The organism is Shinella sp. R2-11 (assembly GCF_055330205.1).
The window spans coordinates 331,768-440,187 of sequence record NZ_JBVAPC010000004.1 but is presented as its reverse complement, the minus strand read 5'-3'; the positions used below and the strand labels follow the sequence as shown (position 1 = coordinate 440,187).

110 protein-coding genes, 1 tRNA gene, 1 other RNA gene and 1 pseudogene (2 of these 113 cut by a window edge) are annotated in these 108,420 nt (G+C 65.7%); 69 read left to right on the top strand and 44 right to left on the bottom strand.

The genetic code is table 11. The annotated features are described in order from the left end of the window. On the bottom strand, nt 1-740 hold the 5' portion of the coding sequence (locus tag ACZ1A1_RS14030) for an N-formylglutamate amidohydrolase (protein WP_463620393.1). The gene continues 49 nt to the left of window position 1, outside the view; 740 of the gene's 789 nt are visible here — the first part of the coding sequence; it begins with the start codon at nt 738-740; the stop codon falls past the left edge of the window. 194 nt (nt 741-934) lie between these two features. Between ACZ1A1_RS14030 and ACZ1A1_RS14025 the strand changes: the two genes are divergently transcribed. Together ACZ1A1_RS14025 and pyk are read left to right on the top strand one after the other, a co-directional pair. Continuing rightward, nucleotides 935-1,411: a DUF1036 domain-containing protein gene (locus ACZ1A1_RS14025; RefSeq protein WP_313196474.1), complete on the top strand. Its 477-nt coding sequence runs from the start codon at nt 935-937 to the stop codon at nt 1,409-1,411. After that, nucleotides 1,411-2,850 (top strand): pyruvate kinase, encoded by a 1,440-nt coding sequence (gene pyk / locus ACZ1A1_RS14020; RefSeq protein WP_463620392.1) that lies wholly within the window; start codon nt 1,411-1,413, stop codon nt 2,848-2,850. The genes ACZ1A1_RS14025 and pyk overlap by 1 nt, the downstream gene beginning before the upstream one ends. 76 nt (nt 2,851-2,926) lie before the next feature. Here the strand turns inward: pyk and ACZ1A1_RS14015 are convergent, their stop codons facing one another. The 5 genes from ACZ1A1_RS14015 to ACZ1A1_RS13995 all read right to left on the bottom strand — a co-directional run bounded on the left by ACZ1A1_RS14015 (nt 2,927) and on the right by ACZ1A1_RS13995 (nt 5,710). Continuing rightward, nucleotides 2,927-3,544: a tetratricopeptide repeat protein gene (locus tag ACZ1A1_RS14015; RefSeq protein WP_463620423.1), complete on the bottom strand. Its 618-nt coding sequence runs from the start codon at nt 3,542-3,544 to the stop codon at nt 2,927-2,929. 83 nt (nt 3,545-3,627) lie between these two features. Continuing rightward, entirely contained in the window at nt 3,628-3,753 is a 126-nt protein-coding gene (gene ykgO / locus ACZ1A1_RS14010) for a type B 50S ribosomal protein L36 (RefSeq protein WP_119256688.1), read from the bottom strand. A 180-nt stretch (nt 3,754-3,933) separates the two neighbouring features. Beyond that, nucleotides 3,934-4,992 (bottom strand): 5-(carboxyamino)imidazole ribonucleotide synthase, encoded by a 1,059-nt coding sequence (locus ACZ1A1_RS14005; protein WP_463620391.1) that lies wholly within the window; start codon nt 4,990-4,992, stop codon nt 3,934-3,936. Next, on the bottom strand, nt 4,989-5,456 hold the full coding sequence (purE, locus tag ACZ1A1_RS14000) for a 5-(carboxyamino)imidazole ribonucleotide mutase (RefSeq protein ID WP_313196504.1): 468 nt from the start codon (nt 5,454-5,456) through the stop codon (nt 4,989-4,991). The genes ACZ1A1_RS14005 and purE overlap by 4 nt, the downstream gene beginning before the upstream one ends. 50 nt (nt 5,457-5,506) lie before the next feature. Further along, nucleotides 5,507-5,710, bottom strand: a complete 204-nt coding sequence (locus ACZ1A1_RS13995; protein ID WP_313196476.1) for a YdcH family protein — start codon at nt 5,708-5,710, stop codon at nt 5,507-5,509. A gap of 216 nt (nt 5,711-5,926) precedes the next feature. On the opposite strand from ACZ1A1_RS13995, the gene ACZ1A1_RS13990 reads away from it, so the two are divergent. Continuing rightward, nucleotides 5,927-6,100, top strand: coding sequence for a YdcH family protein (locus ACZ1A1_RS13990; protein WP_313196477.1), 174 nt, complete (start codon nt 5,927-5,929; stop codon nt 6,098-6,100). A 187-nt stretch (nt 6,101-6,287) separates the two neighbouring features. Here the strand turns inward: ACZ1A1_RS13990 and ACZ1A1_RS13985 are convergent, their stop codons facing one another. Together ACZ1A1_RS13985 and ACZ1A1_RS13980 are read right to left on the bottom strand one after the other, a co-directional pair. Then, a complete protein-coding gene (locus ACZ1A1_RS13985) occupies nt 6,288-6,548 on the bottom strand; it encodes an ArsR/SmtB family transcription factor (RefSeq protein ID WP_313196478.1) in 261 nt (86 codons plus the stop codon). 61 nt (nt 6,549-6,609) lie between these two features. Continuing rightward, nucleotides 6,610-7,380: a sulfite exporter TauE/SafE family protein gene (locus ACZ1A1_RS13980; RefSeq protein WP_463620390.1), complete on the bottom strand. Its 771-nt coding sequence runs from the start codon at nt 7,378-7,380 to the stop codon at nt 6,610-6,612. Nucleotides 7,381-7,473: 93 nt separating this feature from the next. Between ACZ1A1_RS13980 and ACZ1A1_RS13975 the strand changes: the two genes are divergently transcribed. The 5 genes from ACZ1A1_RS13975 (at nt 7,474) to ACZ1A1_RS13955 (ending at nt 12,460) form a co-directional block, all read left to right on the top strand. Continuing rightward, entirely contained in the window at nt 7,474-8,127 is a 654-nt protein-coding gene (locus ACZ1A1_RS13975) for a thiamine phosphate synthase (protein WP_463620389.1), read from the top strand. A gap of 9 nt (nt 8,128-8,136) precedes the next feature. Then, nucleotides 8,137-9,270, top strand: coding sequence for a tetratricopeptide repeat protein (locus tag ACZ1A1_RS13970; protein ID WP_463620388.1), 1,134 nt, complete (start codon nt 8,137-8,139; stop codon nt 9,268-9,270). A 179-nt stretch (nt 9,271-9,449) separates the two neighbouring features. After that, entirely contained in the window at nt 9,450-10,250 is an 801-nt protein-coding gene (locus ACZ1A1_RS13965; RefSeq protein ID WP_313196482.1) for an inositol monophosphatase family protein, read from the top strand. Nucleotides 10,251-10,360: 110 nt separating this feature from the next. Next, on the top strand, nt 10,361-11,428 hold the full coding sequence (locus ACZ1A1_RS13960) for a MotA/TolQ/ExbB proton channel family protein (RefSeq protein WP_463620387.1): 1,068 nt from the start codon (nt 10,361-10,363) through the stop codon (nt 11,426-11,428). After that, nucleotides 11,429-12,460 (top strand): peptidoglycan -binding protein, encoded by a 1,032-nt coding sequence (locus ACZ1A1_RS13955; RefSeq protein ID WP_463620386.1) that lies wholly within the window; start codon nt 11,429-11,431, stop codon nt 12,458-12,460. Between the two features lie 73 nt (nt 12,461-12,533). On the opposite strand, the gene ACZ1A1_RS13950 is transcribed toward ACZ1A1_RS13955, so the two are convergent. After that, the gene (locus ACZ1A1_RS13950; protein ID WP_463620385.1) at nt 12,534-14,357 is read right to left on the bottom strand and encodes an ABC transporter transmembrane domain-containing protein; all 1,824 of its coding nucleotides are present in this window, start codon (nt 14,355-14,357) and stop codon (nt 12,534-12,536) included. 190 nt (nt 14,358-14,547) lie between these two features. Here ACZ1A1_RS13950 and rpmE point away from each other — a divergent pair, with 190 nt between their 5' ends. After that, nucleotides 14,548-14,769 carry a 50S ribosomal protein L31 gene (rpmE, locus tag ACZ1A1_RS13945; RefSeq protein WP_119256699.1) on the top strand — a complete coding sequence of 74 codons (222 nt, stop codon included), beginning with the start codon at nt 14,548-14,550 and terminating at the stop codon, nt 14,767-14,769. A 265-nt stretch (nt 14,770-15,034) separates the two neighbouring features. On the opposite strand, the gene rcdA is transcribed toward rpmE, so the two are convergent. Continuing rightward, nucleotides 15,035-15,553 (bottom strand): protease adaptor protein RcdA, encoded by a 519-nt coding sequence (gene rcdA / locus ACZ1A1_RS13940; protein WP_119256700.1) that lies wholly within the window; start codon nt 15,551-15,553, stop codon nt 15,035-15,037. Nucleotides 15,554-15,972: 419 nt separating this feature from the next. Here rcdA and ACZ1A1_RS13935 point away from each other — a divergent pair, with 419 nt between their 5' ends. After that, the gene (locus ACZ1A1_RS13935) at nt 15,973-16,416 is read left to right on the top strand and encodes an NUDIX domain-containing protein (RefSeq protein WP_463620384.1); all 444 of its coding nucleotides are present in this window, start codon (nt 15,973-15,975) and stop codon (nt 16,414-16,416) included. Here the strand turns inward: ACZ1A1_RS13935 and ACZ1A1_RS13930 are convergent. Next, nucleotides 16,413-16,601 (bottom strand): DUF1192 domain-containing protein, encoded by a 189-nt coding sequence (locus ACZ1A1_RS13930; protein WP_119256702.1) that lies wholly within the window; start codon nt 16,599-16,601, stop codon nt 16,413-16,415. The genes ACZ1A1_RS13935 and ACZ1A1_RS13930 overlap by 4 nt on opposite strands. Beyond that, nucleotides 16,598-17,875 (bottom strand): MFS transporter, encoded by a 1,278-nt coding sequence (locus ACZ1A1_RS13925; RefSeq protein ID WP_463620383.1) that lies wholly within the window; start codon nt 17,873-17,875, stop codon nt 16,598-16,600. The genes ACZ1A1_RS13930 and ACZ1A1_RS13925 overlap by 4 nt, the downstream gene beginning before the upstream one ends. A 151-nt stretch (nt 17,876-18,026) precedes the next feature. Between ACZ1A1_RS13925 and ACZ1A1_RS13920 the strand changes: the two genes are divergently transcribed. Beyond that, nucleotides 18,027-18,182 carry a hypothetical protein gene (locus ACZ1A1_RS13920; protein WP_463620382.1) on the top strand — a complete coding sequence of 52 codons (156 nt, stop codon included), beginning with the start codon at nt 18,027-18,029 and terminating at the stop codon, nt 18,180-18,182. Nucleotides 18,183-18,663: 481 nt separating this feature from the next. Here the strand turns inward: ACZ1A1_RS13920 and ACZ1A1_RS13915 are convergent, their stop codons facing one another. The 4 genes from ACZ1A1_RS13915 to tkt form a co-directional block, all read right to left on the bottom strand. Further along, nucleotides 18,664-19,863, bottom strand: a complete 1,200-nt coding sequence (locus ACZ1A1_RS13915) for a phosphoglycerate kinase (RefSeq protein ID WP_463620381.1) — start codon at nt 19,861-19,863, stop codon at nt 18,664-18,666. A 15-nt stretch (nt 19,864-19,878) separates the two neighbouring features. After that, nucleotides 19,879-20,442, bottom strand: coding sequence for a putative glycolipid-binding domain-containing protein (locus tag ACZ1A1_RS13910; protein ID WP_463620380.1), 564 nt, complete (start codon nt 20,440-20,442; stop codon nt 19,879-19,881). Between the two features lie 12 nt (nt 20,443-20,454). Continuing rightward, nucleotides 20,455-21,456, bottom strand: coding sequence for a type I glyceraldehyde-3-phosphate dehydrogenase (gap, locus tag ACZ1A1_RS13905; protein WP_203316037.1), 1,002 nt, complete (start codon nt 21,454-21,456; stop codon nt 20,455-20,457). A 68-nt stretch (nt 21,457-21,524) separates the two neighbouring features. After that, nucleotides 21,525-23,507, bottom strand: a complete 1,983-nt coding sequence (gene tkt / locus ACZ1A1_RS13900; RefSeq protein ID WP_463620379.1) for a transketolase — start codon at nt 23,505-23,507, stop codon at nt 21,525-21,527. A gap of 329 nt (nt 23,508-23,836) precedes the next feature. On the opposite strand from tkt, the gene ACZ1A1_RS13895 reads away from it, so the two are divergent. From ACZ1A1_RS13895 to ssrS, 3 genes are all read left to right on the top strand, one after another. After that, nucleotides 23,837-24,109: a DUF4164 domain-containing protein gene (locus ACZ1A1_RS13895; RefSeq protein WP_313196493.1), complete on the top strand. Its 273-nt coding sequence runs from the start codon at nt 23,837-23,839 to the stop codon at nt 24,107-24,109. Nucleotides 24,110-24,130: 21 nt separating this feature from the next. After that, nucleotides 24,131-24,502, top strand: a complete 372-nt coding sequence (locus ACZ1A1_RS13890; RefSeq protein ID WP_415212541.1) for a cell division protein ZapA — start codon at nt 24,131-24,133, stop codon at nt 24,500-24,502. A gap of 81 nt (nt 24,503-24,583) precedes the next feature. After that, nucleotides 24,584-24,742: non-coding RNA, 6S RNA (gene ssrS, locus ACZ1A1_RS13885), on the top strand. A 150-nt stretch (nt 24,743-24,892) separates the two neighbouring features. Here ssrS and tal read toward each other — a convergent pair. Then, a complete protein-coding gene (gene tal, locus ACZ1A1_RS13880) occupies nt 24,893-25,855 on the bottom strand; it encodes a transaldolase (protein WP_313196495.1) in 963 nt (320 codons plus the stop codon). Between the two features lie 298 nt (nt 25,856-26,153). Between tal and ACZ1A1_RS13875 the strand changes: the two genes are divergently transcribed. The 3 genes from ACZ1A1_RS13875 to ACZ1A1_RS13865 all read left to right on the top strand — a co-directional run bounded on the left by ACZ1A1_RS13875 (nt 26,154) and on the right by ACZ1A1_RS13865 (nt 28,629). Next, nucleotides 26,154-27,140 carry a sugar-binding transcriptional regulator gene (locus ACZ1A1_RS13875; protein WP_463620378.1) on the top strand — a complete coding sequence of 329 codons (987 nt, stop codon included), beginning with the start codon at nt 26,154-26,156 and terminating at the stop codon, nt 27,138-27,140. A 70-nt stretch (nt 27,141-27,210) separates the two neighbouring features. After that, nucleotides 27,211-27,795, top strand: coding sequence for a 5-formyltetrahydrofolate cyclo-ligase (locus ACZ1A1_RS13870; protein WP_119256711.1), 585 nt, complete (start codon nt 27,211-27,213; stop codon nt 27,793-27,795). A gap of 9 nt (nt 27,796-27,804) precedes the next feature. Continuing rightward, nucleotides 27,805-28,629, top strand: a complete 825-nt coding sequence (locus ACZ1A1_RS13865) for a TIGR00282 family metallophosphoesterase (protein WP_313196498.1) — start codon at nt 27,805-27,807, stop codon at nt 28,627-28,629. Nucleotides 28,630-28,638: 9 nt separating this feature from the next. Here ACZ1A1_RS13865 and ACZ1A1_RS13860 read toward each other — a convergent pair whose 3' ends face one another. Then, nucleotides 28,639-29,175, bottom strand: coding sequence for a pyridoxamine 5'-phosphate oxidase family protein (locus ACZ1A1_RS13860; protein WP_313196499.1), 537 nt, complete (start codon nt 29,173-29,175; stop codon nt 28,639-28,641). Nucleotides 29,176-29,316: 141 nt separating this feature from the next. On the opposite strand from ACZ1A1_RS13860, the gene ACZ1A1_RS13855 reads away from it, so the two are divergent. Together ACZ1A1_RS13855 and ACZ1A1_RS13850 are read left to right on the top strand one after the other, a co-directional pair. Further along, nucleotides 29,317-29,811: a hypothetical protein gene (locus tag ACZ1A1_RS13855; RefSeq protein WP_463620377.1), complete on the top strand. Its 495-nt coding sequence runs from the start codon at nt 29,317-29,319 to the stop codon at nt 29,809-29,811. Between the two features lie 169 nt (nt 29,812-29,980). After that, a complete protein-coding gene (locus ACZ1A1_RS13850; RefSeq protein ID WP_313196501.1) occupies nt 29,981-30,727 on the top strand; it encodes a YebC/PmpR family DNA-binding transcriptional regulator in 747 nt (248 codons plus the stop codon). Between the two features lie 185 nt (nt 30,728-30,912). Here ACZ1A1_RS13850 and ACZ1A1_RS13845 read toward each other — a convergent pair whose 3' ends face one another. After that, entirely contained in the window at nt 30,913-31,914 is a 1,002-nt protein-coding gene (locus ACZ1A1_RS13845; RefSeq protein WP_463620376.1) for an LLM class flavin-dependent oxidoreductase, read from the bottom strand. Nucleotides 31,915-32,230: 316 nt separating this feature from the next. On the opposite strand from ACZ1A1_RS13845, the gene ruvC reads away from it, so the two are divergent. The 20 genes from ruvC to serA all read left to right on the top strand — a co-directional run bounded on the left by ruvC (nt 32,231) and on the right by serA (nt 52,216). After that, entirely contained in the window at nt 32,231-32,743 is a 513-nt protein-coding gene (gene ruvC, locus ACZ1A1_RS13840) for a crossover junction endodeoxyribonuclease RuvC (RefSeq protein WP_463620375.1), read from the top strand. A gap of 55 nt (nt 32,744-32,798) precedes the next feature. Continuing rightward, entirely contained in the window at nt 32,799-33,062 is a 264-nt protein-coding gene (locus ACZ1A1_RS13835; RefSeq protein ID WP_463620374.1) for an AbrB/MazE/SpoVT family DNA-binding domain-containing protein, read from the top strand. Continuing rightward, complete coding sequence (locus tag ACZ1A1_RS13830; RefSeq protein ID WP_463620373.1) at nt 33,043-33,459, top strand: type II toxin-antitoxin system VapC family toxin; 417 nt, start codon at nt 33,043-33,045, stop codon at nt 33,457-33,459. Before ACZ1A1_RS13835 ends, ACZ1A1_RS13830 begins: the two co-directional genes overlap by 20 nt. Nucleotides 33,460-33,470: 11 nt before the next feature. Next, nucleotides 33,471-34,088 carry a Holliday junction branch migration protein RuvA gene (gene ruvA, locus ACZ1A1_RS13825; protein ID WP_463620372.1) on the top strand — a complete coding sequence of 206 codons (618 nt, stop codon included), beginning with the start codon at nt 33,471-33,473 and terminating at the stop codon, nt 34,086-34,088. A gap of 40 nt (nt 34,089-34,128) precedes the next feature. Further along, nucleotides 34,129-35,169 carry a Holliday junction branch migration DNA helicase RuvB gene (gene ruvB, locus ACZ1A1_RS13820; protein ID WP_203316021.1) on the top strand — a complete coding sequence of 347 codons (1,041 nt, stop codon included), beginning with the start codon at nt 34,129-34,131 and terminating at the stop codon, nt 35,167-35,169. Continuing rightward, the gene (locus tag ACZ1A1_RS13815; RefSeq protein WP_463620371.1) at nt 35,162-35,668 is read left to right on the top strand and encodes an NUDIX hydrolase; all 507 of its coding nucleotides are present in this window, start codon (nt 35,162-35,164) and stop codon (nt 35,666-35,668) included. The genes ruvB and ACZ1A1_RS13815 overlap by 8 nt, the downstream gene beginning before the upstream one ends. Further along, nucleotides 35,665-36,135 carry a tol-pal system-associated acyl-CoA thioesterase gene (gene ybgC, locus ACZ1A1_RS13810; protein WP_463620370.1) on the top strand — a complete coding sequence of 157 codons (471 nt, stop codon included), beginning with the start codon at nt 35,665-35,667 and terminating at the stop codon, nt 36,133-36,135. The genes ACZ1A1_RS13815 and ybgC overlap by 4 nt, the downstream gene beginning before the upstream one ends. Nucleotides 36,136-36,448: 313 nt before the next feature. After that, the gene (gene tolQ, locus ACZ1A1_RS13805) at nt 36,449-37,165 is read left to right on the top strand and encodes a protein TolQ (RefSeq protein ID WP_119256724.1); all 717 of its coding nucleotides are present in this window, start codon (nt 36,449-36,451) and stop codon (nt 37,163-37,165) included. A gap of 15 nt (nt 37,166-37,180) precedes the next feature. Further along, nucleotides 37,181-37,630, top strand: coding sequence for a protein TolR (gene tolR / locus ACZ1A1_RS13800; protein ID WP_415215382.1), 450 nt, complete (start codon nt 37,181-37,183; stop codon nt 37,628-37,630). Between the two features lie 9 nt (nt 37,631-37,639). Then, nucleotides 37,640-38,752 carry a hypothetical protein gene (locus ACZ1A1_RS13795; RefSeq protein WP_313196773.1) on the top strand — a complete coding sequence of 371 codons (1,113 nt, stop codon included), beginning with the start codon at nt 37,640-37,642 and terminating at the stop codon, nt 38,750-38,752. Between the two features lie 21 nt (nt 38,753-38,773). Then, entirely contained in the window at nt 38,774-40,078 is a 1,305-nt protein-coding gene (tolB, locus tag ACZ1A1_RS13790; RefSeq protein WP_313196772.1) for a Tol-Pal system beta propeller repeat protein TolB, read from the top strand. 313 nt (nt 40,079-40,391) lie between these two features. Further along, a complete protein-coding gene (gene pal / locus ACZ1A1_RS13785; RefSeq protein WP_313196771.1) occupies nt 40,392-40,931 on the top strand; it encodes a peptidoglycan-associated lipoprotein Pal in 540 nt (179 codons plus the stop codon). Between the two features lie 150 nt (nt 40,932-41,081). Then, nucleotides 41,082-42,089 carry a tol-pal system protein YbgF gene (ybgF, locus tag ACZ1A1_RS13780; RefSeq protein WP_463620369.1) on the top strand — a complete coding sequence of 336 codons (1,008 nt, stop codon included), beginning with the start codon at nt 41,082-41,084 and terminating at the stop codon, nt 42,087-42,089. A 20-nt stretch (nt 42,090-42,109) separates the two neighbouring features. Continuing rightward, nucleotides 42,110-43,390, top strand: a complete 1,281-nt coding sequence (tilS, locus tag ACZ1A1_RS13775) for a tRNA lysidine(34) synthetase TilS (RefSeq protein WP_463620368.1) — start codon at nt 42,110-42,112, stop codon at nt 43,388-43,390. Nucleotides 43,391-43,602: 212 nt separating this feature from the next. Further along, nucleotides 43,603-45,525: an ATP-dependent zinc metalloprotease FtsH gene (ftsH, locus tag ACZ1A1_RS13770; protein WP_463620367.1), complete on the top strand. Its 1,923-nt coding sequence runs from the start codon at nt 43,603-43,605 to the stop codon at nt 45,523-45,525. A gap of 280 nt (nt 45,526-45,805) precedes the next feature. Then, a complete protein-coding gene (glmM, locus tag ACZ1A1_RS13765; RefSeq protein WP_313196767.1) occupies nt 45,806-47,158 on the top strand; it encodes a phosphoglucosamine mutase in 1,353 nt (450 codons plus the stop codon). Between the two features lie 241 nt (nt 47,159-47,399). Beyond that, the gene (locus ACZ1A1_RS13760; RefSeq protein WP_463620366.1) at nt 47,400-48,269 is read left to right on the top strand and encodes an outer membrane protein; all 870 of its coding nucleotides are present in this window, start codon (nt 47,400-47,402) and stop codon (nt 48,267-48,269) included. A gap of 187 nt (nt 48,270-48,456) precedes the next feature. Further along, nucleotides 48,457-49,185 (top strand): outer membrane protein, encoded by a 729-nt coding sequence (locus tag ACZ1A1_RS13755; RefSeq protein ID WP_463620365.1) that lies wholly within the window; start codon nt 48,457-48,459, stop codon nt 49,183-49,185. A gap of 178 nt (nt 49,186-49,363) precedes the next feature. Next, complete coding sequence (locus tag ACZ1A1_RS13750; protein ID WP_463620364.1) at nt 49,364-50,545, top strand: phosphoserine transaminase; 1,182 nt, start codon at nt 49,364-49,366, stop codon at nt 50,543-50,545. A gap of 75 nt (nt 50,546-50,620) precedes the next feature. Beyond that, entirely contained in the window at nt 50,621-52,216 is a 1,596-nt protein-coding gene (gene serA, locus ACZ1A1_RS13745; protein ID WP_463620363.1) for a phosphoglycerate dehydrogenase, read from the top strand. Between the two features lie 62 nt (nt 52,217-52,278). Here the strand turns inward: serA and ACZ1A1_RS13740 are convergent, their stop codons facing one another. Beyond that, on the bottom strand, nt 52,279-53,172 hold the full coding sequence (locus ACZ1A1_RS13740; RefSeq protein ID WP_463620362.1) for a DMT family transporter: 894 nt from the start codon (nt 53,170-53,172) through the stop codon (nt 52,279-52,281). A gap of 222 nt (nt 53,173-53,394) precedes the next feature. Between ACZ1A1_RS13740 and ACZ1A1_RS13735 the strand changes: the two genes are divergently transcribed. Together ACZ1A1_RS13735 and ACZ1A1_RS13730 are read left to right on the top strand one after the other, a co-directional pair. After that, nucleotides 53,395-54,699, top strand: a complete 1,305-nt coding sequence (locus ACZ1A1_RS13735) for an adenylosuccinate synthase (RefSeq protein WP_313193721.1) — start codon at nt 53,395-53,397, stop codon at nt 54,697-54,699. A gap of 69 nt (nt 54,700-54,768) precedes the next feature. Next, nucleotides 54,769-56,982, top strand: coding sequence for a hypothetical protein (locus tag ACZ1A1_RS13730; protein WP_463620361.1), 2,214 nt, complete (start codon nt 54,769-54,771; stop codon nt 56,980-56,982). A 71-nt stretch (nt 56,983-57,053) separates the two neighbouring features. Here the strand turns inward: ACZ1A1_RS13730 and rpoH are convergent, their stop codons facing one another. After that, complete coding sequence (rpoH, locus tag ACZ1A1_RS13725) at nt 57,054-57,959, bottom strand: RNA polymerase sigma factor RpoH (RefSeq protein ID WP_119256739.1); 906 nt, start codon at nt 57,957-57,959, stop codon at nt 57,054-57,056. A 246-nt stretch (nt 57,960-58,205) separates the two neighbouring features. Next, a complete protein-coding gene (locus ACZ1A1_RS13720; protein WP_463620360.1) occupies nt 58,206-59,240 on the bottom strand; it encodes an RluA family pseudouridine synthase in 1,035 nt (344 codons plus the stop codon). Between the two features lie 37 nt (nt 59,241-59,277). Here ACZ1A1_RS13720 and ACZ1A1_RS13715 point away from each other — a divergent pair, with 37 nt between their 5' ends. Together ACZ1A1_RS13715 and ACZ1A1_RS13710 are read left to right on the top strand one after the other, a co-directional pair. Then, nucleotides 59,278-59,667, top strand: coding sequence for a hypothetical protein (locus ACZ1A1_RS13715; protein WP_119256741.1), 390 nt, complete (start codon nt 59,278-59,280; stop codon nt 59,665-59,667). A gap of 6 nt (nt 59,668-59,673) precedes the next feature. Further along, complete coding sequence (locus ACZ1A1_RS13710; protein ID WP_463620359.1) at nt 59,674-60,504, top strand: TrmH family RNA methyltransferase; 831 nt, start codon at nt 59,674-59,676, stop codon at nt 60,502-60,504. A 98-nt stretch (nt 60,505-60,602) separates the two neighbouring features. Here ACZ1A1_RS13710 and ACZ1A1_RS13705 read toward each other — a convergent pair. From ACZ1A1_RS13705 to ACZ1A1_RS13695, 3 genes and pseudogenes are all read right to left on the bottom strand, one after another. Next, nucleotides 60,603-61,116, bottom strand: a pseudogene (locus ACZ1A1_RS13705) (dihydrofolate reductase family protein). A gap of 122 nt (nt 61,117-61,238) precedes the next feature. Further along, on the bottom strand, nt 61,239-62,390 hold the full coding sequence (locus ACZ1A1_RS13700) for a hypothetical protein (protein ID WP_463620358.1): 1,152 nt from the start codon (nt 62,388-62,390) through the stop codon (nt 61,239-61,241). 139 nt (nt 62,391-62,529) lie between these two features. After that, the gene (locus ACZ1A1_RS13695; protein ID WP_463620357.1) at nt 62,530-63,108 is read right to left on the bottom strand and encodes a DUF1134 domain-containing protein; all 579 of its coding nucleotides are present in this window, start codon (nt 63,106-63,108) and stop codon (nt 62,530-62,532) included. A 218-nt stretch (nt 63,109-63,326) separates the two neighbouring features. On the opposite strand from ACZ1A1_RS13695, the gene chpT reads away from it, so the two are divergent. After that, nucleotides 63,327-63,980, top strand: a complete 654-nt coding sequence (gene chpT / locus ACZ1A1_RS13690; protein ID WP_313193715.1) for a histidine phosphotransferase ChpT — start codon at nt 63,327-63,329, stop codon at nt 63,978-63,980. 117 nt (nt 63,981-64,097) lie between these two features. Next, a complete protein-coding gene (locus tag ACZ1A1_RS13685; protein WP_313193714.1) occupies nt 64,098-64,460 on the top strand; it encodes a response regulator in 363 nt (120 codons plus the stop codon). Nucleotides 64,461-64,606: 146 nt separating this feature from the next. Here the strand turns inward: ACZ1A1_RS13685 and ctrA are convergent, their stop codons facing one another. Then, a complete protein-coding gene (ctrA, locus tag ACZ1A1_RS13680; RefSeq protein WP_313193713.1) occupies nt 64,607-65,308 on the bottom strand; it encodes a response regulator transcription factor CtrA in 702 nt (233 codons plus the stop codon). 529 nt (nt 65,309-65,837) lie between these two features. Here ctrA and ACZ1A1_RS13675 point away from each other — a divergent pair. Next, complete coding sequence (locus ACZ1A1_RS13675) at nt 65,838-66,188, top strand: flagellar export protein FliJ (RefSeq protein WP_119256749.1); 351 nt, start codon at nt 65,838-65,840, stop codon at nt 66,186-66,188. A gap of 119 nt (nt 66,189-66,307) precedes the next feature. On the opposite strand, the gene ACZ1A1_RS13670 is transcribed toward ACZ1A1_RS13675, so the two are convergent. Both ACZ1A1_RS13670 and sciP read right to left on the bottom strand, forming a co-directional pair. After that, a complete protein-coding gene (locus tag ACZ1A1_RS13670) occupies nt 66,308-66,589 on the bottom strand; it encodes a GNAT family N-acetyltransferase (RefSeq protein ID WP_415213916.1) in 282 nt (93 codons plus the stop codon). Nucleotides 66,590-66,776: 187 nt separating this feature from the next. Then, the gene (gene sciP / locus ACZ1A1_RS13665; RefSeq protein ID WP_023515011.1) at nt 66,777-67,052 is read right to left on the bottom strand and encodes a CtrA inhibitor SciP; all 276 of its coding nucleotides are present in this window, start codon (nt 67,050-67,052) and stop codon (nt 66,777-66,779) included. A 441-nt stretch (nt 67,053-67,493) separates the two neighbouring features. Between sciP and ACZ1A1_RS13660 the strand changes: the two genes are divergently transcribed. The 3 genes from ACZ1A1_RS13660 to ACZ1A1_RS13650 all read left to right on the top strand — a co-directional run bounded on the left by ACZ1A1_RS13660 (nt 67,494) and on the right by ACZ1A1_RS13650 (nt 69,834). Then, nucleotides 67,494-68,243, top strand: a complete 750-nt coding sequence (locus ACZ1A1_RS13660) for a helix-turn-helix transcriptional regulator (protein ID WP_313193711.1) — start codon at nt 67,494-67,496, stop codon at nt 68,241-68,243. 184 nt (nt 68,244-68,427) lie between these two features. Then, nucleotides 68,428-69,624 carry a tRNA 2-thiouridine(34) synthase MnmA gene (mnmA, locus tag ACZ1A1_RS13655; RefSeq protein ID WP_463620356.1) on the top strand — a complete coding sequence of 399 codons (1,197 nt, stop codon included), beginning with the start codon at nt 68,428-68,430 and terminating at the stop codon, nt 69,622-69,624. A 133-nt stretch (nt 69,625-69,757) separates the two neighbouring features. Next, a tRNA-Met gene (locus tag ACZ1A1_RS13650) sits at nt 69,758-69,834 on the top strand. Between the two features lie 41 nt (nt 69,835-69,875). Here the strand turns inward: ACZ1A1_RS13650 and ACZ1A1_RS13645 are convergent. Further along, nucleotides 69,876-70,424: an NADPH-dependent FMN reductase gene (locus ACZ1A1_RS13645; RefSeq protein ID WP_313193685.1), complete on the bottom strand. Its 549-nt coding sequence runs from the start codon at nt 70,422-70,424 to the stop codon at nt 69,876-69,878. 102 nt (nt 70,425-70,526) lie between these two features. After that, nucleotides 70,527-71,537 (bottom strand): AraC family transcriptional regulator, encoded by a 1,011-nt coding sequence (locus ACZ1A1_RS13640; RefSeq protein ID WP_463620355.1) that lies wholly within the window; start codon nt 71,535-71,537, stop codon nt 70,527-70,529. A gap of 187 nt (nt 71,538-71,724) precedes the next feature. Here ACZ1A1_RS13640 and ACZ1A1_RS13635 point away from each other — a divergent pair, with 187 nt between their 5' ends. The 13 genes from ACZ1A1_RS13635 (at nt 71,725) to ACZ1A1_RS13575 (ending at nt 85,255) form a co-directional block, all read left to right on the top strand. Continuing rightward, the gene (locus ACZ1A1_RS13635) at nt 71,725-72,492 is read left to right on the top strand and encodes a 3-hydroxyacyl-CoA dehydrogenase (protein WP_463620354.1); all 768 of its coding nucleotides are present in this window, start codon (nt 71,725-71,727) and stop codon (nt 72,490-72,492) included. 15 nt (nt 72,493-72,507) lie between these two features. Further along, the gene (locus ACZ1A1_RS13630; protein WP_463620422.1) at nt 72,508-73,689 is read left to right on the top strand and encodes an acetyl-CoA C-acyltransferase; all 1,182 of its coding nucleotides are present in this window, start codon (nt 72,508-72,510) and stop codon (nt 73,687-73,689) included. 24 nt (nt 73,690-73,713) lie between these two features. After that, the gene (locus ACZ1A1_RS13625; RefSeq protein WP_463620353.1) at nt 73,714-74,841 is read left to right on the top strand and encodes an acyl-CoA dehydrogenase family protein; all 1,128 of its coding nucleotides are present in this window, start codon (nt 73,714-73,716) and stop codon (nt 74,839-74,841) included. A gap of 63 nt (nt 74,842-74,904) precedes the next feature. After that, nucleotides 74,905-76,137, top strand: a complete 1,233-nt coding sequence (locus ACZ1A1_RS13620) for a thiamine pyrophosphate-dependent enzyme (RefSeq protein ID WP_463620352.1) — start codon at nt 74,905-74,907, stop codon at nt 76,135-76,137. 1 nt (nt 76,138) lies between these two features. Next, on the top strand, nt 76,139-77,152 hold the full coding sequence (locus ACZ1A1_RS13615) for an alpha-ketoacid dehydrogenase subunit beta (protein WP_313193680.1): 1,014 nt from the start codon (nt 76,139-76,141) through the stop codon (nt 77,150-77,152). A 2-nt stretch (nt 77,153-77,154) separates the two neighbouring features. Beyond that, complete coding sequence (locus tag ACZ1A1_RS13610) at nt 77,155-78,459, top strand: dihydrolipoamide acetyltransferase family protein (protein WP_463620351.1); 1,305 nt, start codon at nt 77,155-77,157, stop codon at nt 78,457-78,459. Between the two features lie 4 nt (nt 78,460-78,463). Further along, the gene (gene lpdA / locus ACZ1A1_RS13605; protein WP_463620350.1) at nt 78,464-79,849 is read left to right on the top strand and encodes a dihydrolipoyl dehydrogenase; all 1,386 of its coding nucleotides are present in this window, start codon (nt 78,464-78,466) and stop codon (nt 79,847-79,849) included. Next, the gene (locus ACZ1A1_RS13600; protein ID WP_463620349.1) at nt 79,827-80,915 is read left to right on the top strand and encodes an enoyl-CoA hydratase/isomerase family protein; all 1,089 of its coding nucleotides are present in this window, start codon (nt 79,827-79,829) and stop codon (nt 80,913-80,915) included. The genes lpdA and ACZ1A1_RS13600 overlap by 23 nt, the downstream gene beginning before the upstream one ends. Then, nucleotides 80,912-81,802 (top strand): 3-hydroxyisobutyrate dehydrogenase, encoded by an 891-nt coding sequence (gene mmsB / locus ACZ1A1_RS13595; RefSeq protein WP_463620348.1) that lies wholly within the window; start codon nt 80,912-80,914, stop codon nt 81,800-81,802. The genes ACZ1A1_RS13600 and mmsB overlap by 4 nt, the downstream gene beginning before the upstream one ends. Nucleotides 81,803-82,132: 330 nt before the next feature. After that, nucleotides 82,133-82,519, top strand: a complete 387-nt coding sequence (locus ACZ1A1_RS13590) for a c-type cytochrome (RefSeq protein ID WP_313193675.1) — start codon at nt 82,133-82,135, stop codon at nt 82,517-82,519. 40 nt (nt 82,520-82,559) lie between these two features. Next, nucleotides 82,560-84,158 (top strand): FAD-dependent oxidoreductase, encoded by a 1,599-nt coding sequence (locus ACZ1A1_RS13585; RefSeq protein WP_313193674.1) that lies wholly within the window; start codon nt 82,560-82,562, stop codon nt 84,156-84,158. A gap of 45 nt (nt 84,159-84,203) precedes the next feature. Beyond that, complete coding sequence (locus ACZ1A1_RS13580) at nt 84,204-84,620, top strand: c-type cytochrome (RefSeq protein WP_463620347.1); 417 nt, start codon at nt 84,204-84,206, stop codon at nt 84,618-84,620. Between the two features lie 137 nt (nt 84,621-84,757). Next, nucleotides 84,758-85,255 (top strand): RidA family protein, encoded by a 498-nt coding sequence (locus ACZ1A1_RS13575; protein ID WP_463620346.1) that lies wholly within the window; start codon nt 84,758-84,760, stop codon nt 85,253-85,255. Between the two features lie 60 nt (nt 85,256-85,315). On the opposite strand, the gene ACZ1A1_RS13570 is transcribed toward ACZ1A1_RS13575, so the two are convergent. Together ACZ1A1_RS13570 and ACZ1A1_RS13565 are read right to left on the bottom strand one after the other, a co-directional pair. Continuing rightward, nucleotides 85,316-87,265, bottom strand: a complete 1,950-nt coding sequence (locus ACZ1A1_RS13570) for a hybrid sensor histidine kinase/response regulator (RefSeq protein WP_463620345.1) — start codon at nt 87,263-87,265, stop codon at nt 85,316-85,318. Nucleotides 87,266-87,368: 103 nt separating this feature from the next. After that, entirely contained in the window at nt 87,369-88,043 is a 675-nt protein-coding gene (locus ACZ1A1_RS13565) for a GntR family transcriptional regulator (protein ID WP_313193670.1), read from the bottom strand. A 438-nt stretch (nt 88,044-88,481) separates the two neighbouring features. Here ACZ1A1_RS13565 and ACZ1A1_RS13560 point away from each other — a divergent pair, with 438 nt between their 5' ends. Beyond that, on the top strand, nt 88,482-89,867 hold the full coding sequence (locus tag ACZ1A1_RS13560; protein WP_463620344.1) for an aspartate aminotransferase family protein: 1,386 nt from the start codon (nt 88,482-88,484) through the stop codon (nt 89,865-89,867). A gap of 69 nt (nt 89,868-89,936) precedes the next feature. Continuing rightward, on the top strand, nt 89,937-90,977 hold the full coding sequence (locus ACZ1A1_RS13555) for a tartrate dehydrogenase (RefSeq protein ID WP_463620343.1): 1,041 nt from the start codon (nt 89,937-89,939) through the stop codon (nt 90,975-90,977). A gap of 6 nt (nt 90,978-90,983) precedes the next feature. On the opposite strand, the gene ACZ1A1_RS13550 is transcribed toward ACZ1A1_RS13555, so the two are convergent. The 10 genes from ACZ1A1_RS13550 to gst form a co-directional block, all read right to left on the bottom strand. After that, nucleotides 90,984-92,033: an Ldh family oxidoreductase gene (locus ACZ1A1_RS13550; protein WP_463620342.1), complete on the bottom strand. Its 1,050-nt coding sequence runs from the start codon at nt 92,031-92,033 to the stop codon at nt 90,984-90,986. A 33-nt stretch (nt 92,034-92,066) separates the two neighbouring features. Next, complete coding sequence (locus ACZ1A1_RS13545) at nt 92,067-92,870, bottom strand: amino acid ABC transporter ATP-binding protein (protein WP_463620341.1); 804 nt, start codon at nt 92,868-92,870, stop codon at nt 92,067-92,069. A 52-nt stretch (nt 92,871-92,922) separates the two neighbouring features. After that, nucleotides 92,923-94,245: an aspartate aminotransferase family protein gene (locus tag ACZ1A1_RS13540; protein WP_463620340.1), complete on the bottom strand. Its 1,323-nt coding sequence runs from the start codon at nt 94,243-94,245 to the stop codon at nt 92,923-92,925. An 18-nt stretch (nt 94,246-94,263) separates the two neighbouring features. Beyond that, nucleotides 94,264-95,253: a phosphotransferase gene (locus tag ACZ1A1_RS13535; RefSeq protein WP_463620339.1), complete on the bottom strand. Its 990-nt coding sequence runs from the start codon at nt 95,251-95,253 to the stop codon at nt 94,264-94,266. Beyond that, nucleotides 95,250-95,951 carry a GntR family transcriptional regulator gene (locus tag ACZ1A1_RS13530; protein WP_463620338.1) on the bottom strand — a complete coding sequence of 234 codons (702 nt, stop codon included), beginning with the start codon at nt 95,949-95,951 and terminating at the stop codon, nt 95,250-95,252. Before ACZ1A1_RS13530 ends, ACZ1A1_RS13535 begins: the two co-directional genes overlap by 4 nt. 2 nt (nt 95,952-95,953) lie before the next feature. Next, nucleotides 95,954-97,033 (bottom strand): amino acid ABC transporter permease, encoded by a 1,080-nt coding sequence (locus ACZ1A1_RS13525; protein WP_463620337.1) that lies wholly within the window; start codon nt 97,031-97,033, stop codon nt 95,954-95,956. Further along, nucleotides 97,030-98,154 (bottom strand): amino acid ABC transporter permease, encoded by a 1,125-nt coding sequence (locus tag ACZ1A1_RS13520; RefSeq protein WP_463620336.1) that lies wholly within the window; start codon nt 98,152-98,154, stop codon nt 97,030-97,032. The genes ACZ1A1_RS13525 and ACZ1A1_RS13520 overlap by 4 nt, the downstream gene beginning before the upstream one ends. Beyond that, nucleotides 98,154-99,197: an amino acid ABC transporter substrate-binding protein gene (locus tag ACZ1A1_RS13515; RefSeq protein ID WP_415215400.1), complete on the bottom strand. Its 1,044-nt coding sequence runs from the start codon at nt 99,195-99,197 to the stop codon at nt 98,154-98,156. Before ACZ1A1_RS13515 ends, ACZ1A1_RS13520 begins: the two co-directional genes overlap by 1 nt. 75 nt (nt 99,198-99,272) lie before the next feature. Next, complete coding sequence (locus ACZ1A1_RS13510) at nt 99,273-100,766, bottom strand: NAD-dependent succinate-semialdehyde dehydrogenase (protein ID WP_463620335.1); 1,494 nt, start codon at nt 100,764-100,766, stop codon at nt 99,273-99,275. A gap of 284 nt (nt 100,767-101,050) precedes the next feature. After that, entirely contained in the window at nt 101,051-101,653 is a 603-nt protein-coding gene (gene gst, locus ACZ1A1_RS13505; protein ID WP_463620334.1) for a glutathione transferase, read from the bottom strand. A 164-nt stretch (nt 101,654-101,817) separates the two neighbouring features. Here gst and ACZ1A1_RS13500 point away from each other — a divergent pair, with 164 nt between their 5' ends. Both ACZ1A1_RS13500 and ACZ1A1_RS13495 read left to right on the top strand, forming a co-directional pair. Then, nucleotides 101,818-102,459, top strand: coding sequence for a thermonuclease family protein (locus tag ACZ1A1_RS13500; protein WP_463620333.1), 642 nt, complete (start codon nt 101,818-101,820; stop codon nt 102,457-102,459). 109 nt (nt 102,460-102,568) lie between these two features. Continuing rightward, a complete protein-coding gene (locus ACZ1A1_RS13495; protein ID WP_162911383.1) occupies nt 102,569-102,730 on the top strand; it encodes a hypothetical protein in 162 nt (53 codons plus the stop codon). A gap of 70 nt (nt 102,731-102,800) precedes the next feature. Here the strand turns inward: ACZ1A1_RS13495 and ACZ1A1_RS13490 are convergent, their stop codons facing one another. Continuing rightward, complete coding sequence (locus ACZ1A1_RS13490) at nt 102,801-103,640, bottom strand: fumarylacetoacetate hydrolase family protein (RefSeq protein ID WP_463620332.1); 840 nt, start codon at nt 103,638-103,640, stop codon at nt 102,801-102,803. Nucleotides 103,641-103,745: 105 nt separating this feature from the next. On the opposite strand from ACZ1A1_RS13490, the gene ACZ1A1_RS13485 reads away from it, so the two are divergent. After that, nucleotides 103,746-104,450: a GntR family transcriptional regulator gene (locus tag ACZ1A1_RS13485; protein ID WP_463620331.1), complete on the top strand. Its 705-nt coding sequence runs from the start codon at nt 103,746-103,748 to the stop codon at nt 104,448-104,450. Between the two features lie 77 nt (nt 104,451-104,527). Here the strand turns inward: ACZ1A1_RS13485 and ACZ1A1_RS13480 are convergent, their stop codons facing one another. After that, nucleotides 104,528-105,922 (bottom strand): efflux transporter outer membrane subunit, encoded by a 1,395-nt coding sequence (locus ACZ1A1_RS13480; RefSeq protein WP_463620330.1) that lies wholly within the window; start codon nt 105,920-105,922, stop codon nt 104,528-104,530. Nucleotides 105,923-106,579: 657 nt separating this feature from the next. Between ACZ1A1_RS13480 and ACZ1A1_RS13475 the strand changes: the two genes are divergently transcribed. Both ACZ1A1_RS13475 and ACZ1A1_RS13470 read left to right on the top strand, forming a co-directional pair. After that, a complete protein-coding gene (locus ACZ1A1_RS13475) occupies nt 106,580-106,798 on the top strand; it encodes a hypothetical protein (protein WP_313193652.1) in 219 nt (72 codons plus the stop codon). 152 nt (nt 106,799-106,950) lie between these two features. Then, nucleotides 106,951-108,420: the 5' portion of a VOC family protein gene (locus ACZ1A1_RS13470; RefSeq protein ID WP_463620329.1), read on the top strand. 87 nt of this gene lie beyond the right edge of the window; the window shows 1,470 of its 1,557 coding nt (coding positions 1-1,470); the start codon lies at nt 106,951-106,953; its stop codon lies beyond the right edge, outside the window.

The following is a 108,420-nucleotide window of genomic DNA, read 5'->3' as shown; positions in this document are numbered from 1 at the left end:
TCGTCGGCATTCAAGCGCGAAAAGACCGGCGCCAGCCGGTCGACCCAGCGGGCAATGCCGGCTTCGTCGCCGATCTCGTCCTGGCGGATCTCGATGAGCGCGTGGGCAATGCCGGGCTTCATGCAGTGACGGAACATGGTGTCGCCGCGCAGTGCCCCGTCATAGGGCTCGTTGTCGCCGACGACGACGTCGCCCGGCGCTTCCAGCTCGGCGAGCAGCGGACGCACCGCACGCGGGTCGCTGTCCCACAGCACTGTCACCTGCCAGGGGCGGGGAACGCCCTTCCAGGCCGGCGTGAAGGAATGCATGGACAGGACGAGCGGCGCCTTGCCCGTCTTGTCCGCGACGGCGGCGATCGTGCGGGACACGGCATCGTGATAGGGGCGGTGGAAGGTTTCCAGCCGGTATTGCCATTCTTCGGGCGTGATCGGATGATTGCCTGGAACGATCGCGCCGTCGGAGATCCGCATGACGAGCGTCGGGTCGTCCTCGCCCCGGTTGGGATCGATGAGGAGGCGGGAAAAGCGGCTCATGACCACCGGCGCGTTCAGCCGGGCATTGAGGCCGCGCACCACCCCTTCGACGCCGATATCGTAGGCGATGTGGCGCTCGAAGGCGCTTTCCGGCAGGCCGAGGTGGCCATAGCGCTCGGGCAGGCGGTTGGTGGCGTGGTCCGCCAGGATGACCAGCCCGAGAGCAGGGTCGCCGTCGATGATCTCGAAAGGGGGAAGGTCCTGCATGCTTTTGCCGTCCATATGCCGCGCCGCGCGAGTGATCGCATGGGGCGATCCGCCCCGCAACCCGCAATGCCTGGTGTTCGGGAAAGATTCCTTCGCTTTTCATGACGATGTAATCGATTAGAGCCGCGTTGACATTCCTGCCCCGTCGTCGCAAGAAAGCGCATATTCAAATCAACGGAGTTCCATTGGAAGCCGTGAGAGCCAATAGCCATCGCCCGACTTTCCTGAAAGCCAGCGGTCTTCTCCAGGCCGGCCTCTTCCTTTTCGCGGGTTTTCTCGCGCTGTCCGTGCCGCAGGAGGCGAGAGCCGATTTCCGCGTCTGCAACGGCACGCAGAACCTCGTCGGCGTCGCGATCGGCTATCGCGCCAAGGAAGGCTGGATCACCGAAGGCTGGTGGCAGGTCCCCGCGACGACCTGCGCCACGCTGATCGAGGGCGAGCTGCAGTCGCGCTACTATTACCTCTATGCCGAAGACGCCGCTCGCGGCGGCCGCTGGACCGGCGACGTCAACATGTGCGTGGCCGAGAACGAGTTCAAGATCACCGGCGTGCAGGACTGCTTTGCCCGCGGTTTCCAGCGCATGGGCTTCAAGGAATATGACACGGGGCGGCAGGGGAGCTGGATGGTACAGCTTTCCGATACGCCAGGGACGCAGGAAAGCCAGAACTGATGAGACGGAACAGAAAAGTCAAAATCCTCGCCACGCTCGGACCGGCATCGTCTGACGAGCAGATGATCCAGAAGCTGCACGAGGCGGGAGCAGACCTGTTCCGCATCAACATGAGCCATGCCAGCCACGACGTGATGCGCACGCTGATCAGCCGCATCCGCGCCGTGGAGGCCCGCTGCGGCCGCCCGATCGGCATTCTCGCCGACCTCCAGGGCCCGAAGCTGCGCGTCGGCAAGTTCGCCAACGGCTCGGAAGAGCTGAAGCCCGGCCAGACCTTCACGCTCGACAACAAGGACGTGCCCGGCGACAGCACCCGCGTGTTCCTGCCGCATCCGGAAATCCTGGAAGCGGTCAAGCCCGGCCATCGCCTGCTGATCGACGACGGCAAGCTGCATCTGCGCGCCGAGAGCGCCGACGGCAAGTCGATCGTCTGCACGGTCGTCTCCGGCACCAAGATCTCCGACCGCAAGGGCGTCAGCCTGCCCGACACGCTGCTCGGCGTCGGCGCGCTGACGGAGAAGGACCGCGTCGACCTCGACGCCGTTCTGGCAACCGGCAGCGTCGACTGGGTGGCGCTCTCCTTCATCCAGCGTCCGGAAGACCTTGCCGAGGTGCGCAAGGTCGCGCGCGGCCGCGTCGGCCTGATGTCGAAGATCGAAAAGCCGCAGGCTGTCGAGCGCATCGACGAGATCATCGAGCTTTCCGACGCCCTGATGGTCGCCCGCGGCGACCTCGGCGTGGAAATGCCGCTGGAAGCCGTTCCCGGCATCCAGAAACAGCTCATCCGTGCCTGCCGCCGCGCCGGCAAGCCGGTGGTCGTCGCCACGCAGATGCTGGAATCGATGATTTCCGCGCCGGTCCCGACCCGCGCCGAGGTCTCCGACGTCGCGACCGCCGTCTTCGAGGGCGCGGACGCCGTCATGCTGTCGGCCGAATCGGCGTCCGGCGCCTATCCGGTCGAGGCCGTCTCCACCATGGCGTCCATCGCCAGCACGGTCGAGCGCGACCCGCACTATCCCGGCATCATCTACGCCCAGCGCTCGACGCCGGAAGCGACCGGCGCCGACGCCATCTCGCTTGCCGCCCGCCAGATCGCCGAGACGCTGAAGCTGTCGGCCATCGTCTGTTACACCTCGTCGGGCGCGACGGGCCTGCGCACGGCCCGCGAGCGGCCGGACGTGCCGGTTCTGGCGCTGTCGCCGGTCATCGAGACGGCGCGCCGCCTCTCGGTCGTCTGGGGCCTGCACTGCGTCGTCACGGGCGATGCGGAAGACCTCGACGACATGGTGAACCGCGCCTGCCGCATCGTCGTCAGCGAGGAGTTCGGCAAGCCGGGCGACCGCATCATCATCTCGGCCGGCGTCCCGCTCGGCACGCCCGGCGCGACGAACATGCTGCGCATCGCCTATATCGCCGCGGACGGCGTCAGCGGCGTCTGAGGGGCTTTTCCGGAATGATCTGGGAGAGGCGGGCTTCGGCCCGCCTTTTTCGTTTCAGGCGGCCTGAGACGGCTGTTCAGGTGCGCTGGCCGGTGAGCTTTTCGGAGAGGTCGCCGAATTCCTTCTGGGCGTCCCGCTCGGCGGGATAGACGTCGAGGAACTTTTCCCAGGCCTTCAGGGAGAGCTCGTCGCGCCCGGTCTGGGACATGATGGCGGCCATGCCGGCGAGCGCGCCGAAGTGGCGCGGCTCGATCTTCAGCACCTGGTTGAGGTCCGACATGGACTTGCGATAGTTGCCCATCTTGAAATGCAGCGTCGCGCGGCGGTTCCAGCCCTCGACATAGTCGGGGCGCAGGCGAATCGCCTCGTCGAGATAGTCGAGCGCCACGGCGTTCTTGTCCTCGTCGACGGCCTTGTCGGTCCATTGCATCAGGAGATTGACGGTGGCGCTGCCGGAATCCTGCCATTCCCTGCGGATCTGGTTGGCGATCCCCTTGGCGGCGTCCGGATTTGCCTCGCGTTTTAGGGCGTCGAAGAGCTTGTCGAGACGCTGGGCCTGCGTAGCGAAGGCGGTGGACGACGGGTCCACGGAGGCCTTGTCCGCCTGCTGCGCAAGGGCATCGGCCGGCGCGGAGGCGACGAGGGCGAGGGAAAGACAAAGTGCAGCAAGCATGAAAAAGCGCATGGCGGTTATGGTAAACCGCCATGGCCCAACTTCAAATCGATATTTGTCGATCAACGCTTCCCGCAAGGCGGAAAGGCGACCACGACGCCCGATCAGCCCTGACGAGCCTTGAAGCGCGGGTTCTGCTTGTTGATGATGTAAACACGGCCCTTGCGGCGAACAAGGCGGTTCTCGCGGTGGCGAGCCTTGAGCGACTTGAGCGAATTCTTGATCTTCATTTTTCTGATCCGCGTATTGCAGGGCGACTCGAGTTCGCCGGATTTCCTCAATCAAAAACGCGCCGTTTCGGGCGCGCTTTCAGGTTGGCAGGCATGTAACCCGTGACATTTGCGCTGTCAACCGTGGCCGGCGGGTTTTCCGCGGGACTGTGCCGGTTTTCCAGCCTCCGGCGCAGCTTTTCAGCCGATAATCTGCGTCACATGCCCCATCTTGCGGCCGGGACGGGCCTCCGTCTTGCCGTACAGATGGACGAGCACGTCGGGCTTTGCGAGCCAGGCGGGAACATCGCTGATGTCGTCGCCGATGAGATTCTGCATCACGCAGTCCGAGTGGCGGCGCGGGTCGCCCAGCGTGTGGCCGGCGACGGCGCGGATATGCTGCTCGAACTGTGAGACCACGCAGGCCGCCTCCGTCCAGTGGCCGGAATTGTGCACGCGCGGGGCGATCTCGTTGGCGACGAGGCCGCCATCGGGCAGCACGAAGAACTCGACGCCGATGACGCCGACATAGGCGAGGTGGTCGAGGATGGCGCGCGCGGCCTTGCGCGCCTGGTCCGCCGTTGCCTCATTGATGCGGGCGGGCAGGGTCGAGGTGTGCAGGATGCCGTTGCGGTGGATGTTCTCCGCCGGGTCGTAGCAGGCGATGGTGCCTTCGCCGTCGCGGGCGGCGATGATGGAGACCTCCCGCTCGAAGGGAATGAGGCTTTCCAGGATCAGCGGCACGCCGCCGAGCGCCTCGAAGGCGCCCTCGCGGCTTTCGGCCGGCGAGCGGAACAGGCGCTGGCCCTTGCCGTCATAGCCGAGCCGGCGCGTCTTGAGCACGCCGACGCCACCAAAGCTGTCGAGCGCGGCCTCGAGATCGGCTTGGCTGTCGACGGCGACGAAATCGGCGGTGAGGATGCCGCAATCGCGGATGAAGCTCTTCTCCACCAGCCGGTCCTGCGAGACTTCCAGCGCGCGCGGCGGCGGGAAGACCGGAACGGAGGCGGCGAGCGCGGTTGCGGCGGCGACGGGCACGTTCTCGAATTCGTAGGTCACGACGTCCGAGAGGCGGGCGAGCTCGGCGAGCGCGTCCGGATCGTCATAGGCCGCGACGATCTGGGCATTGGCGACCTGTGCGGCCGGACAATCGGCCTGCGGCTCGAGGATGACGGTGCGAAGATTGAGGCGGGCGGCCGCCATGGCCAGCATGCGGCCGAGCTGGCCGCCGCCGATGATGCCGACGGTGCGCGCGCTCATAGAGGGCCGTCCACGGGATATTCGGCGACCGCGCTGGACTGGTTCTCGCGCCATTCGTCAAGCCTGTGGGCGAGCTCGGGATCGCTGAGGGCCAGCACCGCGGCGGCGAGCAGCGCGGCGTTCACCGCGCCCGCCTTGCCGATCGCGAGTGTGCCGACGGGAATGCCGGCCGGCATCTGCACGATGGAGAGAAGGCTGTCCTGGCCGGACAGCGCCTTGGACTGGACCGGAACGCCGAAGACCGGAAGCGGCGTCATCGCGGCCGCCATGCCGGGCAGGTGGGCCGCCCCGCCGGCGCCGGCGACGATGACCTTGAAGCCCTCCGCCTTCGCCCCGCGGGCGAAGCTGTAGAGCCGGTCGGGTGTGCGGTGCGCCGAAATGATGCGGGCCTCGTAATCGACGCCGAGCGCATCGAGCGTGTCGGCGGCATTCTTCATCGTCTCCCAGTCGGACTGGCTTCCCATGATGATGGCGACGGGGGGCGTTTCTGTGGTGTCCAAGGCGTCTCGTCCGTTCAGGCGATGATGTCGGGAATGATCTGGTCTTCCAGCTTGGAAAGCTTGTCCTTGAGGATCAGTTTCTTCTTCTTCATCCGCTGGATTCTGAGGGCTTCGCAGCCGGTCTGGATCATGGCGTTGATCGCGGCGTCGTAGTCTTCGTGTTCCTGGCGCAGCCGTGCAACTGCAAGCCGCAATTCAGCCTGTTCCTGGTCTGCCATGCTATTCGTTCCCCTCGGCGGAGAGGGCGGACCGACCGCCTCCTCCAGTCTCAACAAAGGCTGCTCCTACCACGAAAGCCCTGGTAACGGGAAGTTATCCCTTGCCACGTTTTCGCCTTCGACAAATGAAAAATGACATGGCACACTGACTTTGTTGCAACCTGGATCATCCGGCACGCAAGTGACCGGGTGCAAGCAAAAGGAAGGAACTGTCACATGTCGATTGAGGCTCATCTGGCCACGCTCGAAAAGAAGCACGTTGCTCTGGAGGAAGAGTTGCATGCTGCAATGAATCGCCCCTCCGCGGAGGACCAGGCGATTGCAGACCTGAAGCGTCGCAAGCTGCGCATCAAGGATGAGATCGAGCGTCTTCGCTCTTCCACCCACTGAAAAGACAGGGATTTTTCCAAAGTTACAAAGGAGTGAGGGTCGCGTAGAGAATGGTCTGTATGGGAAGACCCGGGCTTGAACCCGTTTCGCGAAACCGCCCTTCAAAGACGAATTGATAGATGTCGTGACGCCCTGGCCCGTTCGAAAGACGCGCCGGGGCGTTCTGCTTCAGGATGGGACGGGTGGCTCACGACCAGAACTGGTCGAGCCAGAGATTGAGCCTGTCGAAGCCCCTCGCATTGATGGCGTAGATGCGCCTGGTGCCCTCGGCCTTCACGCTGACGAGGTTGGAATCGAGAAGGGCCTTCAAGTGCTGGGAGACCGCGGGGCGGCTGATCGGCAGGCCTTCGGACAGTTCGTTGACCGTGCGCGGCGCGCGGCGGAGTTCCTCCAGCAGGAACCTGCGGTTGGGATCGGCAATCGCAGCAAAGGGATCCGGGTGCGCCATGGCCGAAAGCTATGGCAAAGCAGCATTTCCGGCAAGCAAATTGTGCGGTGCCGAAAAGCTGTCAGAGGAAGGCGAGAGCCCCGTCATAGACGAGTTTCAGGCCGGCGATGAGGGCCATCGCATACATGAAGGGATAGAAGACATCCGGCTTCATGCGCTTGACGATAAAGCCGCCGCAGGCCGTCGCCGCGATGGCGAGGGGAACGAGCGTCGCGGAGATCGTCAGGTTCTCGGTATCGAGCTGGCCGAGGGCGAAATAGGGGCCGAGCTTGATGAAGTTGAGGATGGCGAAGAAGCGCACGCCAGCGCCGGTATATTCGCGCGGCGGCAGCTTCAGCGGCAGGCCGTAGACCTGGAAGGGCGCGCCGCCCGCATGGGCGACGAAGCTGCCATAGCCGGAAAGCGTGCCGAGGAAGGCCGCCGGCACCAGCCGGTGCGGCTTAGCGGCGATGACGTAGCCGTGCCGGGCGCGCCAGCTGTTGTAGAAATAGCGGGCGACGAAGAGCACGGTGATGAGGCCGATGATGAGGCGCAACGCATCGCGCGGCACATAGGCCGAGGTTGCCCAGCCGATGGCGATGCCGAAAAGCGCGCCCGGCAGCATCATCTTCAGGAGCATGCGGTCGTTGTGCCGGCGCCAGATATAGAGCGAAACGCAATCCATCACGACGAGGATCGGCAGGAGGATGGCGGCGGCCTGCACCGGCGGCACGGCCATGGCCAGCAGCGGCACGCCCATGAGGGCGAGCGCCTCGCCCATGCCGCCCTTGGTGAGGCCGACGAGCAGGACTGCGGGGATGGCGGCATAATAGATGGTGGGGTCGATGGGCATGGAAGGCGATTGATCCTCTTCGTCCTTCCGTCTATCCGCTTTGATCTGTTATGACGAGCCCCGAACATCTCAATCCGAGGGAAGTGCCCATCCATGTCCGACGTCGAAACCCGCTGCCGCCTTGTGCTGATCCTACCCGAGGGCGAGGAGCTTCCCGCGCGGGCCGCCATGCTGGAGGGCGCGCTGAAGGGCGGTGACGTCGCTTCCGTGATCCTGCCGCAATACGGCCTCGACGACGGCCAGTTCCAGAAGCACGCCGAAGTGCTGGTGCAGATCGTCCAGAAGGCGGGCGCGGCCGCGCTCCTTGCCGGCGACACGCGTGTCGCGGGCCGGGCCAAGGCCGACGGCATCCATGTGACGGGCGGGCTGGAAGAGCTCGGCGAGACGGTGGAGAAATTCACGCCGCGCCTCATCGTCGGCGGCGGCAACGCCACGGACCGGCACAAGGCGCTGGAGATCGGCGAGGTGCAGCCGGACTATATCTTCTTCGGCAAGATCGGCGGCGACATCAAGCCGGAGGCCCATCCGAAGAACCTCGCGCTTGCCGAATGGTGGGCCTCGATGGTGGAAATCCCCTGCATCGTGCTCGGCGGCACGGATCCGCAGTCGGCGCTCGCCGTTGCCGAGAGCGGCGCCGAATTCGTGGCGCTCGACAAGGCGGTCTTTGCCGATCCTGGGCAGGCGCCGCATGTCGTTGCGGCCGTGAACGCCCTGCTTGACGAAAAAGCGCCACGGTTTGGGGAATAGTAGGCGCTCATGATCAGGGCCGTTTTCTCGCACGCTTGCCGCATCGCGCCTCTGGCGCTTCTCGCCACGGTTGCCCTTGCGGCCGTGCCCGCTGCCGCGGAAACGGCGAAGAAAGGCCCCGCCGTCACCGCCGGCGAGGCGGATGCGAAGGCGAAGGATGCCCAGCAGCCAGCCGCTACATTCGAAAAGCCGGCGGACAGGCCTGCGGACGGGGACACGCCCGCCGACGGGCCGTCGAGCGGCCTGACGGTGCTCGACCGCATGGGTGCGGACCTGCCGGACCTGCCGGCGGAAAAGCCCTTCGCCGGCAAGGTCGACGAAGCTTACGGCGCCTTCCAGCGCGGGCGCTACCTGACGGCGATGGACCTTGCCCTGCCGCGCGCGCAGCTCGGCGATCCGGCCGCCCAGACGCTCGTCGCGGAAATCCTCGACCGCGGCCTCGGCGTGAAGCGGGACCGCGACCAGGCGATGTTCTGGTACCAGCAGGCGGCCAATGGCGGCGACCCGACCGGCATGTTCAAATATGCCGTTCTGCTGATGGAGCGCTCGCGCTCCAAGGACGACCGCAAGAAGGCCGACGAGCTGATGAAGAAATCGGCCGAGCTCGGCAATCCCTCGGCGCAGTTCAACTATGCACAGGTGCTGGTGGCCGACAGTCCCGGCGAGAAGGGGCTGCGCGAGGCGCTGCCCTATTACGAGAAATCCGCCGAGCAGGGCATTGCCGACGCGCAATATGCGCTCTCGCAGATCTACGCGAACATTCCCGACCTGCCGGAGGCGAAGCGCAAGCGGGCGCGCGAATGGCTGCTGCGCGCCGCCCGCGCCGGCTACGACACCGCCCAGCTCGACCTCGGCATGTGGCTGGTGAACGGCACGGCGGGCGAGCGCGACTACGACGCCGGCTTCAACTGGCTGAAACGGGCGGCCGAAGGCGGCAATGCCGTCGCCCAGAGCAAGCTCGCCCAGCTCTACATCCACGGCATCGGCACCAAGTCCGATCCGGTGGAGGCGGCGAAATGGTTCGTGCTGGCGCGCCGCGCCGGGCTCAACGATCCCTCGCTGGAGGATTTCTATCTCGGGCTGAACGACCAGCAGCAGAAGGCGGCGGTCGACGCGGCGAACAAGTACCGCTCCGGCTCCTGAAACCGCTGCCGTTTACCCTGTTGCGCGATACGAGACCCTGCATTGCGTCGCTTGCACGCGGCGAAGGCTTGAAACTTCGGGGGATTTGTGGTCTTGAGGCGCATCCCGGTCCCGGTGCGCTTCCCGCGCCGCGGCTTTTGCCGTCCCGAGCGCCGGACATTCCCGAAGGACTTTAGTTCATGGCCCGTTCAGCTCTTCTCAACGTCATGGTTCAGGCCGCATTCAAGGCCGGCAAGTCGCTCGCGCGCGATTTCGGCGAAGTGCAGAACCTCCAGGTCTCGCTCAAGGGGCCTGGCGACTACGTCTCGCAGGCCGACCGCAAGGCCGAGAAGCTGATCCGCGAGGAGCTGATGAAGGCCCGGCCGACCTACGGTTTCCTCGGCGAGGAATCCGAGGAGATCGCCGGTACGGACGGCGCGCATCGCTGGATCGTCGATCCGCTCGACGGCACGACCAATTTCCTGCACGGCATTCCGTGCTTCGCCATCTCCATCGCGCTCGAACGCAACGGCGAGATCGTCGCGGCCGTGGTGCTGAACCCGGCGACGGACGAGCTCTTCACCGCCGAGCGCGGCGGCGGGGCCTTCCTCAACGATCGCCGCCTGCGCGTCGCCGCGCGCAAGAACCTTTCCGATGCCGTCATCGGCTGCGGCGTGCCGCATCTCGGCCGGGGCAACCACGGCAAGTTCCTCATCGAGCTTCGCCATGTCATGGGGGAAGTGGCCGGCATGCGCCGCCTCGGCTCCGCCTCGCTCGACCTTGCCTATGTCGCGGCCGGCCGCTTCGACGGCTTCTGGGAGCGCGACCTCTCGGCCTGGGACATCGCGGCCGGCATCCTGCTGATTCGCGAGGCCGGCGGCTATGCGACGGATCTGGAGGGCGGCAACGCCATGCTGGACAGCGGAACGATCATCGCCGGCAACGAATATATCCACAAGGCGCTCCGCGAGGTCGTGCACCGCCCGGTGCCGACGCGCTAAGCGATTGAAAGGCGCGGCGCATTCCTGCGCCGTGTTGCGGGCTTGCCCCTTCAATTCGGCGCAATCTTCCTCTAGTCTCCGCCCCGACGAGGAAGCGGAGATGCGACTACATGGCTAAGCTGGCGCTGCCGGGCTGGGGAGGTTCGGCCGAGACCGGGGACGATTACCCGCACAAACTCTCAAGCCCCATGGCCTTCTTCTGGACGATGGTGATCTTCCTCATCATCGTCGGCTTCGTGGCCGCGATCCTCTTCCGCCAGGCGCAGACGGCGTTCCTTTCCAATCCCGGCCTCAACGGCCTGATCCTCGGCGTGCTGCTCATCGGCGTGCTCCTGGTGTTCAACCATGTGCTGGCGCTCCGGCCGGAGGTGCGCTGGTTCAATTCCTTCCGCGCGGCGGGCAGCGCCGAGAAGGTCGGGCGCGATCCCGTCCTGCTCGCACCGATGCGCGCGCTGATCGGCCGGCGCCATTCCGTAGCGCTTTCGACGGCGACGCTTCGCTCTATCCTCGATTCCATCGCGACCCGCCTCGACGAATCGCGCGACACGTCGCGCTACCTGATCGGCCTTCTCGTCTTCCTCGGCCTGCTCGGCACCTTCTGGGGCCTGCTCGGCACGATCGGCTCGATCAGCTCGGTCATCCAGTCGCTCGATGCCGGCGGCGGCACGGCGAACGATATCCTGACCGCGCTGAAGGAAGGCCTCTCCGCGCCGCTGACGGGCATGGGCACGGCCTTCTCCACCTCGCTCTTCGGCCTTTCCTCCTCGCTCATCCTCGGCTTCCTCGATCTTCAGGCCGGGCGCGCTCAGAACCGCTTCTACACCGAGCTGGAAAACTGGCTCTCCTCGGTGACGGATGTCGGCTCCGAGCTTCCGGCGGCGGCCGGCCTTGCGGGAACGTCCCCCGCCGACGTGCAGGCTCTCGCCGAGCAGATCCTCAAGCTCGCGCAGGAGAGCGGCGGCGGCAACCGCTCGACCGCCGCCATGGCGAGCCTTGCCGAAGGCATCCAGGGCCTCGTCAAGAACATGCGCAGCGAGCAGCAGATGCTGCGCGACTGGATCGAGGCGCAGCAGGAGGAATCGAAGGCCCTGCGCCGCACGCTCGACCGCCTTGCCGCGCGCAGCGGCGAGAAGGCCGATCGCGCCGCTGAAAAGGCCCACCCGGCCGGGGGCGAATAAATGGCGCTCGGGCGCAACCGGCGCAGCCAGCGCACGATCGATTACTGGCCGGGCTTCGTCGATGCACTTTCGACGCTGCTGCTCGCCATCATGTTCCTGCTCACCGTCTTCGTGTTGGCGCAGTTCTTCCTGAGCCGCGAGATCTCCGGCAAGGACGACGTGCTGAACCGGCTGACGAGCCAGATCAACGAGCTGACGCAGCTTCTGGCGCTGGAAAAGAGCGGCAAGCAGGATCTCGAGGATGCGCTTGCCAACCTGCAGGCCTCGCTCGCCCAGTCGGAAAGCGACCGCACGCGTCTTCAACAGCTCCTCGACAGCGGTGCGGGCGCTTCCGCCGCCGCGAGCGCCCGCGTGACGACGCTCGAAGGCGAGCTCGACAGCGAAAAGCAGGTGAGCGCGCGGGCGATGAGCCAGATCGAGCTGCTCAACCAGCAGATCGCGGCGCTGCGCAGCCAGATCGCCGCCGTCGAGGAGGCCCTGCAGGCCTCCGAGGCGAAGGACAAGAACTCGCAGGCCAAGATCGCCGATCTCGGCCGCCGCCTCAACGTGGCGCTGGCGCAGCGCGTGCAGGAACTCAACCGCTACCGTTCCGATTTCTTCGGGCGTCTGCGCGAAATCCTCTCCGACCGGGAGAATATCCGCATCGTCGGCGACCGCTTCGTCTTCCAGTCGGAAGTGCTGTTCCCCTCGGGCGGCAGCGACCTCAACGAGGCGGGGCAGGCGGAGATGCGCAAGCTCGCCGCCGCGCTGCTCGACCTTGCGAAGGAAATCCCCTCCGAGATCAACTGGGTGCTGCGCGTCGATGGCCATACCGACGCCGTGCCGCTCTCCGGCACCGGGCGCTACCGCGACAACTGGGAGCTTTCCTCGGCCCGCGCGACCTCGGTGGTGAAGTTCCTCATCGCCAACGGCGTGCCGGCCAACCGGCTCGTCGCGGCGGGCTTCGGCGAGTTCCAGCCGATCGCCGAGGGCGACGATGCCGCCGCCCGCGCCACCAACCGCCGCATCGAGCTGAAACTCACCGAGAAATAAAGCAAATTCCAGCAAAAGTGCGCAGCGGTTTTGCGTCCGGAATTGCGTCGAAAGGCTCCGGCGCGGCGTGTGGTCAGCCGACCGCGCGCTCCTCGTCGAGGAATGCCTGTCCGCCATGGTCGAACTGGAGGCGGGCGAGGCGGGCATAGAGGCCATCCTGCCGGATGAGCGACTGATGCGTGCCTTCCTCCACGACGCGGCCGTCCTCCATGACGAGGATGCGGTCGGCCTTGAGCACGGTGGCGAGGCGGTGCGCGATGACGATGGTCGTGCGCTTGCCCATCTGGCTGTCGAGCGCCTTCTGGACGAGCGTCTCGCTCTCGGCGTCGAGGGCGGAGGTTGCCTCGTCGAGCAGCAGGAGCGGCGCGTCCTTGAGGATGGCGCGGGCGATCGCGATGCGCTGGCGCTGGCCGCCCGAAAGCGTCACGCCGCGTTCGCCGACCATCGTGTCGTAGCCGTTGTCGAGCCGTTCGATGAATTCCTCGGCCTGCGCGGCGCGGGCGGCGGCGCGGATCGCCGCGTCGGCGACGCCGCTCATGCCGAAAGCGATGTTGTCACGGATCGTCGCGGCGAAGATGGTGACGTCCTGCGGCACGAGCGCGATGCGCCGGCGCAGCTCTTCCGGATCGGCGGCCCGCAGGTCGACGCCATCGAGGAGGACGCTGCCGGAATCCGGGTCGTAGAAGCGCAGGACGAGCGAGAGGATCGTGCTCTTGCCGGCGCCCGAGGGGCCGACGACGGCGACGGTCTCGCCCGGCTTCACGGCGAAGGAGAGGCCGTTGATGCTGCGATAGCCGGGGCGGGCGGGATAGGAGAAGTGGACGTCCCGGAAGGCCAGCTCGCCGCGGGGGGGGACGGGCAGGGCGACCGGGTTGGCGGGCGCGGTGATCGCCGGCGGCTCGGCGAGCAGCTCCGTCAGGCGCTCGGCGGCACCGGCGGCCTGTGACAGCTCGCCCCAGACCTCCGAGAGCGCGCCGAGGCTGCCGGCGGCGAAGACCGCATAGAGCAGGAACTGGCCGAGCGTGCCGGCCGACAACGTGCCGGAGAGCACGTCGCGCGCGCCGAACCAGAGGACGGCGACGACGGAGCCGAAGATCATGGCGATGGCGAAGCCGGTCAGCAGCGAGCGGGCGCGGATGGCCGAGCGCGCGGCCTCATAGGCGCTTTCGACATTGCCGAAGAAGCGGGCGCGGGCGGCCTCTTCCGCATTGAAGGCCTGCAGGGTGCGCGTCGCGCCTATGGCCTCGCCGGCATAGGCGGAGGCGGCGGCAAGCGTATCCTGCGCCTCGCGCGAGCGGCGGCGCACGGAGCGGCCGAAGGCGACGAGCGGGAAGACGATGACAGGAATGGCCGCAAGCACGAGGCTGGAGAGCTTCGGGCTCGTATAGACCATCATCGCGATGGCGCCGAGACAAAGGATGAGGTTGCGCAGCGCGACCGAGGCGGTGGCCCCGACGGCGGACTTGATCTGCGTCGTGTCGGCCGTCAGGCGCGAGACGATCTCGCCGGACTGGTTGACGTCGAAGAAGGCGGGCGAGAGCTTCGTCACATGGGCGAAGACGTCGCGGCGCAGGTCCGCCACGATGCGCTCGCCGAGCGTGATGACGAAATAGTAGCGCATGGCGCTCGCCAGCGCGAGCAGGCCCGCCAACACGAAGAGCATCGTGAAATAGGTGTTGATGAAGCCGGCGTCGGCATTCGAGAAGCCGTGGTCGATCATGCGGCGCACGGCGACCGGCAGCACCAGCGTCGTGACGGCGGCAAGGACGAGCGCGATCAGCGCCCCCGCGACGAGGCCGCGATACCGGCTTATATAGGGGGCAAGCCTGCCAAGCGGACGAATGTTGCGGCGTGCGGATTTCTCCGCCGCGACTGTCTGACTGTCTGTGGACACCATACCCCCGTTTCCAGTGCCTGGCGGCACGAATTGTCTTTCGGCTCTTGTTATCCAGACGGCCTTCATGTATAGGCTCGCCATCGAATTGGGAAGCCGTAGGTCCGACCGACTGCGGCTTCATTTACGTCTTTGGCCCCGCTGTCGCAATCCGTTGCGACAAATGGCCCCCGGAACAGGCAGGAAAGTTGTCATGAAGGCTGATATCCATCCCGAGTACCACACGATCAAGGTCGTGATGACCGACGGCACCGAGTACGAAACCCGCTCGACCTGGGGTTCGGAAGGCGCGACGATGAACCTCGAAATCGACCCCAAGTCCCATCCGGCCTGGACGGGCGGCAACCAGCAGCTCATGGACCGCGGCGGCCGCGTCTCCAAGTTCAAGAAGCGCTTCGAAGGCCTCGGCCTCTGATCTGCCTTCCGCAGTGGAATTTCGAGAACCCGGCTTTGGCCGGGTTTTTTGTTGCCTGCTGTTTGCAGAATTGCCCCTCATCCCCCTGCCGGGACCTTCTCCCCGCAAGCGGGGAGAAGGGGCAGAACGGCGCGCCCAGCGCTCCTCGCCCCGCTTGCGGGGAGAGGATGCCGGCAGGCAGGTGAGGGGTGACTCAAACCCGAAACGCAGACAACAAAAAACCCGGCCGAAGCCGGGTCCCTGCATGGATGCTTGCGCCAGCCGCTCAGTTGTTCCCGAATGCCGTCTGGAGCAGGTTGAGCTGGGCCTGGACGCTGTTCTGGTTGTCCGGCTGGAAGGTCTGGACGTCCTGCGGGCGGTAGATCTCGCGGTCGAGCAGGGCGATGCGGTTCTGCAGGCGCAGCGAGCGTTCGATGAGGTCGCGGAAGGCTTCCGGCAGGTCGTTCCAGCCGGGCGCGGTCTTGTCGACGTTGAAGCTGTCGAGGCGGACCTTGCTCTTTTCAGAAAGCACCTGGTCGCGGCTCATCTCGCCGTTGTTGACGGCGCGCTGGAGCAGGAGCCAGGAGGCCATCTGCATCAGGCGGGTGGTGAGGCGCATGGATTCGGCCGCATAGAGCACGGAGGCCATGCGCGGCAGGACCTTGGAGGCCTGCCGGCCGACGCCGTCGAGATAGCTCGCGGTTTCCTCGACCAGACCCATGCCCTCCGCGTACAGGGACTTGAATTGCGCCGACGACGCAACGTGGCCAGCGAAGCTGACGGTATTCAATCCTCTTTCGGACATGGTTTCTTCCCTGTTGAACGCATCACTTGCAGGTAACGGCAGGTCGGCCCGAGGTGTTCCAGGTGGCCGGTCTATAGCTAGAAGATGATGCCATAACCCAATTCGCGCAAGGGTATTCTTAAGAAAGGGTTAATCTCCACAATTCTTTCGGGACAGGTCCCGCATGCGGCGCGCCGCAAATAAAAAAAGAGCCGCGGAAAGCGGCTCTCAAGGTAAAACAGGGAGAAAAATCAGACCGATACCCCGGAGGGAGAAAATGTCTGAAGCCGGAAGGACCGGATGTGCAAGTAATAACATGTAAGGCTTAATGGCCGGTTAACTCTATTGCCGTTCGGTCTTTCCCTGTGTCTTTTCGGCAAGGCTGCGGCAATCCGGCGCGGCGGCCCCGCGCAAGCGAGCGCGATTCGAGGAATGTGAAGATGGCGTCCTATCTGATGGAGCTTCGCGGCCTGGTCGGCAGGCGGCTGCTTCTCGTCCCTTCGGTCGCGGCCGTCATCCAGGATGGCGATGGCCGGCTGCTGCTGCAGGAAAAGGCTTCGGGAGAGGGCTGGAGCCTGCCCGCGGGTGCCATCGAGCCGGGCGAGACGCCGCAGGAGGCGATAATGCGCGAGGTGCTGGAGGAGACCGGGCTCAAGGTCGCTCCGGTGGAGATACTCGGGGTCTTCGGCGGGCGGGACTTCCGCCATACCTATCCGAACGGCGACGAGGTCGAATATGTCGTCACCCTGTTCAGATGCGCGGTGGTCGAGGAGGGCGGAACCTGGACCGACCCGGAGACCCGGTCCCTCCGCTATTTCACGCGGGACACGCTGCCGCGCCTGACGCCGCCCTATCCCCTGTCGGCGCTGTTCCCCGAGGTCTAGCGGAAGAGGCTTTCCGCCGCCGAACGGCTCGCGCCCTTCTTCGCCTTTTCCGATTCGAGGCGTTCGATCTCCGCGCGCAGGAGGTCTATGCGCGCGGAAAGCTCGTCCACCGAAAGCAGCGACAGGTCGCTGCCGATCTCGTGAGCGGTCTTCCTGGCCGGTCGGTCGTCGTCGAACAGGCTCATGCGGGGCGCTCCTCCTGTTGCTCGTCGGCGGCCTGCGGCTGGGCGAGGGCGCGCGGCGAGAGCTGAAGGCTTTCCGGCGTGGTCAGCGTGCCGGGGTTGATGGTCGTGTAGGCGTCGCGCATTTCCGCCGGCACGGCGGCGCGGCGGCGGCTGCGGAAGATCGCGTAAGCGGTGATCAGGATATGCGCGACGCAGGTGACCATGAAGAGCGCATAGGGGCTGATCGCCGACATGATCGGGCCGCCGATCGTCGGGCCGATGATCGTGCCGACGCCATAGAGCAGCAGCAGCCCGCCCGAGACCTTCACGAAGTCCTCCGGGCTGGCGAAGTCGTTGGCGTGCGAAACGGCGATCGGGTAGAGCGCGTTGGCCATGGCGCCGTAGAGCGCGGTGAGCAGCAGCAGCACGGGCACGGAGGCCGGCTGGAAGAGGAAGAGGCAGAGGCCGGCAATGGCGGCGATGGCCGACAGCACGGCGAGCACGAGGCGGCGGTCGACCCTGTCGGAAATGCGGCCGGCAGGCAGCTGCATGACGGCGCCGGCGAAGATGGCGCCGCTCATCATGATGGCGATGGTGCTGGAGCTGAGGCCGACATTGGCGCCGAAGACCGCGCCAAGCGTGCCGAAGGCGCCGTTGGCGATGCCGATCAGCACGATGCCGACGCAGGCGATCGGCGAGGTGCGGAAGAGCGCGGGGATGTCGAGCCTGACCTGTTTCAGCGGCTGCGGCGAGGCGGCGGTCGAGAGCGTCGTCGGCAGCATGGCGAGGCAATAGAGGATGCCGGCGAACATGAAGAGGATCGGCGTCGTGACGTCGCCGAGCGCGACCGTCATCTGGCCGCCGACGGTGCCGACGAGGGTGATGGCGATATAGAGCGAGAAGATCAGGCCGCGGCTCTCGTTGGTCGCGCGCTCGTTCAGCCAGCTTTCGATGATCATCGACGTGCCGGCGATGGAAAAGCCGGTGACGGCACGCAGCACGATCCACCAGACCGGATCGACAAGGATGCCCGTCAGAAGCGCGATGATGGCGATCAGCGAGGCGAAGCCGGAAAAGGCGCGCACATGGCCGATGCGCTTGACGACGGTGGGCGCCAGCAGGCAGCCGAGGACGAAACCGCTCGCCCATGACGTGCCGAGCAGGCCGAGCATCGTCGTCGCATATCCCTCGAAGGCGCCGCGCATGGGCAGGAGCAGGCCGTGCAGGCCGTTGCCGAGGAAGAGGAACAGCGTGCCCATCAGCAGCGCGAAGACGGATATGAGGTTTTTACGCATGAGACTTTCGCAGTTTCGCCAATGGGAAAGGAATAGCGTACCTGCCGGCGAATGCCAGATGCAAAGCTTGCAACCGTGCGATTTTCAGGCCTTGCGCTGATCGCTTGGAAAAGTGTCCGAGGTGTGACAGGAAGGGGCGAGAAAGGCCGCCATGTCGAAAATCCTCCCCGCCCTGCTCCTCGCCGCCATGCTGCTGCACATCATCCGGCCCATCGGCCTGCCGGGGCTGCGGCGGCGCACGGATTTCTGGAAGATCACGGTTTTCGCGATCGGGCTGATGATGCTGACGGTGCTTGTCCGGCCTTAAATTGAGGGCCTGGGGGAGGGCGGCCGTCACATGCGGGACGCCCCCATCCCTCATTGCGCCGACCTGCGACCTTTCCTTCGTCATGGTCGGGCTTGATCCGACCATCCATCCAACGGCACGCCGGCATGTGGATTCTCGGGTAAAGCCCGAGGATGACGTCGAGGGGAGACGAGGGCTTGCGTGAAATTGAGGCTTTACGGGAAGGAGGGCTTGGCCGGAAGGTGCGGAGCATTCACGCGGCCGCCGAATGCAAAAGGGCCACCCGAAGGTGGCCCCCATGAGGTTTGGTCCGGTGCGGACCCGGGTCTTTGGACCCGCAGGAAGGCGGGGTCAGAACGAGGGCTGCCTCGTTTCATTCACCACAATTCCCATGCCCGAAGCCAAGACCGAAATCTCATTAGACATTGGATCACCTTCCTTTCTGTTCGTTGAAGATACAGGAAATGTAAGCGATCCGCGGCCGAGCGCAAGCCCCCGGTCGTTATTTCTGCTGTTTCAGGATGTCGACGCCCGGCAGGGGCTTGCCTTCCATCCATTCCAGGAACGCGCCGCCGGCGGTCGAGACATAGGTGAAATCGTCGGCGACGCCGGCATGGTTGAGGGCGGCCACCGTGTCGCCGCCGCCGGCGACGGAGACGAGCTTGCCGGCCTTGGTCTCAGCGGCTGCGTGCTTTGCGGCGGAGACCGTCGCGGCGTCGAAGGGGGCGATCTCGAAGGCGCCGAGCGGGCCGTTCCAGACGAGCGTCGAAGCGCGCGAGATCCAGGCATTGACGGCCTCGATGGTCTTCGGGCCGACGTCGAGCATCATGGCGTCGGCGGGAATGGCGTTGACGTCGACCACCTCGTTCTCGGCATTGGCCTTGAACTCGCGGGCGACGACGCCGTCTTCCGGCAGCACGATGGCGCAGGTGGCGGTCGCCGCCTCGATCATGATCTGCTTTGCGGTGTCGGCAAGGTCATGCTCGCAGAGCGACTTGCCGACATCGGTGCCGCGGGCGGCCAGGAACGTGTTCGCCATGCCGCCGCCGATGACCAGCGCATCGACCTTCTTCACGAGGTTCATGAGAAGATCGATCTTGGTGGAGACCTTCGCGCCGCCGACGATGGCGACGACCGGACGGGCCGGGTTGCCGAGGCCCTTTTCCAGCGCCTCCAGCTCGGCCTGCATGGTGCGGCCGGCATAGGCGGGCAGGAGATGGGCAAGGCCTTCCGTCGAGGAATGGGCGCGGTGGGCGGCGGAGAAGGCGTCGTTGACGTAGATGTCGCCGTTGGCGGCCAGCGCAGCGGTGAAGTCCGGGTCGTTCTTCTCCTCGCCCTTGTGGAAGCGGGTGTTCTCGAGGAGCAGGATGTCGCCGTTCTGCATGGCGGCGATGGCGGCGACGGCCTTTTCGCCGATGCAGTCGGCGGCGAACTGGACCTTGGTGCCGAGGACGTCGTTCACGGCGGGCAGGATCTGCTCCAGCGACATGTCGGCGACGACCTCACCCTTCGGGCGGCCGAAATGGGCGAGCAGGACGACCTTGGCGCCCTTCTTGGAAAGTTCCCGAATGGTGGGGGCGACGCGCTCGATGCGGGTCGCATCGGTGACCTTGCCGTCCTTGACCGGCACGTTGAGATCGACGCGGACGAGCACGCGCTTGCCGGCGATGTCGGTGAGGTTGTCGAGGGTCTTGAAGGTCATGGGCATTGGCTCCCGTCAGAGTCTTGCGAATAGGGTGGGATAATCGGTTACGAAGCCGTCGGCATCGACCGGAAGCTCCGCGCCGAAGCTGCGATCCGCCGCTTCGTAGAGGTAGCGGCTTGCCGGCGAAAGGCAGGTGTAATGCTGCCCGTCGACGAAGGGCACGAATGTATCGAACGGGACGTACACCATCTTCAGCGTGGTCCTGCCGTGTTCGACGGAAAGTCCCAGCCGCCGGATCGGCAACGTGTTGGTGAAGGGCGATCCGGCAAGATCGATGTCCATGCAGCCGTCAAAGACGGGCAGAGGCGTTCCGTCCTCCCCGCGCCAGCGACCATCGCCATCCGACAGCATCGCGGTGCGCCGGCCGGCCGTATCCTCGACCAGGAAGGCGCGCACGCGCCAGGCGTCATCGAGGTCGATGCGGTAATGGACGCCGAAGGGTCGGTCGCCCTGTTCGCCGATCACGGTGCTTTCGGCCCGAAGGCCGTCGTCGACGGCACGTACGGTCAGGTGCTCCAGCCCCTCACCCTCGAACGGACGCCAGCGGACCGTCTTGAGGGCGAGGGGCGGGAACATTGTCGGCGTTCCTTAGATCAGCTTGCCGAGGGCGACGGCCGTGTCGGACATGCGGTTCGAGAAGCCCCATTCGTTGTCGTACCAGGAGAGGATACGCACGAGATTGCCGTCGAGGACCTTGGTCTGGTCGGCGGCGAAGTTCGACGAGTGGCTGTCGTGGTTGAAGTCGATCGAGACGAGCGGGCCGGTGACGTAGTCGAGGATGCCCTTCAGTTCGCCTTCGGCGGCTGCCTTGATGGCGGCGTTGACTTCCTCGGCCGTGACGTTGCGCTTCGGCACGAACTTCAGGTCGACGACCGAGACGTTCGGGGTCGGCACGCGGATGGCCGAGCCGTCGAGCTTGCCCTTGAGCTGCGGCAGCACGAGGCCGACGGCCTTGGCGGCGCCCGTCGAGGTCGGGATCATGGACAGGGCCGCGGCGCGGGCGCGATAAAGGTCCTTGTGCATGGTGTCGAGGGTCGGCTGGTCACCCGTGTAGGAGTGGACCGTCGTCATGTAGCCCTTCTCGATGCCGAAGGCCTTGTCGAGGACATAGGCGACCGGTGCAAGGCAGTTCGTCGTGCACGAGGCGTTGGAGATGACGAGGTCGTCCTTGGTCAGCGTGTCGTGGTTGACGCCGAAGACGATGGTCTTGTCGGCATTGTCGCACGGGGCCGAGACGATGACGCGCTTGGAGCCATTGGCAAGGTGCGCGGAGGCTTTTTCCTTGGTGGTGAAGAGGCCGGTGCATTCCAGCGCGATGTCGACATCGCCCCAGGGCAGTTCCTTCGGGTCGCGGATGGCGGTGACGCGGATCGGGCCGCGGCCGACGTCGATGGTGTCGCCGGAAACGGTGACGGTGCCGGGGAACTTGCCGTGGACGGAATCGTAGCGGACGAGGTGCGCGTTGGTCTCGACCGGGCCGAGATCGTTGACGGCGACGACTTCGATGTCGGTGCGGCCGGATTCGACGATGGCGCGCAGGACGTTGCGGCCGATGCGGCCAAAGCCGTTGATGGCAACTTTCACAGTCATTTCGGGTTTCTCCCTATGGATAAACGTTTGGCGATGCGAGGCGCGGCCGGGGCCGCGCCCGACGGCGCTCAGGCCAGCTTGGCTTCCGCGGCGGCGACGACGGCCTCCGGCGTGATGCCGAAGTGCTTGTAGAGCTCCTTGTAGGGGCCGGAGGCGCCGAAGGAGGACATGCCGACGAAGATGCCGTCCGAACCGATGAAGTGATCCCAGCCCTGGCGGATGCCGGCTTCGACGGCGATCTTGACCGGCGAGTTGCCGATGACGGCCTGCTGGTAGGCTTCCGGCTGCTCGGCGAAGAGCTCGAAGCAGGGAACCGAGACGACGCGGGTCGAGATGCCCTTGGCCGAAAGGGCCTGCTGGGCCTTCACCGCGATCTCGATTTCCGAGCCGGTGGCGAAGATCGTCACCTGTGCGTCGCTCGCCGAGACGAGGTCGTAGGCGCCGCGGGCGCAGAGGTTCTCTTCCTCATATTCGAGGCGAACCGGCATCAGGTTCTGGCGGGTCAGTGCGATGGCCGACGGACGGTTGTGGCTTTCGAGCGCGAGCTGCCAGCATTCCGCCGTCTCCGTGGCATCGGCCGGGCGGAAGACGAGGAGGTTCGGGATGGCGCGCAGCGCGGCCATGTGCTCGACCGGCTGGTGCGTCGGGCCGTCCTCGCCAAGGCCGATGGAATCGTGCGTCAGGACGTGGATGACGCGGATGCCCATCAGCGCGGCAAGGCGGATCGACGGACGGCAGTAGTCCGAGAAGATCAGGAAGCCGCCGGAATAGGGGATGAGGCCGCCATGCAGCGCCATGCCGTTCATCGCCGCCGCCATGCCGTGCTCGCGCACGCCGTAGTGGATGTAGCGGCCGGAGAAGTCGGTCGGGGTGATCGACTTGGTCTGGCTGGTCTTGGTGTTGTTGGAGCCCGTCAGGTCAGCCGAGCCGCCGATGGTTTCCGGCAGGACGCCGTTGATGACTTCCAGCGCATCTTCCGAAGCCTTGCGGGTGGCCGGGTTGGGCTTCGTCTCGGCGAGCTTCCGCTTGTAGGCGGAGATCGCGGAATCGAGGCTGCCTTCGAGGTCGCCGGCAAAGCGGCGCACGAACTGCGCCTTCTTCTCGGCGTCGGTCTTTTCGAGGCGGGCTTCCCATTCCTTGTGCGCCTTGGTGGAGCGCAGGCCGGCAAGACGCCAGGCGTCGAGCACGTCGGAGGGAACGACGAAGGCTTCCGCTTCCCAGTTCAGCGCCTTGCGGGCGGCGGCGATTTCCTCGGCGCCGAGCGGCGAGCCGTGGACCTTGTGCGTGCCGGCCTTGTTCGGCGCGCCGAAGCCGATGGTCGTCTTGCAGGCGATCATGGTCGGCTTGTCGGACTTGTGCGCTTCCTCGATGGCGGCGGCGATGGCGTCCGGATCGTGGCCGTCGACGGCGATGGTGTTCCACTGGCTGGCGCGGAAGCGGGCGTGCTGGTCGGTCGAGTCGGCAATGGAAATCGGGCCGTCGATCGAGATGTTGTTGTCGTCCCAGAAGACGATCAGCTTGTTGAGCTTCAGGTGGCCGGCGAGCGAGATCGCTTCCTGGCTGATGCCTTCCATGAGGCAGCCGTCACCGGCGAGGACGTAGGTGTAGTGCTCGATGAGGTCGGAGCCGAATTCGTCGCGCAGCTTGCGTTCGGCAAGTGCCATGCCGACGGCGTTGGCAATGCCCTGGCCGAGCGGGCCCGTGGTCGTCTCGATGCCGGCGGCGTGGCCGTATTCCGGGTGGCCGGCGGTGCGGGCGCCGAGCTGGCGGAAGTTCTTGATCTCGTCGATCGTGATGTCCTCGTAGCCCGTCAGATAGAGCAGCGAGTAGAGGAGCATCGAGCCGTGGCCGGCCGATAGGACGAAGCGGTCGCGGTTCGGCCAGGACGGGGTCTTCGGATCGAAGGACAGGAAGCGGGTGAAAAGAACCGTTGCGATGTCTGCTGCGCCCATGGGCAGGCCGGGGTGACCGGAGTTCGCCTTTTCCACGGCATCCATGGAAAGGAAGCGAATTGCGTTCGCCATCCGGTCGTGTTTTTCGCGAGAGATCATGACTGTTCCGTCTTCTTCGGGGTGTCAGGGCCGATGCCGTTCCGGGGTATCGGTTGGAAGCGGGTGACACATAGCAGGTGCACCGTCGGAGTCAACGAATTCGGCGGGTTTTGCGGCACTTGGGCGCTGGTTCCGCGACGTTTTTCAGCAATTGCGAAAGCCTTTGCCGGGCCGTTCGCGCAAGGGGTGCGCAACGCCGATCCACAGCGGCTTTGGCACGCGGATTGCCGCGCTGTTGACGCTCGGGCCCGCAGTTGAATACTGTCACGCCAAGGGAACCGGCGCTGGCGGCGGCGATTCGTATTTTTGAAAGTGCCGGTGAAGGCTTCATGACAAACGGGGAAACAGTCAGGGCGGCGATAGACGAGCTTCGCAGGGCTCTCGCGAACCTCGACAACGCGCTCGACATGCGCTTCGACCGCGAGCGCGATCACGGCGAGGTCGAGGGCGAGGTCCGGCGGGTGAACGCCGACCGCTCGCGGCTCGCCCAGGAGCTCGATCAATCCGAATTCCGCGCGAACCGTCTGGAAGAGGTGAACCGCGAGGTCTCCCGCCGGCTCGTCACGGCGATGGAGACGATCCGGGCCGTGCTCGACCGCTAATCCCAGAAAGAAAGACTGCGCATGGCACAGGTAACCGTACAGATCGATGGCAAGGCCTACCGCATGGCCTGCGAGGAAGGCCAGGAGGGGCATCTCGAAGAGCTTGCCGCCGGCTTCGATCAATATGTCGGCCACCTGAAGAGCCAGTTCGGCGAGATCGGCGACCTGAGGCTGACCGTCATGGCCGGCATCATGGTGATGGACGAGCTCAACGACGTCACCCGGCGCCTCGCCAGGCTGGAAAAGGAAACCGACGAGCTGCGCACGGGCCGCGAGGGCGTGATGAGCGAGGTTTCCCGCAACGAGGAGGCCATCGCCGTCGCCCTCAACGAGCTGACCAGCCAGATCCAGGGCATGGCCGCCAAGCTCACCGGCAAGCCGCCGGCGAACTGATCCGCAACATTTGCGCTCTTCTGCGGATGTGCTCCGGGAATTGCCACTGGCGAAAGCGCCGCTTTCGTCCTATATGTCGAATGCGATCTGCGCTTCCCGACAGGAACCACAATCCCTGGGGCCATACTCGATCCAAAGGGAGCTGTCCCTGACCCGGCCCGTGGGCTTGGTCACACGGTGCCCACCTACGTTTGTAGGCACCCAGGATCGTAAACCTCCATCGGTCGTCGCGGATCGTACCTTGCTGAAATCGCCGGCAGAACGAAAAGGCCGCCCCATGGGGCGGCCTTCGTGTTTTCTTCCGGGCTGTTTGCCCCTCATCCGGCCTGCCGGCCACCTTTCCCTGCAAGCGGGGAGAGGATTAGGGTGAGGGGCAAGGCTGCGAACGCCTTACGCGGCTGCCTTCAGCTGCTTGTCGACCATGGCGCGCAGGCTGCCGAGGTCCTTGGCGAAGGCGCGGATGCCTTCGGAGAGCTTTTCGGTCGCCATGGCGTCCTCGTTCAGCATCCAGCGGAAGGCCTTCTCGTCGATCTTGATCGGCGAGACCTTGGCGGCCTTTTCCGGCGAGAGCTTGCGTTCGAGCGTGCCCGATGCAGCGTCGAGTTCCTCGAGCAAGGCGGGGCTGATCGTCAGGCGGTCGCAGCCGGCCAGCGCTTCGATCTCGCCCGTGTTGCGGAAGGAGGCGCCCATGACGATCGTGCCGATGCCGTTGGACTTGTAGTAGTCGTAGATCGCGCGGACGGACAGGACGCCCGGATCGTCTTCGGCGGTGAAGGTCTTGCCGGAAGCCTTGACGTGCCAGTCGAGGATGCGGCCGACGAAGGGCGAGATGAGGAAGACGCCGGCATCGGCGCAGGCGATAGCCTGGGCCTGGTTGAAGAGCAGCGTCAGGTTGCAGTCGATGCCTTCCTTCTGCAGCACTTCGGCGGCGCGGATGCCTTCCCAGGTGGAGGCGAGCTTGATCAGGATGCGCTCGCGGGAAATGCCGCGCGCGTCATAGGCCTTGATGATCTCGCGGGCCTTGGCGATGGAGGCCTCGGTGTCGAAGGAGAGGTCGGCATCGACTTCGGTGGAGACGCGGCCGGGCACCAGCTCGGCAAGCGCGGCGCCGACCGCGATGGCGAGGCGATCGCCGACGGCGGCGACGACGCCCTCGTGATTGCCGCCCTGCGACCGGCCCCAGCGGATGGCTTCGGCCACCGCGTCGGAAAATGCCGGCGTGCCGAGCGCCTTCAGGACGATGGTGGGATTGGTGGTGCAATCGACCGGCTTCAGGCGGCGGACGGCGTCGATGTCGCCGGTATCTGCCACGACGGTCGTCATCGCGCGGAGTTGTTCAAGCTTGGACGTCATATCCGAATTCCCGAAAGGTTGTTGCTGGGCCTGCCGTCCCCGGTTCCTGCGGGGAAACGTCGAGCCCTCCTCCATGTTCCTCGTGAAGGCGCGCCCGCGGCCGTGCTTCCGTTTCGGCCGCCGGCTTGCCGGCACACACTGGCGACCGGCGGAAAACCGCCAGTCGACATGGGGCGACTATCGACATTTCCCCGGGACAAAGTCAAGCACTTTTGCCCACTCTCGTGAACATATGTCGCATTTTCCGCGCGGTGTGCTAAGGTGCCCACCGGAAACGAACGAGCAAGATGGAGGCGACGTGGCAAGGCTCCGGCGCGACACACACACGGCCTATTCGGAATCGGCGGCGCTGCGCCTGCGGGCCGCCTGGCTCTATTACAACCAGGGCCTCACCCAGAAGGACGTGGCGGAGAAGATCGGCGTCAGCCGTACCACGGTCGTGCGCATGCTCGACGAGGCGCTGAAGCGCTCCGAGGTACAGATCTGGATCAACGAGGGCATTGCCGACTGCGTGGAGCTCGCCGTGCAGCTGGAAAGGGCTTACGGGCTCGACGAGGCCGTTGTCGTGCCGGCGGCCGACAGCGCGGAGGGGACGGCCAAGAGCGTTGGCCTCGCGCTCGGCCAGTTCCTGACGGAGGCTATCCCCGACGACTGCACGGTCGGGGTCGGCTGGGGACGCACGCTGACGGCCTCGCTCGCCAGCTTCCGCCCCGCCCGCCGCGAGCGCGTCAAGGTCGTCTCGCTGCTCGGCGGCGTCGTGGAGGCGCATCACATCAATCCCATCGAATATACCTGGCAGCTTGCCAGCCAGCTCGGGGCGGAGTGCTACCTGTTCCTCGCGCCACTTCTCGTCGATTCGCGCGAGACCAAGCGCAGCCTCATCGAGAAATGCGGCCTCAGGACCCTGTTCGAGCTGGCCGAGAACATGGATATCGCGGTGGTGAGCTGCGGCGATATCGGGCCCGAGGCGAGCTCGCTGTCGCGCGACTTCATCGCCCGGCGTGAGCTGGAGGAGCTGATCGCGGCGGGCTGCGTGTGCGATACGATGTGCAATTTCCTCGATGCGGAGGGGCACACCATCGATCATCCGATCCGCCACCGGGTCATGTCGATCGATCTCGACACGGTGAAGAAGGCGCGCCATATCGTGCTCGTCTCCGGCGGGGCGCACCGGGCGCCGGCCATCCGCGCCACGATCCGCCGCGTCGGCTGCAACACGCTGATCACCGACGAGGGCGCCGCGAAGGCCATGCTGGCGCTGGCGGAAACCTCCGCCGCGGCCTGACCGGATCGTCGGGGATTTGATTGCGGCGGCGCCTGCTGCTAAGCGGGGCGAAATGCAGCGGGAGATATCCGTGACACCGAGGGAAGAGAAGGCGGCCATCCGCAACGAGCGGCTGGCCCTGCGCGACGCGATGACGCCGGAGGCGCGCATCGAGGGCAGCCTTGCCATGGCCGGGCATGCGGGCGACCGCATCGAATTCGATCCGGGCACGGTGATCTCCGGCTTCTGGCCGATCCGCTCGGAGGCCGACATCCGGCCGCTGATGGCGCATCTGCGCACGCGCGGCGCGCGGCTCTGCCTGCCGGTGGTGCTCGACCGTGAGACGATCGTCTTCCGCGAGCTCGTCGTCGGAGCGCCCGTGGTCAAGACCGGCTTCGGCACGACCGGGCCGGGGCCGGAGGCGGCCGTCATCGATCCCGACATCCTCCTCATGCCGCTTTCCGCCTTCGATGCGGCGGGCAACCGCATCGGCTATGGCGCGGGCCACTACGACCGGGCGATCGACCGGCTGAAGGCGAAAGGCCGCACGCCGATGCTGATCGGCATTGCGTTCGACTGCCAGGAAGTGGCATCAGTACCGGCCGAGCCGCACGACGTTCCCCTGGACGCGATCCTCACGGAAAGCGGCTTGCGGATGTTCCAACAGGTTTCATAAGGCAGTTCGATGCGTTTTCTCTTTCTGGGCGACATGGTGGGCAAGACCGGGCGGACGGCCGTCTGGGAGCGCCTGCCGGGCCTGATCGGCGATTTCAAGCTGGATTTCGTCGTCGTCAACGGGGAGAACGCGGCCGGCGGCTTCGGCATTACCGAGGACATTTTCCTGGAGACGATCAATGCCGGGGCTGACGTCGTGACGACCGGCAATCATGTCTGGGACCAGAAGGAGGCCGTGGGCTTTGCCGGCCGGCACGACCAGTTCCTGCGGCCCGCCAACTATCCGGCCGGCACGCCCGGCCGGGGCGCCAACCTCTTCATCGCCCGCAACGGGGCGCGCGTGCTGGTCGCCAACATCATGGGCCGCGTCTTCATGCATCCCGAGCTGGACGATCCCTTCACCGCGGGCGAGGCGATCCTGGCGTCCTGCCCGCTCGGCGAGCAGGCGGACGCCATCATCTTCGATTTTCATGCGGAAGCGACCAGCGAGAAGCAGTGCTTCGGCCATTTCGTCGACGGGCGCGCCAGCGTCGTCGTCGGCACGCATACCCATGTGCCGACGGCCGATTGCCAGATCCTCAACGGCGGCACGGGCTACATGTCGGATGCCGGCATGTGCGGCGACTACGATTCCTCGCTCGGCATGGACAAGGAAGAGCCGCTCAACCGCTTCATCTCCAAGATGCCGCGCGGGCGCTTCGAGGCGGCCTCCGGCCCGGCGACGGTCTGCGGGCTGGCGGTCGAGATATCCGACCGCACCGGCCTTGCCGAGAAGATCGCGCCGCTGCGCCTCGGCGCGCGCCTTGCCGAGACGGTGCCGGATTTCTGGAACTGACCGCCCGCGTCAGATCATGTGACGCAGGTGGTCGGCCGAGCCGCTGCCGAAGGTCACATGCGCCTTCACGCCGACATCCGGCTCGTCGTCCGGGTTGAGGTTCGCCTTGGCGATCTCCCAGCCGAATTTCAGCTTGCTGCCGGTCGAGGCCCAGATTTCGGCGTCCTCGATCTCCAGCGCCAGCATGGTGAGCTGCGGGTCGTGCTTGCCGTGGTCGAACCAGGCTTCGATGACGGAGCTCCAGTATTCGTCGATCTTGACCGGGTCCTTGCGCACGGAAATGCGGCCGGCGATGCAGGCGTGGTAATCGTGGTCCTTGCCGACCACGCAGAAATGCGCGCGGGCGCCGGGCGTGATCGCCTCGACGATCTCCGCATCCGTCTTGGTGAAGAACCAGATGGTCGCGGTCTGGCGGTCGAGCTGCGGCGCCATCGGCTGCATGTGCATGTGGCTGCCCTCGATGCCGAGCATGCCGGCATGGATCCGGTCGATCTCGTCGAAAAGCTGTTCCTTCGGGTGTTCGCGCGCCCGGGTGAGGTTGGACATGGCTGTTCCTCGCAATCGTTGAGGTTGATGCCCGGAAGAACGTGGGGCGGCGGACAATGTTCCGGCGGCGCGTGATCGCACGGCTTGCCGAAGCGGCCGGCGCTTCCTATTCTCTGCGGCTCCAGAGGCCGGAGTTCCTTCATGCGTCTTCTTCTTTCCGTTTCCCTCCTGCTCGTTTCCTCCGCCATCGCGCTTGCCGACGGCGCGCCGATGCCGGGCGGGCCGGCAGCGGAATCCGGCCAGCCGCACGGGGCGGCCAAGCAGCCGGTGGAGAAGGCGCCCGCGCGCTCCCTCGGGGTTGCCGAGGAGTTTTCCATGCCTTCGGGCAATATCGGCTGCGTCTACATTCCCGAGGGCGGCACGGACGTCTACCAGCCGGAGGACGGCGGGCCGGAGCTTTCCTGCGACCGGATCGAGCCGAAATATGTGCGCGCCATTCTCGGCCGCAGCGGCAAGGGCAGGGTGCTTTCCAATGTCGGCGACCAGGGCTGCTGCGGGGCGGAGACGATCCTCGACTATGGCGAGGTCTGGCGCGCCGGCCCCTTCACCTGCCATTCGGAGCGCACGGGGCTGACCTGCGAGCGCGAGGACGGCCATTCCTTCTTCCTCAGCCGCGCCCGCATAAGGGCGGACTGAAACATCCCGTCGCTTTGTTGGCGCGGACTGCTGGACGCGCGGCGACAATGAAATTATAAGGCGGCATTCCAAAAATCGGGGCAGCAAGCCGGCGCGTCACCGCGGTCGTCCTGTCCCGCTCAAAGACCGGCGACCGAAACCAAGGGCGCCAAACCAAGACAGGGGTGCCATGGCTGGCCATTCACAGTTCAAGAATATCATGCACCGCAAGGGTCGGCAGGACGCCGTGCGGTCGAAAATGTTCTCCAAGCTCGCCCGTGAAATCACGGTTGCGGCCAAGACCGGCCTGCCCGACCCGGCGATGAACGCCCGCCTGCGTCTGGCGATCCAGAACGCCAAGGCGCAGTCCATGCCGAAGGACAATATCGAGCGCGCGATCAAGAAGGCCTCCGGCGCCGACAGCGAGAACTACGAGGAAGTCCGCTACGAGGGCTACGGCCCGGGCGGCGTCGCCGTCATCGTCGAGGCGCTGACCGACAACCGCAACCGCACCGCCTCCTCCGTCCGCTCGACCTTCTCCAAGGCCGGTGGCGCATTGGGCGAAACCGGCTCGGTCTCCTTCTCCTTCGACCGCGTCGGCGAGATCACCTACAAGCTTTCCGCCGGCAGCGCCGACGCCGTCATGGATGCCGCCATCGAGGCCGGCGCCGAGGACGTGACGACGGACGAGGACGGCCACACGATCATCTGCGGCTTCGAGGATATCGGCGACGTCTCCAAGGCGCTGGAAGACACGCTCGGCGAAGCCGAGACCGTCAAGGCGATCTGGAAGCCGCAGAACACCGTGCCGGTCGACGAGGAAAAGGCGCAGTCGCTGATGAAGCTCATCGACACGCTGGAAGACGACGACGACGTGCAGAACGTCTATTCGAACTTCGAGGTCTCCGACGAGGTTCTGGCCAAGCTTTCGGCCTGATCGGGGGAGCTGCGACGGCCCCTCATCCCGCTGCCGCGACCTTCTCCCCGCAAGCGGGGCGAAGGCGGCAAACGGCAATGGCTTCCTTCCCACCCGTCGTCGAGTTGGGAAGACGCCGGTACAACGAAACTCCTTCTCCCCGCTTGCGGGGAGAAGGTCGCGGCAGCGGGATGAGGGGCAATCCCTTACTCTGCCTCGGCCAGTTTCCTCTGCGCCCCTGCAAACAACCGCAGCGATTTCACCCGTGCCTCCATGTCGTGGACCGGCATGGAGACGATCAGCTCGTCCGCTTTGGTGAGGGCGAGGAAATCGGCGATCCGGCGTTCGATCTTCTCCGGCCCGCCGACCACCGCATATTGCAGCGTGTGCTCCACCATGATGCGCTCCTGCTCGTTCCAGAAGCCGTCCATGCTGGCGACCGGCGGCGGGAAGGCGCCGGGCGTGCCACGGCGAAGGCGCACGAAGGATTGCTGCATGGAGGTGAAGAGATAATCGGCCTCTTCATCCGTATCGGCCGCCGCGCCCATCACGCCCACCATGACATGCGGCCGGTCGAGATATTGCGACGGCTCGAAGCGCTCGCGGTAGATTTCCAGCGCCGTCAGCAGCATGTCCGGCGCGAAATGCGAGGCGAAGGCGAAGGGCAGGCCGAGCATGCCGGCCAGATGCGCCGAATAATGGCTGGAGCCGAGCAGCCAGACCGGCACGTTGCTGCCCGCGCCCGGCACGGCGATGACCTTCTGGTCGGGCGCGGGCGGTCCCATGAGCTGCATCAGCTCGATGACGTCCTGCGGGAAATTGTTGGCGGCGCTGTCGAGGTTGCGGCGCAGCGCCTGCGCGGTGCGCATGTCCGTGCCCGGCGCGCGGCCGAGGCCGAGGTCGATGCGGTCCGGGAAGAGCGCGGCGAGCGTGCCGAACTGCTCGGCGATGACGAGCGGCGAATGGTTCGGCAGCATGATGCCGCCGGAGCCGACGCGGATTTTCTGCGTGCCCGCCGCGACATGCTGGATGACGAGGGAGGTGGCGGCGCTGGCGATGCCGCGCATGCCGTGGTGCTCGGCGAGCCAGAAGCGCTTGTAGCCGTGCGCCTCGGCCTCCTGCGCCAGACGGCGGGAATTTTCCAGCGACTGGGCGACGGTGCCGCCTTCGATGACCGGGGAAAGGTCGAGGATGGAGAAGGGCACCATGGGAGCGGCCTCTTTGTAAGGGATTTTGATCGCTTCCCCATGTAGGTTCAGTTTTCTCGAATCCAAGCGGGAATCTGGCGGAAGCGTGAAACAGTGCGCCGCCGATGAGATTTGACAATCTTTCTTCCGTCATCCTCGGGCTTGTCCCGAGGATCTACTGACGTTGCAATTTTCGGCGCGTTGGCAGATCCTCGGGACGAGGCCGAGGATGACGACAGTGCGGAACGGGGTTGGCCGGCAAGCGAAGATGGTGCTTTGTTTTTGTTTTGTTCACATTTCGCTGGCAGGGTCCGGCGGACAGGACTAGGGTTGGACAATGCAGGACACGATTCGCATCATCGGCATCGATCCGGGGCTTCGCCGCACCGGCTGGGGCGTCATCGAGACGCTCGGCAATTCGCTGCGCTTCGTCGCCTCGGGCACCGTGACGTCGGATGGCGAGATGGATCTTGCCTCGCGGCTCTGCCAGCTGCACGACGGGCTCGCCGAGATCGTGCACAGCTACCAGCCCGATGAAGCCGCCGTGGAGCAGACCTTCGTCAACAAGGACGCGACCGCGACGCTGAAGCTCGGCCAGGCGCGCGGCATCGCCATGCTGGTGCCGGCGCGTGCGGGCCTCAGCGTTGCCGAATATGCGCCGAACGCGGTCAAGAAGGCCGTCATCGGCGTCGGCCATGGCGAGAAGCAGCAGATCCACATGATGCTGAAGGTGCTGATGCCCAAGGCCACCTTCGTCGGTAACGACGCGGCCGACGCGCTCGCCATCGCCATCTGCCACGCCCACAACCGCCAGGGCCTCTCCGGCCGCCTCGCCAAGCTCGCCGGCTGATTTGTTCTTGACTTGTTCTGGTTGTGCCGGTAAGTAATACTGCAGAGGTATTACCATGCGTGTGACGGAAAAAGGCCAGGTGACGATCCCGAAGGATATCCGCGAGCGGCTGAATATCGGCCCGGGCTCGGAGGTGGATTTCGTTGCCGATGAAAAGGGCGCGCGGCTGATCGTCGTCGCCGGCGGTAGGGCGGCGGAGCCGGACGATTTCGAGGCATGGCTGAAAAGCCGGACCGGCACGTTCGACACCCACGGCATGACGACCGACGAATATATGGAATGGCTCCGGGGACCGCGCGATGACCTCGGTTCTGATTGATACCAATATCATCATCGATGTCTTCGGGCCGGAAACGTCGTTCAAGATTTGGTCGTCGGAGATCATTCTGGCGCTGAAGCCGGATGCGCAGTTCATCCTGTCGCCGGTCGTCTGGTCGGAGCTTGCCGGCATGATGGCGAGCGAGGACGTGCTGGCGCAATCGCTCGCCCGTCTCAACCCGGTGCGCGAGGCCCTGCCGTTTACGGCCGCCTATCAGGCGGGGCTGGCGCATCAGCGCTACCGGCGGGCCGGCGGGCAGCGCGAGCGTACCTTGCCGGATTTCCTGATCGGGGCCCATGCTTCCGTGCGCTCCCACCGGCTACTCACCCGCGATGCCGCCCGCTACCGCTCCTATTTCCCCGCGCTCGACATCATATCCCCCGAAACCCATCCCTGACGGACCCACCCATGATCGGCAAACTCAAAGGCACCATCGACGAGATCGGCGAGGATCATGTGGTTCTCGACGTGCACGGGGTCGGCTATGTCGCCCATTGCTCGGCGCGCACGCTCGGCAGGCTCGGCTCGGCCGGGGAGGCGGCGGTGCTGTTCATCGAGACCTATGTGCGGGAGGACCAGTTCCGCCTCTTCGGCTTCCTGACGGCGCTGGAGCGGGAATGGTTCCGGCTGTTGCAGAGCGTGCAGGGCGTCGGCTCCAAGGTGGCGCTGGCGGTGCTGTCGACGCTCACGCCGGGGGAGCTGGCGAACGCCATCGCGCTGCAGGACAAGACGGCCGTTTCGCGCGCGCCGGGTGTCGGGCCGAAGGTGGCTGTGCGCATCGTCACCGAATTGCGCAACAAGGCGCCGGCCTTTGTCGGAGAGGCCTCGGCCGCCATCGGGCTGAAGCAGGAGATCGGCGAGGGCGTCGCCTCCGCGCCGGTCGCCGATGCGGTGTCGGCGCTCACCAATCTCGGCTATTCGCGCGACCAGGCGGCCAATGCGGTCGCGTCGGCGCTCAAGAACGGCGGGGAGGGGGCCGACAGCGCCAAGCTCATCCGCCTCGGCCTCAAGGAATTGTCGCGGTGATGCGGTTGCTTTGCGCCGTGGACAATGGGATTAGGGCTCAATGAGCGACGAGACGAGACTGCTTTCGCCCGACAAGCGCGGCGAGGACATCGATACGGCCCTGCGGCCGCAGACGCTGGACGACTTCACCGGCCAGGCGGAGGCGCGCGCCAACCTCAAGATCTTCATCGAGGCGGCGAAGAACCGCGGCGAGGCGCTCGACCATGTGCTCTTCGTCGGCCCTCCCGGCCTCGGCAAGACGACGCTGGCGCAGATCATGGCCAAGGAGCTCGGCGTCAATTTCCGCTCGACCTCCGGCCCGGTCATCGCGAAAGCCGGCGACCTTGCGGCGCTGCTGACCAATCTCGAAGAGCGCGACGTGCTCTTCATCGACGAGATCCACCGCCTCAACCCGGCCGTCGAGGAAATCCTCTATCCGGCCATGGAGGATTTCCAGCTCGATCTTATCATCGGCGAAGGCCCGGCGGCCCGCTCGGTGAAGATCGACCTGTCGAAATTCACGCTCGTCGCCGCCACCACGCGCCTCGGCCTCCTGACGACGCCGCTGCGCGACCGTTTCGGTATTCCGGTGCGGCTCAATTTCTACACCGTCGAGGAGTTGGAATCGATCGTGCGCCGCGGCGCGCGGCTGATGGGCCTCGGCATGACGGACGGCGGCGCGCGCGAGATCGCCCGGCGCGCCCGCGGCACGCCGCGCATTGCCGGCCGCCTGCTGCGCCGGGTGCGTGACTTTGCCGAGGTGGCGCGGGCGGAGGCGGTGACGCAGAAGATCGCCGATGAGGCACTGACGCGGCTTCTCGTCGACAATATGGGCCTCGACCAGCTCGACCGGCGCTACCTCTCGATGATCGCACACAATTTCGGCGGCGGGCCGGTCGGCATCGAGACCATCGCGGCAGGGCTTTCCGAGCCGCGCGATGCCATCGAGGACATCATCGAGCCCTACATGATCCAGCAGGGCTTCATCCAGCGCACGCCGCGTGGGCGCGTGCTGACCGCCAATGCCTGGAAGCATCTCGGCCTCACCCCGCCGAAGGATATCGAGGCGACGCAGTTCCGGCTCGGGCTCGAGGATGAGTGAGCCGGCCCGCCACATGATCCGGATCGACCGCAAGCCGCATCTCTTCAGCTTCCGCGTGGCGGGCCTGATCTTCCGGGAGGGATACGTTCTCGCCCAGCGCGGCGTGAAGGACGATTACTGGGCGCTGCCCGGCGGGCGGGCGGAGATCGGCGAGGATTCGCAGGAGACGATCGTCCGCGAGATGCGCGAGGAGCTTCATCGCGAGGCCCGCGTCGAGCGCCTCCTGTGGACCGTCGAGAACTTCTTCTCCTACGAGGGCTACACGGCGCACGAGCTCGGCTTCTACTACCTGCTTTCGCTCGCCGAGCCGTTCCCCTTCCATGAGGAGGACATCGTGCACCGCGTGGTCGATGGAATCGAGGTGGAATTCCGTTGGCTGAAGGCCACCCCGCAGGCGCTCGCCATGCACCGGCTGAAACCGCAATTCGTCGCCGAGCGCATCGATCGGCTGCCGGCGGCGGGCGAACATCACATCGTCAGGGAAAGGGCGGCAGCGTGACCGGAACGACCCATCGGCTTTCGGGCGAACTCACCGAGGCAGGCCACCGGCTCGTGCAGCGCGTCTATTACGAGGACACGGATTTCTCCGGCGTCGTCTACCATGCCCGCTACCTGCATTTCCTGGAGCGCGGGCGGACGGATTACCTGCGCCTGCTCGGCGTCGAGCAGGGCAGCCTCGTTCTGGAGGAAGACCGCGAGGGCCTCGTCTTCGTCGTCCATCGCATGGAGATCGACTTCAAGGCGCCGGCGCGGATGGACGACATCCTGACGATCCTGACATCCACCGAGAAGGCGGGCGGGGCGAAGATGATCCTCAACCAGGAAATCCGCCGCGGTGAACAGCTCCTGATCGCCGCGCGCGTCATCATCGCCGTCATCAATGCGGCCGGCCGCCCGCGGCGGCTGCCGGAGGCGCTGGCGACGAAATTTCTTGCCAGAAGCCAGGAAATTCCGGCCGCGCATTAGCGGTAACACTCCCTTAACCATAATGATGTCTTACTCGGCTGGTGAGGATTTTGTGCACTGCACGTCATCCTTTAACCAAAATTGCCGTGAAGAAGGCAGGTTGTAAGCGTTTGACCGGCATGGCGGCCGGCGGCATCAACCGGACATTCTTGACGGACTGCGAAGCGGGTGCGGGACGAAAACCCTGGCTGCGACGCGCGTTGTTGAATGCCGTAGCGGGTTTCTCCTCCCAGAGGCCCGCCGCGGCGTGAATGTGACCCGGTTCGAGCCGCGAAGGCCCGTGCCGGGTGTCTGGATTCGGGGACATAGGTCTATGGAACAAGTGGGTTTGGAAGCGGCTGGCAGCGTGACCCTGTGGGGTCTCTTCATCCAGGCCGGATTCATCGTGAAGCTGGTCATGCTCGGCCTTCTCGCCGCGTCCGTGTGGACCTGGGCCATCGTGGTCGACAAGTCCGTGAGCTACGGCCGGGCGCGCCGCCAGCTCGACAGCTTCGAGCAGGTCTTCTGGTCGGGCCAGTCGCTGGAGGAGCTCTATCGCACGCTCTCCGACCGGCAGACCACCGGCATGAGCGCCATCTTCGTGGCGGCGATGCGGGAATGGAAGAAGAGCTTCGAACGCGGGGCGCGCTCGCCCATCGGGTTGCAGATGCGTATCGACCGGGCGATGGACGTGACGCTGTCGCGCGAATCCGAGACGCTGGAAGCCCGGCTCGGCTCGCTCGCCACCATCGGCTCGGCGGCGCCCTTCGTCGGCCTCTTCGGCACGGTCGTCGGCATCATGACCTCCTTCCAGGCCATCGCCGGCTCCAAGCAGACGAGCCTTGCGGTCGTGGCGCCGGGCATCGCGGAAGCGCTGCTGGCCACCGCCATCGGCCTCGTCGCCGCCATTCCCGCGGTCATCGCCTACAACAAGTTCTCCGCCGACGCCGGCAAGCTGACGGCGCGCATGGAGGGCTTTGCGGACGAGTTCTCGGCCATCCTCTCGCGCCAGATCGACGAGAAGCTGCAGCCGCGCGCCGCGGCGCAGTAAGACGGAGACGACACCATGGGCATGTCAGTCGGAGCGAAGAATTCAGGCGGCGGACGCCGCCGCCGGGGCGGCAAGCGCGCCCCGATGAGCGAGATCAACGTGACGCCGATGGTCGACGTCATGCTCGTGCTGCTCATCATCTTCATGGTCGCGGCCCCCCTGATGACCGTCGGCGTGCCGCTCGACCTGCCGAAGACGCAGGCGAAAGCCCTCAATGCCGATACGCAGCCGATCACCGTTTCGGTCAAGGCCGACGGCCAGGTCTTCCTGCAGGAAACCGCGATCCCGATCGAGGAGGTCGCCGCCAAGCTCCAGGCCGTGGCCACCACGGGCTATACCGAGCGCATCTTCGTGCGCGGTGACGGCATGGCGCCCTATGGCGTGATGGCCGACGTCATGTCGCGCATCCAGGCCGGCGGCTTCACCAATATCGGCCTCGTCACCGAGCAGAAACCGGACAGGTAATCGCACGCCATGAAGGGCAGCCTTGCCACATCCGCCGTCATCCACGCCGTGGTCCTCACCTGGGCGCTGGTTTCGCTCGGCAGTCCCGAGAGCTTCGACGTCGCCGATGTCGAGGCCCTGCCCGTCGATATCGTGTCGATCGAGGAGCTGACGCAGATCCAGCAGGGCGACAAGAAGGCCGAAATGAAGGAAAAGGCCGCCCCCGTTCCGACCAAGAAGCAGACGCCGGTCGAGAACGCGGAAAATGTCGGTGACAACGAGATCGACCTGAAGAACCTGCCGACGCCGGAGGAAAAGCCGCGCGACATCGAGACCGCCGCCTCGCCGGAAAAGGCCGAGAAGGTCGTCCAGACGCCGGACAGCAAGCCTGCCGAGGAAGCAAAGCCGGTCGAAAAGGCGAGCGAGCCCTCGACCGAGGTCGCCGCCCTTCCCGAGACCAAGCAGGAGGTCAAGCCCGACCCGAAGCCCGAGGCCAAGCCGGCGGAGGAAAAGCCCGCCGAGGACCCTGAAGCCGAGGCGCTGCCGGACAAGGTGCCGCTGCCCGAGATGAAGCCGAAGGTCGAGACGGCCAAGGCCGAGCCGGAGAAGAAGCCGGAAGAGAAGAAGACCGAGACGGCGAAGGCCCAGACGGCCAAGACGCCCGACCGCAAGAAGGACGAGAAGAAGAAGCAGGAGAAGGCGAGCTCGCTGAATGACAGCGACTTCAACGCCGACGAGATCGCCGCGCTTCTCAACAAGGAAAAGGCGGCCGGCGGCGGCGCCAAGCGCTCGCAGGAGCAGGCGGCGCTCGGCGGCAAGAAGACGACGACCGGCACCAAGCTCTCGATGAGCGAGATGGACGCGCTGCGCGGCCAGATCCAGAACAACTGGTCGATCATCCCCGGCCTTTCGGACGCCGCCGACGTGCGCATCAAGGTCACGATGCAGCTAGACCAGAACGGCGACATTATCGGCGAGCCGGAAGTCGTGGCGACCGGCGGCTCGGAGGCTGCGCGCCGGGCGCTTGCCGGCGGCGCGCGCCGCGCCATCATGAAATCGCGGCCCTTCAAGGGGCTGCCCCCGGAAAAATACGATGCCTGGAGCGAAGTTGTCGTGAACTTCGATCCGAGCGAAATGATGTAAGAACCAGGAAGGCCCAGATAGATGTTCAGACGCAATCTTCTCCGTTTGCTGGTCGTGCTGACCGGCCTTGCGGTGTCCCTGCCGCAGGCCTTTGCGAAAGTGGAAATCAACATCAACAAGGGCAATGTCGAGCCGCTGCCGATCGCGGTGACGGATTTCGTCGCCAGCGGCGACCTCGGCCAGCGCATCACCGACGTCATCGCGGCCGACCTCAAGCGCTCCGGCCTTTTCGCGCCGGTCAACAAGCAGGCCTTCATCGAGAAGATCTCCAATCCGGACCAGCCGCCGCGCTTCGAAGACTGGAAGGTCATCAACGCGCAGGCGCTCGTCACGGGCCGCGTGACGCAGGAGGGCGACGGGCGCCTGCGCGCCGAGTTCCGCCTCTGGGACACCTTCGCCGGCCAGCAGCTCACCGGCCAGCAGTTCTACACGCAGCCGGAAAACTGGCGCCGCGTGGCGCATATCATCGCCGATGCGATCTATGAGCGCCTGACGGGCGAGAAGGGCTACTTCGACACGCGCATCGTCTATGTCGCCGAAAGCGGCCCGAAGACGGACCGCAAGCGCCAGCTCGCCATCATGGACCAGGACGGCTTCAATGCCCGGGCGCTGACGAATTCGAATGAACTCGTGCTCACGCCGCGCTTCTCGCCGAACCGCCAGGAAATCACCTACATGTCCTTCGAGGGCAACCAGCCGCGCGTCTACCTGCTCCAGCTCGAGACGGGGCAGCGCGAGGTTGTCGGCAACTTCCCGGGCATGACCTTCTCGCCGCGCTTCTCGCCGGATGGCCAGAAGGTCATCATGAGCCTGCAGCAGGAGGGCAACTCCAACATCTACACGATGGACCTGCGCTCGCGCACCACGACGCGGCTGACCTCGACCGCGGCGATCGACACCTCGCCGTCCTATTCGCCCGACGGCAGCCAGATCGTCTTCGAAAGCGACCGCGGCGGCCGGCCGCAGCTCTACGTGATGGGCGCCGACGGCTCCGGCCAGCGCCGCATCTCCTTCGGCGACGGCTCCTATTCCACGCCGGTCTGGTCGCCGCGCGGCGACCTCATCGCCTTCACCAAGCAGTCGGGCGGCAAGTTCTCCATCGGCGTGATGAAGACGGACGGCTCGGGCGAGCGTATCCTCACCACGGGCTTCCACAATGAAGGCCCGACCTGGGCGCCGAACGGCCGCGTGCTGATGTTCTTCCGCCAGTCGGCCGGCGCCGGCGGCCCGCAGATCTACTCGATCGACCTGACGGGCTACAACGAGCAGCTCATCCAGACGAAGGGCTTTGCCTCCGACCCGGCCTGGTCGCCGCTGCTCGAATAGTCTTCGGACCATCCCATATGGGGCGAGTCTGCCGCGTTCTTGCCGCAAAGTCCTGTAAATCAGGCGCCACGGCGAGAGGCGGCGGGCCCGCTTCCGTTTCGGCATGCTGCCCGCGCGGATATGTGACGAGGTTCCGCGCCCGAGCATGCGACAGCATGATGAAATGCGAGGGGCCGGGGACGGTCTTACAAGCAATCGTTAACCATAACCGTTGAAGGCGGATTAACCGCTCCGGGTTACAGTCTGGCAACCCTGATTGAAACCTGACGCTTCAACGAACTTGACGCAAGAACTGATGCAAGGAGACCGGCTCATGAGCCGCATTCATACTCCGGCCGCTGGCCGCATGCAGACCATCGCCCGCAACCCGGTGATGATCGCGCTCGTCATGACGCTCGCCCTGGCGGGCTGCGCCTCCAAGAAGAACCTGCCGAACAGCGCAGGCGACCTCGGCCTCAACGGCGGCGCCGGCGGCGCTGCGACGCCCGGCTCGCAGCAGGACTTCACGGTCAATGTCGGCGACCGCATCTTCTTCGACACCGACTCCACGTCGATCCGCGCCGACGCCGCCGCGACGCTCGACCGCCAGGCCCAGTGGCTGCAGCGCTACCCGAACTACGCGATCACGGTCGAAGGCCACGCCGACGAACGCGGCACGCGCGAATATAACCTGGCGCTCGGCGCACGCCGCGCTGCGGCGACCCGCCAGTACCTCGCCTCGCGCGGTATCCCGGCAAACCGCATCAAGACGATCTCCTACGGCAAGGAACGTCCGGTCGCCGTCTGCGACGACATTTCCTGCTGGTCGCAGAACCGTCGTGCCGTCACCGTTCTCGGCGGCGCGGGCATGTAATTCCCCTCGGGGAACGCATGGAAAAGGCGGCCTTTCGGCCGCCTTTCTTTTTTCAACACACTTTGGCCGAACTCCGTTGCTTTTTGAGAGTATTTGGAAAACTCTTCGGCAGCGCTTCGGCGCACAATCGGACCAACAGGACGAAGATAGATGAAGAAACTTGTCGCGGCAGGCGTTCTCAGTCTCGCAGCGGTCGCAGGCACGGTCGGGCCGATCAGCGCATCGCCGCTCTCGACTCTGGCGAACGGCTTCCTTTCCCACAAGAGCCATGGAGCGGGCAACGGAAACGTGGTTCTCGCCCAGGCCATGGACCCGCGGGTCGGCCAGCTCGAGGAGGAGATCCGCAACCTCAACGGCCGCATCGAGGAGATGAGCTACCAGCTCCTGCAGATGCAGGAGCAGATCCGCAAGGCGCAGGAAGACAACGAGTATCGCTTCCAGGATCTGGAAAACAGCAAGGGCAAGGCCGGCGGCAAGAGCGGCGCGCTCGACAAGCCGGTCAATGGCGGAACGCCCGACCAGCAGATCGCCTCGAACCGGGTACCGGCGGATGACACCGCCGGGGCCGCCACGCTCGGCCAGCAGGGCGGCGGTGGCGGCGGCGCGCAGCCGCAGGAACTCGGCTCCATCAAGTTCGACGAGAACGGCAACCCGATCGGCGCCGAGACCAATCCGGACCTGAACAACCAGAGCGCCTCGATCGGCAACGACAACACGGTGCCGGGCGCCGATACCGGCCTGCCGCAGGCCTCGCAATCCTCCACCGCCTCGCTCGACAATCCCGACGATCTCTACCAGGCGGCCTATGGCCATGTGCTTTCGGGCGATTACCAGGTCGCCGAGCGCGAGTTCCGCGACTATCTCGACGTCTTCCCGAAGAGCGAGAAGGCCGCCGACGCGAATTTCTGGCTGGGCGAGGCGCAGTATTCGCAGGGCAACTTCAACGAGGCCGCCAAGACCTTCCTCAATGCCCACCAGAATTTCGCCAAGTCCAAGAAGGCGCCGGAAATGCTGCTGAAGCTCGGCATGTCGCTCGCCGCCCTCGATAATCGCGAAACCGCCTGCGCGACGCTGCGCGAAGTGAACAAGCGCTACCCGAACGCCTCCAAGGCCGTGAAGAACAAGGTTTCTTCCGAACAGAGCCGCCTGTCCTGCTGATTGCGGATGGAGGCAAGGCCGTGGCCCGCGCGGACAATCCCGTCGTCGAGGCAGCCGGCCGCCTGCTGACAAGTTTCAAACGCCCCGCCCGCCTGCTGATCGCCGTTTCCGGCGGCAGCGATTCGACGGGGCTTCTCGTGGCGCTCGCCACGCTCTGCGCCACCGGGCGCCATCCGCATATCACCCTTTCGGCCTGCACCGTCGATCATGGCCTTCGCGCCGGCTCGGACGATGAGGCTGCCGCCGTCGCAGCGCTTTGCGCGCGCCACGGCGTTCCCCATGTCATCCGGCGCTGGCGGGGCGCAAAGCCGCAGGCCGGCCTCCAGGCCGCCGCCCGCGCGAAACGCTATGAACTTCTTTGCGGCGCGGCCGTGGAAATGCAGGCGGATGCCATCCTCTCCGCCCATACGCGCGACGACCAGGTGGAGACCGTCGCCATGCGCGCGGCGCGGGCGGCGGACGGCATCGGGCTTTCCGGCATGGCGGATGCGGTTCTCCTCGACGGTGCGGTCTGGCTGCTGCGACCCTTCCTCGGCATCGACCGGGAGACGATCCGCTCATTTCTTCGCGAGAAGGGCGAAGGCTGGATCGACGACCCGAGCAATGCCAATCCCCGTTTCGAGCGGGTGCGCATCCGCACGCGAGGCGATGCGGCGGCCGTACCGCCGACGCCGGGCGAACGGCTCTCGCTGGCGCAGCGCGCGGCCGGGTTCCTTCTCGGCAATGTGCGGGCGGAGCGGGGCCTTTTCGCGCTTGCGCCGGCCGCGGTCGAGACGGCGCTCGCCGATCCCGCGCGCTGGCGGGGCCTGCTGCTGCTGGCGGCGACCGCCGGCGGGCGGGTGCATGTGCTGGAAACCCGCTCGGCCGGCCGGTTGCGGACCTTCCTTGCCAGCGGCACACTGTCGCGGATGACGGCCGGGCGCGTCGTGTTCGACCGCCGCCGCGACGGGCTCTATCTCTACCGAGAATGCCGCGACATCGCTCCCCTCGTCCTTCCCGCCGGGGCGGCGGGCGTTTGGGACGGCCGGTTTCGCCTCGTCAACGGGACGCGGCGGACGATCATCGTCTCGGCGCTCGGGCAGGAGGCGGTGGAAGGCCTTCAAGGCCCCGCCCTCAGGGCGCGCCATGCCGCGCCCTGCCTGAAATTCGAGGACGGCGCGCCGGTGGGTGCAGGCATGGTCGATATCGCCCCGGTGATCGCGCCCTACGCGCGATTCCTTCCCCGATTCGACCTGCCGGCCGCGCAGGCGCTGGCGCAGCTTGCCGGCTGCCCATCTTTTGCGTCTCCGCCGAACGAATGAAGGCGCAGGCCGAAGCGTTGTGGTAGCATGACGGCAGATGCCGGCATCGGGACGGCCCGCAAGGGGCCGTTCGGCCCGGCCTGTTGACGATAGTTTGAGAAAACCCCCCCGGGGCCGAGCGCTTTGCCTTGGCAAGGCCGCAAGGCGACCCTATGTTAGGCGGGAGAGAAGCGGTCAGGAGCCCTTGGCCGAGAAAGTGCCCGGAAAGCTCGATGAATCCTAACTTCCGAAACTTCGCCCTCTGGGCGATCATTGCCCTTCTGCTGATCGCGCTGTTCAGCATGTTCCAGACGAGCCCGACGCAGACCGGCTCGCGGGAAATCCCGTATTCGCAGTTCCTCAAGGAAGTGGACTCGAGCCGGGTCAAGGAAGTCGTCATTACCGGCGAGAAGATCGTCGGCAGCTATGTCGAGACCGGCGCGACCTTCCAGACCTATGCGCCGAACGGCGACAACTCGCTCGTCCAGCGCCTGGAGGCGAAGAACGTTGTCGTCAGCGCGCGGCCCGAGACGGACGGCTCGTCCGGCTTCCTCAGCTATATCGGCACGCTGCTGCCCATGCTGCTGATCCTCGGTGTCTGGCTGTTCTTCATGCGGCAGATGCAGGGCGGCTCGCGCGGGGCGATGGGCTTCGGCAAGTCCAAGGCGAAGCTCCTGACCGAAGCGCATGGCCGCGTGACCTTCGCGGATGTCGCGGGCGTGGACGAGGCCAAGCAGGATCTGGAAGAGATCGTCGAGTTCCTGCGCGATCCCCAAAAGTTCCAGCGTCTCGGCGGGCGCATTCCGCGCGGCGTGCTGCTCGTCGGCCCGCCCGGCACCGGCAAGACCTTGCTCGCCCGCTCCGTCGCGGGTGAGGCGAATGTGCCGTTCTTCACCATTTCGGGTTCCGACTTCGTGGAAATGTTCGTCGGCGTCGGTGCCAGCCGCGTGCGCGACATGTTCGAGCAGGCCAAGAAGAACGCGCCCTGCATCATCTTCATCGACGAAATCGACGCCGTCGGCCGCCATCGCGGCGCCGGTCTCGGCGGCGGCAACGACGAGCGCGAGCAGACGCTGAACCAGCTTCTCGTTGAGATGGACGGCTTCGAGGCGAACGAGGGCATCATCCTCATCGCCGCGACCAACCGCCCCGACGTCCTCGACCCGGCGCTGCTGCGTCCCGGCCGCTTCGACCGCCAGGTCGTCGTGCCGAACCCGGACATCGTCGGCCGCGAGCGCATCCTCAAGGTGCATGTGCGCAACGTGCCGCTCGCGCCGAATGTCGACCTCAAGATCCTTGCCCGCGGCACGCCCGGCTTCTCCGGCGCTGACCTCATGAACCTCGTCAACGAGGCGGCCCTGATGGCCGCGCGCCGCAACAAGCGCCTCGTCACCATGCAGGAATTCGAGGACGCCAAGGACAAGATCATGATGGGCGCCGAGCGCCGCTCCTCGGCCATGACCGAGGCGGAAAAGAAGCTCACCGCCTATCACGAGGCCGGCCACGCCATCGTCGCGCTCAAGGTGCCGCTCGCCGATCCGCTGCACAAGGCGACGATCATTCCGCGCGGCCGTGCGCTCGGCATGGTCATGCAGCTTCCCGAAGGTGACCGCTACTCGATGAGCTACAAGTGGATGGTCTCGCGCCTCGCCATCATGATGGGCGGCCGCGTCGCCGAGGAGATCACCTTCGGCAAGGACAACATCACCTCCGGCGCATCCTCGGACATCGAGCAGGCCACCAAGCTTGCCCGCGCCATGGTTACGCAATGGGGCTTCTCCGATCAGCTCGGCCAGGTCGCCTATGGCGAGAACCAGCAGGAGGTCTTCCTCGGTCATTCCGTCGCGCAGCAGAAGAACGTGTCCGAAGCGACCGCGCAGAAGATCGATAACGAGATCCGCCGGCTGATCGACGAGGCCTATGCCGAGGCCAAGCGCATCATCAGCGAGCAGAACCACGAATTCGTGGCGCTCGCCGAAGGCCTGCTCGAATACGAGACGCTGACGGGCGACGAGATCAAGGCGCTGATCCGCGGCGAGAAGCCGGCGCGCGATCTTGGTGACGACACGCCGCCGCATCGCGGCTCGGCCGTTCCGAAGGCCGGCCAGAAGAAGGGCGGCGAACCGGAAAGCGGAATGGAACCGCAGCCGCAGTAATCGCCGCGACAGGAAACATGGAAACGGCCGGGAAATCTTTCCCGGCCGTTTTCTTTCGGTAACGCAGTGTAATGAATCCTGATTCCGGGACGGGTGTTCTTTGCCCGGTTTTATGGCAAAGAAGCGCAAAAGCTGCGCGTCTTAAGCTTAAGGTTACCCGAGGGGGCTAGTATGCTTGCCTCGTTGGTGCCTCGCGGAAGGCACCTTGGACGCGGCAGATGGGGCGCGTATCGCGCCGGCGCGGCGGCTTACCGCCCGGCCGGCGAATTCAGGAGCGAACATGAAACGTCGTTACTTCGGCACGGATGGCATCCGGGGTCAATCCAACACCTTCCCGATGACGCCGGACCTTGCCATGCGGGTCGGCATCGCCGTCGGCACGATCTTCCGGCGCGGCGCCCACCGGCACCGCGTGGTGATCGGCAAGGACACGCGCCTTTCCGGCTACATGCTGGAAAACGCCATGGTGGCGGGCTTCACCGCGGCCGGCATCGACGCCTTCGTCCTCGGCCCGATCCCGACGCCCGCTGTCGCCATGCTGACGCGGTCGCTGCGCGCCGATATCGGCGTGATGATCTCGGCCTCGCACAATCCCTTCTACGACAACGGCATCAAGCTCTTCGGCCCGGACGGCTACAAGCTTTCCGACGAGCTGGAGATGGAGATCGAGGACCTGCTCGAGAAGGACATGATGGCGCAGCTCGCTAAGTCCGCCGAGATCGGCCGGGCCAAGCGCATCGACGGCGTGCACGACCGCTATATCGAGCATGCCAAGCGCACGCTGCCGCGTGACGTCACGCTGCAGGGCCTGCGCGTCGCCATCGACTGCGCCAATGGCGCGGCCTATCGCGTGGCGCCGGCCGCGCTCTGGGAGCTCGGCGCGGATGTCGTGACCATCGGCAACGAGCCGGACGGCCTCAACATCAATCTCGAATGCGGCTCGACCCACCCGGAAACGCTGCAGCGCAAGGTGCATGAGGTGCGCGCCGATATCGGCATCGCGCTCGATGGCGACGCCGACCGCGTGCAGATCGTCGACGAGAACGGCAAGATCATCGACGGCGACCAGCTGATGGCGGTCATCGCCGAAAGCTGGGCGGAGGACGGCATGCTGCGTGGCGGCGGCATCGTCGCGACCGTCATGTCCAATCTCGGTCTCGAACGCTTCCTTACGGACAAGGGCCTTGGCCTCCAGCGCACCAAGGTCGGCGACCGCTATGTCGTCGAGCATATGCGCCAGCACGACTACAATGTCGGCGGCGAGCAGTCCGGCCATATCGTTCTGTCCGATTTCGGCACGACCGGCGACGGCCTCGTGGCGGCGCTGCAGATCCTTGCCTGCGTCAAGCGCAGCGGCAGGACGGTGAGCGAGGTCTGCAACCGTTTCGAGCCGGTGCCGCAGATCCTCAAGAATGTTCGCGTGCAGGCCGGCAAGCCGCTGGAAGACGCCGCGGTGCGCCAGGCCATCGCGGATGCGGAAAGCGAGCTTGCCCGCAACGGCCGCCTCCTCATCCGCCCCTCCGGCACCGAGCCGCTGATCCGCGTGATGGCGGAAGGCGACGATCGCGCCCAGGTGGAGCGCATCGTGGATGAGCTCGTCGGCGTCATCGGCGCGGTGCGCAGCGCCGCCTGAACGGATCGACCGCATTTTTCTGAAGGCCGGGGCCTTGCCCCGGCCTTTTCTATTGGCGGCAAGTGGAAGTGCGTTCTTTACTTAAAGATTTACCGGATTTGTGAATGGTTGTTAACGGATAGAGTAAATTTTTGTAGTTAATCGGGCCTTAACCTTTCTTCGCCATTATCCATAGCCGATCGAGGGACTTGGAAAGCCGGCTTGCCGGGCGTGCCAAGCACAAGCCTATTGGAGCAAGGCCATGAGGAAAGTTTTGAGTGGCATCGTCGCCGTCCTGCTGACAGGCACGTCGGGTTACGCGGCCGATCTGTATGAGCCGCAGGTCATCGAGGCCTCGGCACAGGAAGTCGCGGTGGTTGAGACGGGCGGCTGGTACCTGCGCGGTGATACGGGCTGGTCGTACAACAAGATGCGCGGGGCGCATTATTTTCCGAATGGTACTAACATATCGAATGATTTCGATACCACCCGGTTGAAGAGTGGTTTTACTATCGGTGGTGGTGTCGGTTACCAGATTACCGATCACTTCCGCACTGATGTTACGCTCGATTATATGTTTAATTCTAAATTCCGTGGTTCGACCTCCGGTGGCGGTGCCGCTGGGGCTTATGACCCCGCCGGTAGCGCTTGCTCGGGGCCATGTACTTCGACTGACATCGCTTCTATGACGGCTCTTAGCCTACTCGCTAATGCCTATGTGGATATAGGGCATTATGGAGCCATTACCCCGTATGTTGGCGCTGGTATCGGTGGAACATACGTGCGGTGGAATAACTTGAAGAACACAAACTGCTCGACAATCGACGATACCCACTGCGACGGTACCGTGACGCATGGCGGCAAGAGAAGCTGGCGCTTCACATATGCTCTCATGGCTGGTGCATCGGTCGATGTGACCTGTAACCTCAAGGCCGATATTGGCTACCGCTTCCGCCACGTCACTAAGGGAGATATGTTCGGCTTTGTCGGCAGTGCCGGCGGTCCCGGTTACGACAAGGGCTTCTACAGCCACGAGGCCCGCGCCGGTCTGCGTTACTCCTTCAACGGCTGCGAAACGGCGACCTATGTCCCGCCGGCCGATATTCCGATCGAGCAGCCGGTCTACAAGTAAGCCGCCTTGCCGGATGAATTTTCAGGGCCGCCCTTCGGGGCGGCCTTTTGCGTTCCGGCGCGGCGGGGAGGGGCTTAACGGTTTCTTCATTCCTTAAGAAATATGGTTAACCGACGGTGTATGGCGGCGTGAGGCGGCCGGCGCCGGGGTTACTGCCGGACATATCCGGTCTTCAGGGAAATGAGACATGTTCCGCCGCTTCGCACCGTTTGGCATGGCCGCCGTCGCCGCTTTCATCGCGACGAGTGCCGTTGCCGACGACATCGAGATCATCGATGCGCCGGAAATCGACGTGTCGAAAAGCGCTTCGGCCGAAGGCTGGTACATTCGCGGCGATCTCGGCTATTCCGGCTGGATCAAGGGTGACCGGCCCCGCCTCACGGATGCGGGCGGCACGCGGGATTTCGATACGGCGCGCTTCTCCCGGCCGCTCTCCTACGGCGTCGGCATCGGCTACCAGTTCAGCGATCTCTTGCGCGGCGATGTGATCGCCGATTTTTCCAAAGATGACTTCAAGGGCAGCGCGACCTGCGCCGGCGGTCCCTGCGCCTTCAAGGCGGACTATTCCGCCGCCGGCCTGATGGCGAACGGCTATGTCGACCTCGGCACGCTCGCCGGCTTCACGCCCTATCTCGGGGCAGGGCTCGGCGTGACCTGGCTCGACTGGCGGGACCCTGCCTGCTCGGGCGCGGGCTGCACCGGTCTGGAAGGGCGGGACGGCTTGCGCTTCACCTATGCCCTGATGGCCGGCGCTTCCGTGGACCTCACCTCCCGCGTCAAGCTCGACTTCGGCTATCGCTTCTCCGGCATGGGCGGCGGCAAGGCCTTCCGCTCCGCCGCTGGCGACGTGGAGATCCGCGACCACGGGCTGCACAAGCACGAATTCCGCGTCGGGCTGCGCGTTCCTCTCTGGTAAGGCATCGTCTATTGGCTTTTGCGGCGGCGCGCCGGGCAACCCGCGCACCGTTTCCGTTGCGCCCTAATATTTTTCGATCGCGACATATTCCGCTTGACTTGAAAACGGCTCTCCCATATTTCCGGCGGCGGGACACTCCTCCCCAACGAGGAGCTATCTATCTGGAAGGATAGCGATCATGACGAAGACCGTCACACCGCCGGACGTGCGTCCGAACAATACCCATTTCTCTTCTGGCCCTTGCTCGAAGCGCCCCAATTGGTCGCTCGAAGCGCTTTCCGATGCGCCGCTCGGTCGTTCGCACCGCGCCAAGATCGGCAAGACCAAGCTCAAGCAGGCCATCGATCTCACCCGTGACGTCCTGGAAGTGCCGGCGGATTACCGCATCGGCATCGTGCCGGCCTCCGATACCGGCGCCGTCGAGATGGCGCTGTGGTCGCTGCTCGGCCCGCGCGGCGTCGACATGGTCGCCTGGGAAAGCTTCGGTTCGGGCTGGGTCTCGGACGTCGTGAAGGAGCTGAAGCTCCCCGACACCCGCAAGATCACGGCGGATTACGGTCTGCTTCCCGACCTTTCCACGATCGATTTCGACCGTGACGTGGTCTTCACCTGGAATGGCACGACCTCGGGTGTGCGCGTGCCGAACGCCGACTTCATCCCGGCAGACCGCAAGGGCCTCACCATCTGCGACGCGACCTCGGCCGCCTTCGCGCAGAACCTCGATTTCGCCAAGCTCGATGTCGTCACCTTCTCCTGGCAGAAGGTGCTGGGCGGCGAGGGCGCGCACGGCGTCATCATCCTGTCGCCGCGTGCCGTCGAACGCCTCGAAAGCTACACGCCGGCATGGCCGATGCCGAAGATCTTCCGCATGACCAAGGGCGGCAAGCTGATCGAGGGCATCTTCCAGGGCGAGACGATCAACACGCCCTCCATGCTCTGCGTCGAGGACTATATCGATGCGCTCCTCTGGGCCAAGAAGGTCGGCGGCCTCAAGGGCCTGATGGCCCGCGCCGATGCCAATGCCAAGGTCATCTTCGACTTCGTCGAGAAGAACGAGTGGATCGCCAATCTCGCCAGGGACCCGGCGACGCGCTCCAACACCTCGGTCTGCCTGACGATCGCCGACAAGGACGTGCTGGCGCTCGACGCCGAGGCTCAAGGCGCTTTCGCCAAGGGCCTCGTCTCGTTGCTCGACAAACAGGGTGTCGCCTATGACATCGGCGCCTACCGCGATGCCCCGTCGGGCCTTCGCATCTGGGCCGGCGCCACCATCGACACCGCCGACCTCGAGGCGCTGATGCCTTGGCTGACCTGGGCCTTCGAGACCCAGAAGGCGACGCTTTCCAAGGCTGCGGCCTGATTTCGCGACCGGCTTCGTCCTCCGGGCGAAGCCACCCTTTATCTCATCTTCCAAGACCGATTTAAGGAGGCCATCGTGGCACCTCGCGTACTCGTATCCGACGAACTCTCGGAAACCGCCGTCCAGATCTTTCGCGATCGCGGCGTCGAAGTCGACTTCCAGCCGAAGCTCGGCAAGGACAAGGAAAAGCTCGCCGAGATCATCGGCAATTATGACGGCCTTGCCATCCGCTCGGCCACCAAGGCGACGGAAAAGCTGATCGCGGCGGCGACCAACCTCAAGGTCATCGGCCGCGCCGGCATCGGCGTCGACAATGTCGATATCCCGGCCGCCTCGCGCCGTGGCATCATCGTCATGAACACGCCCTTCGGCAATTCGATCACCACGGCCGAGCATGCCATCGCGCTGATGTTCGCCGTTGCCCGCCAGCTTCCCGCGGCCGATACCTCCACGCAGGCCGGCAAGTGGGAGAAGTCCAAGTTCATGGGCGTCGAGATCACCGGCAAGACGCTCGGCGTCATCGGCGCCGGCAATATCGGCGGTATCGTCTGCAAGAAGGCCATCGGCATCGGCATGCATGTCATCGCCTACGATCCCTTCCTGTCGGCCGAGCGTGCCGTGGAAATGGGTGTCGAGAAGGTGGAACTGGACGACCTGCTCGCCCGCGCCGACTTCATCACCCTCCACGTTCCGATGACCGACAAGACGCGCGGCATCCTCGGCAAGGAAGCGCTCGCCAAGACCAAGAAGGGCGTGCGTATCATCAATTGCGCCCGCGGCGGCCTCGTCGACGAGGCGGCGCTTGCCGAAGCCATCAAGTCCGGCCATGTCGCCGGTGCCGGCTTCGACGTGTTCGAGGTCGAGCCCGCGACCGAAAGCCCGCTCTTCGGCCTCGATAACGTCGTCTGCACGCCGCATCTCGGCGCATCGACCACGGAAGCGCAGGAGAACGTCGCGCTCCAGGTCGCCGAGCAGATGTCGGACTACCTCGTCAAGGGCGCCGTCTCCAACGCCATCAACATGCCGTCGATCACGGCGGAGGAAGCGCCGATCCTGAAGCCCTTCATCCGCCTTGCGGACGTGCTCGGCGCCTTCGTCGGCCAGGTCACGGAAAGCGCGATCAAGGAAATCGAGATCCTCTACGACGGCGCGACCGCGACGATGAACACCAAGGCGCTGACCAGCGCGGTGCTTGCCGGCCTCATCCGCTCGCAGGTGGCCGACGTCAACATGGTCTCGGCGCCGGTGATGATCAAGGAAAAGGGCATCATCCTCTCCGAGGTCAAGCGCGACAAGTCGGGCGTCTTCGACGGCTATATCCGCCTGACGGTGAAGACCGCCAATCAGACCCGCTCGGTCGCCGGCACGGTCTTCTCCGACGGCAAGCCGCGCTTCATCCAGATCAAGGGCATCAACCTCGACGCCGATGTCGGCCGCCACATGGTCTACATCACCAATACCGACGTTCCCGGCATGATCGGCTTCATCGGCATGACGCTCGGCGAGGCCGGCGTGAACATCGCGAACTTCCAGCTCGGCCGCGAGAAGGAAGGGGGCGACGCCATCGCGCTGCTCTATGTCGACGGCCCGATTTCCGATGACGTGGTCGCCAGGCTCGGCGCCAACCCGGCGATCCGCCAGGTCAAGCCGCTCGTCTTCAACGTCGACTGATCTTCGTCCCTCCCAAGACGGACTGGAAAGGCCCGCCGGAACTGTCCGGCGGGCCTTTTCTTTCAGCCGTTCTTTTCCTTCGGCCTGCCCCATTCGGCGACCGCGATGCCGCCGAGGACGAGGAGCAGGGCAAGGACATGGAAGAGCTGCATCGTCTCGCCGAGCAGGAAGACGGAGAGGATGGTGCCGAAGACGGGAATGGCGTTGATGAAGAGGCCGGCGCGGTTCGCGCCGATCATCTCGACGCCCCGCACATAGAGCACCTGCGACAGCAGCGAGGGGAAGATGCCGGCATAGAGCACGACGCCCCAGCCGGTGGCGTCCGGGAAGATGGCCGCGCCACGCGACAGCTCCCAGATGAAGAGCGGGATAGCGCTGAGGAGGGCGCCGAAGGCGGGGGCGGCGATGAAGCTCTGCCAGTGCAGGTCCGGCTTCCAGCGCAGCGATACCGTATAGCCGGCATAGACGATGCAGGCGACGAGCATCAGGGCATCGCCGAAATTGAACTGGAGTTCCGCCAGCGCCGAGAATTCGCCATGAGCGGCTGTTACCAGCACGCCGACAAGGGTCACGGTGAAGCCGAGAACCTGCGCGAGCGATGCCTGGATGCGGAAGAGCAGGAAGTTGAAGACGAAGATCAGCATGGGAATGCCGGCCTGCTCGATGACCGCATTGATGGCGCTGGTATAGCCGAGCGCGGTGTAGAGCAGGGCGTTGAAGGCCGTGAAGCCGAAGACGCCGTAGAGCAGGAGCTGCAGCCAGTGGCGGCGGATCTTCGGCCAGTCGCGCTTCACCTGCGGCAGCATGAGGGCGAGGATGACGAGAAGGGCCACGATCCAGCGAAAGGTCGTCAGCACCATCGGGCTGACATGGCCGACGGCGAGCTTGCCGGCAACCGAGTTCGCGCCCCAGAAAAGCGTGGTGACGGACAGATAGATATAGGCTCTGCTGTTCAAGGCGGCTTGTCCGGGTGAGAAAGGCGGGGGCGGGATGCGCGAGCGGCGCCTCACATAAGGCGAAAATCCGCGCCATGTCATGCAAAAAGCGGATGCCGGCCGCCATAACAGGGTCGCATTCCCAAAGACAACACAGTATAGATGCGCGGGTTTCAGGTCAGGCGCACGCGCACGTGCGCGTAAACGAGTGAAGCGCTCGCGCGCGAAAACGGGAAAGATGAAATGACGAACGTCGTGGTGATCGGATCGCAATGGGGTGACGAAGGCAAGGGCAAGATTGTCGACTGGCTTTCCGAACGCGCCGATATCGTGGTGCGCTTCCAGGGCGGTCACAATGCCGGCCATACGCTCGTCATCGACGGCACCAGCTACAAGCTTTCGCTGCTGCCTTCCGGCGTCGTGCGTCCGGGTAAGATGGCCGTCATCGGCAACGGCGTCGTGGTCGACCCGCACGCGCTGATCGCCGAGATCGACAAGCTGGAAAAGCAGGGCGTCAAGATTTCGCCGGAGAACCTGCGCATCGCCGACAACGCCACGCTGATCCTCTCGCTGCACCGCGAGCTCGACGGCATCCGCGAGGACGCCGCCTCCAAGTCCAATTCGGGCGTCAAGATCGGCACGACCCGCCGCGGCATCGGCCCGGCCTATGAGGACAAGGTCGGCCGTAGAGCCATCCGCGTCATGGACCTTGCCGATCCCGAGACGCTTTCCGGCAAGGTCGAGCGCCTGCTGACCCACCACAACGCGCTGCGCCGCGGCCTCGGCGAGAGCGAAGTGGCGCATGAGACCATCATGCAGGAGCTGACCTCGGTCGCCGACCGCGTCCTGCCCTACCGCGAGACGATCTGGCTGATGCTCGACAAGGAGCGCCGCCGCGGCGCGCGCATCCTCTTCGAAGGCGCGCAGGGCTCGCTGCTCGACATCGACCACGGCACCTATCCCTTCGTCACCTCGTCCAACACGGTTGCCGGCCAGGCCGCCGCCGGTTCGGGCATGGGCCCGGGCTCGCTCGGCTACATCCTCGGCATCACCAAGGCCTATACGACCCGCGTCGGCGAAGGCCCGTTCCCGACGGAGCTTACCGACGAGATCGGCCAGTTCCTCGGCGAGAAGGGCCATGAATTCGGCACGGTGACGGGCCGCAAGCGCCGCTGCGGCTGGTTCGACGCCGCGCTGGTGCGCCAGTCGGTCGCCACCAACGGCATCACCGGCATCGCGCTCACCAAGCTCGACGTCCTGGACGGCCTCGACGAGCTGAAGATCTGCGTCGGCTACAAGCTGGACGGCCAGGAGATCGACCACCTGCCGGCAAGCCAGGGCCAGCAGGCCCGCGTCGAGCCGATCTATGTCACGCTCGAAGGCTGGAAGGAATCGACGGTCGGCGCGCGCAGCTGGGCGGACCTGCCGGCCCAGGCGATCAAGTATGTCCGCCAGGTCGAGGAGCTGATCGGCGCGCCGGTCGCCCTGCTTTCGACAAGCCCGGAGCGGGACGACACCATACTTGTGACCGACCCGTTTGAGGACTAATCTCAAGCTCAACACCAGTTCCGTGACCTATTCCAATAGGATAGCACGCGAACACGACGGAAAGTTCTGATGGCGGATTTTGTAGCAGTCATTCGAAGGGCCGTGGATGGCCTCTCGGACAACAATGCCGAGATGCGGCAGAAGGTTTACGAGAAAGCCCGCGGCGCGGTCCGCCGGCAGCTCGAATCCATGAACCCGCGCCCTTCCGATGAACTCATGAAGCGCCAGCTCGACAAGCTGGAAGCGGCGATCACGGACGTCGAGGGCGATCATGCCGAGGCGCTTCCGGCCGATGAGCCCGCTTTCGAACCCGTCGAGGAACCCGTTGCAGCCGTGCCGGTGGCGGAAGAACCCGCCGTCGTCGCGCAGCCGGAAGAAGAGCCTGTCACAGCCGCCGAGCCGGAGCCTTACGAGGAGCCGGCCGCCGTCGAGCATCATGCGGAAGAGCTGCCGGCCGAAGAGCCCGTCGCTTACGAACCTGTCGCTCATGAACCCATTGCTCATGAACCGGTGGCCGAAGAGCCGGTTGCCGAGGAGCCCGTCGCCGTCAGCGAGCCGGACGTCGAGCCTGAGCCCGAACCCGTCGTCGAGGAGCAGATCGTTCATCACGAGCCGGTCGCCGTCGCCGCCCATGTCGAGCCGTCCTGGCAGGCGGAGGCCGAGCCGACGCAGGACTACGTTCCCTCCTGGCACGAGCCCGAGCATGACGTGACCGCCGAGGCGGGGGCCGAGACGGTGGAGGTCGTCGAGCCCGAGCCGGTCGCCTATCCCGTTCACGACGTGCAGGCGCCGGAGGCCGATCCGCTGGCGGAAGCCCGCATGCCGGCCGCCGAGGCCGCATGGGACTGGAACGAGGCGGCCACCACCGCGACCGTCGCCGAGAACCACGACCAGCCCGCCGTCGAGCCCGATCCGCTCGCCTGGGAATGGCCGGAGGAAAAGGCCGTCCCGGCGGAAGCCCAGCCGGCCGACACCGCGAAGAAGAGCGATTGGGACGACCTCGACGACCTGATGGGCTTTCCGGCCAAGACGGAACCGTCCGTCACGGCAACGCCCCCGGCCTTCGACGACGGCCTTGCGGGGATCACTTCGACCGCAGCGGCGACAGCAGGCGCCGAGACGGCCCGTGCGCCGCAGCGTTCGTTCCGCGCCGAGCCGCGCAAGTCGCGCTTCGGCCTCGGCGCGCTTGCCGCCACCGTCGCATTCCTGGCGATCGTCGGCGGTGCCGGCGCGGCCTACTGGTTCAACCGCGATACGGTGAACGGCTGGGTCAACGAGAAGATCGCCTCCTTCACCGCCCTGGCGGAAAAGACGCCCGCGGAGACGAAGCCGGCCACCGACACGGCGGATGGCGCACGCGACCTGCCGGCGAACACCACGCCTTCCACCCAGCAGACGGGCGATAATAATGCCGCCGGCACCACGGCGAACACCGAGGTCGCTTCCGCAGCGCAGAATGCCAGCGGCAAGTTCACCCAGCGCCTGATGGCGGACGGCTCGGAGGTCGACAACGGCCCGGCGCCGGCGCTCGACGGTAACGGGGCCGAAGAGGGCAAGTCCGTCGCGGCCCAGTCCACGGAAACCGCTTCGGCCGAGAACGACGGCAATGCCGGCGTGGCCGCGGGCACGGAAACGGCGCAGCAGACCCCGGCCAACGGTGCGGCGACGACGACCGGCGAACAAACCCCGGCTGCGACCGGCGAGCAGCCGGCCGCGGGCGTGTCGCAGAAGATGTTCCTTTACGAGGAGCGTCTCGGCCAGACCTCGCCGACGGCCATCGAAGGCACGGTCGCCTGGTCGAGCGCCGAGGAATCGCCGGGCGGCGATGCCAAGCCCGAGCCGGTGGTGCGCGCGCAGATCAACGTGCCCTCGAAGGGCCTGACGGCGCTCATCACCTTCCGCCGCAATGCGGACAAGTCGCTGCCGGCGAGCCATATCGTCGAGCTGGTCTTCTCGCTGCCGGAGAATTTCGAGGGCGGCGGCATCGAGAGCGTGCAGCGCGTGGCGATGAAGCGGACCGAGCAGGATCGCGGCGACGCGCTCATCGCGGTGCCCGCCAAGATCACCGACGACTTCCACATGATCGCGCTCAACGACTTCCCCGAGGCGATCGCCAAGAACACGGAACTCATGCGCACGCGCGCGTGGATCGATATCCCGATCACCTACCGCAACGGCCGCCGCGCGCTGCTGACGCTCGACAAGGGCGCGGCCGGCACGGAAGCCTTCGACAAGGTGATGAAGGCCTGGGCCGCGGCCGGCAGCGCCGGCGCCGGCCAGTAAGGTCCGCCCGACACGCAAAAGAAAGGCCCGGCATCGCTGCCGGGCCTTTTTCATGTCGGATACCGTTCGCCTTATGCGTCTTCGATGACGCGGACGGCACGGGCCTGTTCGGCCGCGTATTTCTGCACGGCTTCCTGCACCTTCTCGAAGGCGCGCACCTCGATCTGGCGCACGCGCTCGCGGCTGATGTCGAACTCGCTGGAAAGCTCTTCCAGCGTGACCGGGTCCTCGGCGAGGCGGCGGGCCTCGAAGATGCGGCGCTCGCGATCGTTGAGGACGCTCATCGCGCGGGCCAGCATGGCGCGGCGCGTTTCCAGCTCGTCCTGCTCGATCAGGGTCTGTTCCTGGCTGTCGTGGTCGTCGACGAGCCAGTCCTGCCACTGGCCGCTGTCGCCTTCGGACGCCTTGATGGGCGCGTTCAGCGAGGCGTCGCCGGACAGGCGGCGGTTCATCGAGACGACTTCGTCCTCGGAGACCTTGAGCTTGGTCGCGATTTCCTTCACCTGGTCGGGGCGCAGGTCGCCATCGTCGATGGCCTGGATCTTGCCCTTCATGCGGCGCAGGTTGAAGAACAGGCGCTTCTGGTTGGCGGTCGTGCCCATCTTCACCAGCGACCAGGACCGCAGGATATATTCCTGGATCGAGGCCTTGATCCACCACATGGCATAGGTCGCGAGGCGGAAGCCGCGTTCCGGGTCGAATTTCTTGACGGCCTGCATCAGGCCGACATTGCCCTCGGAAACGACTTCGCCGATCGGCAGGCCGTAGCCGCGATACCCCATGGCGATCTTGGCCACGAGGCGAAGGTGGCTCGTGACGAGCTGATGGGCGGCGTTGCGGTCGCCGTGCTCCTGGTAACGCTTGGCGAGCATGTATTCCTGCTGCGGCTCAAGCATCGGAAACTTGCGGATTTCATCGAGATAGCGGTTGAGACCACCTTCTCCGGCCGTGATAGACGGCAGCGTATTGCGGGCCATTCAGCACCCCTTTCTGAGACGGCTTCCATTCCGGCAAGCCTTGGTACGGAGCTTGATCCCGAGACCGGATCCCCGTCAGCGACCATGCTCCCCGTGGGTCATGGCGACCCCACTGATCCTACAGATAGGTATGGCGAAACAATGATTCAAGATTGCGCGCGCCTTCACGGCTGCGTGAAGACGGCGACGGAAAGGAATTTGCGACACATCCCCAAGATGGGGTCCGCCGCCCGCAAATCAAGGGGTTTACGCCTCTTCCATGCTGCGCAAGGCGTCGATCAGCCGTTCCATGTCCGCCGGCGGGGGCGCCTCGAAATGCATGGTCTCGCCGGTCGAGGGATGCTCGAACTGGAGGAGGAAGGCATGCAGTGCCTGGCGGCGGAAGCCGTTGACGATCTTTCGCGCCTCGTCCGGCAGGCGGTTCGCCTTGGTGCGGAAGGCAGCGCCATATTCGGGATCGCCGATCAGCGGATGGCCGATATGGGCCATGTGCACGCGGATCTGGTGCGTGCGGCCGGTCTCCAGATGGCACTCGACCAGCGAGGCGAGGCTCGTGCCGTCCTCGGTCTCGCCGTAGCGTTCCACCACCTCGTAATGGGTGATCGCCTCGCGGGCGTCGTCCGCGTCCTCGCGCTTGACGGCGCGCTTGGTGCGGTCGGCGCCGCGGCCGAGCGGGGCGTCGATCGTGCCCTTGATCTGGCGCGGGCGGCCCCAGACGATGGCCTGGTAGGCGCGCTCCAGCGGGCCGGTGCGACCGTGGTCGGCGAACTGGTCGGAGAGATGGCGGTGGGCCGCGTCGTTCTTGGCGACGACCATGACGCCGCTCGTTTCCTTGTCCAGCCGGTGCACGATGCCGGGGCGGCGCACGCCGCCGATGCCGGAAAGGCTCGCCCCGCAATGGTGGATGAGGGCGTTGACCAGCGTGCCCGTCCAGTTGCCGACGGCGGGGTGCACGACGAGGCCGGCCGGCTTGACGAGCACGATCAGGTCGTCGTCCTCGTAGAGCACGTCGAGCGGGATGTCCTCGCCCTTCGGCTCGGGATCGCGCGGGGCGGGCATGGTGAACTCGATCACGTCGCCGGGATGCACCTTGCGCTTCGGCTCGGTCATCGCCACGCCGTTGACGATGGCGGCGCCTTCCTCGATCAGCGCCTTGATGCGGCTGCGCGAATAGTCGCCGGCGAGCGTGGCGGCCAGCCATGCGTCGATGCGTCCTTCGGCATCTTCCGGCGCGGTCAGGACTTTTCTTGTGGCCTCGGCTTCTTTAAAGGGGTCGGTCATCGTTTCACTTATGCTGATTGCCGGAAGGGCGCCCGACATGTCCAATATCGAAAACGACGATCAGGAAGACAAGCCGCTCGACCCGGTCATGGAGAATGTGCGCCGCAAGATGATGCGCCTGCAACTCGTTTCGGGCGGCATCATGCTTCTGATGTTCATGGCGGTGCTCGCAGCCATTGTCTATAAGATCAGCAACCGGGATGGCAAGCCGGAAGCGGTGGCAACTTCGGGCGGCCTTTCGGTGCCGAGCGATGCGCCGGTCAAGGCGACCGCGACGCTGCCGGCCGGTTTCGCCGTTTCGGCCGTGTCGCAGTCGGCCGGGCAGATCCTGTTCTACGGCGCGATGGCCGATGGCGCGCGCAAGGCCTTCCTCTTCGACATCGCCGCCGGCCGCGTCGTCGCCGAAATCGACATTGCGGGCAACTGACCCGGCATGGCCGCCGCGCCGATCCGCATCGACGATCCCGGCGATCCGCGCATTGCCGGCTTCATCTCGATCCGCGAGCGGGACCTGACGGGCCGCGACGGGCTTTTCATTGCCGAAGGCACCGTGGTGCTGCGCATGCTCGGGCAGGGCGCGGCGGAAGGCAACGGCTTTGCGTCGGAAGCCATCCTGCTTCTCGAAAACCGGCTGGCCGGGCTTGGCGAGGTGCTCGACGCCTTTCCCGAAAGCGTGCCGGTCTATGTCGCCGCGCAGCCGGTCTTCGATGCGATCGCCGGTTTCAACATGCATCGCGGTGTGCTGGCGCTCGGCCGCAAGCCGGCGGCGGACATCGGCGCCTCGCTGCTCGGCCGGCTGCCGGCGGCGAGCCTCGTCCTGGCCGGCTGCGGCCTTTCCAACCATGACAATGTCGGCTCGATCTTCCGCAACGCCGCCGCCTTCGGGGCGGATGCGGTCTTCCTCGACGAGACGTCCTGCGATCCGCTCTACCGCAAGGCGATTCGCGTCTCGGTCGGCTCCGTGCTGACGGTGCCCTTCGCGCGCGGCCTTGCCGCCGAGACCATGCTGCGCGGGCTTTCCGAGGCGGGCTTCGAGATCTGGGGGCTTTCGCCGCGCGGCGAGGTAGCCGTGGCCGCCATCCCGGCCGCGCGCCGGATCGCGCTCGTCCTCGGGACGGAAGGCGAGGGGCTGCCGGCGAGCATCCTCTCCTCGTTCCGCACCGCCCGCATCCCGCAACGCCCCGGCCTCGACAGCCTCAATGTCGCGACGGCGAGCGGCATCGCGCTCTACCAGATCGCCCTGACGATGGGCCGGGTGAGCTAGAGCATTTCCGCTTTTCTTCGAATCGCGAAAACGCTCCAACTCTTTATTTTTGCGCAATCCCGGACGCAAAACCGCTTCGCACTTTTGCTGGAATTGCTTCAAGCGGGACGATAGGTCAGCCGGATCACATTCTCGCCGATGCGGTCGCTCGCCACGAGGCGCAGCGGCGGGCGCGGGCCGGCGAAGAACGGCTTGCCGTGGCCGACCACGACGGGGTGGAGATATAGCCGGTACTCGTCGATGAGGCCGAGGTCGGTCAGGCTTTTCGCCAGTTCGGGTCCGGCAACCTCGATCTCGCCATCGAGACCGGCCTTCAGTTGCCGTATCGGCGCTTCGATGTCTTCGGCAAGAAGCGTGGCGTTCGGGCCGACGGATTTGAGCGAGCGCGACACGACCCATTTCGGTCGGCTGCGCCATGCCGCCGCATAGTCGCGTTCCGCCGCGTCCCATTCCGGGCGATCGTCGTCCCAGTAGCGCATCACCTCGTACATCCGGGGCCGTACAGCATGCCGGCGAGGCCGCGCACATCGTCGATGAAATGACGGAAGAGCGCCGGCTCGGGCACGAATAGCCGTCCAGGGACTGGTTCAGAGCGAATACGAGCTTCGCCATGCCGCGGGTCTCCTCCAGGGCGCTCGAAGGGCGTGGGGGAATGTTACGCAGAAATGACGCCGGCTACAATCCGCCGCTGTCTTGCGGGGCCGGGCTCGGTTCCCGACCCAAAGCGTGCGCGGTCAGGTCTCGTCGTGGCCCATGCGCTCGCGCGCCCGGCGGGCGAGGCTCTGGTCGTCGCCTTCGAGATCGGGCTCGATGGTCGCGATGAGGTCATGGACGGGGGAGCTTGCGCCTTCGCGCGTGGCCGTCAGCACGATCATCTTGCTGGCGAGGTCGGCCATCTCCTCGCGCAGCGCCGCATCGTTCGCATCGGTCCTGGCCGCCAGCAGGCGCTCGGTGAGCGCGGTGCTCTGGTTGCGGGCATCCTCCTCCAGCGCGACGATGTCGATCGGCGGCACGGGCTGCACCTTCTCGGCGCGGCGGTTCGAAATGCGGCTTGCCGCGATGCTGCGGGAAAGGCCGGTGGCGCGGCCGGCCTTCGCCACTTCCTTGCTTTCTGCCGTCAAAGTCTTCACCTTCTCGCGCAGGCGGTTGATCTCCGCGATGCGCCGCTCGATCGCATTGTCCTTGTCGGCGCTGCCGGCCAGTTCCCGCGTCAATTTCGTCTCCAGCTGGCGGGCGCGGCCTTCCTCGCGTGAAAGGCGGATTTCGAGCGCCTTCGCCTTCTCGATGGAGGCCTTGATATCCTCGCGCAGCTTGTCGCGCTCGTCCCTGAGATTGCCGATGCGGCTCTGCAGGTTCTCCATCACCGTATCGCGCGTGGCAAGGTCGATCTTCATGTTGTCGATGTCGGCGCGCAGGCGGCCGATCGTGCCTTCGAGCTTTTCGATATCCGCCGCACGCGCGCGAATCTCGCGGTCGGCGCCGACGAGCGCGTTTCTCAACTGCTCGCTCTTCATCTCCTCGCGCCGGAGCGCCGAGCGCCTGTCGCCGGCCTCGATGTTCATGTCGGCGATCTGGGCGTGAAGTTCGGCATTCTCCGTGCTGATCTTGCCGGCCTCGGCCATCAGCTTCTCGCTGCGGACCATTTCCAGCGTGTGCTTCTCGCGCGCGCGGCGGACGTCCTGGGCAAGGCGCGCGTTTTCGGCGGCGAAGGCGGCGCGCGCCATGTCCTTCTGCGCGCGCACTTCCTGCGGGCTGAGCGGCATGGTGGCCAGCATGCGCTGTTCGGTGAACCTGACGATGCGCTTCTGGATCGCCGGGGCGACGAGAAGGCCGGCCAGCGTGGCGGCGAGAAAGCCGAGTGCGAAGAGGAGGGCGTACTCGATCACGGATCCACTCGTTCCAAACATGGCCCAAAACGGGTCTCGAACGAGCGCACTATAGCGGCTCGTTCGAGCTTGCACAGGGGGCGGTCCTGCGAAATCGGCCTGCTTTTGCCTGACGGACGAGGCGCCGGCTTCATTCGCGTCAGAAAGGATTCCAGGTGGGCTGGCGGGTCAGCTTCAGATAGCCGGCATTGACGCCGAGCCGGGCGCCGACGCCGGTGCGGATCGGCACGAGCACGATATCGCGGTTGACGTTCACCTGCATGCCGAGGCCGGCAATAATATAGGCCGAGCCGGAGACGCCGCCGAAGCGGTCGTAGAGCGAATCGACATTCGGCAGGTTGTAGACGAGCATCATGGTGCGGCTGCCCTGGCCGCCCCAGTCGAGGCCGAGCGAGGGGCCCTGCCAGAAGACGGAATGCTGGCCGGCATTCTTGGTGTTGAGCGTGCCCTCGCCATAGGTCAGGCCGGCGACGAAGGCGCCGGAGCCTTCCTGGCCGAGAATGTAACCGTTCGGCAGGCCGTAGGATTCGAAGGCGCGTTCCACCAGCTTGGCAAGGCCGCCGGAGGTCTCGCCGAAGAAGCTGTGACCGGCGTCGACGATCTCCTGCATGGAATACTGGTTGCTCTGCTGCGCAGCCGCCGGAAGCGCAAGGAAAAGGGTCATGCACACCGCCGCGGCGAGCCCCAGTGCCTTCGTCAACAGATGTGAAATAGCCATGTCCGTTCGCCTTCCTTCATGTCCCGGCCCCGTTCCATGCAGCAATTTGACCCGATGATCTTAACAATCGGTTTACCAAATGTGGTGTCATTATGGCTGTCTTGAAATCGAGCACGCCTCGCGCAATTCCGGCGTGCTATGCGTCGCGCGGAATGTCCCCGCGTGCGCCCGCAATGGGCGGCCCGCGATGAACGAATGCGTGGATCTGGGAGAAATTTATGGCGAAAAATCCGAACCTTACGCTGACCGGTCCCGATCTGGCAGCGCTTCTGTGCAGCCGCGTCTGCCATGATGTCATCTCGCCCGTCGGGGCGATCAACAACGGTCTGGAACTGCTCGACGAGGGCGGCGCCGACGTCGAGGCGATGGAGCTCATCCGCGCCAGCGCCCTCAACGCCTCCGTGCGCCTGAAGTTCGCGCGCCTTGCCTTCGGCGCGTCCGGCTCGGTCGGCGCCTCGATCGATACGGGCGAGGCGGAAAAGGCGGCCCGCGACTTCGCGGCGGCCGAGAAGAAGACGGAGATCACCTGGACGGGGCCGCGCGCCATCGTCGCGAAGAACCGGGTGAAGCTGCTGCTCAACCTGTTCCTCATCGCCTATGGTGCGATCCCGCGCGGCGGCTCGATCGACGTGACGCTGGAAAACCCGGAATTCGACGCGGTATTCAAGCTCGCCGTGAAGGGCCGCATGCTGCGCGTGCCGCCGAAGTTCATGGAGATCCTTTCCGGCACGCCGGAAGAGGCGGTCGACGCGCATTCCATCCAGCCCTACTACACGGTGCTGCTCGCCGATGAGGCGGGGATGGAGCTCGACGTGACGGTGCATCCCGAAGAGATCGTCTTCTCCGCCCGCACGGTTGCGGCATCGGAATGATTAGCGGGCGGTCACGGTCCGTTAACCATGGCCGCTAACGCTTTGTTTGCCAGGCGCCGTTAGAGTTGCATCCTGTATCGTTCCCGCTCTGCGAGCGGGAGACCTAGGAGCAGCCAAATGCAGCGGTTGATGATCGCCGACGGTTCCGATGTCGTCCGCAAGGTCGGCAAGCGTATTCTTTCCGGTTTCGATTTCCTCGTGCTGGAAGCCTCGAGCTCGCTTGAGGCGCTGGTGCGCTGCGAGGCCGACCTGCCTAATATCCTGATCGTCGATTCCACCATGGACGGCGCGCTCGAGCTGATCGGCAACGTGCGCAACCTGCCGCAGGGCAAGTCTGTACGCATCTATTATTGCGTGGTCGAGGCCGATCTCAAGAAGATGATGATGGGCAAGCGCGCCGGCGCCGACGACTTCCTGCTGAAGCCGTTCGACCGCAAGATCCTGACCCAGGTCTTCGGCAATCTTTCGATCGCCGCCTGAGGAGATCGCTCATAGCCAAATGAAAGGCGGCCGCTCCAAAGGAGCCGGCCGCTTTTTTGTGTCCGTGCCGGTAGAATCCGGCAATCCACGCAAAAGAAAACCCGCCGACGAGCGGCGGGTCTGATGCGGGAGCGGGGAGGGCGCTATCAGGCGCTTTCGAGATAGTCGCCGCCGTCGGGCTCGCGCAGCACATAGCCGCGGCCCCAGACCGTCTCGATATAGTTCGCGCCGCCGGCGGCGTTGGCCAGCTTCTTGCGCAGCTTGCAGATGAAGACGTCGATGATCTTCAGTTCCGGCTCGTCCATGCCGCCATAAAGGTGGTTGAGGAACATTTCCTTGGTGAGCGTGGTGCCCTTGCGCAGCGAGAGCAGCTCGAGCATCTGGTATTCCTTGCCCGTCAGGTGCACGCGCTGGCCGCCGACTTCGACGGTCTTGGCGTCGAGGTTGACGATGAGCTCGCCCGTCGAGATAACCGACTGGGCATGGCCCTTGGAGCGGCGCACGATGGCGTGGATACGGGCGACGAGCTCGTCCTTGTGGAAGGGCTTCGTCATGTAGTCGTCGGCGCCGAAGCCGAGGCCGCGCACCTTGTCCTCGATGCCGGCCATGCCGGAGAGGATGAGGATCGGCGTCTTGACCTTGGACAGGCGCAGCGTGCGCAGGACCTCGTAACCCGACATGTCGGGGAGGTTCAGGTCGAGCAGGATGATGTCGTAATCGTACAACTTGCCCAGATCGACACCTTCCTCGCCGAGGTCGGTGGTATACACATTAAAACTTTCGGACTTCAGCATCAGCTCGATGCTCTGCGCTGTCGCGCTATCGTCCTCAATGAGTAGAACCCGCATATCTGTCCCCTTTTCCGCCGCTCAAGGTACCTGGCCCCCTACGCGATACGGATCCAGTCGTTGCCTGATTTGGAGGCTGCCACGAAATGGTTAACAAATCCTGATTCACTTTGGCAAGAGTGTATCGGTCTGTTAATTATTTTAGGCAGGCTCCTGATTTCACACATGAATCAGAAATGTGTCTCTTAAACACAATATTTAAGAAAACACGTTAACCGACTCTTTCGACTCATCAATGTGGCCACCTCGTTTTTCGCGAACCGCATTTACTGAGCCTTAAATCATCATCGCTATGATTAACGATGCCCGTAAACGAAAGGTTACCAGCGGTAGGATTTCATTAATCTCGCTGAATTTTTTTACGGTTCGGCAGGGTTTGCCGGTTACGGGTTATCGTGACGGTCGGCGGTGCGCGGTGGAATGCCGCGCTTTCCAAAGGCCGGATTGGAATGCCGAGTGGAGGTCCGCCAGCGTTTTCGGCGGCGTCCGCTCCAATGCCGGGGTCTCGCTATCCACGGGAGTATTGCGTATGAAGTCGCGTGAGAGCCTAGTTCGCCTGAAGGAATTTCAGGTGAAAGACAAGAGACGGCAGCTGGCACAGCTTCAGTTGATGATGTCCGAATTCGAACGGATGTCGAAGGAACTGGAAAGCCAGATCGCCATCGAAGAGAAGAAATCCGGGATCACCGATCCGGGTCACTTCGCTTATCCCACCTTTGCAAAGGCGGCGCGGCAACGCTCCGACAATCTTCAGGTCTCCATCCGGGAACTGAAGGTGCAGCAGGATGCGGCCGAGCTGGCGCTGGAAGAGGCGGAGGCGGAATTCGCCAAGGCTTCGGCGCTGGAAGAGCGCGACAACGCGGTCCGGATGCGCGCCTGATTTAAGGTGCCATCCTGAAGAACCCTCGCGAGCGGCCGCAAGACCGCTCACGAGGGCTCTTCGCGTTTTTTTGGACGCGCCCGACATGTGCGGCGCGTGAAAACTGCCGCCTTGACGTTTCAGAGATTGACGACGTCGTGCCATTCCTTGTGGCGCATGGCCTGCGCCCGGAAGAACGGGCAGAGCGGCATGATCTTCCAGCCGCCCTTGCGGGCCTCTTCCACGGCATGGGCCGCCAGCGCCTGGCCGACGCCCTTGCCGCGCAACGCATCCGGCACGCCGGTATGGTCGATGATGACGAGCTGCGGGGAGGCGCGGGAATAGGTCATTTCCCCCTCGTGCCCCTCGATGACCGTGTAGTAGCGGCCCTTCGTGCCGCTGTCTTCGTGCAGGATATCCATGATGCTCTCCTCGCTGTCGTTGCGCTGGAGGCATCCTTTCCTGTCGCGCGCGATCCCGCAAGCAGCGCGGCTGTGAACAGTGCGTGCTCTGTCGAGGCAGGGCGCTCCGCCCCGGAGGGCGGGCTTTCCGCAAAAGCATTGCGGCCGCATGAAGCGGCCGCAGGGTCTTGATCTAAAACGGAATGGTCTAGTGGCGGTACTGCTGGATGCGCGTGGTGCGCAGGCCGGCAAGGCCGTGGTCGTTGATGGAGGACTGCCAGGACAGGAATTCTTCGACCGTCAGCGTATAGCGTTCGCAGGCTTCTTCGAGGCTGAGAAGGCCACCGCGCACGGCGGCGACGACTTCGGCCTTCCGGCGAATCACCCAGCGCCGCGTGTTGGCCGGCGGCAGATCGGCGATCGTCAGGGGGCTGCCATCGGGGCCGATGACGTATTTAACGCGGGGTCGTATCAGATCGGTCATTGGACTCTCTACATAAACTCAAGACCATATGTGAGGGACTCTAGCCTGCCACATTTAAGAATTGCCTAAGCGCATGCTAACAATTTTCTAATCTTTTGAGCGGCTTCGCCGGCACGGCAGCGACGCGGAAAGGCCTGCCTTCCCTTACGTCCGGCGATTTTCGCTCTCCTTCGCCTGCATGGGAGCCATGCAAATATTCCGTTTCCATTTTACTTAAATACTGCTATCAGGCCGCAAAATTCGGGGCGGCGTCGGGTTGATGCCATCGGAAGCCCCCAGGATGCATCCAAATGAATTGCCACTCCAAGCTGTTCCTTCACGGGATACGGCTTTTGCGGCGTTTTTTCTTTTTCGCCTGTCGAGCGGGATGCGCCTGAAATTTTCCGGACCGGGAATGCACAGGAAACCCGGCGTCCACGCGCCGGTTGTTGGAAACGGAAAATGAGAGACCCAGACAACATGCTCGCGCAGCAGGGCCGGTCGCCAGAGTTCCTCTCCTCGGCCAATATCGAGGCGGTGCAGACCGAATACGAGGTTCTGCACCTCATGCGCCAGTGCGCCGGCCATTTCGGCTTCAGCCATTTCATGGTCGCGCGCTTCCCGGCGAACGATCAGCAGCGGTTCGCCGAGCGCCTGCTCGTCAGCAACTGGCCGGCGGAGCTCGTGCGCAAATACGACGCGATGAGCCTCTTCCATGTCAGCCGGCTGGCGGTCGATACCGGCATGACCAAGCTGCCGGTGCAGGGCGACAGCGCGCTCATGGCGCCGGCCGACTGGGAAAACGCGCAGGCCGGTGAAGCGATCGCGCTCGCCGAGAGCCATGGCCTTTCCGCCTCGACGGCCTTCCTCCTGCATTCGACGACCGCCGATCCCTACCTGATGGTGTTTTCGGGAACGCGCGCGCCGCTCGCCCGGCCGGAGCTGGCGGAGCTGCATTTCGCCGCCCTCCAGCTTTTCGAATGCCTGGAAAAGACCTTCGTCGCCGTGACGGCCGGGCGGGAGAAGCTCTCCAGCCGCGAGGTCGAGTGCCTGCGCTGGGCGGCGGCGGGCAAGAGCAGCGATGAGATCGCCATCATCCTCGGCATCTCGGTCTATACGGTGAGCAGCTATTTCAAGAGCGCGACGCGCAAGCTGCAGGCCGTCAACCGCATGCAGGCCATCGCCATCGCCCTGCGCCTCCGGCTCATCTGACATTCGGTCAGCGCCGGGGGAGGAGGAGCTTTCCGGCCTTCTCTTGCCCTCGATGCGGCAAGTTTCTATATGTCGCCCGAAAGGCGTTCCGCGGATCGCGGGATGCCGCAACGGCCGGTTTCGGCCCCAATTCAAAGGTGCAGGACGGCAGCCTTGGCGCGGCCGGCACCGGAACGGACCTCGCGTGAACAGTCTCGATTTCGATCGCAAGCCGGAAGATACGCGCGTCGTCGTCGCCATGTCGGGCGGCGTCGACAGTTCGGTGGTGGCCGGCATCCTGAAACGTGAAGGCTACGACGTTCTCGGCATCACCCTGCAGCTCTACGATCACGGGGCGGCGGTGCACCGGGCGGGCTCGTGCTGCGCCGGCCAGGACATCGACGACGCGCGCCGCGTCTGCGAAACGCTCGGCATTCCGCATTACGTGCTCGATTATGAAAAGCGCTTCCGCGAGACGGTGATCAATCCCTTCGCCGAAAGCTATGTCGCGGGCGAAACGCCGATCCCGTGCGTCGCCTGCAACCAGACCGTAAAATTCGCCGATCTCCTCGCCACCGCGAGGGAACTCGGCGCCGACGCGCTGGCGACCGGCCATTACATCCGCTCGCGCCCCAATCCGGCGCCGGACGCGCCGGGGCGCCGCGCGCTCTATCGCCCCGTCGATGCCGAGCGCGACCAGAGCTATTTCCTCTTCGCCACGACGCAGGAGCAGATCGATTACCTGCGCTTCCCGCTCGGCCATCTTTCCAAGGCCGAAACGCGGGCGCTGGCCGAGGAGATGGGCCTCGTCGTCGCCAAGAAGGCGGACAGCCAGGACATCTGCTTCGTGCCGCAGGGCAAGTATTCCGATATCGTCAACAAGCTGAAGCCGAATGCGGCGCTTGCCGGCGACATCGTGCATATCGACGGCCGCGTGCTCGGCCGGCACGAGGGTATCCTGCACTATACGATCGGCCAGCGCCGCGGCATCGGCATCGCCACGGGCGAGCCGCTCTATGTCGTCTATCTCGACGCCCGCTCGCGCCGCGTCATCGTCGGCCCCAAGGAAGCGCTGGAAACGCGCCGCCTCTACCTGCGCGACATCAACTGGCTCGGCGACGGCGACCTCACAGCCGTCGCGGCCGCCGGCTTTGACTGCTACGCCAAGGTGCGCTCCACGCGTCCGCCGCGCCCGGCCCGCCTCCAGGCGAACGAGGGCGGCATCTATGTCGAGCTTGCCGAAGGCGAGCCGGGCGTCGCGCCCGGCCAGGCCTGCGCGCTCTATTCCGGCGAGGGCGAGGACGCCCGCATCTACGGCGGTGGCTTCATCCTGCGTTCCGAGCGCGAGGCAGACGCCGAGGACGCCCTGAAGCGCATTCTTTCCACCCCGGTCGCGGCCTGAAAAGCCGCGACCGCCAAAGCCCTTGCGGACAAAGCGAATTTTCTCAAAACCTCGCTTGACACCCGCGGGAAGCCCGCCTTATAAGCCGCGCACCGGACGGAAACGGACATCGCTCTCGATCGTCCCTTCGGGCGGCGGAGTAGCTCAGTAGGTTAGAGCAGAGGAATCATAATCCTTGTGTCGGGGGTTCGAATCCCTCCTCCGCTACCATTCTTTTTCCCGCAATTGAATTGAACGCAACGCGCGGCCTTCTACCGCTTCGCATTGCGTGCGATGTGCTGTTCGAATGCCTTGCCGAAACTGGCGAGGAAATCGCGCGTTCCGTCGTTGGTGAGGTTCCCCGCGTCGTCGAACAGGCTGCCGGTGCCGCCGATATAGGCTTCCGGCTGTTCCAGAACGGGCATGTTCAGGAAGCAGAGCGACTGGCGCAGGTGATGGTTGGCGCCGAAGCCGCCGATGGCGCCGATCGAGGTCGAGATGATCGCTGCCGGCTTGCCCATCAGGGCGCCCTGTCCATAGGGCCGCGAGGCGACGTCGATCGCATTCTTCAGAACGCCGGGCACCGAGCGGTTGTATTCGGCGGTGACGAAGAGGATGGCGTCGGCGGCCGCGACGCGCTCGCGCAGCGCGGTCCAGTCGGCCGGCGGCGTCGCTTCGAGATCCTGGTTGAAGTAGGAAACCGAGCCGATGTCGAGAAATTCGAATTTCAGGCCGGGGGTGAGGGAAACGAGCGCCTTGGCGACTTTGCGGCTGAACGACTCCTTGCGGAGGCTGCCGACGAGGATTGCAACGGTGGTCATGGGAAACTCCAGGCTACGTGGCGCGCCGATCCTCGCTCCTCGGGCGGGAAAACTCAATATCGAAGATGAAGCTTTTATTGGCTGAGGCCGTGGGCCGGGGAATCAGGCCCGGCGCGGCGCCGCCGTCTCGCGCCGGAAGGCGGCGGGGCTTCTGGCGGTCCATTTCCGGAAGGCGCGGTGGAAGGCGCTGGGTTCGGAAAAGCCGAGGCGGGTCGCGATCTCGCCGACCCCGAGCGTCGTCGCCTGGAGCATCTCGATGGCGAGGTCCCGGCGGATCTCGTCCCTGATGGCGGCGTAGTTCTGGCCTTCCGCGGCGAGGCGGTGCCTGAGGGTCGAGGGCGACATGCGCATCTGCGCGGCGAGATCGTCGAAAGCGTTCCAGGCGGTCGGCGGCATCTCGCGCAGGCGCTTGCGGACGCCGGCGGCAAGGCCGGCATCGTAGCGGTAGCGCACGAGGATGTTGGCCGGGGCGTTGCGCAGGAACTGTTTCAGCGCCTGCTCGCTTCGCGCGACGGGCAGTTTCAGCATGGCAGCGTCGAAGGCGAGGCGGCTCACCGGCTGGGAAAAGCGCACGGGTGCGCCGAAGAAGAGCCGGTAGTCCGCGCCGTGCTCCGGCTCGGCGCAGCGGAAATCGACCATCCGCAGCGGAATGCGGCGCCCGATCAGCCAGCAGGTGATGCCGTGCAGCAGGATCCAGTAGGTCCGGTAGGCGAAGGCGGAGCGCGGCCCCTGCCTGTCCGCAAGGACGATCTGGGCCAGACCGTCGGCGATTTCGAGACGGCCTTCCGGGTTCTCCAGCACGACATTGAGGAAGCGCAGCGCGCGCCGCAGTGCCTGGTCGAGGGTCCGGGCATGCAGGATGCAATGGCAGAGGAGGGTGAAGCTGCCGCGCCGCATCGGCCTTGCGGCCATGCCGAAGAATTCGTCGTCCATCTCCGCGGCGATGGCGAGCCAGAGGGCGCCGTAGCTTTCGGCGGAGATCGGCACCCCGATGCGGGGCGGCAGGCCGGCGGCGGCCAGCACCTTCTCCGGCGCCTTGCCCTGCCGTTTCAGGCAGTCGATGGCCTCCTCCACGAAGAAGGGCGATATCATCCGCCGTCCGGTATCCGTCATCGTCATGTCCCGCGGGATATGGTAAAACTGGCCGATCGTTCGAGACGCTTCGGTCATCGCATGCAATATCGCGCCGGCATAAAATAGGAAAGACGGAGGGCAGGGCGCCCTGCCGGCGGATACGGCACCGGGAGGGCCGCAGTCGGCCGGATCGCACGGAACTCGAATGCGCTGAGGGAGAGCAGCCATGTTGATCCGCGGAAAGACCTTTGTCGTCACCGGCGGCGGTTCGGGCCTCGGCGCGGCGGTGGCGCGCATGCTGGTGGGCGAGGGCGCGCATGTCGTGATCGCCGACATCAATGTCGATGCCGGCCGTGGTATCGTCGGCGAGTTGGGGACCGGCGCAGCCTTCATCCAGACCGACGTGACGCAGGAGACGGACGGCCAGGCCGCCGTCGATCTGGCGCTGGAGCGTTTCGGCCATCTTCACGGGCTGGTCAATTGCGCGGGCGTCGCGCCCGGCGAGAAGGTGCTCGGCCGCGACGGGCCGCACCGGCTCGACAGCTTTGCCCGCACCGTCGGCATCAACCTCATCGGCACCTTCAACATGACGCGGCTCGCGGCGGCCGCCATCGCGAAGGAAGAGCCTGAGGCGGACGGCGAGCGGGGGATCGTTATCAACACGGCCTCGGTCGCGGCCTTCGACGGCCAGATCGGGCAGGCGGCCTATGCGGCCTCCAAGGGCGGGGTTGCCGCCATGACGCTGCCGGTCGCCCGCGAGCTGGCCCGCCACGGCATCCGCGTCGTCTCCATCGCGCCGGGCATTTTCCAGACGCCGATGATGGCCGGCATGCCGCAGGAGGTGCAGGATTCGCTCGGGCGGAGCGTGCCTTTTCCGCCGCGTCTCGGCAAGCCGGTGGAATTTGCCGCACTGGTGCGCCACATCTGTGAGAACGTCATGCTGAATGGCGAGGTCATCCGCCTCGACGGCGCGTTGCGCATGGCGCCGCGCTGAGGGAGTTTCGATATGATGCAGGATCCCATCGTCATCGTCGGTTCGGCCCGCACCCCGATGGGCGGCTTCCAGGGCGACCTCGGGCATGCCACCGCGCCGGAGCTCGGCGCGGCCGCGATCCGCGCGGCGCTGGAGCGGAGCGGCGTCGCCCCCGATGCCGTGGAGGAGACGGTGTTCGGCTGCGTGCTGCCGGCCGGGCAGGGGCAGGCGCCCGCGCGGCAGGCCGCCATCGGCGCGGGCCTGCCTTTCTCGGCCGGGGCGACGACGGTCAACAAGATGTGCGGCTCGGGCATGAAGGCGGTGATGCTGGCGCATGACCTCATCGCTGCCGGCAGTGCCTCGGTCGCCGTGGCAGGCGGCATGGAGAGCATGACCAATGCGCCTTACCTGCTCGACCGCGCCCGCGGCGGCTACCGGCTCGGCCATGGCCGCGTCATCGACCACATGTTCCTCGACGGCCTCGAAGACGCCTATGACAAGGGGCGCCTGATGGGCACCTTCGCCGAGGATTGCGCCGAGGCCTACCAGTTCACCCGCCCGGCGCAGGACGACTACGCCGTCACCTCCCTGACCCGCGCCCGCAGCGCCATCGAGACGGGTGCATTCGACGCCGAGATCGTTCCCGTCACCGTGAAGGCCGGCCGGTCCGAGGCTGTCGTCAGCCGCGACGAGCAGCCCGGCAAGGCCAGGCTGGAGAAGATCCCGACGCTGAAGCCGGCCTTCCGCGAAAACGGCACGGTGACGGCGGCCAATGCCTCCTCGATCTCCGACGGCGCGGCCGCGCTGGTGCTGATGCGCCGCTCCCGGGCCGAGCGCGAGGGGCTGACGCCGCTCGCCACCATCGTCGGCCACGCGACGCATGCGCAGGCGCCAAACCTCTTCGCGACCGCGCCGATCGGGGCGCTGCGAAGGCTAAGCGAGCGCACCGGCTGGGACCTTGGGGATGTCGACCTCTTCGAGATCAACGAGGCCTTCGCCGTCGTCGCCATGGCGGCGATGCGCGACCTCGACCTGCCGCATGACAAGGTCAACGTTCACGGCGGCGCCTGCGCGCTCGGCCATCCCATCGGCGCATCGGGCGCGCGCGTGCTCGTCACGCTGCTTGCGGCGCTGGAACGCTACGATCTGCGGCGCGGCATGGCGACGCTCTGCATCGGCGGCGGCGAGGCGACGGCGGTGGCCATCGAGCGGCACTGAGCGGTTTGGGGAGGAGGCCGGACCATGATCCTGACGGAACAGCAGACCCAGATCCGCGACATGGCCCGCGATTTCGCCCGCGAGCGGCTGGCGCCGGGCGCGGCGGAGCGTGACGCGGAGAGCCGCTTTCCCCGCGCGGAGCTGAAGGAGATGGGCGAGCTCGGCTTCCTCGGCATGCTCGTGCCGGAGGCCTATGGCGGCTCGGAGACGGGCACGGTCGCCTATGCCGTGGCGCTGGAGGAGATCGCCAGCGGCGACGGGCCGTGCTCGACCATCATGAGCGTGCACAGCTCCGTCGGCTGCGTGCCGATCCTGAAATACGGCAGCGATGAACAGAAACAGCGCTTCCTGCCGAAGCTTGCGAGCGGCGAATGGATCGGCGGCTTCGCGCTCACCGAGCCGCAGGCCGGCTCCGACGCCTCCAACCTCAGGACCCGCGCCCGCCGCGATGGCGACCATTACGTCATCGACGGCGCCAAGCAGTTCATCACCTCGGGCAAGAACGGCGATGTCATTATCGTCTTCGCCGTCACCGATCCCGATGCCGGCAAGAAGGGCATTTCCGCCTTCATCGTGCCGACCGATACGCCCGGCTACGAGGTCGTGCGGGTGGAGCAAAAGCTCGGCCTCCATTCCTCCGATACCTGCCAGATCGCCTTCAACGCCATGCGCGTTCCCGCCGGAAACCGGCTCGGCGCGGAGGGGGAGGGCTATAGGATCGCTCTTTCGAACCTCGAAGGCGGGCGCATCGGCATTGCCGCGCAGTCCGTCGGCATGGCGCGGGCGGCCTTCGAGGCGGCGCGTGACTATGCCCGCGAGCGCACGGCCTTCGGCGCGCCGATCATCGACCACCAGGCCGTCGCCTTCCGGCTCGCCGACATGGCGACGCAGATCGAGGTGGCGCGCCAGATGGTGCTGCATGCCGCCGGGCTGAAGGAGGCGGGCCAGCCCTGCCTCACCGAAGCGTCGATGGCCAAGCTGTTCGCCTCGGAAATGGCCGAACGGGTCTGCTCCGATGCGATCCAGGTCCATGGCGGCTACGGTTACATGGCGGATTATCCGGTCGAGCGCATCTATCGCGACGTCCGCATCTGCCAGATCTACGAGGGCACGAGCGACGTGCAGCGCATCGTCATCGCGCGCAATCTTTGAGGCCGGGACCGTGCCCGTCGCAGGGAGGCGGCGGGGCAGTCCGCAAGGGAGGAATGACAGGACATGAACGAGGTTGCGCATCTGAGCCTTCACGTTCCCGAGCCGGCGGTCCGGCCCGGCGGCCAGCCGGATTTCTCCAACGTCAAGATCGCCAAGGCCGGCGCGGTGCCGCGCCCGGCGGTGGACGTGGCGCCGGAGGAGATCCGCGATCTCGCCTATTCCATCATCCGCGTGCTCAATCGCGACGGCGAGGCGGTCGGCCCCTGGGCCGGGCTGCTTGCCGACGAGGAGCTGCTGGCGGGCCTGCGCAACATGATGAAGCTGCGCGCCTTCGACGCGCGCATGCTGATGGCGCAGCGGCAGGGCAAGACCTCCTTCTACATGCAGCATCTCGGCGAGGAGGCGGTGAGCTGCGCCTTCCGCAAGGCGCTCGCCAAGGGCGACATGAACTTCCCGACCTACCGGCAGGCGGGCCTCCTCATCGCCGACGACTATCCGATGGTCGAGATGATGAACCAGATCTATTCGAACGAGGCGGACCCCCTGCGCGGCCGGCAATTGCCGATCATGTATTCGTCGAAGGCGCATGGCTTCTTCACCATCTCCGGCAACCTTGCCACGCAATATGTGCAGGCCGTCGGCTGGGCCATGGCGTCCGCCATCCGCAACGACACGAAGATCGCCGCCGCTTGGATCGGCGACGGCTCGACGGCCGAATCCGATTTCCACTCCGCCCTCGTCTTCGCCTCAACCTACAAGGCGCCGGTCATCCTCAACATCGTCAACAACCAGTGGGCCATCTCGACCTTCCAGGGCATCGCCCGCGGCGGCTCGGGCACGTTCGCCGCCCGCGGCCTCGGCTTCGGCATCCCGGCACTGCGCGTCGACGGCAACGACTACCTCGCCGTCCATGCCGTCGCGAAATGGGCGGCGGAGCGGGCGCGGCGCAATCTCGGGCCGACGCTGATCGAATATGTCACCTACCGCGTCGGCGCCCATTCCACCTCGGACGATCCGAGCGCCTACCGCCCGAAGACCGAATCCGAGGCCTGGCCGCTCGGCGATCCGGTGCTGCGGCTGAAGAAGCACCTCGGCCTGCGCGGTGTCTGGTCGGAGGAGCGCCATGCGCAGGCGGAGGCCGAGATCCTCGACGAGGTGATCCAGGCGCAGAAGCAGGCCGAAAGCCACGGCACGCTGCATGCGGGCGGCAAGCCCTCGGTGCGCGACATCTTCGAGGGCGTCTATGCGGAAATGCCCGCCCATATCCGCCGCCAGCGGCAGAAGGCAGGATACTGACATGGCAAGAATGACGATGATCGAGGCGGTGCGCAGCGCCATGGACGTCTCGATGGGACGCGACGACGGGGTCGTCGTCTTCGGCGAGGACGTCGGCTATTTCGGCGGCGTCTTCCGGGCGACGCAGGGGCTGCAGGCCAAGTACGGCAAGACGCGATGCTTCGACGCGCCGATCAACGAATCCGGCATTCTCGGCACGGCCATCGGCATGGCCGCCTATGGGCTGAAGCCCTGCGTCGAGATCCAGTTCGCCGACTACATGTACCCGGCCTACGACCAGATCACCCAGGAGGCTGCGCGCATCCGCTACCGCTCCAACGGCGATTTCACCTGCCCCATCGTCGTGCGCATGCCGACCGGCGGCGGCATCTTCGGCGGCCAGACGCACAGCCAGAGCCCGGAGGCGCTGTTCACCCATGTCTGCGGGCTGAAGGTGATCGTCCCCTCCAATCCCTACGACGCCAAGGGCCTGCTGATCGCGGCCATCGAGGACCCGGACCCGGTGATGTTCCTCGAACCGAAGCGCCTCTACAACGGCCCCTTCGACGGCCATCACGAAAAGCCCGTCACGCCCTGGTCGAAGCACGAGCTCGGCGAGGTGCCGGAGGGGCACTACACGATCCCCATCGGCAAGGCGGAAATCCGCCGGCCGGGCAGCGCGGTCACCGTCGTCGCCTACGGCACGATGGTGCATGTGGCGCTCGCCGCCGCCGAGGAGACGGGGATCGACGCCGAGGTGATCGACCTGCGCAGCCTCCTGCCGCTCGATCTCGACACCATCGTCCAGTCGGTGAAGAAGACCGGCCGCTGCGTCGTCGTGCACGAGGCGACGCTGACCTCCGGCTTCGGCGGCGAGGTCGTTTCGCTGGTTCAGGAACACTGCTTCTACAGCCTCGAAGCGCCGGTGGTGCGCGTGACGGGCTGGGATACGCCCTATCCGCATGCGCAGGAATGGGACTATTTCCCGGGGCCTGCCCGCGTCGGCCGGGCGCTACAGGAAGTGATGGAGGGCTGAGGATGGGCGAGTTCGTCATCAAGATGCCCGATGTGGGCGAGGGCGTGGCCGAGGCCGAGCTTGTGGAATGGCACGTCAAGCCGGGCGATCCGGTGCGCGAGGACATGGTGCTCGCCGCCGTCATGACCGACAAGGCGACGGTGGAGATTCCCTCGCCGGTCGACGGCACCGTGCTCTGGCTCGGCGCCGAGATTGGCGACATCGTCGCCGTCAAGGCGCCGCTGCTGCGCATCGAGGTTGCGGGTGAAGGCGAGGCCGTTGCCGAGGAAACCCCTTCTCCCCCGCGGGGAGAAGGTGCCCGAAGGGCGGATGAGGGGGCCGTGCCGCAAGCTTCGAGGGAGCCGTCCCCGCCGCCGAGCGAGCCACCCCCCTCATCCGGCCCTGCGGGCCACCTTCTCCCCGTGGGGGAGAAGGGGAAAGCCGCGACGCCGGAGACAAAGCCGCTCGCCTCGCCGGCCGTCCGGCTGCGGGCGCAGGAAGCCGGCGTCGATCTGCGGCAGGTGTCGGGCAGCGGCCCGGCCGGCCGCATCACCCATGACGACCTAGACCGGTTCATCGCGCGTGGGGGACAACCCGCCGCCGCGCAGGCCGGGCTTGCCCGCAAGACCGCGACGGAGGAGATCAAGGTCACGGGCCTGCGCCGCCGCATCGCCGAGAAGATGCGCCTTGCAAGCTCCCGCATTCCCCACATCACCTATGTGGAGGAAGTGGACGTCACCGACCTGGAAGACCTGCGCGCCACGATGAATGCCGGCCGCAAGCCCGACCAGCAGAAGCTGACCATCCTGCCCTTCCTGATGCGGGCGCTGGTGAGGACGCTCGCCGAGCAGCCCGGCGTCAACGCCACCTTCGACGACGATGCCGGCATCGTCACGCGTTATGGCGCCGTGCATATCGGCATCGCCACGCAGACGCCCGCCGGCCTGACGGTGCCGGTCGTGCGCCATGCCGAGGCCCGCTCGATCTGGGACAGCGCTGCCGAGCTCGTTCGCCTTGCCGATGCCGCCCGCAACGGCACGGCGGCGCGCGAGGAGCTTTCCGGCTCGACCATCACCATCACCTCGCTCGGCGCGCTCGGCGGCATCGTCACGACGCCGATCATCAACCATCCGGAAGTGGCGATCGTCGGCGTCAACAAGATCATGATGCGGCCCGTCTGGGACGGCACCCAGTTCATTCCGCGCAAGATCATGAACCTGTCGTCGAGCTTCGATCACCGCATCGTCGACGGCTGGGACGCGGCGGTCTTCGTCCAGCGGCTCAAGGCGCTTCTCGAAACCCCCGCGCTGATCTTCATCGAAGGCTGATGACATGAAAGAGATCGTCTGCAAGCTTCTCGTCATCGGCGCCGGCCCCGGCGGCTATATCTGCGCCATCCGCGCCGGCCAGCTCGGCGTCGATACCGTCATCGTCGAGAAGACGAAGGCCGGCGGCACCTGCCTCAATGTCGGCTGCATCCCCTCCAAGGCGCTGATCCACGCGGCGGAGGAATTCGACAGGCTCCGCCATACGGCGGGTCTCAACGCCCTCGGCATCACCGTCGAGGCCCCGCGGCTCGACCTTGCCCAGACCGTCCGCTGGAAGGACGGCATCGTCGGCCGGCTCAACAGCGGCGTGCTCGGCCTTCTGCGCAAGGCCAAGGTCAAGATCGTGCACGGCGCGGCGCGCTTCCGCGACGGCAAGACGGTCGAGGTGGAGACCGAGACGGGGACCCAGCTCATCCGCGCCGAGACGGTGGTGATCGCGACCGGCTCCGAGCCCGTCGAACTGCCGGCGCTGCCCTTCGGCGGGGCGGTCCTTTCGTCCACCGAGGCGCTGTCGCTGCCGGAGGTTCCGAAATCGCTAGCCGTCGTCGGTGGCGGCTATATCGGGCTGGAGCTCGGCACCGCCTTTGCCAAGCTCGGCGCGCGGGTGACGGTGGTCGAGGCGATGGCGCAGATCCTGCCGCAATACGATGGCGAACTCGTCAAGCCCGTCGCCAAGCGTCTCGGCGAACTCGGCGTGTGCGTGCTGACCGGCGCGAAGGCGAAGAACTATTCGGGCGAGGCGCTGGCGGTGGAGATCGCCGGCAAGGAAGAGCGGATCGCCGCGGACAAGGTGCTCGTCACCGTCGGCCGCAGGCCGCGCACGGAAGGCTGGGGCCTCGAAGAACTCGACCTCGACCGCGCCGGCCGCTTCATCCGCATCGACGAGCATTGCCGCACCTCGATGCGTGGCGTCTACGCCATCGGCGACGTCACCGGCGAGCCGATGCTGGCGCATCGCGCCATGGCGCAGGGCGAGATGGTCGCGGAGATCGTTGCCGGGCGCAAGCGCGTCTGGGACAAGCGCGCCATCCCCGCCGTCTGCTTCACCGATCCCGAGATCGTCACCGCCGGCCTTTCGCCCGACGAGGCGCGTGCGCAGGGCTACGAGGTCCGCGTCGGCCTCTTCCCCTTCAACGCCAACGGCCGCGCCATGACGACCCAGTCGGAGGATGGCTTCGTGCGCGCCGTGGCGCGGGCGGACACCAACCTCGTGCTCGGCCTGCAAGCGGTCGGCGCAGGTATATCGGAGCTTTCCAGCGCCTTTTCGCTGGCGCTCGAAATGGGCGCGCGGCTGGAGGATATCGCCGGCACGATCCATGCCCATCCGACCCGCAGCGAAGGCTTGCAGGAAGCCGCATTGAAAGCCCTTGGCCATGCCCTCCACATCTGAGATTCTCATCGACCGAACAGGCGCGCTTGGGCGCATCCGGCTCAACCGGCCGAAGGCGCTCAACAGCCTGACGCTTGCGATGGTGCGCGACATCGAGGCAGCGCTGGACGCCTTCGAGGCCGATCCCGCGGTCGCTGCCGTGCTTCTTACCGGCGAGGGCGAGCGGGGGCTGTGCGCGGGCGGCGATATCCGCATGATCTATGACGGCGGCAGGGCCGGCTCGCCGGAGCCCGTCGATTTCTGGCGCGAGGAATACCGCATGAATGCGCGCCTCGCCCGGCTCACGAAACCCTATATCGCCGTCATGGACGGCATCGTCATGGGCGGCGGGGTCGGCGTTTCGGTCTATGGCAGCCATCGCATCGTCACCGAGCGGACGCGGTTCGCGATGCCGGAGACCGGCATCGGCTTCTTCCCCGATGTCGGCGCGTCGTGGTTCCTGACGCGCGGGAAGGGCGAACTCGGCACCTATGCCGCGCTCACCGGCGAGCAGCTTGCGGCGGGCGACGTGATCGCCTTCGGCCTTGCCGACAGCCATGTGCCTTCGGAGCGCCTGCCGGCACTGGCCGAAAAGCTGTCCGGCTTGCCGGCCACCGCCTCCCATGCCGATGTCTCGGCCACCGTTGCCGCCTTCACGGAAGCGCCGCCGCCGGGAGAGATCGCCGGGCAGCGGGTGCTGATCGACCGGCTCTTCGCCTTCGACACGGTGGAGGCGATTTTTGCGGCGCTGGAGTGGGATGGATCGGACTTCGCCGCAAGGGCGCTCGGCATCCTGCGAACGAAATCGCCGCTCAGCCTGAAGGTGACATTGCGCCTGCTGCGCCTCGGGCGCCGGGAAACTTCGCTCGAAGCCTGCCTGGAACGGGAATTCGCTGCCACGGCGGCGGTATTGCGCAGCCACGATTTCTACGAGGGCGTCAGGGCCGCGGTGGTCGACAAGGACCGCAATCCGCGCTGGCGCCCGGCGCAACTGGCCGACGTCACCGAGGAGGACGTCGCCGGCTTCTTCGAGCCGGCGGCAGAGCCGCTCTTTGCCGGCGAAACGGGAAAAGGAGAACGCCCATGAGCTCCATCGCATTCATCGGCCTCGGCCATATGGGCGGCCCGATGGCCGCAAATCTCGTGAAGGCCGGCCATGCCGTGCGCGGTTTCGACCTTTCCGCCGCCTCGCTCGACCTGGCGCGGGAAAACGGCGTGGCGACCGTCGCCTCGATCGGCGAGGCGGTTTCCGGCGCGGACCTCGTCATCACCATGCTGCCGGCCGGAACGCATGTACTTTCGGTCTGGCAGGAGCTCGTCGCCATCGTGCCCAGCGGTACGCTGCTCATCGATTGCTCCACCATCGACATGGCGAGCGCCCGCAAGGCCCATGCGCTGGCCGAGGCGCATGGCTGTCCGGCGCTCGACGCGCCCGTCTCGGGCGGCACCGGGGGCGCCTCGGCCGGCACGCTCACCTTCATGGTGGGGGGCGACGCCGGGGTCTTTGCCGGGGCAAGGCCGGTCTTCGAGGCGATGGGCAGGAAGATCATCCAATGCGGCGGCGCCTCCGCCGGCCAGGCGGCGAAGATCTGCAACAACATGATCCTCGGCATCAGCATGATCGCCGTGGGCGAGGCCTTCGTGCTGGGCGAACGGCTCGGCCTCTCGCATCAGGCGCTGTTCGACGTCGCCTCGGTCTCCTCGGGGCAATGCTGGTCGCTGACCACCTATTGCCCGGTGCCGGGGCCCGTCCCCACCTCGCCCGCCAACCACGATTACGAACCGGGCTTCGCCGCGGCGCTGATGCTGAAGGACCTGAAGCTGTCGCAGGCGGCGGCGGAGGACACGGGCACCGTGACCCCGCTCGGCGCCAAAGCGGCGGCGCTCTACCAGCGATTCGCCGACGAGGGGGCCGGCGCGAAGGATTTTTCCGCCATCATCGCCATGCTGCGGGATGAGCCGGCCGCCAGCTAGCCGGCCGGCATGATGAACTTGTTAATTATGTTTCGTTCCTCCTTTCGAAACGAGGGGGAAGGATGGGGGCATTTTCCGGCCGGACGTCCCTTGTCGCCGGGCGTGCTGCAAGCGCTGCGGAACCGGCGATCCGCCCGTCGCGTAGATCAAAAACGGGCGCGCAAGCGAAATGCTGCACGTGTTAAGTAGTGCAGAATTATCAAGTTTAAATTTTTCTCTTCAAGTAATTGACGCCGCTCGCGGAGCGCTATGTATATGGGCTTGTAAATAACGAAAGCCAACTTTTTCGTTTTTACATGCTAATGTATCCATGTCTCACAGGTGAGAAAAATGCGTGTTTTTACCGCCTTGTTCCCCATGTCTCTCGCCCTCGCTGTCGCATCCGGCGCCTTCGCGCAGGACGCCGAACAGGGCCAGAAGGTCTTCAACAAATGCAAGGCGTGCCACACCGCCGACCAGGACACCAACAGGGTCGGTCCGTCCCTGAAAGGGGTGATCGGGCGCACGGCAGGCACCTATGCCGGCTACAGCTATTCCCCGGCCATGAAGGAAGCGGGGGAGGGCGGTCTCGTGTGGAACGAGGAGAGCCTGACCAATTACCTGCGCAAGCCGAAGGACGTCGTCCCGAAGACCAAGATGGCCTTCGCGGGACTCAAGACCGACGAGGACATCGCCAATGTCATCGCCTACCTGAAGCAGTTTTCCCAGAACCAGTGATGCATCGGCAGTCCAACGAAATCGAGTGAGGTGGGAAATGATGAGTGAACAACCCTATATCGGCATGAGCCGGCGCCGGCTGCTGCAGATGATCGGCCTGACGGCCGGCACCGCGGCCATGTACCAGGCGATGACGACGCTCGGCCTTGCGGCCGAGTCCGGCTACAAGGGGCCGGTGAAACTCGACGGCGATCCCAAGGGCGCCTCGGTCCTGATCCTCGGCGCCGGCCTTGCCGGCATGCTGGCGGCGATGGAGATGCGCCAGGCCGGCTACAAGGTGAAGGTGCTCGAATACAACAATCGCGCGGGCGGCCGCAACTGGACGATCCGCGGCGGCGACACCGTCACGGAACTCGGCGGCTTCACGCAGAAATGCGAGTTCGACGAAGGCCTCTACATCAATCCGGGCCCCTGGCGAATTCCCTATCATCACAACGGGTTGCTCGCCTACTGTCGCCGGCTCGGCGTGCAGCTCGAGCCGTTCCAGCAGATCAACCACAATGCGCTCCTGCATTCCACCAAGGGATTTGGCGGCAAGCCGCAGCGCGTGCGCGACGTGAAGATCGACTTCCAGGGCCATGTCTCCGAACTGCTCGCCAAGGTCACGCAGAAGGGCAAGCTCGAAGAGGGCGTCGGCAAGGAAGACCAGGAGATGCTGCTCGAGGCGCTCCGTTCCTGGGGCGCGCTCGACAAGGACTACAGCTATGCCAAGGGCGCGGTCTCGGGCGAGTTCCGCGGCTACGAGAAGGATCCGGGCGGCGGCCTCGGCGCCGAGCCGGTCCCGGGCGAGCCGCTGGCCTTCAAGGAGCTGCTCTCCTCCGGCCTCTGGGGCGCGCTCGCCAACTTCGCCCTCTACGAGTTCCAGACCACCATGTTCCAGCCGGTCGGCGGCATGGGCCGGATCGGCGACGCCTTCGCCAAGGAGGTCAAGGACCTCATCACCTTCAACGCGAAGGTGGTGAAGATCGAGCAGGGCGACAAGGGCGTGACCGTCACCTACGAGGATACGGGCAAGCCGGGCGAAACCCTTACGGAAAGCGCCGACTGGTGCGTCTGCACGATCCCGCTCACCATCCTCAGCCAGATCGACATCCAGGTCTCGGACAAGATGAAGGCGGCCATCGGCGCGGTGCCCTATGCATCGTCGGTCAAGGTCGGCCTGCAGATGAAGCGCCGTTTCTGGGAAGAGGACGAACTCATCTTCGGCGGCGTTACTTACACGGACCTGCCGATCACCAATATTTCCTATCCCAGTACCGACTTCAACAAGGGCGGGAAGGGCGTGTTGCTTGGCTGCTATACCTGGAACGGTCCGGCATCCTACGAGTTCTCTGCGCTGGAGCCGCAGGAGCGCGTCAGGAAAGCTGTCGAGCAGGGCACGATCATCCATCCGCAATACAAGGACGAGTTCGAGAACGGCGTGTCCTGGGCATGGCACCGCTCTCCGTTCACCCTCGGCTGCGCCGGCGACTGGACGGACGAAGCCCGCAAGGAGCACTACGACAATCTCTGCGAGATCGATGGCCGCATCGTTCTTGCCGGGGAGCACGCGTCGTACATTCCGGCGTGGCAGGAAGGCGCGATCCTCTCCTCGATCAACGCCATCGAGCGCCTGCACAAGCGGGTGATGCAGGGCTGAGCGTCCGGTTAGTCGAAACCCAAGAATTCAATGAGGCATTCTGCCATGTCCAAAGATAGAAAATACGCCTGGGGGCTCGTGACGCTCTTCTCCGTCTCGCTGGCCGCCCTTTCCACGGGAACCGCGTGGGCGGATTCGGCCGGCGCGACGCTCAGCGAGGGCGACACCTTCTCCGAAAAGACCGGCGAGGCGATCTATTCCAACGTCTGCCAGGCCTGTCACATGCCGGAGGGGGCGGGGGCCGTCGGGGCGGGGAAATATCCCCCGCTCGCCAAGAACGAGAACCTCGAATCGGCCGGCTACCCGATCTATGTCATCCTGCACGGCCAGAAGGGCATGCCGCCCATCGGGCAGATGATGACGGACGAGCAGGTCGCGGCCGTGGTGAACTATGTCCGGACCCATTTCGGCAACGACTACAAGGATGCAGCGACGGCCGAGGACGTGAAGGACGCGCGCTGAGACAATGGCGGCGGCTGCAGGGCCGCCGCTTTCGACATCGCGGTCCCGGCAGGCGGATTCCTTTTTCGCCGGGGCCAATCAGGATTTGAGCGCCGGGCGGTTTGGCTCGCGGCGCTTCGCATGACGGAGCTTTGACGATGAAATTCATGACGGGTGCGATCGTTCTTTCGACAGTGATGGCAATTGCCGGCGGCGCCCTGGCGGCGGAGGTGACGCGCCACAAGATCCCGAACTCGGATTTCCCCATTGCGCAGGCGGTCGAGATTCCGGCCGGCATGACGACGGTCTATGTCAGCGGCGCGCTGGCCTCGGTCGCCGACGAGAAGGCGCCGAAGGGTTCGGTTGAAGCCTATGGCGATACGAAGACGCAGACCGTCTCGGCGCTTCAGTCCATCGAGAAGACGCTTGCCGGCATGGACCTGAAGATGAGCGACGTGGTGAAGATGCAGGTCTTCCTCGTCGGCGATCCTTCCAAGGAGAGCAAGATGGACTTCAAGGGCTTCATGGAAGGATATACCCAGTTCTTCGGCACCAAGGAGCAGCCCAATCTGCCCGCGCGCTCGGTGTTCCAGGTGGCCGGCCTTGCCGGCCCCGGCTTCCTCGTTGAGATCGAGGTGATCGCCGCCCGACCCTGAGCGATCCTCCCGGATCACTCCCGGATTGCCATGCCTCCGTCGAGACCCTCGGCGGAGGCTTTATCGTTGGGGAGAGGGGGAAGCGGAAAGGGCACGCCGCAGGGCGTCTTCCAACTGGCGCTCGCTGAAGGGCTTCGACAGGCGCAGCAGGTCGGCGCGCGCTTCCGGCGGCAGCTCGGAATAGCCGGTCGCGAGGATGACCGGTATCTGCGGCCAGCGCTCGCGCACGACCTCGCTCAGCTGCGAGCCCGTCATCTGGGGCATGGCCTGGTCGGTGACGAGGAGATCGACGGGCCGCTCGGCGAGCACGGCCAGCGCCTTGGCGCCGGAGGTGGCCTCGATGACGGTATGGCCCATGTCCTCCAGCATCATGACGGTGTTCATCAGGACGAGCGGATCGTCATCGACCGCAAGCACCGTCAGGGTGGCTGCGGCGGGCGGGGTCTCGGCTGCCATGAGGGCCTCGTCGGAGCCTGTCTTGCCGAACGGCTCCTCCACGACGGGAAGCCACAGTTCGGCCGTCGTGCCGGCGCCTTCCTGCGAGCGGAGCACGAGCTTGCCGGTCGTCTGCGCCATCAGGCCCTGCACCATGGAGAGGCCCAGTCCCGTCCCCTTGCCGATGCCCTTGGTTGTGAAGAAGGGCGCGGTCGCTTCCTTGAGCGTGACCGGATCCATGCCGTGGCCGGTATCGACCACGGAAAGACGGATATAGGCGGCGCCCTGCAGGTCCGGGTGCCCCACGCGCGGATCGCGCTCGAGGCGGGCGCCGATGAAGAGCGATCCCCCCTCCGGCATCGCATCCCGGGCGTTGATCGCCAGGTTGAGCAGCGCGTTGATCAACTGGTTCGGATCGCTGCGGACGGGCGGCAGGTCCGGCGGAAAATCCGTGGTGACGACGATCGTCGGGCCGATGGCGCGCTGGAGCATGTCGGCGGTGTCGCGCATCAGGTTCGGCAGGTCGACCGGCTCGAAGTTGAGGTCCTGCCGCCGCGAGAAGGCGAGAAGCCGCTGCGTCAGCGAGGCGCCGCGCTGGGTCGCCCGCAGGGCATTGTCGATGAGCGACTGCGCCTCGGGCGCAAGGGTCGTGCGTTTCTTGAGGAGGTCGAGGCTCGCCTGGATCGCCATCAGCAGGTTGTTGAAATCGTGCGCGACGCCGCCGGTGAGCTGGCCGAGCGCCTCCATCTTCTGCGCCTGGAAGAGTTCCTCGCGCGCAAGTTCGAGCGCCCTTTGCGCGTCGCGCTTTTCCGTGATGTCGCGGGTGATCTTTGCAAAGCCGATCAGCCGTCCCTGCTCGTCGCGGATGGCGTCGATGATGGCGTTCGCCCAGAACCGCGTGCCGTCCCTGCGCAGCCGCCATCCTTCCGATTCGTAGCGTCCATCGCGCCTTGCGGCTTCCAGCGCCTGCTGCGGGACGCCGGCATTCCTGTCGTCCTCGGGGAAGAAGCGGGAGAAATGCTGGCCGATGATCTCGTCCGGCCGGTAGCCCTTGATGCGCTCCGCGCCGGCATTCCAGCTGGAGACGCGGCCGTCGGCGTCCATCATGTAGAGGGCATAGTCCGTCACGCCCTGCACGAGAAGGCGGAACTGCTGCTCGGCCTTCTGCAACTGCTCCTCGGCCTGCCTGCGCTCGGTGAGGTCGCGCGTGATCTTGGCGAAGCCGATGAGGGTGCCGTTGCCGTCACGGATGGGATCGATGATGACATGGGCCCAGAATTCGGAGCCGTCCTTGCGCACATGCCAGCCTTCGCCCTCGAAGCGGCCTTCGTCGGCGGCATGCCGGAGCGCGCGCGCCGGAAGGCCGCGTTCGCGGTCGGCCGCACGATAGAAGCGGGAAAAATGCGTGCCGAGAACCTCCGGCGCGGCATAGCCCTTGAAGCGGCTCGCGCCGGCATTCCAGCTGACGATCCTGCCCTCCCGATCCAGCATGTAAATCGCATAATCGGTGATCGCATCGACCAGGAGCCGATAGCGGTCATCGCCGTCGGGTGCGGGCATTTCGACTTTCAACATTTCAACCCCCAATGCTAACCGACGGAAACGCGGCAGCATCCAATAGGTTCCCTGCCGGGGAACGTTCTTGAGCAGACGCTTCAAGTGGCGCAGCCGGGCGGCGCTAGAAATTATAGCCCTCGGAAATGTCGCGCTGCAGCGCTTCGTTGGCCGCCGTGGCGTCGCGGGCGACGATGGCGTCGTAGACGTCCTGGTGGTTCTGGGCGGAACTCTGGAACATCGCCTCGTTGGGCACGGAATGGCGCACGGACGGGCCGATATGCATCCAAAGCGGTTCCAGAAGCTGGGCGATGAAGGAGAGGCGGCTCATCTCCGCGATCAGCATGTGGAAATGGTAATTGGCTTCGAGGAAGAGGTCGAGGTCGTTGATTTCGGCCGAGCGACAGATGTCGGCGACATGGGTCTTGAGCTTTTCCAGCTCCTCGTCCGTGCGGTTCTCCACCGCGCGCTCGACGGCCGCGCTTTCGAGGATGGAGCGCAGGGTGCGGATATCCTGCAATTCCTTGGTGCTGAAGATCGGCACCATCATGGTGCGGTTGGGCGTGGAGACCACGCTGCCGACACTTTCGAGCCGCTGCAGCGCGTCGCGAACTGGCATCAGGCTGGTGCCGAGGCTCTTGGCCAGCCCGCGCAGGGGAAGCTTCTGCCCGGGGGTGAAGCGGCCCATCATCAGGTTGCGCTTCAGCATGTCGTAGATCTGCTCGTGCAGCATGTCCCGGGATACCGGCGACAGTTCCGGCGCGTTCGCCCCAGCATTGGGGATGTCACGGCTCGTCAAATAGGCTCTCCCTCTGTGCGCAACACGTCATAACATCCAACAGACGGCTTGACACCAAAAAGATCGGACGGCATGTTGATTGTGTTATAACACTAGACAGAAGAAAGGACAGCGCCTTCTTTCGCCGGAAGCGATCCTAGGGCGGGACGGTACCACAATCCAGGCGCGCGTCGCCGAGATCGTGGGCGCGTTCCGGCTCCATCTGTCGCAAATCGCCTTCGATCATGCTCGACGGCGCTCCCGCACCCAATCGGCGGGGCGTTGACGGGCGAGCGTGCGGCGTGTCACTGCCACCGCCGGAGGCGGGCGCCCGGCGCGCCGCCTCCGGTTTCCCGAACGGCCATCCTTGAGGATGCCGAGACATATGCATGCGGCGAATGCCTCGCATCCGCCGCCGGGGTTCCGCGCTGTCGGAAAAGCCCCAAGGAGGAACAGACCATGAGCGGCACGCTCTCCAATTCGCTGGCCCATGCGGACATCACGACAACCCTGCATCCCTATACGGATGCCCGCGCCCATGAGCGCCAGGGCCCGATGATCGTCGACCACGGCAAGGGCATCTACATCTACGACGACGCCGGCAAGGAATATATCGAGGGCCTCGCGGGCCTCTGGTCGGTCGCCATCGGCTTCGACGAGCCGCGCCTCGTCAAGGTCGCGGCCGAGCAGATGGCGAAGCTCCCTTATTACCACACCTTCAGCCACAAGTCGCACGAGCCCTCCATCCGCCTGTCGGAGAAGATCGTCGAGATGACGCCGGAGCCGCTCACGCGCGTCTTCTTCACCAGCTCCGGCTCGGAAGCCAACGACACCATGATCAAGATGGTGTGGTACATGAATAATGCGCTCGGCCGGCCGCAGAAGAAGAAGTTCCTCGCCCGCACCCGCGCCTATCACGGCATCACGGTCGCCTCGGGCAGCCTCACGGGTCTGCCGAACAACCACCGCGATTTCGATCTTCCGGCGATCCCCGTCCGCCACCTGACCTGCCCGCACTTCTATCGCTTCGGCCAGCCGGGCGAGAGCGAGGCGCAGTTCGCCGACCGCCTGATCGCCGAGGCCGAGGCCGTGATCCTCGAGGAAGGCCCGGAAACCATTGCCGGCTTCATCGGCGAGCCGCTGATGGCCGCGGGCGGCGTCATGCCGCCGCCGGCCGGCTACTGGAAGGGCATCGAGGCGCTCTGCCGCAAATACGACATCCTGCTCATCGCCGACGAGGTGATCTGCGGCTTCGGCCGTCTCGGCACGACCTTCGGCTGCGAGCATTACGGCTTCACGCCGGACATCATGGTCATGTCCAAGCAGCTGACCTCGTCCTACATGCCGCTTGCCGCCGTCGTCTTCACCGAGGCGGTCTATAATGCGATTGCCGACAACACGGCGAAGATCGGCACCTTCGGCCATGGCTTCACCGCTTCCGGCCATCCGGTCGCGACCGCCGTCGGCCTGGAAAACCTCAAGATCATCGAGGAGCGCGACCTCATCGGCAATGCCGCCCGCATGGGCGCCATCTTCCAGGCGCGCCTTGCGGAACTGGCCGATCATCCGCTGGTCGGCGAAGTGCGCGGTGCGGGCCTCATCGCCGGCATCGAGATGGTGGCCGACAAGGAGACGCGCCGTCCCTTCGCCGCTGCCGGCAAGGCGGGCGCCCGTGCCTTCGCGGCCGGCCATGAGCATGGCCTGATCGTCCGCGCCATCGGCGATGTCGTCGCTCTCTGCCCGCCGCTCATCATCAACGAGGAGCAGGTGCACGAGACGGTCAACCGCCTGCGTAAGGCTCTCGACGATACCGCCAGGTGGCGCACTGAAGAAAACCTGAACTGAGACACAAGGGGCGCCGCATCATCGCGGCGCTCCTTTTCATGCCTTCCGCCTGACCTGGAGACCCATCCCATGAAGACCTATTCGATTGCGCTCATTCCCGGCGACGGCATCGGCACGGCAGTCACCGAAGCCGCCTGGGCGGTTCTCGAAAAGGCGGCGGGCGGCACCTTCAAGCTCTCGGGCACGACCTTCCCGTGGTCCTGCGCCTTCTACAAGGAGACCGGCGCGATGATGCCGGAGGACGGCATCGCGACGCTGCGCGGCTTCGACGCCATCCTGCTCGGCGCGGTCGGCTGGCCGGCAGAGGTTCCCGATTCCGTTTCCCTGCACGGCCTGCTGCTGCCGATCCGCAAGGCCTTCGTGCAATATGCCAATATCCGCCCGCACCGCCTGCTGCCGGGCGTCGAGGGCCCGCTGCGTGCGGAAGGCTTCGACATCCTGTGCATCCGCGAGAACACGGAGGGCGAATATTCCGGCGCCGGCGGGCGCGTCCATCAGGGCACGGCGGACGAGGTGGCGGTGGAGACCTCCATCTTCACCCGCACGGGCGTCGAGCGCATCCTGCGCTTCGGCTTCGAGCAGGCGCGCGCCCGCAGCGGCAGGCTCGCCTCCGTCACCAAGTCCAATGCGCAGAAATATTCGATGGTGTTCTGGGACGAGATCACCCGGCAGCTTTCGGCCGAATATCCTGACGTCGAGGTCACCAGCTATCACATCGACGCCATGGCCGCCCGCATGGTGATGGCGCCGGAGAGCCTCGACGTGGTCGTCGCCTCCAACCTCTTCGGCGATATCCTGACGGACCTCGGCGCGGCGATCCAGGGCGGCCTCGGCTTTGCCGCCTCCGCCAACATCAATCCCGACCGCAGCGCCCCCTCGATGTTCGAGCCGGTGCACGGCTCCGCGCCCGACATCGCCCATCTCGGCATCGCCAATCCCATCGCCGCCATCTGGTCCGGCGCGATGATGCTCGATCATCTCGGCGAGCGCGCGGCCGCCGCCCGCGTCATGGCCGCCATCGAGCGCACCACCGCGCGCGGCATCGGCGTCAAGCCGGGCAAGGACAGGACGGATGCGATTGCCGCCGCCGTGCTTGCCGCGCTCGATTGAGGCGGTTCAGATCGGCTCGGGGAAGGGGCAGTCCAGCCTGACCGCGCAGGGGCGGATATCGCCGACGATGGCCTCGATCAGCCCCACGCCGTTTTCGAGCTGGTCGCGCTTGCGGGCGAGCGACCGGTCTCCCGGAATGCGCACGGGATCGTGCCCCGGCGCGACCGCGCTTGCCCTGCATTGCTCTGCAAGCCGTCCCATCTCCTGTTCGAAGGTCGCGCGGCCGGCGAAATGCTCGGGGTCGATGGCCTGCACGAAGACGCCGTTCGCCTCGCTGTCGCCGGTCTGCGAGCCGCGGCCGAAGCCGCCGAGCGCGCCGGAGAGCGCTTCGGTGAGGAGGGCGAGGCTGAAGCCCTTGTAGCCCTGTTCGGTGCCGCCGATGGGCAGAATGCCGCCGCCCCGTTCGACGAATTCGGCAGGATCGTCCGTGACCCTGCCGTCCTGCGCAACGATCAGGGGCGCCGGCAGCGTCTGCCCGAGCCGGTAGCTGCGGTTGAGCGGCCCCAGCGCGGACATCGCGGCCGTCGTGTCGATGAGGATGGGATTCCCGTCCGTCGGGATGCCGGCGGCGATCGGATTGCAGGAAAAGACGCGGCTCAATCCGCCATGCGGCACCACCACGGCCTCGGTCGGCGTGCTGGCGGTGATCATCACCATGATGCCGCGCCGGGTCGCGCGCTCCAGATAGCTCGCAAGGCAGGCGATATGCTGCGCCCGGCGGACGACGACGGTGCCGGTTCCCTCGCTCTTGGCAATGTCGCAGGCGCGGTCCACCGCCCTTGCCGTGATCCACGGGCCGGGCAGGAATTCGGCGTCCCAGACCTCGCTGCTGCGGGATGCGCTAAGGACCGTGTGGTCGCCCTCGCGGCGCGTCTCGCCGCTCAGCAGCCATTCGACATTCGCCGGCAGGCGCTGCATGCCGTGGGTCGAATAGCCGAGGAGGTCGGCTTCGAGGAAGAGCGAGGCGACGGTTTCCGCCCGCTCGCGCGCAAGGCTGGCGCGTTCGAGCAGCCGCGCGGAGAAGTGCATGAGGTCCGTGTAACGGTAGCGTTGCATGTTGGTCCTTCGCGGCTGTCTCTGGATACGGTCCTAGTGCAGGATCTGACTGAGGAAGAGTTTCGTGCGCTCGTGCTGCGGATTGTCGAAGAACTCGTGCGGCGAGTTCTGCTCGACGATCTGGCCCTGGTCCATGAAGATCACCCGGTTGGCGACCTGGCGGGCAAAGCCCATTTCGTGCGTCACGCACAGCATGGTCATGCCTTCCTCGGCGAGCGAGACCATCGTGTCGAGCACTTCCTTGACCATTTCCGGGTCGAGCGCCGAGGTCGGCTCGTCGAACAGCATGATCTTCGGCTTCATGCACAGCGAGCGGGCGATCGCCACGCGCTGCTGCTGGCCGCCGGAAAGCTGGCCGGGATATTTGTGGGCCTGCTCTGGAATCTTGACGCGCTTGAGATAGTGCATCGCCACTTCCTCGGCGTCCTTCTTCGGCATCTTGCGCACCCAGATGGGAGCGAGCGTGCAGTTTTCGAGGATCGTCAGGTGCGGGAAGAGGTTGAAGTGCTGGAACACCATGCCGACCTCGCGGCGTACCTCGTCGATCTTCTTGAGGTCGTTGGTGAGTTCGATGCTGTCGACGACGATCTGGCCCTTCTGGTGCTCCTCCAGCCGGTTGATGCAGCGGATCAAGGTCGATTTCCCCGAACCGGACGGCCCGCAGATGACGATACGTTCGCCCTTCATGACCTTGAGATTGATGTCGCGCAGCACATGGAATTCGCCGTACCACTTGTTCATCTCGGTGATTTCAACGGCGACGTCGGTCGCGGAAACCTGCATCTTCGTGGTGTCGGCGTCGAGATCGCCGGCACGTATGACATTTTCGCCTGCCATTCGAGCATCCTCCTGTATTGCTGCGCCTGCCTCCCGGCGGCGCGGTTGATCTTCAAAGAGCGGCCAGCACCTCGTCGCAGACCTGCAAAAGCTCGTCCGCGTCGGCGATGGAGAAGGGTAGCGGCGGCCGGATCTTCAGGACATGGCCGAGCGGTCCCGACGCGCTGATGAGCACGCGGCGGCGGCGGAGCGCATTGACGAGGCTGCCCGCGACGCCGGGCGAGGGCGAGCCGTCGGCGCCGAGAATGTCGACGCCGAGGAAGAGGCCCTGGCCGCGGACATCGCCGATGGTGGCGTGGCGCTTCGCCAGCGCCTCGAAACCGGCCTTCATATGCGCGCCGACCGTTGCTGCATTTTCCAGCAGGTCTTCGTCCTGCAGGATGTCGAGGACGGCGGTGGCGGCGGCGCAGGCGACCGGATTGCCGCCGAAGGTGTTGAAGTAACGCGCCTCGCGGGCGAAGCGTTCGAGCACCTCCTCGCGCGCGACGACGCCGGCGATGGGGTAGCCGTTGCCCATGGGCTTGCCCATGGTGACGAGGTCCGGCACCAGCCCGTGGCGCTGGAAGCCCCACATATGCGAGCCCATGCGGCCGAAACCGGCCTGCACCTCGTCGGCGATGAAGAGGCCGCCCGCCTCGCGGATCGCGGCGACCGCGCCGGCAAGGAAGCCGGCCGGTTCGGCAAAGACGCCGTCGCTGGAGAAGATCGTGTCGACCAGCAGCGCGGCGGGGCGGATGCCGTGGCGCTGCATGTCGGCGATGGCGGCCCTCACCTCCCGCTCGAAGAAGGCGCCGACCGCTTCCGGCGAACCGGCAAGGCGCGGATCGGGCGCGGCGACGGTACGCACATCCACGGCCAGCGGCACGTTGAGGCCGAGCGAGGGGGACATGGCGGCAATCGCATGGCTGATGCCGTGATAGGCGTTGGCGGTGACGATGAAGCCAGTGCCGCCGGTGTGGTTGCGGGCGATGCGCAGGGCAAGGTCGTTGGCCTCGCTGCCGGTGCAGGTCAGCATCAGGCGGTTGGTCTCGGCGGGGAAATGGGTGAGCAGCCGTTCGGCATAGCCGACGATGCTCTCGTCGAGATAGCGCGTGTGCACGTTGAGCCGCGCGGCCTGCTCGGCGATGGCCGCGACGACCCGCGGATGGCAATGGCCGACGCAGGGCACGTTGTTATAGGCGTCGAGATAGGCATTGCCCGCCGCATCGTAGAGGCGCACGCCGCGCGCCCAGTCGAAATGCACCGGCTCCTCGTAGAACATGCGGTAGGGCTGGCCGAGGACGCGCTGGCGGCGCTCCACGAGGTCGCGCGTGCGTTCGTCGAGGTTTGCGGCGTTCGCGCTGTCGAACGCGTTGATCATCACGGGTACGCTCATGGCATGCACCTTCGTTCTCTAGGGGGCGGTCCTGAATGGATTTTGCGGAAGCGACGACAGCCGCTCCAGCCGCATCCAGGAGGCGGGATTGTTCTTCATGATATAGGGGCGGTTGGCCGGGTCGCGGTCGGCGAGGATTTCCGTCACCACGACATTGATGATGCAACGCGCGATCATGAATTCCGGCAGAAGCTTGATCTCCAGATCCTTTAGCGGCGAGGCCCGGTGATAGGCGCGGACGACATCGGCGGCATCTCGTAAATCATCCTCGCCGCCGCGAACCTGCAGCAGCGCCGCGCCGGCGAGATCGACGAGGCGGGGCGCGTGGACGAGGTCGCCGAAATCGAGGAAGCCTGAGAGACGGTCCTTCGCGTCGCTGTCGACCAGGATGTTCTGGCCGTTCATGTCGCTATGGACGGCCTGCGCGGGCAGCGCAGCCATGTGTGGCGCCGCGACCTGCTCGAAGCGGTCGAGCATGGCTTCGGCAAGCGGCCGGCGCTTCTCGTCGATTAGCGTCAGGAAGGGGCGCAAGCGGGCGATATGCTTGACGTCCCAGATGAGATCGCGCTCGCGCGAAAAGGGATGGTCGAAGCTTGCCAGCGCCGCGTCGAGGCGGGCGACGGCGTCTCCGATGGCGTGACGCAGGGCCGGGGTCGGCGCGTCGATGAGGGAAAACGGCGTGCCTTCGAGATAGGTCAGCAGGCGCAGGTAGCGGCGGTCCCCGGCGCCGAGGAAGATGGCCTCTTCGCCGGTGAGGGCGGGCACGACGCGCGGGGCCGCGATCTCCGGGGCGGTGCGCGCGATATGGAGAAGAGCGGCGCTTTCGAGCATGGTGCCGTCCGCGCTTTCCTCGGGGTCGGAGACCTTCAGCGTGAAGCCGGCGCCATCCGCCGTGCGGATGCGAAAATTCTGGGTTCGCTCGCCGCCGAGCTCCGCCGCGCGGCCCTCGACGCCGAAATGGCGAAGGGTGAGGGCTTCGGCCTTCGCGGTGTCGAGCCGCGCCGTCATTCGTCCGCTCCCTGGAAGGAATCCGCGAGGATGCCGAAGCAGTTGACGACGTCCGATACGACGGCCTTGCGCGCCGCTGCCGCGTCATTCGCGGCGATGGCGGCGAAGGCCGTCTCGTGGTCGGGAATGGCGTCGGTCAGCTTGCCGGGCTCGGCCTTGGCGAGGCGCACCGAGGGGCCCATGCGCAGCCAGAGCGGCTCGATCATGTCGCGCAGGATCGGTGAATTGCTCATGTCGGCGATGTGCAGGTGGAAGCGGGCATTGGCGCGCAGGAACCGGCTGGTGTCGTTGGCATGCGCGGCTTCCGCCATGGCGTCGAAATGGACGCGCAGGCCGGCGAGAGTTTCGGGCGTTGCCGCCCGGGCCGCGCGGGCGGCGGAAAGGCCCTCCAGCGCGACGCGGATGTCACGGATTTCCGTGAGTTCGGCGATGGTCAGCAGCGGCACGATGAAGGTGCGTTCGAGGCGCAGGGCCCCGAGGCTTTCGAGCTTCTGCAGCGCATCGCGCACGGGCACCACGCTCGTTCCGAGGGCGGCCGCGAGGCTGCGCAGTACAAGCCGGTCGCCGGGGCGGAATTCCCCGATGATCAGCTTTTCCTTGATCTGCTGGTAGATCTGCTCGTTGAGCGTATCCTGGACGAGCGTCCTGTAGGTCGGCATGGAGCCGCCGTCCGCCAGCGCGATTTCCTTCCTGTCCATGCCTAGTGCTTCTCGCTGGAGAACTCCCGCTCGAGGCGGCGGGAATGGAGGGAGAGGATGAAGCAGAAGACGAAGAAGGCGCCGCCGACGACGAGGTAAGCCTCGCGGTAGAAGCCCAGCCATGCGCCGTCGGCGATCGCCCCGCGTGCTCCGCCAAGCACGTCGATGAGGCCGATGATGCTGATCAGCGTCGTGTCCTTGATGGACTCGATGAAGGTGTTGATGATCGCCGGCAGCGCGATGCGGAAGGCCTGCGGCAGCACGATGAGGCGGGAGATCAGGCCGCCGGAAAGGCCGAGGCTGTGGCCGGCCTCCGACTGGCCGCGCGGCACGGCTTCGAGGCCGCCGCGGATCGCCTCGGCGAGATAGGCCGCCTGGAAGAGGATCAGCGCCACCTGCGCGCGCAGGATGTTGTCGATCAGGTTGCCGCCCGGCAGCAGGAAGGGCAGCATGGTCGAGGCGATGAACAGCACCGCGATCAGCGGCAGGCCGCGCACGATCTCCACATAGAGCGAGCAGAAGCGGCGGATGACGGCGGCCTTCGACCGGCGGCCGAGCACGATGAAGACCGAGAGCGGCAGGGCGAGCACGATGCCGAAGGCCGAAAGGCCGACGGTGAGCGGCAGGCCGCCCCAGCGGCTGGTGGAGACCGAAGGCAGGCCGAGGACGCCGCCGCCCATCAGGATAAGGCTGATCACCATGACGGCGATCCAGGCGAGCGCCAGCGCCGGCTTCCAGAAGCGGCGGAAGCCGCTGAGGATGAGGATGGCGAGCACCAGCACGACGGCGAGCGTCGGGCGCCAGTACTGGTCGGCCGGATAGCTGCCGAAGAGGATGATGTGGTAGCGCTCGTGCAGGAAGGCCCAGCAGGCGCCCGCCGCCGCCCGGCAGGTCTCGGGCGAGGCCTGCCCGAAGACCGCATCGGTGACGGCCCAGCGGTAGAAGCGGGCGAGGAGGTAGAGGAGGCCGCCGGTGATCGCCACCGTCAGCAGGGCATGCGGCCACGGATGGAAGTACGGGCGCAGCCGGCCGGCGAGGCCGCCATTGGAGGGGCGGGGGAGGGCCGCGGTAATTTCGCTCATGACTTCACCAGTTGCGCGCGCTTCTCCAGCCAGCGGATGACCGCGGAGGTCACGAGGCTGAGCGACAGGTAGATCAGAAGGTAGATGGACACGGTCTCGATGGCCCGGCCGGTCTGGTTGAGCGCGGTGTTGCCGACGGAAACCAGGTCCGGATAGCCGATGAGCACGGCGAGCGTCGTGTTCTTGATGGCGTTGAGATACTGGTTGGCGAGCGGCGGCAGCATGAGCCGCATCGCCTGCGGGGCGAGCACCAGATAGAGCGTCAGGATGGGGCTGAGGCCGAGCGAATGGGCGGCCTCCGACTGGCCCTTCGGCAGGGCGGCGAGGCTGCCGCGGACGATCTCGGCGATGAAGCCGGACGTATAGAAGGAAAGCCCCACGAGCATCGCCAGATATTCCGGCGTCATGCCCATGCCGCCGCGGAAGTTGAAGCCCATCAGCGTCGGTTTCTGGATCTCGCCCCAGCCGAGCGCATAGACGACGACGCCGACGAGCGCGGCGGCCGAGAGGAAGAGGCCGCCGGTCGCGGGCCGCGGGAAACGGCCCGTCTCGTTGCGGCCGCGCACCATGGCGCGCCAGAAGAGGACGCCGCAGGCAAGGGCGAGCACGGCGACGGCGGCGAGGACCGGGCCGGCATCGCCGGCAAGCACCGTCGGGATGTAGAGGCCGCGGCTGGAAATGAAGACGGATTCGCCGAAGGTCCAGGCCTGGCGCGGCGGCGGCAGGACGCGCACGGCGGTGGCGCAGACGACGAGGATGAGCAGCAGCGGCGTATTGCGCGTCACCTCGATATAGGCTTTCGCGAGGGCGCGGAGCTGCGGATGGGCGGTGCGTCCCGCAAGGCCGATCAAGACGCCGAGCAGGGTGGACAGCACGATGGCGGCAAGCGCCAGCTTGATAGTGTTGAGCAGCCCGACGAGCAGCGCCCGGAAATAGGTGTCGCCCGAGCCGAAGGAGATCAGCGACTCGCCGATCGGGAACGACGTGGCGCTCCACAGGAAGCCGTAGTCGATGGTGATGCCGCGGGCGGCGAGGTTGGACGCAAGATTGTGCGACAGCCACGCAAGAACTGCGATGGCTGCCGCGACAAACAGCGCGTTTTGAAGGCGCTCGCTACGCATCAGCGCAAGGGTGCTGCGTACATGAGGCCGCCCTTCGTCCACAGGTCATTGAGACCGCGGTCGAGCTTGAGGGGCGAGGCCTTGCCGAGGTTGCGCTCGAAGCTCTCGCCGTAGTTGCCGACGGACGAGACGATCTTGACGACCCAGTCTTCGGAAAGGCCGAGGTCCTTGCCGTTGCCCGGCGTCGTGCCGAGGAGCTGCTTGACTTCCGGATCCGGCGAGTTCTTGGCGAGGTCGTCGACATTGGCCTGCGTGATGCCGAGGCGCTCGGATTCGACGAGGGCGAACATGACCCAGCGCGCGACGAGGAAGAGTTCTTCGTCACCGCTCTTCACGGCCGGCGCATAGGGCTCCAGCGTGATGAAGTTCGGGAAGATGATGTAGTCGTCGACATTGCCGTTGCCGGCGCGCGAGCCGGCGAGGTTGCCGTAGTTGCCGCCGAAGGCGTCGCAACGGCCGCCGAAGAAGGCCGCGTCGAGCTGCTCCCAGGCGCTGAGGACGAGCGGCGTGTAGTTGAGGCCGCGCGACTTGAAGAAGTTCTCGGTGTTCACCTCGAAGGTCGAGCCCTGCAGGATGCAGACGGTGGCGTCAGCAAGCTGGTCCGGGCTGTCGACGCCGAGCGACTTCGGCACCATGAAGGTATAGCCGTCGAAATAGTTCGGCGAGGCGAAGCGCGCGCTCTGGGCGCCTTCGCGGTTGAGCGTGGTCGTCGTGTCGTGCGCCAGAACGTCGATCTCGCCCGAGGAGAGCAGGACGAAACGCTCGGAATAGGAGGTCTGGCGGTAGGTTACCTTGGAAGCGTCGCCGAGAATGGCGGCAGCCATCGACTTGCAATAGTCGATGTCGATGCCGGCGAGCTCGCCATTGGCGGCCGGTGCGGAGAAGCCCGGAACGGCCTGGCCGACGCCGCAGACGAGGTTGCCGCGGGCCTTGATGGCGTCGAGCGCCGCGCCGGCCTCGGCGGTGCCGGCAAAGGACATGGCGCCCATCAGCGCGCTCGCGCAGGCGAGAACCCCCAGTTTCAGTGAAGTCGCAAGTTTCATGTATTTCCCCTTTTCATGCGCATTCAGGTGAGGCCCGCAGGCACCATTGCCGGCGGGATGGACTTCCGGCCGCCTTCAGGCCGCCGATTGGGTGATGCAGACGTATTTGAGCTCGAGGAATTCCTCGATCCCGTATTTCGAACCCTCGCGGCCGATGCCGGATTCCTTCACGCCGCCGAAGGGCGCGACCTCGTTCGACACCAGGCCCTCGTTGACGCCGACGATGCCGGACTCGATCTTCTCGGCGACCCGCCACATGCGGTCGAGGTCGCGGGTGAAGATGTAGGCGGCAAGGCCGGAGGCGGTGGCGTTCGCCGCCTTGATGACGCTCTTCTCGTCGGAAAAGCGCTGGATCGGAGCGACGGGGCCGAAGGTCTCCTCGCTCTCGAAGAGCATGGTGGCGTCGACATCGGTCAGCACGGTCGGCTCGTAGAAGGTCTGGCCGAGCCCATGGCGCTTGCCGCCGGTGGCGACCTTGGCGCCCTTGCCGAGCGCGTCGGCGACATGGCGTTCCACCTTCGTCAGCGCCGCCTCGTTGATCAGCGGGCCCTGCTGCACGCCATCCGCAAAGCCGTCGCCGACCTTGAGCGCGCCGACCGCCGCCGAAAGGCGCGAAACGAAGGCGTCGTGGACGTTTTCATGCACATAGATGCGGTTCGGGCAGATGCAGGTCTGTCCGGTGTTGCGGAACTTCGCGTTGATGACACCCTGCACGGCGACGTCGAGATCGGCGTCGTCGAAGACGATGAGCGGGGCGTTGCCGCCAAGCTCCATCGCCACCTTCTTCACCGTGTTGGCCGACTGCTCCAGAAGCAGCTTGCCGACGCGGGTGGAGCCGGTGAAGCTGATCTTGCGGACGATCGGGCTTGCGGTCATCTCGCCGCCGATGGCCGTCGCCTCGCCGGTGACGATGTTGAAGACGCCCTTGGGAATGCCGGCGCGCTCGGCAAGCTCGGCCAGCGCCAGCGCCGAATAGGGCGTGAATTCGGAAGGCTTGACGACGACCGCGCAGCCGGCGGCGAAGGCCGGGGCGCATTTGCGGGTGATCATGGCCGAGGGGAAGTTCCACGGCGTGATGGCGGCGACGACGCCAATCGGCTGCTTGAGCACCATGATGCGCGACTGGGCGCGCGGGGCGGGGATGAGGTCGCCATAGGCGCGCTTCGCCTCTTCGGCGAACCATTCGACGAAGGAGGCGGCATAGCGGATTTCCCCCTGGCTTTCGGCCAGCGGCTTGCCCTGCTCGGCGGTCATGATGGCGGCAAGATCGGGAAGGTTGGCGACGATCAGGTCGAACCAGCGGCGCAGCACGACGGCGCGGTCCTTGGCGGCGAGCGCCGCCCAATCATGACGGGCCTCTTCCGCGGCTTCGATGGCGCGGCGGGTCTCGGCGGCGCCCATGTTCGGCACCGTGCCGATCTCAAGGCCCGTCGCCGGGTCGGTCACGGCGACCGTGTCGCCGCCATCGGCATTCACCCACTGGCCGTCGACATAGGCCTGATGACGCAACAGGGAAGGGTCCGCCAGACGCCCGACGAGGGCGTGACGCGTAATTTGATGCACGGTCATGGATGAAAGTTCCTAGTTCACTCCAACAATCTGTCGAGTGTTATAACAAGCATCAAATTACAAAGAGTCAAGCCCCGTGCGTCGTCACGGCAAGTGAAATGCCGGTCTTTTTTGAAGTGAGGGAAAAGGGGGGGCAGCGGCGGCGGCTCTGGCTCGTACTGCCAGCTTTAAATTCAGAAGCTTGCTTGGAGGAGCTTCGGGCATTCGCCCATGGGCATCGGCTGCGTGGGCCGATTGCGCAGCCGGGCGCGGGACCGGAGGCCGAAGCCTCCGGTCCGCAGATATCAGAGGAGGCCTTCTTCCTTCAGGGCGGCCTGTGCCTTCGGGCGCGCCATGACGCGCTCGCGCAGCTTCAGGGCCTTCGGATAGGCGCTGAGGTCGAGCTTGAGGCCGACGCCCCAGCCGATGATGACGGAGGCATAGGCATCGGCCTGGGTGAAGTCGCCGAGCCAGTAGGGTTTTTCGTCCGACAGCATCGCCTCGAACTGGCCCATGCGGCGGTTGATGTTGGCGATCACGCCGGCCTTCGCCTCGTCCGAAAGGTTGGGTGCGAAGAGGCCGCTATAGGCGCCGTGCAGGTCGGAGCAGAAGCCGAGAGCCTCCTGCAGCCGGGCGCGCTCCAGCGTGCCGTAGGCGGGCTTGAAGGCCGGAACGTCGGAATGATCGCCGATATACTGGAGGATGGCGGCATTCTGCGTGATGACGATGCCGGGCTCCACTTCCAGCGCCGGAACGGCGCCGCGCGGATTGATCCCGAAATAGTCGGCATCGTGCTCGGTCTTCTTGGCCTTCAGGTCGACGGCTTCGAGCGTATAGGAAGAGCCGGATTCGCTGAGGACGATATGCGGCGCGAGAGAGCAGGCGCCTGCCTTGTAGTAGAGCTTCACTGAAATCTCCTGTCAGATTGCAGCCGGGCTTCTATCAAGTCTGGCGCGCGCGGCAACAAAGCGGATGACAATTTTTCGTGTATGGCGGCCGCATCCCGGCCGGTTGCCGATCGGTAACCATATCTTCAAGAGATCGTCGCAATGTCCCGTGCAGGAGACAGACGATGGCGAAGAAGACGACCCGGCGAAAGAAGGCCTCGGGAGCGAAGCGCTCCGGCGCGCGGCGCGGCGGCGGCATGGCGCACTGGTATGTGCTCGGCGCGGCGCTTGTCGGCGGCATTCTCTACATGGACAACTGGACGCCCGGCCCCGAGAAGGGCGCGGCGGCGATCCGCACCGCCTCCATCGAGCGCAGGGAGAAGAAGCCGGCGCGCGAGACGGCGCTGGTGCGCGCCATGCCGACGCCCGCCGAACGGGTGGAGCAGACGGTGCCGGCGGCCGAGAAGCTGCCGCCCTTTGCCGGGAAATGGTTCATCTGCACGACGCAGACCGATTATTGCGTGCTGGACGGCAGCACGATCCTCTATGCCGGGCGCAAGGTGCGGCTGGCCGATATCGATGCGCCGTCGATTTCCGATGCGCGCTGCGACGCCGAGCGCTCGCGGGGCGGGGACGCCAAGCTGCGGCTGCGCGAGATTCTCAACGAGGGCGACATCTCGCTGGTGGCGGCAAGGAGCCGCGCCGCCGGCAAGGCGGGAGCGGTGCCGCATATCGTGATGCGCGGCGGCCAGTCCATCGGCCAGAGGCTGGTGCGCGAAGGCTTTGCCCGGCCCTGGGCGGGGCGGCACCAATCCTGGTGCGGCTGATGTTTTGACCTTGCAGACCTTGTGTCTTTCCGGCACAAGCCAGACGCAAGCCTGCGTCCCTAAGCTTTCCGTTAACCGGGATGGTGCCGGCTGGAAAGGGGACAATGACATGTCGAACGACCTCGAGCGCTACAGCGATCCGGACAATGCAACGGTTGCGCTCTTCCTTCTCGAAAACGATGCCGACGAGCTGACGGACATTCTGGTGGCCGCGCTCGACGAGGCCTTCCGCATCCTCGACGAGGACATGTCGCCCGCCACGGTGCACTGATCGCCGAGACGAAAGAGGGGCCTTCGGCCCCTCTCGCTTTATCCTTCTGTTCCTGTGCAATTCCGGCCGGTCAGCCGGCCGCCACGGCCTGGCGCTGGATGCCGAGGCCGGCAATGGAGACTTCCATGCGGTCGCCGGGCTTGAGGTAGCGCGGGGGCTTCATGCCCATGCCGACGCCGGGCGGCGTGCCGGTGGTGATGACGTCGCCGGGCTCGAGAATCATGAACTGCGAGATGTAGTGCACGAGGAAGGGCACCTTGAAGACCATGGTGCTGGACGAGCCGTTCTGCACCAGCTCGCCGTTGACGCTGAGCTTCATGGCGAGGTCGCTCGTGTCCACCTCGTCCTTCGTGACCAGCCAGGGGCCGATCGGGCCGAAGGTCGGGCAACCCTTGCCCTTGGTCCACTGGCCGCCGCGCTCGATCTGGTAGGCGCGCTCGGAAACGTCGTTGCAGACGCAGTAGCCGGCGACATAGTCCAGCGCCTCGGCTTCCGACACATAGGAGGCGCGCTCGCCGATGACGACGGCCAGCTCGACTTCCCAGTCCGTCTTTTCCGAGCCGCGGGGAATGAGGACTGTATCGTCCGGGCCGACGATGCAGGACGGGGCCTTGTTGAAGAGCACCGGCTCGCTCGGAACGGCCATGCCGCTTTCGGCGGCGTGGTCGGCATAGTTGAGGCCGACGGCGATGAAGTTGCCGACGCGGCCGACGCAGGCGCCGTAGCGGCTGTCTTCCGGGGCGAGCGGCAGGCTCTTCGGGTCGATGGCGCGCAGGCGCTCCAGCCCGGCGCGGCCGAGAACCTCGCCCGCAATGTCCGGCACCACGCCGGAAAGGTCGCGGATCTTGCCGTCCGCGTCGATCAGTCCGGGCTTTTCCGCGCCCGCCGCGCCAAAGCGCACCAGCTTCATAGTATCCTCCGTTGAGTGCCGGCCTTGCCGATTTCGGTTGCGTGTACCTTCCATCCGGTTTTACATGAAGTCAACGATTTTCGAAAATCCTTGTGAGTTTATAAGATGCGCAGTCAGACGGACCAGAAGCGGGCAGGCGGGCGGACGCTGGCGGGCGATGCCTACGAGGCGATCCGGCAGGCGATCCGCGCGGCGCGGTTCAAGCCCGGCGACCGGCTGCGCTTCGCCGATCTGCAGGCGCTCTGCGGCATGAGCGTGACGCCGGTGCGTGAGGCGCTGGCGCGGCTGACGGCGGAAGGTTTCACGATTCTCGACGATCATCGCGGCTACAGCGTCGCGACGCTGTCGCTCGAAGAGCTCCGCGACATCACGGCCGCCCGGCAGCTTTGCGAAAGCGAGGCGCTGCGGCTGGCGGTGGAGAAGGGGGATGCGGACTGGGAGGCGCGGGTGATCGCCGCCCATCACCTTCTCGCGCGCATCCCGCAGGTGCGCGAGGACATTCCCTCGACCATCCGGGAGGACTGGGAGGAGCGGCACGCCGCCTTCCATGCGGCGCTGATCTCGGCCTGCGGATCGCCGATCCTTCTGGAAATCTGCGAGAAGCTGTTTTCGCGGGCCGACCGCTACCGGCGCATGTCGATCAGCCTCTCCGGCGGGGCGCGCGATGTCGAGGGCGAGCATCGCCAGCTGATGGAGCTGGCGCTCGCGCGCGACGGGGAGGGCGCGGCGGCGGCCCTGCGCGAGCACTACGGCCGCACGGCCGCCGCGCTCGACACGTTCTTCGAAACCGAAAGCGGCAGTCCCGCCTAGGCCGGACCGCCGCTTCGAATTCTCTCATTATATATATATATGCCGCCGGATGAGGCACCCGGCGACCGCCCGACTGCTTACCGGCTGGCGACGGTCGGCGAGCCGATCTCCGCGCCACCGCCGATCGCGACGTTGAGCGAGACATAGTCGCGGGCAAGCTGGCGGATCGCCGAAGCGAGCGACAGGCGGGCCGAGGCGACGTTGCGTTCGGCATCGAGCACGTCGAGGATCGTGCTGGCGCCGCCGCGATAGCTTTCGCGGGCAAGGTTCAGCGTCTGCTCGTAGGACTGCACGACCTTGCGCAGGGCGGCGACCGTCTGGCCGTCGCGGATCAGCGCGCTCTGGGCGTTCTCGACTTCTTCCACCGCGTTCAGCACCGTCGACTTCCATGCCAGGTACTGCTGCTCGGCTTCGGAGCGGGCAACCTTCACCCGTGCCTTCAGTTCGCCGCCGTTGAAGATCGGCAGCGAGAGGGACGGGCCGAAGGACCAGAGCGTGCCGTTGGTCACGCCGGGATTGGTGAAGACGCGCGAAGCGTTGATCGAGCCGCTGAGCTGGATGCTCGGATACAGGTTCGCCTCGTTGACGCCGATCTGTGCCGTTGCGGCCTGCAGGCGACGCTCGGCCGCACGGATGTCGGGGCGGTTGCGGATGAGATCGGCCGGAACGCCGGTGCGCGTCGTATAACGCGGCATGGGCTGGGCCGAACCCTTCGTGAGGCTCCCGGTGATCGTGCCGGCCGGCACGCCGAGCAGCGTGGCGATATGGTTGGCCGACTGCAGGAAGCCGGTTTCAAGTGCGGGCAGGTCCGCCAGCGTCTGGTTGACGAGACCTTCGGCCTGCAGCACGTCGAGGCTCGAAGCCGCGCCGGCCTCCTTGATCTCGTTGGTCAGCTTCAGGGTCTCGCGGCGCGATTCCAGGTTCTTGCGGTTCAGGGCAAGCGCTTCCTGGTAATAACGCGCGTTCACGTAGCTCGACGCAAGATCGGAAAGGTAGGCGAGGCGCGCCACATTGACGTCGTCATAGGCGGCATCGAGCGAGGCGTTCGCCGCTTCCTTGGCGCGGCGATACTGGCCGAAGAAGTCGAGCAGCCAGGAGGCGTCCGCTCCGGTGCTCAGCGTCTTCTTGGAGACCGAGTTGTGGCCGCCCTGTGCCGCCGCGTTCGCGCCGACGCCGAGATCCGGCAAGCCGCCGGCACCCGCGATGATGACGTTCGCCTGGGCGGCCTCGATGCGCTCGAGCGCCGTCATGACCGAAAGGTTTTCCCCCAGGCCCTGATGCACGAGGTCGTTAAGCCGCTTGTCGCGGAAGGCTTCCCACCACGGATTGAGCGTCACGTTCTCGGCGCTCGCAGCCTTGCTCTCGGTGAATTTGGCCGGAAGCACGGCATCGGGCTTCTGGTAGTCGGGGCCGACCACGCAGCCCGACAGGAGGAGCATGCTCAGAGGGAAAAGCGTCCGTGTGAAATTCATGTTCATACCCTGCCGGTCACTGCGGCTTAATTAACACAACAAAATCGCGATTCACTCTTTATTCATGTTTCACCGGAAGATCGAGCCTCCATTACGAAAAAGAATGGTCCCACAGCGTTTTTTCCCCGCTTCGTTTCCGGTGTGTGTCCCATGGGCAACTGGAGCATTTGCCCAACGCGGCAATCTTCGCCCATAGGGTGAGGCAAGGGCTTTGCTGCGCCGCCGCAGGGTTGCGTCACGGCTTTTCCCCGGAATGTTCGTCTTGGCGACATATTTTCCTGGAATATGCTGCAAGCGCGAAAACTATTTTGCGATTCGAATTGTCACACAAATCCGGCAGCAATTTTTTCCAAAATTCGACGGATTTCCTTGACAAGGAAAGGAGAGCCGCTTATGTGTTGGAGCATCGCATGAGGACCGCATGCGTCTGTTTCGGTCCGTCCCTGACGCAACTATTTTTCAGCGTCAGCGCCAACCAGAGGGAGTGTGTCATGTACGATATCAACTGCATCGCCTCCGTGCGTGTGGCGTGCTCCTGTCGTGAAACGATCAAAGGGAAAGTGCATACGGCCCTCCGCCGAATGTGAACTGAAGTCCCCTCCGTCGAAATAAGCGCAAATTGAATTGGCTGTGCCTTCGGGCGCGGCAGGAGTTGTTATGCAAAAGCAGGTTATCGAAATCGGTGGTGAGGCTGTCGGCGTCGTCGTTCCCGATGAGGATCGGCTGAAGTTCGTAGCCGTCAAATATTCCGTGTGGGACCTGGATTCCCAGCGTTTCTCCTCGGCAGACGAGGTGCGCGCCGCGATCCGCCGTCTCCTCAACGATCCGTCCGCCTCGGCGCGGGCGATGTCGCCGGCCCATATCGCGGCCGCCTGAACCAGATTCCAACGCTCCGGCGCCGAGGCGCCGGTATCGGCCGGCCTCGCCATCAGCGGGGCCGGTCTTGTTTTGTGGACAGTGCATTCACCGGGCGCCGGCTGGTGCGGATGGCCAAATCCTGATTGGGTGCTCGCGAAAGGAGGTGCCCCATGACAAGCGGCATCCATCACATCACGGGCATTACCCGGAAGATCCAGGCGAATGTCGATTTCTATGCGGGCTTCCTCGGCCTCCGGCTCGTCAAGCGGACGGCCGGCTACGAGGACGCCGACCAGCTCCATCTCTTCTATGGCGACGCGGCGGCAAGCCCCGGCTCGCTGGTCACCTTCCTTGCCTGGGAAGACGGCTCCCCGGGGCGGGTCGGGCTCGGCCAGCCGTCGGAGATCGCCTTCGCCATCCGTCCGGAAGCCATCGGCTTCTGGCTGACGCGCGCGCTGACTGAGAATATCGCGATGACGGGCCCGGCGCAGGAGTTCGGTGAGCCCGTGCTTCGGCTGAAGGATCCGGACGGCATCATCGTCAAGCTCGTCGGCGAGACGGGCGTGGAAGGTCCGGCGCCGCATGTCACGAAGGACATCGCGGCGGGCGACGCCATCCAGCGCATCCGTGGCGCGACGATCCTGTCGGAAAAGCCGGCGGAGACCGCCGCCTTCATCGGCGGGTATTTCGGCTTCCGCAGGGCGGCAGAGGCGGACGGCATCGTGCGGCTCGCCGGTGATGCGGGCGACGTGCTCGACATCCGCGATGCAAGCGGCTTCTGGACCTCGGCGCCCGGCACGGGCACGATCGACCATGTCGCGCTGCGGGCGCCGGACCGGGCGGCCGTGGAAGCGGCGGCAGTCCGGCTTGCCGCCGAGGATGCGGGCGACACCAACATGCACGACCGCACCTATTTCTACTCGCTCTATGTCCGTGAGCCGGGCGGCTCGCTCGTCGAATATGCGACGGACGCGCCCGGCATGACGGTCGACGAGCCGCTGGAAACGCTCGGCACCAGGCTGTTCGTTCCCCGGCATTTCCGCGCCGATCCGGACGATGTCCGTGCCCGGCTTCCGCAGTTTTCCCTGCCCGGAGAAGAAAGAATGAGCGAACGGGACCTGCCCTTCATCCACCGGGTGCATCGCCCGGAAAATCCCGATGGCACCGCGGTCGTGCTGCTGCACGGCACGGGCGGCAACGAGACCAGCCTTTTGCCGTTCGGCGCGCGGCTTGCGCCTAATGCGGTGCTGCTCAGCCCGCGCGGCCGCAGCCTGGACGAGGGCTATCCGCGCTTCTTCCGCCGCCTGACGGCCGTCACCTTCGACCAGAAGGAGCTCGCCAGCGAGGCGGAAGCCTTCGCGGCCTTCATGGAAGGGGCGAACGCCGCCTATGGGCTCGATCCGGCAAAGACGCTGTTCGTCGGCTATTCCAACGGCGCGAACATGATCGGCGCGGTGATGCTGCTGCATCCGGGTATCATCCGCAACGCCGTATTGCTGCGCGGCATGAACGTTCTGGAGACGGTGCCCGCCGCCGATCTTTCCGACGCGAACGTGCTGATGGTGAGCGGTGAGGCGGATCCCTACGGCCGCTATGCCGGCGACCTCGAGGCGCATCTTGCGGCAGCCGGCGCGACGGTG

What these genes read in the sequence shown, in the direction of transcription:
- pyk (WP_463620392.1), top strand. Translation starts at nt 1,411, where the DNA reads ATGAGACGGAACAGAAAAGTCAAAATCCTCGCCACGCTCGGACCGGCA.
- ykgO (WP_119256688.1), bottom strand. Translation starts at nt 3,753, where the DNA reads ATGAAGATCAAGAATTCGCTCAAGTCGCTCAAGGCTCGCCACCGCGAG.
- ACZ1A1_RS14005 (WP_463620391.1), bottom strand. Translation starts at nt 4,992, where the DNA reads ATGAGCGCGCGCACCGTCGGCATCATCGGCGGCGGCCAGCTCGGCCGC.
- purE (WP_313196504.1), bottom strand. Translation starts at nt 5,456, where the DNA reads ATGGGAAGCCAGTCCGACTGGGAGACGATGAAGAATGCCGCCGACACG.
- ACZ1A1_RS13995 (WP_313196476.1), bottom strand. Translation starts at nt 5,710, where the DNA reads ATGGCAGACCAGGAACAGGCTGAATTGCGGCTTGCAGTTGCACGGCTG.
- ACZ1A1_RS13990 (WP_313196477.1), top strand. Translation starts at nt 5,927, where the DNA reads ATGTCGATTGAGGCTCATCTGGCCACGCTCGAAAAGAAGCACGTTGCT.
- ACZ1A1_RS13985 (WP_313196478.1), bottom strand. Translation starts at nt 6,548, where the DNA reads ATGGCGCACCCGGATCCCTTTGCTGCGATTGCCGATCCCAACCGCAGG.
- ACZ1A1_RS13980 (WP_463620390.1), bottom strand. Translation starts at nt 7,380, where the DNA reads ATGCCCATCGACCCCACCATCTATTATGCCGCCATCCCCGCAGTCCTG.
- ACZ1A1_RS13975 (WP_463620389.1), top strand. Translation starts at nt 7,474, where the DNA reads ATGTCCGACGTCGAAACCCGCTGCCGCCTTGTGCTGATCCTACCCGAG.
- ACZ1A1_RS13970 (WP_463620388.1), top strand. Translation starts at nt 8,137, where the DNA reads ATGATCAGGGCCGTTTTCTCGCACGCTTGCCGCATCGCGCCTCTGGCG.
- ACZ1A1_RS13965 (WP_313196482.1), top strand. Translation starts at nt 9,450, where the DNA reads ATGGCCCGTTCAGCTCTTCTCAACGTCATGGTTCAGGCCGCATTCAAG.
- ACZ1A1_RS13960 (WP_463620387.1), top strand. Translation starts at nt 10,361, where the DNA reads ATGGCTAAGCTGGCGCTGCCGGGCTGGGGAGGTTCGGCCGAGACCGGG.
- ACZ1A1_RS13955 (WP_463620386.1), top strand. Translation starts at nt 11,429, where the DNA reads ATGGCGCTCGGGCGCAACCGGCGCAGCCAGCGCACGATCGATTACTGG.
- ACZ1A1_RS13950 (WP_463620385.1), bottom strand. Translation starts at nt 14,357, where the DNA reads ATGGTGTCCACAGACAGTCAGACAGTCGCGGCGGAGAAATCCGCACGC.
- rpmE (WP_119256699.1), top strand. Translation starts at nt 14,548, where the DNA reads ATGAAGGCTGATATCCATCCCGAGTACCACACGATCAAGGTCGTGATG.
- rcdA (WP_119256700.1), bottom strand. Translation starts at nt 15,553, where the DNA reads ATGTCCGAAAGAGGATTGAATACCGTCAGCTTCGCTGGCCACGTTGCG.
- ACZ1A1_RS13935 (WP_463620384.1), top strand. Translation starts at nt 15,973, where the DNA reads ATGGCGTCCTATCTGATGGAGCTTCGCGGCCTGGTCGGCAGGCGGCTG.
- ACZ1A1_RS13930 (WP_119256702.1), bottom strand. Translation starts at nt 16,601, where the DNA reads ATGAGCCTGTTCGACGACGACCGACCGGCCAGGAAGACCGCTCACGAG.
- ACZ1A1_RS13925 (WP_463620383.1), bottom strand. Translation starts at nt 17,875, where the DNA reads ATGCGTAAAAACCTCATATCCGTCTTCGCGCTGCTGATGGGCACGCTG.
- ACZ1A1_RS13920 (WP_463620382.1), top strand. Translation starts at nt 18,027, where the DNA reads ATGTCGAAAATCCTCCCCGCCCTGCTCCTCGCCGCCATGCTGCTGCAC.
- ACZ1A1_RS13915 (WP_463620381.1), bottom strand. Translation starts at nt 19,863, where the DNA reads ATGACCTTCAAGACCCTCGACAACCTCACCGACATCGCCGGCAAGCGC.
- ACZ1A1_RS13910 (WP_463620380.1), bottom strand. Translation starts at nt 20,442, where the DNA reads ATGTTCCCGCCCCTCGCCCTCAAGACGGTCCGCTGGCGTCCGTTCGAG.
- gap (WP_203316037.1), bottom strand. Translation starts at nt 21,456, where the DNA reads ATGACTGTGAAAGTTGCCATCAACGGCTTTGGCCGCATCGGCCGCAAC.
- tkt (WP_463620379.1), bottom strand. Translation starts at nt 23,507, where the DNA reads ATGATCTCTCGCGAAAAACACGACCGGATGGCGAACGCAATTCGCTTC.
- ACZ1A1_RS13895 (WP_313196493.1), top strand. Translation starts at nt 23,837, where the DNA reads ATGACAAACGGGGAAACAGTCAGGGCGGCGATAGACGAGCTTCGCAGG.
- ACZ1A1_RS13890 (WP_415212541.1), top strand. Translation starts at nt 24,131, where the DNA reads ATGGCACAGGTAACCGTACAGATCGATGGCAAGGCCTACCGCATGGCC.
- tal (WP_313196495.1), bottom strand. Translation starts at nt 25,855, where the DNA reads ATGACGTCCAAGCTTGAACAACTCCGCGCGATGACGACCGTCGTGGCA.
- ACZ1A1_RS13865 (WP_313196498.1), top strand. Translation starts at nt 27,805, where the DNA reads ATGCGTTTTCTCTTTCTGGGCGACATGGTGGGCAAGACCGGGCGGACG.
- ACZ1A1_RS13860 (WP_313196499.1), bottom strand. Translation starts at nt 29,175, where the DNA reads ATGTCCAACCTCACCCGGGCGCGCGAACACCCGAAGGAACAGCTTTTC.
- ACZ1A1_RS13855 (WP_463620377.1), top strand. Translation starts at nt 29,317, where the DNA reads ATGCGTCTTCTTCTTTCCGTTTCCCTCCTGCTCGTTTCCTCCGCCATC.
- ACZ1A1_RS13850 (WP_313196501.1), top strand. Translation starts at nt 29,981, where the DNA reads ATGGCTGGCCATTCACAGTTCAAGAATATCATGCACCGCAAGGGTCGG.
- ACZ1A1_RS13845 (WP_463620376.1), bottom strand. Translation starts at nt 31,914, where the DNA reads ATGGTGCCCTTCTCCATCCTCGACCTTTCCCCGGTCATCGAAGGCGGC.
- ruvC (WP_463620375.1), top strand. Translation starts at nt 32,231, where the DNA reads ATGCAGGACACGATTCGCATCATCGGCATCGATCCGGGGCTTCGCCGC.
- ACZ1A1_RS13835 (WP_463620374.1), top strand. Translation starts at nt 32,799, where the DNA reads ATGCGTGTGACGGAAAAAGGCCAGGTGACGATCCCGAAGGATATCCGC.
- ACZ1A1_RS13830 (WP_463620373.1), top strand. Translation starts at nt 33,043, where the DNA reads ATGACCTCGGTTCTGATTGATACCAATATCATCATCGATGTCTTCGGG.
- ruvA (WP_463620372.1), top strand. Translation starts at nt 33,471, where the DNA reads ATGATCGGCAAACTCAAAGGCACCATCGACGAGATCGGCGAGGATCAT.
- ruvB (WP_203316021.1), top strand. Translation starts at nt 34,129, where the DNA reads ATGAGCGACGAGACGAGACTGCTTTCGCCCGACAAGCGCGGCGAGGAC.
- ACZ1A1_RS13815 (WP_463620371.1), top strand. Translation starts at nt 35,162, where the DNA reads ATGAGTGAGCCGGCCCGCCACATGATCCGGATCGACCGCAAGCCGCAT.
- tolQ (WP_119256724.1), top strand. Translation starts at nt 36,449, where the DNA reads ATGGAACAAGTGGGTTTGGAAGCGGCTGGCAGCGTGACCCTGTGGGGT.
- tolR (WP_415215382.1), top strand. Translation starts at nt 37,181, where the DNA reads ATGGGCATGTCAGTCGGAGCGAAGAATTCAGGCGGCGGACGCCGCCGC.
- ACZ1A1_RS13795 (WP_313196773.1), top strand. Translation starts at nt 37,640, where the DNA reads ATGAAGGGCAGCCTTGCCACATCCGCCGTCATCCACGCCGTGGTCCTC.
- tolB (WP_313196772.1), top strand. Translation starts at nt 38,774, where the DNA reads ATGTTCAGACGCAATCTTCTCCGTTTGCTGGTCGTGCTGACCGGCCTT.
- pal (WP_313196771.1), top strand. Translation starts at nt 40,392, where the DNA reads ATGAGCCGCATTCATACTCCGGCCGCTGGCCGCATGCAGACCATCGCC.
- ybgF (WP_463620369.1), top strand. Translation starts at nt 41,082, where the DNA reads ATGAAGAAACTTGTCGCGGCAGGCGTTCTCAGTCTCGCAGCGGTCGCA.
- ftsH (WP_463620367.1), top strand. Translation starts at nt 43,603, where the DNA reads ATGAATCCTAACTTCCGAAACTTCGCCCTCTGGGCGATCATTGCCCTT.
- glmM (WP_313196767.1), top strand. Translation starts at nt 45,806, where the DNA reads ATGAAACGTCGTTACTTCGGCACGGATGGCATCCGGGGTCAATCCAAC.
- ACZ1A1_RS13760 (WP_463620366.1), top strand. Translation starts at nt 47,400, where the DNA reads ATGAGGAAAGTTTTGAGTGGCATCGTCGCCGTCCTGCTGACAGGCACG.
- ACZ1A1_RS13755 (WP_463620365.1), top strand. Translation starts at nt 48,457, where the DNA reads ATGTTCCGCCGCTTCGCACCGTTTGGCATGGCCGCCGTCGCCGCTTTC.
- ACZ1A1_RS13750 (WP_463620364.1), top strand. Translation starts at nt 49,364, where the DNA reads ATGACGAAGACCGTCACACCGCCGGACGTGCGTCCGAACAATACCCAT.
- ACZ1A1_RS13735 (WP_313193721.1), top strand. Translation starts at nt 53,395, where the DNA reads ATGACGAACGTCGTGGTGATCGGATCGCAATGGGGTGACGAAGGCAAG.
- ACZ1A1_RS13730 (WP_463620361.1), top strand. Translation starts at nt 54,769, where the DNA reads ATGGCGGATTTTGTAGCAGTCATTCGAAGGGCCGTGGATGGCCTCTCG.
- rpoH (WP_119256739.1), bottom strand. Translation starts at nt 57,959, where the DNA reads ATGGCCCGCAATACGCTGCCGTCTATCACGGCCGGAGAAGGTGGTCTC.
- ACZ1A1_RS13720 (WP_463620360.1), bottom strand. Translation starts at nt 59,240, where the DNA reads ATGACCGACCCCTTTAAAGAAGCCGAGGCCACAAGAAAAGTCCTGACC.
- ACZ1A1_RS13715 (WP_119256741.1), top strand. Translation starts at nt 59,278, where the DNA reads ATGTCCAATATCGAAAACGACGATCAGGAAGACAAGCCGCTCGACCCG.
- ACZ1A1_RS13710 (WP_463620359.1), top strand. Translation starts at nt 59,674, where the DNA reads ATGGCCGCCGCGCCGATCCGCATCGACGATCCCGGCGATCCGCGCATT.
- ACZ1A1_RS13695 (WP_463620357.1), bottom strand. Translation starts at nt 63,108, where the DNA reads ATGGCTATTTCACATCTGTTGACGAAGGCACTGGGGCTCGCCGCGGCG.
- chpT (WP_313193715.1), top strand. Translation starts at nt 63,327, where the DNA reads ATGGCGAAAAATCCGAACCTTACGCTGACCGGTCCCGATCTGGCAGCG.
- ACZ1A1_RS13685 (WP_313193714.1), top strand. Translation starts at nt 64,098, where the DNA reads ATGCAGCGGTTGATGATCGCCGACGGTTCCGATGTCGTCCGCAAGGTC.
- ctrA (WP_313193713.1), bottom strand. Translation starts at nt 65,308, where the DNA reads ATGCGGGTTCTACTCATTGAGGACGATAGCGCGACAGCGCAGAGCATC.
- ACZ1A1_RS13675 (WP_119256749.1), top strand. Translation starts at nt 65,838, where the DNA reads ATGAAGTCGCGTGAGAGCCTAGTTCGCCTGAAGGAATTTCAGGTGAAA.
- ACZ1A1_RS13670 (WP_415213916.1), bottom strand. Translation starts at nt 66,589, where the DNA reads ATGGATATCCTGCACGAAGACAGCGGCACGAAGGGCCGCTACTACACG.
- sciP (WP_023515011.1), bottom strand. Translation starts at nt 67,052, where the DNA reads ATGACCGATCTGATACGACCCCGCGTTAAATACGTCATCGGCCCCGAT.
- ACZ1A1_RS13660 (WP_313193711.1), top strand. Translation starts at nt 67,494, where the DNA reads ATGAGAGACCCAGACAACATGCTCGCGCAGCAGGGCCGGTCGCCAGAG.
- ACZ1A1_RS13645 (WP_313193685.1), bottom strand. Translation starts at nt 70,424, where the DNA reads ATGACCACCGTTGCAATCCTCGTCGGCAGCCTCCGCAAGGAGTCGTTC.
- ACZ1A1_RS13640 (WP_463620355.1), bottom strand. Translation starts at nt 71,537, where the DNA reads ATGACGGATACCGGACGGCGGATGATATCGCCCTTCTTCGTGGAGGAG.
- ACZ1A1_RS13635 (WP_463620354.1), top strand. Translation starts at nt 71,725, where the DNA reads ATGTTGATCCGCGGAAAGACCTTTGTCGTCACCGGCGGCGGTTCGGGC.
- ACZ1A1_RS13630 (WP_463620422.1), top strand. Translation starts at nt 72,508, where the DNA reads ATGCAGGATCCCATCGTCATCGTCGGTTCGGCCCGCACCCCGATGGGC.
- ACZ1A1_RS13625 (WP_463620353.1), top strand. Translation starts at nt 73,714, where the DNA reads ATGATCCTGACGGAACAGCAGACCCAGATCCGCGACATGGCCCGCGAT.
- ACZ1A1_RS13620 (WP_463620352.1), top strand. Translation starts at nt 74,905, where the DNA reads ATGAACGAGGTTGCGCATCTGAGCCTTCACGTTCCCGAGCCGGCGGTC.
- ACZ1A1_RS13615 (WP_313193680.1), top strand. Translation starts at nt 76,139, where the DNA reads ATGGCAAGAATGACGATGATCGAGGCGGTGCGCAGCGCCATGGACGTC.
- ACZ1A1_RS13610 (WP_463620351.1), top strand. Translation starts at nt 77,155, where the DNA reads ATGGGCGAGTTCGTCATCAAGATGCCCGATGTGGGCGAGGGCGTGGCC.
- lpdA (WP_463620350.1), top strand. Translation starts at nt 78,464, where the DNA reads ATGAAAGAGATCGTCTGCAAGCTTCTCGTCATCGGCGCCGGCCCCGGC.
- mmsB (WP_463620348.1), top strand. Translation starts at nt 80,912, where the DNA reads ATGAGCTCCATCGCATTCATCGGCCTCGGCCATATGGGCGGCCCGATG.
- ACZ1A1_RS13590 (WP_313193675.1), top strand. Translation starts at nt 82,133, where the DNA reads ATGCGTGTTTTTACCGCCTTGTTCCCCATGTCTCTCGCCCTCGCTGTC.
- ACZ1A1_RS13585 (WP_313193674.1), top strand. Translation starts at nt 82,560, where the DNA reads ATGAGTGAACAACCCTATATCGGCATGAGCCGGCGCCGGCTGCTGCAG.
- ACZ1A1_RS13580 (WP_463620347.1), top strand. Translation starts at nt 84,204, where the DNA reads ATGTCCAAAGATAGAAAATACGCCTGGGGGCTCGTGACGCTCTTCTCC.
- ACZ1A1_RS13575 (WP_463620346.1), top strand. Translation starts at nt 84,758, where the DNA reads ATGAAATTCATGACGGGTGCGATCGTTCTTTCGACAGTGATGGCAATT.
- ACZ1A1_RS13570 (WP_463620345.1), bottom strand. Translation starts at nt 87,265, where the DNA reads ATGTTGAAAGTCGAAATGCCCGCACCCGACGGCGATGACCGCTATCGG.
- ACZ1A1_RS13560 (WP_463620344.1), top strand. Translation starts at nt 88,482, where the DNA reads ATGAGCGGCACGCTCTCCAATTCGCTGGCCCATGCGGACATCACGACA.
- ACZ1A1_RS13555 (WP_463620343.1), top strand. Translation starts at nt 89,937, where the DNA reads ATGAAGACCTATTCGATTGCGCTCATTCCCGGCGACGGCATCGGCACG.
- ACZ1A1_RS13550 (WP_463620342.1), bottom strand. Translation starts at nt 92,033, where the DNA reads ATGCAACGCTACCGTTACACGGACCTCATGCACTTCTCCGCGCGGCTG.
- ACZ1A1_RS13545 (WP_463620341.1), bottom strand. Translation starts at nt 92,870, where the DNA reads ATGGCAGGCGAAAATGTCATACGTGCCGGCGATCTCGACGCCGACACC.
- ACZ1A1_RS13540 (WP_463620340.1), bottom strand. Translation starts at nt 94,245, where the DNA reads ATGAGCGTACCCGTGATGATCAACGCGTTCGACAGCGCGAACGCCGCA.
- ACZ1A1_RS13535 (WP_463620339.1), bottom strand. Translation starts at nt 95,253, where the DNA reads ATGACGGCGCGGCTCGACACCGCGAAGGCCGAAGCCCTCACCCTTCGC.
- ACZ1A1_RS13530 (WP_463620338.1), bottom strand. Translation starts at nt 95,951, where the DNA reads ATGGACAGGAAGGAAATCGCGCTGGCGGACGGCGGCTCCATGCCGACC.
- ACZ1A1_RS13525 (WP_463620337.1), bottom strand. Translation starts at nt 97,033, where the DNA reads ATGAGCGAAATTACCGCGGCCCTCCCCCGCCCCTCCAATGGCGGCCTC.
- ACZ1A1_RS13520 (WP_463620336.1), bottom strand. Translation starts at nt 98,154, where the DNA reads ATGCGTAGCGAGCGCCTTCAAAACGCGCTGTTTGTCGCGGCAGCCATC.
- ACZ1A1_RS13515 (WP_415215400.1), bottom strand. Translation starts at nt 99,197, where the DNA reads ATGAAACTTGCGACTTCACTGAAACTGGGGGTTCTCGCCTGCGCGAGC.
- ACZ1A1_RS13510 (WP_463620335.1), bottom strand. Translation starts at nt 100,766, where the DNA reads ATGACCGTGCATCAAATTACGCGTCACGCCCTCGTCGGGCGTCTGGCG.
- ACZ1A1_RS13500 (WP_463620333.1), top strand. Translation starts at nt 101,818, where the DNA reads ATGGCGAAGAAGACGACCCGGCGAAAGAAGGCCTCGGGAGCGAAGCGC.
- ACZ1A1_RS13495 (WP_162911383.1), top strand. Translation starts at nt 102,569, where the DNA reads ATGTCGAACGACCTCGAGCGCTACAGCGATCCGGACAATGCAACGGTT.
- ACZ1A1_RS13490 (WP_463620332.1), bottom strand. Translation starts at nt 103,640, where the DNA reads ATGAAGCTGGTGCGCTTTGGCGCGGCGGGCGCGGAAAAGCCCGGACTG.
- ACZ1A1_RS13485 (WP_463620331.1), top strand. Translation starts at nt 103,746, where the DNA reads ATGCGCAGTCAGACGGACCAGAAGCGGGCAGGCGGGCGGACGCTGGCG.
- ACZ1A1_RS13480 (WP_463620330.1), bottom strand. Translation starts at nt 105,922, where the DNA reads ATGAATTTCACACGGACGCTTTTCCCTCTGAGCATGCTCCTCCTGTCG.
- ACZ1A1_RS13475 (WP_313193652.1), top strand. Translation starts at nt 106,580, where the DNA reads ATGCAAAAGCAGGTTATCGAAATCGGTGGTGAGGCTGTCGGCGTCGTC.